Source organism: Gemmatimonadaceae bacterium (assembly GCA_016720905.1).
In the GTDB taxonomy this organism is placed as follows: domain Bacteria; phylum Gemmatimonadota; class Gemmatimonadetes; order Gemmatimonadales; family Gemmatimonadaceae; genus Gemmatimonas.
Map to the genome: position 1 here is coordinate 1 of JADKJT010000014.1, position 115,343 is coordinate 115,343.

A 115,343-nucleotide genomic window follows, 5' to 3' on the forward strand; every position below is an offset into this window, starting at 1 on the left:
ACAAGACGAGCGACACCACCAAACCGCGCTCGTCAACGCCAATCGTGCAGCACCGCCCCATAAGCCCATCCGGACCCTGCAGCTCGGCAAGCGAACGAAGCCGAGTCGCGAGGAGGGGGTGAACGCGCATCCAGGCGACGAGTGGCCCGTCATCGCCGCCTTCGAGAAGGTGCACTCGAATTGACACCTCCGGACCGGCTTTGCGTCGAGCCTTGTCGGTCGGGCCAATGAGCATGTCCTCGACGATGCCGGTGAGCAGGGTGACCTGCGACGGCGTGACCTTCCGCTTGGGCATGACTACAACAGTGGCTGCGGCATGATGGAAGCATGTCGCCAGGGTCTGACAGTGAGCCGACCGGCGCGTCGGTGGGCGTTGGCCTCACTTGGCCGCCGAGCATCCCTCGCTGGTTCGTATTGGTAGCCGAGTCCCGGTGTGGTGGGCCGCTCGGGACGATTCGTCGTCCAAGTGAGGCCAACACCCACCGACGCTACAGAGCTCCAGCGTTGAGTGTTGCTGGATCGAGGGCTGGGCGCGGAACACTCTTGGCAGCCGAATCGTCCCGAGCGATCGTCCGCGACGATACTCAGCCGCCCACACCGAACCAGCGAGGGATGCTCGGCGGCCAAGAGTGTTCCGCGCCCAGCCCGGCGACCGCCGCGAAGGCGAAGCGGGCAACGATGTCGAGATGACGCACGAGATCAACGCGCTTCATCGCCCGGCCTGCTCTCCCTATGCCGAAAGGTTCAGCGGCTCCCGGATCACATCGGCGCCGACAGCATCCGCTTGCGCGAGCGCTCGGTTGCTTTCGATGATCAGCTCGACGGCCTCGCGCAGATTGCTGCGCGCTTCGTCGAGCGTTTCGCCCTGCGTGTTCGCACCGGGTAGTTCCTCGACGTAGGCAACGTAGCCAAGCGGTACACGACGAAAGACTGCGGTCAGTTCCAGATGCATGAACATCCTCATAGACTGTCGATGCCTCAGTATACACTGGAAGTGGGTGGACCGCCTGCGCTCAACTCCCAACATCGCGAGTGCGCGATCCAGTCGCCACTACCAAATCATTGCAAGGGATTCAAAGCGAGGTAAGGCGCCGCCAATGCTCCCAAATCAGCACCATCGCCAGCGTATCCAGCTTGCAGTACTCCAGCAGCAACTGCCGCCACGCCGCCTGCACCGCCGCATCGTGTCGCTCCGTCCCGAACATCAGGACCGCCAGCACCCACGCTACTTCGGCAGCCCGCCCACCACCCGCTTCACCATCGCCCCACGCGGCAAGCTCGTCGTCGCGTCCATGCCGTTGATGATGTACACCTGCTCCACCGCAATGCTGCTGGGATACCGCTGCGTGAACACCAACCCCGTCATCGCCTCAGGCAGCGCCACCAGTTGCACCTTGGCCGGCTGCACGTTCAACAGCGCTGGGTCACTCAGCGCCTTGAACGATCGGATGGACGCGTCCATGAGCGGGCCGTGTTGCCCGGCCGACGCGGTCGTGGACAACCCCACAATCAGATACGTCACACCCTGGTACTGCATGGACGCCGCCAGTCCACTCAACGCGCCCGACTGCGTCGTCGCATCAAACGTGGCCGTCACCGCGGCAATCCCGTTGATCGTCGTCTGCCCCTTCTGACGCACGGTGATTCCCTGCTGTCCGATAAACTGCTGCAGCGCCTCGGTGGGCGTGCCCTTGCCCGGACCCAGCTGCAACTGTGCCGCCCCGTCGGCACTCTGCGCCACCACCGCCTCGGGCATGTTGGCTGTCTTCCAGCCGGTCGGAAAGGTCAACTCAAAGCGCAAATCCGGATGGAGAAATCGCTGGCCGCGGAAGTAGCCCAGTCGCGGATTCTCGCCGAATACCATCCCGTCAAGCAGACGCAAATAGGCATCACGATTCACCTTGGTGTTTGCCAGCTCGGCGGCCGGCACTGTGGCCAGGCGCTGTTCGGCCCGCTGCACGCGATTGCCCGGATCGGGGTGCGTGCTTTGCCACTCGGGAATGCGGGCGCCACTCGCATCGGACAGGCGTCCCAGCGTCGTGAACACCTTGGGCGATTCCCGCACGTCATACCCCACGGCCAGCGAGTACTTGAAGCCCAGCGCATCGGCCTGCATTTCGTCATCCCGGCCGAACTTGAGAAACAGCAATCCGGCACTCGCGCCCAGCACATCACCGTACTTGGCCACCTGCGGCGAGAGGATGCTCGCCCCTACGAGTCCAATCTGCGTGATCTGCTGCTTGCTCATCGCCGCCACGGTATGCTTGGCCGTGACGTGACCAATCTCGTGCCCGATCACTTCCGACAGCTCGGCTTCGCTGTTCAGGTGCGTCATCAAGCCACGCGTCACGAAGATGAATCCGCCCGGATAGGCGAACGCGTTCACCGCCGCATCATCCAGCAGATGGAACTCCCACGGCAAACTGGGTCGCTCCGACTTGGCAGCAATCTGTGCGCCAATGCGCTTCACCAGCGCCTGCGCTTCGCCGCTGGCCAACTCGCCAACCCGTTGCACGTCGCCGGCGGAGGCCTCACGCCCCATCTGGATTTCCTGGTCCTGCGAGATCAGCGAGAGTTCACGACGGCCGCTGACGGGATTGGTGGCACAGGCTCCCGCCACCAGCGCGACCAGCGGCAGGATGGATCGGGACGTCGTGGGGCGCATGAGGTATCCTCCGAATCGCACAGGAGCGCCCCCGCAATCGCGAGGGCGCTCCTGAAAATGTAGCCGAGGGCCGCATTACCACGAAATGCGACAACCACCCGAGCCAGAGTTGATCCAGTTCATCTGCACCAGGAAGTCCTTGGTGCCCAGCTTGATGTTGGCCTTGCCGCCCTGGGCGTTGGTGTACGTGGTACCCCACTGCCAGGCGCACTTGTCGGCGTTTTCGTAACCGCGGTTATCGTACCAGGCGTTGCCAAGCGCGTCGGTTTGCGTCTCTTCGATTTCGTGGATCAGCGTGTTGACTTCGGAGTCGGCCGGCTTGTCACCATTGGGCGACGCCGTTGAACCGAACGCCGAACAGCCCGACGGATATGCATAATTGTACGGCATGGCCGCGTACAGAATCTGCTTCGTGCCGAGACCCGGGACAGTCACGTTCGCGTTCGTGTGATAGGCACAGTATTGCGTGCCGAACCCACCACCGAGATTGACGGTACCCGCCGTAAACACGCTGTACAGCGTGTTCGCATCGTAGGTCAACGCACCGCTGGTGAATCCGCTTTGCAGCATCGCCGTGATGGCTGCGTCGGACACGTTCTGACCGTTGCTGGGTACGTTCGCGTTGTTCGCCCAGAAGCGCGTGTAGTTCACTACGTTCAACAGCTTGATCGAGCCGTTGGTATACGTGGTGTTGATGTTGTAGTACGGCGAACCACCGACGTTGCGCAGGAAGTAACCCACCACCGATCCATCCGCCGTGCCCGCGCCGGTCGTGCCCGGTGTCGGACCACCGGCGTAAATCGCCGAGCTGCCCCAGTACACGGCCACGATGTTGATCCCGCTCTGCAAGACCCGTCCACCGTGATAGCTGATGCCGGTGCCACTGACGCGGGCCTTCTGCGCCGCGCGTGCGGCCGCCGCCCCAATCAGGCCATGTTCGTGACGATGACCCGACTCGTCTTCGGCGTCGTCACCGCCATTCTCACCGCTGTTGCTTCGGTCGAAGTTCGGCGCATTCGGCGCGTCCGACACCACAGGCGCGATCTGTCGGGCAGGCGCGTCACAAGCGGCCAGCCAGGCGAGGGACAACCCCGCCACAAGAGCAATCCGGGAACGCTGCATCGGTGTTCGGTCTCCTTTTCGGGGTGGGGCGAGAACCTCTCCCTAATACGATTCGGGGACGAGTCGTCAATCAGACGGGACCGAACGACGGCGGCGCACCCAGCCCGTGACGCGCCACAGGACGACGAGCAGCACCACTGCCACCAGCAAGGCCACCACGGGCAGCAACACGGCCAAGGCGCTCAATCCCGCTGCCCCGACCAGCTCACCGGTAGCCACCACAGGATTGCCCAGACCGGCGGTAGTTCCCAAGGAAAGGGCCCGCGTCTTCACGGTGGTCAGCTGTACCGCGCCCGACAGCCCACCTCCCAGCATCAGCGCCACGAGCCAACCCAGCAGCCCGTGGTCCGAGCCAATCGACGTGAACATCACCAGCACGCCGGCTGCCGCGGCCAAAGGCGTCGCAATGACATCCAGCGCGTGGTCAACCATCGGGATGTAGTACCCGCCCACTTCCAGCACCGCGGCGGTGCCAAGGGCAACCAGTCCGGTCGTCGTCGCCAGCCACCCGTATTGCGCGTCCAGTGGGATTACTCCGAAATGCGACGCGAGACCGACCGCCAACAGCGGAATGAATGTGCGGAATCCGCAGGCGGCACTCAGGCACACGCCGGCACCAATCGGCAGCGCCCACGCCGACCACCACCCTGGCAGCGACGACACCGCGTCAATCATCATCAGGCCGCTGCGAACGGCCGTTCCAGACTCGGCGACTGCGGCGTGAACATTCCGCGCCGTTCTCCGTGATCACCATGTCGTCTTCCAGTCGAATGCCGAACTCCCCCGGGATGTAGATCCCCGGCTCATCGGAAAACACCATCCCCGGCTTGAGCGGCAGCGTGTTGCCTCTCACCAGATACGGCCACTCGTGACCGTCCATGCCCATGCCGTGCCCCACTCGATGACTGAAGTACTTGTAGTCGGGACCGAAGCCGGCGTCGACAATCACCTTCCGCGCCGCCGCATCCACCGCTTCACAGGCCAACCCCGGACGCGCCGTTTTCACCGCCGCCGTTTGCGCGCGATGCTCAATTTCAAACACGTCCTTCATGCGCTGCGTGGGCTTGCCCAGCACGAACGTGCGGGAAATATCAGAGCTGTAGCCCTCCACCTTGCAGCCGCCGTCAATCAGCAGAATGCTCCCTTCGCGCACCACCTGCGGCGTCGCACTGCCGTGCGGCAAGGCCGAGTACTTGCCCACCTGAACGCCCGCCGATCCGTCGTAGCCCAGCTGCTTGTGCGCCAATGACACCAAGCGCGCGAAATCATCCTGCGTCATCCCTTCCTTGAGCGACTTCCACGCCGCCTCATACCCCTTGAGCGTCACCTGACTCGCAAAACGCATCAGCGCGATCTCGTGCGCGTCCTTGACCGTGCGACAACCGCCCGTGATCGGCGTACCGCTTACCACCTTCACATTCGGAATGTGCGCGGCGCCGTCGGCAAACTGAAACCGCACCGTTTCTTCCGCCCCAATCGTCGCAGTCGACAAGCCCCGCGCCTTGAATCCCTGCGCAATCAGCGCGTACGGACTCTCGTGTTCCTCCCACGCGAACACCTCGGCGTCCTTTCCCAATGGCCCAAGGCGAGCCTGCTCCATCGCCCGCTCTTCCTCGAACTTGGGCGTAATCAGGAACGCGCTCCCCTTCGACGGAATGATGGCCGCCAGCAATCGCTCGCTGACCCCCCATTTGATGCCGGTGAAGTACTCCATGCTCGTGCCGCCAGTCAGCATCAACGCATCAATGTTGTTGGCGCGCATCAGCTCCCTGGCCTTTTCCAGTCGCGCCCGGCGTTCATCCACCGAAATCGGCTTCACCTGACCGCGCATTGACGTCAGCGCGCGAATGGCCGGCGGCATGTCAGCGGCCGGCTGAGGCACCACGGCATCGTCCGACGCACGGAGGTCACCTGCCACGGTTGATGCGCCCTCCAGACGACGAGTGCCAAGCACGAGGCCGGCGGCAGCAGCGGCACCGGCACCAAGGATATTGCGACGAGTGGGCATGAATGGGACCTCTGGAGGGGGCGGACGCGTTGGGCGAAGATAATGTACTGCCCGTTGTTGAGATCGTGCCCTATTGCTATCGTCTCCGCACTCCCCAACCAGAGGTACTCGTGCACGTTCGAGGACTACTCCTCCACATAGCCAGGACCGGTCGATGGTCTCGCACCGCGCTACTAGGCGCCCTGCTGGCCACCCTGTCCGCCCAATCCCTCGCCGCGCAGGCCACCGGCACCGTTTCCGGCCGCGTTACCGACGCCGAGAATGCGCAGCCCATTGTGGCCGCCCAGGTGTCTATCGACGGCACCACGCTTGGCCGCGCCACCGGTGACGATGGCCGCTTCGTCATTGCCGGCGTGCCGGCCGGCACCCACACCGTCGTGGTACGGCGCATCGGCTACGTCCGGCAAACCCGCAGCATCGTCGTGACCAGTGGCGGCACCACCACGGCCGACTTCGTGCTGCTCAAGAGCACCGTGTCACTGGCCGGCGTGGTGGTCACCGCCACCGGCGAGGAACGCAAGAAGGAAGTGGGCAACGCCATCACCACCGTCGGCGCCGATGAGTTCGCGCGCGGTGCCGTGGCCAACACCCAGCAAATCCTGCAGGGTCGTTCCACCGGCGTCACCGTGCTTGGCAATTCCGGCCAGCCGGGCGCCGGCGGCAACATCCGCCTGCGTGGTGTGAACAGCATCACACAGGGCAACCGCCCGCTCATCTACGTGGATGGCGTGCGCATCTTCAACGGCAACACCCCCACCGGCGTGTCGTCGCGCCAGTCGGTGTCGCCGCTTAACGACATCGCCGCGGCCGATATCGAACGCATTGAAATCGTGAAGGGCCCGGCGGCCACCACGCTGTATGGCACCGAAGCGTCCGGCGGCGTCATTCAGGTCTTCACCAAGCGCGGCCGCGAAGGCCCCGCCGTGTGGACGCTCGAAGCGGCCGGTGGCGTCAACAGCATGGGCGAATTCGGCCCGCGCACCGATCCCACGCGACTGTTCCTGCGCGAGTGCCGTGGCGCCAACATGGTCGACATCAACGGCGTCGCCTTTGAAGACGCCACCTGCCCGGCCAGCGGCTCGTGGCTCAAGAATGGCTCGGTGGGTCGCTACTCGCTGGGTGTGCGCGGAGCGGGCGGCGGCGTCAACTACTCCGTGTCGGGCAACATCGAAAACGAGAACGGCGTGCTGCGCAACGGTAACAACCAGACCGGCGGCTTGCGGGCCAACCTCGGTTTCTCGCCGCGCAAAGATCTCGTCATCGCCATCAACACGTCGTATCAGCGTCGCAACACCGAGATGGTGTCCGACGGCAACAGCGCCGACGCGGTCGTGCTCAATATCTCGCGTGGCCCCGGTTCGGGCTTCAAGGGCACGGGGTGCAGCACGACGACCATCATCTGTGTGCTGAATGACACCCTGTTCTCGAAGTCGAACACCATCACCGGCAATCACTTCATCACCGGCGGCACGGTCACCTGGAACCCGCGTGCGGAGCTCTCCAACCGGCTGTCGGTCGGATTCGACTACAACAACACCGACCTGCGCACCATCAACCCGTTTGGATACCTGCGCACGCCCACCGGGCAGTACTTCCAGACACTGTGGAATCGCTCACTCATCTCGGTCGACTACGCCAGCACCTGGAAGCAGTCCATCGGCACCAACTTCTCGTCGGCCACATCCATCGGCGGTCAGCTATTTGACAGCCGGTTGAATTCCACCGACCTGCAAACCGACAACTTCGCCGGTCCCGGTACGCCCACACTGATCTCCGGTTCACTCCGCCAGATCACCGACGTCAACGAACAGCGGGTCATCAACGCCGGCTTCTTTGCCCAGCAAATGCTCGGCTGGCGCGACCTGTTCTTCCTGACCGCTGGACTGCGCGTCGATGGCAACAGCGCGTTCGGCAAGAGCTTCGGGCTGCAGCAGTATCCCAAGCTCAGCGCGTCCTACGTGGTGTCCGACGAAAGCTTCTGGTCGCTCAAGTGGATCGAGACGCTCAAGCTGCGCGCCGCGCTTGGAGAATCCGGCAAGGCACCTGGCGCCTTTGACGCCACGCGCACCTGGAACCCGATTGCCGCCGAAGGCGGCCTGTCGGGCTTCACACCAGGCCAGCTGGGCAACGCCAACCTCGGCCCCGAGCGCACGCGCGAAACCGAAGCCGGTTTCGATGCCAGCCTGTTCGCCGGTCGCGTTGGCCTGGTCTACACCTGGTTCAAGCAGACCACCAGCGAAGCCATCATCAACGTCGCGTATCCGCCGTCGCAGGGCTTCGCGACCAATCAACCCGAGAATGTTGGCACGCTGCAGAACAACGGCATGGAATTGCAGCTCACGGGCTCAGTCCAGCCCGTGAGCTGGGCCGAACTCACCGCGCGTTTGCAATACACGCGCGTGAAGAGCAAAGCCATTGATCTCAACGGCAACCTCATCACCATCGACGCGCTCTCGCGCAGCTACGTGAAGGAGGGGCTGCCGGCGCCTTCGTACATGGGCGTCAAGGTTTGTAATCCAACGGAGTTCGCCGCGCCGGTCGTCGATTCCGCGCAATTCCTCGGCGCCACATTCCCCGATCAAATCATCAACCCGTCGCTCACCCTCACCCTCTTCAAGCGCTGGACGCTGGAAGGCGTCGGCGAATTCCAGAAGGGTGGTCACCTGCTCAACGCCATCGGCTTCCAGAATGCGGGACTCAAGATCTGGCAGCCGTGCTTCGAGGCGCAGCGCGCGCTGACCGCGGCCGCCGCCGGTGACAACTCCAAGCTCGCCACTATCAACGCAGGCGATCGCGCCCGCTGCTCCATCAACGCCGCCGAGCGTGACTACAGCTACTTCGTCGAGAGCTCCGACTTCTTCAAGCTGCGCAGCCTCTCCTTGGCGTACGACGTGCCCGCAGGCCTGGTGCCCGGCACGCGCAACATGACCGTGCAGCTCACCGGCCGAAATCTGTTCGTCAACACCAAGTACACCGGTTCCGATCCGGAAGCCGCCGATCAGCGCACCAGCACCTTTTCCCGACGGGACTACTACGTCTTTCCTCCTTACCGCACGTTTCTCTTCAGCGTGAGGACGAGCTTCTGATGCCGACCTTCATCATGAATCCCATCACGCGCCGCCTGGCGGCCGCGATCACAACCGCTGCGGTGCTCGGCGCCTGCAGTTTCGAAGTCACCAACCCGGGACCGTTGCTGGACGAGGATCTCAACACGCCGTCGGCCATGCCCGCGCTCGTAAATGGCATGGGCGGTGATCTGTCCAACGCGATCGGCAACTACATCACACGAGGCGCGTTGGCCGGACTTGAGTTGTACCACTCCGGCAATTTCGCCGCCGAACGCAAATTCAACGCCGGAACTGTTGGCGCTGAAGATGTGAACGGCGACTGGGCGCGCATGCAGACGGCGCGTTTCGTGGCGGAAAATGGCCTGACGCGCATGAAGACCGTGTTGGGCACGGCGTTCGAGACAAACGCCAATACACCGCGCGCCTATCTCTATGCCGGATTCGCCAACCGATTCCTCGGCGAAAACGTGTGTGAAGCTGTCATCGATGGCGGCGCACGACAGCCCAGCACCATCCACTTCGTGCGGGCGGAAAGCCTGTTCACCCGTGCGCTCACCGTGGCCACGGCGATCAACAACACCGCGTTGGTGAATGCGGCGCTGGCCGGCCGCGCGCAGGTGCGCGCGTGGCAGGGCAAGTGGACGGAAGCCGCCGCCGACGCGGCGCTGGTGCCAACGGCCTTCCGGCACAACGCCGTCTTCTCCACCAACACCGCGCGCGAAAACCTCGATCTCGCCACGCAAACCATCAGCCGTCGCGAAGTTACGGTCTGGAACACGGTGTGGGTGACCGATCGCGATACGCGCACGCCGTACGATACCGTCAAGACCGGATCGGCCATCACCAAGGGTCAGGACGGCGCCACCAACTTCTTCCGCCAGAAGAAGTACCTCACACTGGGCGATGCGGTGCCGCTGGCAAAGGGAACCGAGATGCTGCTCATTCGCGCGGAAGCCGCACTGCGCGCGAACGATGTCACTAACACCATGACGCTCATCAATCAGGAGCGCGCCTCGTTCACGTTGCCCGCGCTCACGGCCACGACGGTCGATCAGGCCTGGGTCATTCTGCAGCGCGAACGCGGCGCCGTGTTGTGGCTGGAAGGACGTCGCCTGTGGGACCTGCGGCGCTGGTTGGCCGAAAGCAAGAGCACGGCGTTGCAGGGTCGCAGCACCTGCATCCCCATCAGCCAGGAAGAGCTGGCCGTCAATCAGAACCTCAAGTAAGTCCGCAGGCAATCACGTCGGGCCCGGTCGCTGATACAGCGGCCGGGCCCGACGTGCGTCAATGACCAACCGCCATGCCGTCCTTGCGCGGATCCGATCCGCCCACGTAGCCCTTGAGCAGTTTCACGATAGCCTGCGCGCCGCCAAACTGCGTGCGACGCTCGTCGGTGATCTCGTGACCCATGGCCTTGAGCGCCGCGCGCACCTCGTCGGTAATCGGCGCTTCCAGCGCCACCTGCAAACCGTTCAGGTGACGGAATCGCGCCACATCAATGGCCTGCTGCACATCCATGCCGAACACCAGCATGTTCAGCAGCATCTGCACATGCCCCTGCGCCTGCATCGCGCCGCCCATCACGCCGTAACTCATCCACGGCAATTCCGTCCCGTCGACACTCGTCTTCGTCACGAACGCGGGAATAAGCGTATGGAACGGACGCTTTCCCGGCGCCACCGTATTGGGGAGTCCCGGCTCCAGCGAAAATCCCGCGCCGCGATCATGTAGCGCGAATCCCGTTCCCGGCACCACAATGCCCGAGCCGAACTCGTCGTACAGGGAATTGATGAACGACACCATGTTGCCGGCACTGTCAGCCACCGTGAGGTAAATGGTTTCACTCGACGTGCGCAGCGGTCCCGGTTCCATGCGCGCCTGCGCCTTGTTCGCGTCGATATGACCACGACGCTCGGCGATGAACGCGTCGTCCAACATGCGCGCCGGCGGCATCGCCAAGTGGTCCGCGTCGCCCACATACCGCGTGAGATCGGCGTAGGCCAGCTTCTTCGCTTCAATGAGATGATGCAGATACGGGGCCGAGTTGTGACCCATTGCCTTGAGATCGTAGGGCTCGAGAATGCGCAGCATCTCCAGCGCCGCGATCCCCTGATTGTTGGGCGGCAGCTCCCACAACCGATAACCCTTGAACGGCACGGACATCGGCGTCACCCAGTTGGGCGCGTTGTTCTTCAGGTCGTCAATCGTGAGAAAGCCACCCAGCGCCTTCACGCGCGCCACCAGCCGCTGTCCCAGCGGTCCGCCGTACAACGTGGATGGTCCCACGCGCGCAATTTCGCGCAGCGTACGCGCGTAGTCCGGATTACGAAACCACTCGCCGGCCACGGGCGCCTTGCCGTTTGGCAAGAACGTGGCTTTCGCGCCCGAGTCGCGAGCCAATAGCGCGGCTTGACCGGCCCAGTCGTCGGCAATTACCGGTGTCAGCGGAAAGCCCCCATCGGCATAACGAATGGCCGGCTGCAGCGTGGCCGCCAGCGTCATCGTGCCGTACTTGGTCAGCAGTGTCTGCCATCCGGCCAGCGCGCCTGGCACGGTGATGGTCTCCACGCCGCGTGGAATGTTGCGCGTGCGTCCGCGCTTGATCAGCTCGTCGCGTGTCATCAGCGACCCCGCGCGTCCACTCGCATTCAGCGCAACCAGTCGCTTCTCCTTGGCAATCCAGATCAGCGCGAACATGTCGCCGCCAATACCGGTCATCATGGGTTCGGTCACGCTCAACACGGCCGCTGCGGTCACTGCCGCATCAATGGCGTTGCCGCCACGCTGTAACACGGCAATGCCGGCCGCCGAAGCCAACGGCTGACTGGTGGCCACCATGCCGTTGGGCGCGTACACTGGCGAGCGGCCGGCCAGCGACAGGGGACGCTGCGCACCAACCACGCACAGCGGAGTGAGCAACACTGCGGCGAAACCAGCCGCGCTTGGGACAGAAAATCGCATACGCAGGTCCGGAGAAGGGGGTTCCCTATTCTCGCCCGCTCAGCGTTCCTGCGCTACTCAGTCCTTCCGGACAATCCTCAACGTGGCTCGGTAGGCACCCGCCGGAATCGGATCCAGTGTCACTGGTGCCGGCGTCACGGCCACTAATTGCACCACGAAGTGATCAATCGTGCCGGTGTCCTTGTTCGTCAGCGTCTCCAGCGGAATGTCGCGAGATCCGGCCGACGACGTGGCCCGCAACGCGATGCGCACGCTACCGCCCCATATGCACTGAATGAGCGCATTGGTGGGGCAGCGCGATTCGCTGGTGACCCCCACGAAGGTGAGCGTCAGGGCTCCTGTATTCACGACCACGGATTCGCCCGGCGCGAGCGTGAAGTCCGTTCCCAGCGGCACGGTGGAGGCCGGCGCAGTGGGAAGGGTCAACACGTCGCGCGCGGGCGAATTGCAGGCGGAGGCCGCCAGCAACACCGCAAACGGGAGGACAATGCCGAGTCGCATGTGTGAATAACAGCGCTCCGGGCGTTGCCGTCACTCACCGTCCAGCCCTTGTTCGCCCTTCCTGGCGACTCCATCATCAATGGGACTGACGGGTGCGACCTCCCACCGTCGGCACTTCACGCGAGGCCCCCGTGCAGCGTCTTCCCGAAACACCGGCCGTCGATCCGCGCTACATCCCCGCCGTCGACCCACATACCGATCCGGCCCCCGCTCGGCGGAAGAACTGCAGCGCTTCGCCGAGTTGCAGCGGCGGCTGCCGTCGCTGTTCACGCGCGTGTTTCTCGATCACCACGCGCCGCAAACCATCGTCGTCATCCCCAGCCTCACACTCGATGGCGCCGAACTGCGCAAGCTGGTTGGCGCCACGCACTACGAAGAGCGCCTGTTGTGCCTGCTCATGTTGCTGCGGTTTCCACGCGCCAACATGGTGTACGTCACCAGCGAGCCGCTCTCGCCGACGATCGTCGACTACTATCTGCATCTCCTGCCCGGCGTCCCGCCCGGGCACGCATTGCCACGACTCACGCTGCTGTCGTGCCACGACCAATCATCCGACACCCTCACCGCCAAAATCCTCGGACGGTCCACACTCGTCGATCGCATCAAGGCCATGATCCCCGACCCCATGTCGGCGCACATGACCTGCTTCAACGTCACGCCGCTTGAACGCACCCTCGCCGTGCGCCTCGGCATTCCCATCTACGGCTGCGATCCGGCGCTCGCCCACCTGGGCACCAAGAGCGGCAGTCGCGAAACGTTTCGCCGAGCGGGTGTGCCGTTGCCGGAAGGACACGAGCACCTGCGCGATGCGCGCGACATCGCGCATGCATTGGCCGATCTCAAGCGCCACGATCCCTCGCTGCGCAAGGCGATGATCAAGTTGAACGACGGCTTCTCTGGCGAAGGCAATGCCGTCTTTTCGTTTGATGGCGTGCCCGTTTCCGCCGTGCGCGCCGACAGTGCCGATGCACTGATACGATGGGTGCAGAACAGATGTCACGCGCGGGTACACTGTGTCGCCGAGGGCGAATCGTGGGAATCGTTCGCGGGCAAGTTCGCCACCATGGGCGGCATCGTTGAAGCATTCGTGCCGGGTGAAGTAGTGCGCTCGCCGTCCGTGCAGTGTCGCATCGATCCACTGGGACATGCGAGTGTCATCGCCACTCACGATCAGCTGCTGGGCGGATCGTCCGGTCAGGTGTACCTCGGCTGCACCTTCCCGGCCAACCACGCGTACACCGCCAGTCTGCACGCGCATGGCCTGAGTGTGGCGCGGGTGCTGGCCAGCGACGGCGTTTTGGCGCGTTTCGCCGTGGATTTCATGTGCGTCCGGCACGCAGATGCGTGGCAAACCACGGCTATCGAGATCAACCTGCGAAAGGGCGGCACCACGCACCCATTTCTCATGCTGGAGTTTCTCACCGACGGCGTGTACGACACTGCGTCAGGCGTCTATCGCACCCACAACGGACTCACCTGCTGCTATCACGCCACCGACAATCTGCAGGAGCCGGCCTTTGTCGGCCTCACGCCCCCGGAGTTGATAGACATTGCGGTGAACAACGACCTCCATTTTGATGCCACCACGCAGGAGGGGGTGATGTTCCACCTCATTGGCGCGCTGCAGGAGTTCGGCAAACTCGGCACAATCTGCGTGGGCCGCACGCATGAGCGTGCTGAGGAGTACTACGACAGGACGGTGGAGGTGCTGGAGCGGGAGACGTCCCGTCGGATCCCTCCGCGCCCGATCGCACCTCGCGCCGATTGACGGCCGTTTGGGAATATCTGGGAATAGCGGGATCTCATGACGCTCTTTATATATTAAACAGGAATATGGATCTCTAGACAGCCTGGAATAATCAGGCGCCATAGTCCCATTTGTCTAATAAGTAGCACAAAGGGCTCTCCCAACCATAGATCCTGATGCCAGGCCGCTTGAGTCGACGAATCTGGGCGCATGATCCCACCATCCACGCACCCGCCAAATACAAGCGCGCGTGTGGGTACGAGGCGTTTATTCCGGATGACATGTCGTCATTGGTGCTGCAGCTCAACGGAACCTTGGCCGGTCTGGTCGCTGAGGCTGAACTCTCCATCCGGGCACTCAATGACGATGGTGGGCACGCCCTCCTTCCGCTCGCCCGCCTGCTGCTACGTACCGAAGCCATCGCCTCCTCAAAGGTCGAGGGCATGCAACTGGGAGTCCGTGAGCTCGCGCGCGCGGAAGCGCGGTCAGAATCAGGCAGCACCGCGAGTCCAACGGCCATCGAGCTCATCGCGAACATCGACGCCATGGTGCTGGCCGTGGACAAGGCTGCCGAGGTCGAGCGGTTTGGCGTACCAGAGATCGTGGCCATTCACATGCAATTGTTCGAACGCACCACTCAACGAGCCATTGCTGGACGTATTCGCGAAACGCAGAACTGGATCGGTGGCAACGACTACAATCCGTGCGGCGCTGACTTTGTGCCACCGCCGCCCGACCATGTGGACCGACTGTTAACCGATCTCTGCGCGGCGATCCACGACGAGACGCTGTCCCCCTTGGTGCAGGCGGCGCTGGTGCATGCGCAGTTCGAAACCATTCACCCGTTTCTTGACGGGAACGGGCGAACCGGGCGCGCACTGGTGCAAGTCATCCTACGTCGCCGGGGTATTGCCCCACGATTCCTGCCGCCCCTCAGCGTCATCTTCGCAGGCGCCAAGGATCGCTACATCACCGGACTGACAAAGTTTCGCGGCGATGCCGTCAACGATTGGATCGAGCACTTCGCCGTCGCCACTCTCCGGGCGACACGTCTCGCACGCGCGTACATGGACGCCGTGCGCATATTGCAAGCGGGCTGGCGCGCACAGTTGCGCGCCTCACGACACAACCCCCGAGCCGATGCCGCGGTGTGGTTGATCATTGATCACTTGCCCGCGCACCCCATGATCACTGCACCTGTTGCCACGGCGATCACGCTGCGCGCTTCCGGGCGCATCTACGAAGGCATTGACCAACTGGTAGACGTTGGCGTTCTCGTGCCGCTGTCGGAGGGCAAGCGCAATCGCTGCTGGGAAGCGGTGGGACTCCTGGACTTGATTGCCGGCCTGGAAGCCGGGGAATTGCCGGCGATACGCGATACCAACACCTCAAACTGAACGCGGACCCGAATGATAGTTCGGGTCCGCGTTCTGCAGATCGTTGATGCGCGTTGTGTTGTCGTGCAGTGGCTAGGGAGGGAATTGAACCCCCGACACGCGGATTTTCAGTCTTCGGCTTGTCGATGCCAGATAGTTCTCGAGTCTTCCTAAGTTGTTGCTAGATTTGGGATTATGACGAGATGACTGGCGAGCGAGATTCCCGCAGGTTGCCGAGAATTCCCGCGGTTTCTCTGCTCGACTACACCGGAACTACACCAGTTCTCGCTCTGCACGACGGGCACCATCGTCAGCGGTCTCGCCCTTCGGATCTGAGCGGCATGTAGCGACGCGAGCGTCAGCACGGAAGGATCATCCGTCCGGCGCATTGGGCTGCGTCCGCTATCCCGTTGAGCAAGCGAAAGCCCAGCGCACCGACTGCGAGGCCACAACGGAGGACGATGGTTCAGGCCGGATACACAACGAGGTAGCTAGGCGCATTTTCTTGACCGAGATCTCGCTCGGCGCATGGCCATTCGCGGCGAAAACATGCAAGATAGACTTCGAAGGGTGACCTTCTAGCTCCGCGGGCTAACTGTCGTTACCGGAGACGTTGTTCATAGCGAGGTAGCCTGTCCACTTGGCCATGTCGGCCACATGCTGGGGTTGTCGAGACCACCAGTACGTGAGCGCCAGAGGGCCAAGTGGACAGTCACAAGAATGCCCGGTTGGGCTTCGCAGGGCGAGTGTGTCTCGTCCAGCGCGTGCTCCAGGACGGGTGGAGTGGGGCCGAGACGGCCGCCGCCTTTCACATCAGCGAGCGGACGGTCTGGAAGTGGGTGGCGCGTTATCAGGCGGGCGAGCTGCCCGCGCTGCGTGATGCGTCGTCGCGACCACGGCACTCGCCGCGCCAGCTCACGCCGAGACTCGAGCGCCGGATCGTGGCGCTTCGCACGCAGCGGCTGACGGGCCCCCGCATCGCGGATCGGCTCGGCTTGCCCGTGTCGACCGTCGGCGATGTGCTCCGTCGACAGGGGCTCGGCTGCCTGCCCCCGCTGACGCCACCGCCGCCGATCATCCGCTACGAGCGCGAGCGGCCCGGCGAACTGCTCCACATCGACAGCAAGAAGCTCGGGCGTATCGAAGCGGGCACCGTAGGCCATCGTATCACCGGCAATCGCGCGGTCCGAGGCCGCCGCCAAGCGACGGGCTGGGAGTACTTGCATGTCGCCATCGATGATGCCTCGCGCGTCGCGTATGCGGCGCTCTTGCCCGATGAGACGGCCGCGAGTGCCGTCGCGTTTCTCGAGCAAGCGCTCCGCTTCTTACACCGCCTGGGGATCGTCGTGGAGGCGGTGATGACCGACAATGCCTTCTGCTACACCCAGCGCACGTATGCCACGACGCTCGCGCAGCATGGGCTCCGACATCTCCGCACACGCCCGTATACGCCGCGCACCAATGGCAAAGCGGAGCGCTTCATCCAGACCGCACTCCGCGAATGGGCCTACGTCAAACCGTACCGCTCGTCGGCGCATCGCGCTGGCGCCCTCCCACCCTTTCTGACAACGTACAACACCATTCGACCCCACACCGCGCATGGCCGCATGCCACCGGTCAGTCGCCTCACCCTATGAACAACCTGTCCGGTAACGACAGCTAACGCGCCAACCTCGCGTTAGCTCGATCTACCGAATTGGCGTTAGCTGTTCATCAGATATTGCGACTATGCCACTGACAAATTTTCAATTCAGCGCCAGCTATACATATCTCGATCAGGCACTCCGCGCGCGGTGGGATTCCTTTCGCGCGCTCGAGCGGGAAATGGACTCGTTCGTACCTCGGCCGGCCGATGACTACCAGCCCAAGCGCGACCTAGAGTTAGCGCGCCTGCGAGTTTTAAACCCCGATCACGATCCCGATCAGCTCGCGGCATTTGTAGACAAGCAGACAGAGTTTGCTTCTTCGCCGACATGGCAATTTCATGAGAGGTTTGACGCGCGACATATGGCAGAGTACGTCACCGTCACTGTCATCGCGCAAGCGCTCTCCGAAGCCTTGATCAATGCGGTGCTGGCTATCGGCCTAGCAAACGCCGGCTCAGCGGATCTATTTCCTCTGATCGAGCGAGCCGAGTTCAAGGACAAATGGCTGGCGGGGCCAAAGTCCTTCGCGCCGGGTTTCGAGTTCCCTAAAGGCTCGGCACTACACGAAACACTCGTCGCGCTGTCCAAGCAGCGGAACTCTCTTGCACATCACAAAGTTCAGCTCTCAGTTGACGCCGAACAGGTTCTCGCAGGATCGAAGTTTGAGCGGCTACAGCTAACGGAGGAACGCAGCTGGTTTCGTAGATACTTCAGCCTTCCGTACGACCTCGCTGAACTGGCACACAGGACCCTCCCGGACGTTCCGCTATTCGGCTTGCTGTCCGACAGGGCGCCGATTGAAAGAGCCCCGCAACATGACACCTAGCGAGCGTTGCTGCAGCCAGCGCATTTTGGAACGCGCGCTCCGCGCGCAAAATGTTTGATGCGCTGCAGCAGAACGCCATCGCGTTAGACGCACATGCTGAGGTCCTATGCTTGACTACGTTCGGTACTACAACTTGGAAGAGTACCTGCAGTCGGACGTCAATCGCCATTTCGCTGCCGACGGGTCGATCGGAGCATTCGATTTCTTTTCGATCATCATCTGGAAGGCGAATCGAGCAAAGACTCAGATTGCGCGGAAGCTTCAGAGGATGGATCGGGAGCAGCGCACCGATCTGGAGGCCATTGTGCGCGAACTTACGTCTGCGCTCTCCAAGGTGACAAGTGCGGAGGCGCGTCTTCGGATGCTGATGGAGGACTGGAAGTTCGCACTCCCGATGGCAAGCGCCATTCTCACCGTCCTATGGCCCGACGACTTCACCGTGTACGATGTCCGCGTTTGCGAGCAACTTAATGATTTCCACGGATTGGGATCGTTGACACGATTCGCATCCGTTTGGACGGCCTACGGGCAATACCGCGAAGCAGTGCAGGCCGCCGTGCCTGGCGATTTGTCCCTGCGTGACAAGGACCGCTTCCTTTGGGCCAAGTCTTCGGCCTGTCAACTCGAGCGCGACATAGTCCATGCATTCGTTCGCGATGGCGCCTAACCTCGCGTTAGACCTACCTACGAAAAGCCACTGATGCCTCTCTACGACAAGCCGGTCCGAATGCTATTCCGCGACATGATCGCTGATCTCGCAGCACGCGAAGATCAGGTGTTCGGCAGAGAGGCGGCTGTCGCTTGGTTCGCGCAGCGCTATCCACTCGTAAAGCAGGGAACCGTCTCAGCTCACCTTATTCGATTCTCGACCAATGCGCCAAGCCGGCTTCACTACAGCGCCCGAGCCGACGAGGATCTTTTGTTCCAGGTTGATGGGAGCAGGTTTCGGCGCTATTCGCCACTCCGCGATCCGGCGCCAATCCACACCCAGGCGGACATCGGCGTCCAAGAGCCCATCGAGGACTCCGGCGAGCTTGACGGTCCCAGCGAGTTCGCTTACGAGAGCGATTGAGCCAGGACTTCGACTCTATCAGGATCCTGAGGAGGGGATTACGGGGCCAGAGTTCCCCTGTCGGCGGTCGCTTTGTCGACATCCTCGCCGTTGATGCCGCCGCAAGATTGGTGGTGATCGAACCTAGGTTGGCAAAGGATACGACAGGGTGGTTGGACAACTTCTTTGCCACATGTCGTGGATCAGGCTTAAGCAGGCTGAACCTGGGACAGGAGGTGCGCGGAATAATCGCCGCAAGAGAAATCTCTGACGACCTAAAGCTCGCGTGTTCTGAACTATCTGGCGTATCCCTGTATGAATACGAACTGTCAGTGAGGCTTCGAAAGGTTAACATCTGAAGGCGCGATGTCTAACGATGCTTGTCTGCAGTCGGGCGACATGGTAGTCCGCTGCGCTCGCATTTTGTTTGACCGCCCGCTGCTGAAGCCGGCGTTGGACCTGATCAGGATCGTTCATGTGTGCCACCAAGGCGAAGTATTGGTCCGAAGCAGCGAGGACGCTCAGCGACTCTTCTAGTGAGGTCCCAGACGTGCCGCCAGCAGCATCTTGAAGGAGAAGGCTAGCCAGCCCCATTGGTTCTCGGAGTCAACTCCCCTATCTCTCCCCAGCAATGGCAACGCACATTGTTTCGTAGTGCCGCGCTCCCAGAGAAGGAGGGTGCTTGCAAAGGACGTCAGGTGTGAACAAATGAGAGGGGGCGGCGGGGGGGCACACCCCTCGTGAGTCAGGGGAATGAATCGCCCCGGGATTCGAGGAGACTGTTTTACTTGAGTACCAACTCGGCGAGTTCCGAGGTGGCCTGCTGTGCATGATAGTGCGCTTCAAATTCAGCGGGGGGCAAGTAGCCGAGCGGCTCCATCAGGCGCCGCGTGTTAAACCAGCTGACCCACTCCAAGGTTGCCCATTCGACGGCGTCGAAACTCTTCCACGGTCCGTCGCGATAGATGACTTCCGTCTTGAAGAGCCCAATGATCGTTTCGGCCAGGGCGTTGTCGTAGGAGTCGCCACGGCTGCCGACCGACGGCGCAATGCCGGCTTCCGCCAGCCGCTCGGTGTACCGAATGCAGAGATACTGCCCGCCGTGGTCGCTGTGATGTACTAGCGGCCCGTCGGTGTCGCGATCCGCCAGCGCTTGTTCGAGTGCATCGAGGGCCAGGTCACTGCGCATCGAGGTACTCGCGCGCCAGCCCACAATACGCCGCGCAAACACGTCAATCACAAACGCGACGTACACGAAGCCGCGCCACGTGGAGACGTACGTGAAGTCCGACACCCACAGCTGATTCGGGCGCGTCGCCGTGAAGTTGCGTTGCACCAGATCGCGCGGCGGTTCGCTGTGCACGTCCGGGATGGTCGTCTGCACGCGTCGCCCGCGCACGACACCGCGCTGCCCATCCGCCTGCATCAGGCGGGCCACCGTGCAGCGCGCGACGCTGTGGCGTTCGCGGCGCAGCTCCTTCCACACCTTCTTCGCGCCGTACACGCGCCGATTGGCGCGCCAGACGCGCGCAATCTCGGGGCGGAGTTCGGCATCGCGCTGCGCACGCGCCGGCACCCGCGACGGGTCCACCGCACGCGCTTTCTGCTCGTAGTACCAGGACGGAGCGGTCTGCAACTGCGTGCAGATCGGCTCGACTCCAAACTCTTCCCGATGCGCGTCGATGAAGGACACGATCACGGCCCGCGGCGGTCGAGCTCCGCCTGGGCAAAATACGCAGACGCCTTGCGGAGGATTTCATTCGCGCGGCGCAGTTCCTTGTTCTCGCGTTCGAGCGCCTTGACGCGCGCGTGTTCCTCGGTGGTCACCCCGGCGCGTCGGCCGGTGTCGACCGCTCGCCGCTTGATCCAGCTGCTGAGCGTCTGCGCCGAGCAGCCAATCTTGGCCGCGACGGACGTGATCGCCGCCCACTGCGAGGTATGCTCCTTCTCGTGCTCATACACCAGCCGCACTGCCCGCTCACGCACTTCTGAGGAAAACCGTGGTCGTTTCGCCATGACTCCAACCTCTCACACTTTGGAGTCTCCTGTCCGGGTCGATTCAGAATATCGAATGGGTACCCGCATACAACAGCGTGAAGAAGCGTCGCCCCACTGGGGTGAAGTTTGCAGAGCTGATGGCCGCGCCAAGGAAAGAGAAGCGAATGAAGTAGTGACGTCACACCCGTCGCCGATCCAGCGCTGGTTAGGTCGTGCTTTTAGATTCGGCTGCGCCTCCGTGGTGTGTCGGGCCCGCCGCGAGTAGAGCCACGCGGCCAAGTCCTCCGACTTGTAGCGCACCACGCCACCCATCTTGATATACGGCGGTCCGTTGCCGTTCAGTCGCCACTTGGCCATGGTCTGCTTTGAGATGCCAAGGGATTCCGCGGCTCGAGTCGTGTCCAACAGCCCCGGCTGAGCAGGAAGGCTCGTGTGCGAGACAGGTACGCGCTCCTCGGTCTGCTTGAGCGCAAGCACAAAGAGTGCGTCAAGGAACGAGTCGAGCGGCACGGTTCTCGCAGGCGTCTCGACGAGAACTCGCACCACCGACCGCGGTGCCGGGGGCTGTGGCTTTGAGTGTTAAAAGCTCATGGCGGATGCGAGTGGATATCGTGGCGTGGGGCGAACTGGCATCGCTTTGATGCAGATCGATTCTGAGCGGCGAAACGAGGCGTGCGGGTCGTGCCGTAAAGGCTGCAGATGCATTTGGCTGCCGCGCCAATGCTAACGGTCTACAAAGAATAGCAGCTCTTGGTTCGGATGACGCAGGCTCGCGTAAGGCCCAACCGTTCGCGACGACGCTCGCTCTTCCTTCCTGCACAGACCGAACGGCAGCAGTCCCCGACAGCGGGACCCTCGCCTGCCGACTTATGGATCCGGCACTCGTCCTGAACAGAACGTCCTCGGAGCCAACCCTGTCGAGGGACGAGGGAGTCGCGCGTGACCAATCCGCATTCGTCGACCCAAGGGTCTGGGAGCCGCGCAGTTGACGGCGCGGCGCTACGTTCGCGACCATGAGGACTTCCCCACGCCCGTTCCGCATTCGCCGCAAAACGCCAATGCCCTCCTGATGCTGATATGACAACACGCACCACCGTACCGAGCGATTCGCTTGCTCTTGTCGCAGGCCGCAACTTATTCGAGCGACACGTGATGCTGGTTATCGCAGCACCACCGCCGCGGTCGCAGAGTTGATAGACAATGCCATCCAAGCGGGGCGCACTCCATTCGCGTGTTTGTGCACGAGTCCTCCGGGCTCAGCGGGAGAGAGCTATCTCTAGCTGTACTTGATGACGCCAGGGATGGCCCCGGAGACACTTCGCCGCGCTTTGCAATTCGGTGGATCGAGCTGCTTTGATGATCGGTCCGCTCGGACGATTCGGAATGGGGACTTCCGAACTCGTCGGTCAGTCAAGCTCGCAGACTAGAGGTTGTCTCGTGGCAGCCACGCGCGACGACGTGGGGCTGCTATCTCGACGTTGACGAACTCGTAGGGAAGTCTGAGGACGGCATCCCTCCGTCCTACATCGCAGAGATCCCGCATTGGGCAGTCGACTATGCCGCGTCGCACGGGACTATCGTGATGTGGTCGAGGTGCGACCGCTTCGGTGTCAAGAAGGCGAGCACTCTGGCTGACAAGCTACGGATGGCTCTGGACGACTTTACCGGAAGGAAACTGTGGCAAGGATGCTGGATCGATGTGAACAACCAATCGGTATGCCCGAGTTGATCCTCTCTTTGTCCACCCTGGAGCGGCGAAGGAGGAGGGGTTCCGTACGGGGCCGCCTCTTCAGTACGCGATTGCGCTGCCGGGCTCAGACCGACAGACAAGCGTTACGGTCCGTTTCGTTGAGTTGCCTATCGACCAGTGGCACGGGCTTCCCGTGCAAGAGAAGAGCGCCGTCAGATTGTCGGTGGAGCGGGGGTCTCGATAATGCGCGCTGGCCGCGAAATCGATTTTGGATGGCATCTCATGGGATCGAAACGTAGGAGAATTATGATGACTGGTGGCGTTGCGAGGTGTCTTTCCAGCCAGACGCGGACGAACCGTTTGGCGTCACACACCAAGCGAAGGATAAGCCCGGAGTTCGCTATGCGCTCGATTCTGACCCCCGACTTTGAGTCGACTGCCAGGACGTTGAACTCGCGAGCGCGCAGGGCGTTTGAACTCGTCAAAAGTGGTCTTGAGGGGCAAGCGGCCAAAAAGGCATCGTCAAAGGATTCATTCCTTCCCTCAATAAGCCTTCCTGCAAGAGCGAGGATTTCATCAGATCACTTCGCGTATCGGGTGCGGCTCGGTCAATTGGGGACGAACGCGCTATTCTCAACTATGCGAAGGGGCAACGTCATCACCGTCTGTCTGAACAACGAACACCCGTTTGTCGAGCGTGTTTACGATGCCGCACTGCCGGGCAACGAGAGACAGAAGCGGGAGGCAATCGAGCGCCTGGTGATCGCGGCGGCGCGAGCGAGACTTTCATGCAGTACGCACGAGACGCGCACGGCCGTTGATCGATACATAGTCGATTGGAGTGATGCGTTGGCGGCGTTTTCTGAGCGGTGACCCCTTCTAGTGACAAAAGTACTATGACTCGCGGTGGCACGAACGACAGGTCCGAGAAGTCGGTTAAGCCGTCATTGCGTCTCGCGGGTGGCAGAGCCATGCGGGACGGTGAACCGAAGGCTCGCTTCCCGTTTGCACCAGCAGTGATGAGTAAGCGGCAGGTTGCAATACAGTTGCTGGCTGTAGTCGCAAAGCTTGCTCACTGTTCGGGAGAACAAGAGGCAATCGAGGAGATTAGATCATGGGCACTGGCGAAGGCTGACAGCTTAGGGCCCGAATCAGCGACTGCGGCGAAATGCTGCATCTCTCTGCTTGCTGATCTTGCGTCGCAGGGATGGGACATACGTGCGAATGACGGCGTATCGACGTCGCTGCGCCGGACGCAAGCGGATCGCCGGAGCAGCGGAAAGCCCAAGTGAGAGCAGGACACCACGTGGGGCGAGACGCGCAGTTAACGACGCCCTCCGTTCGGCGATTCATCACGGAGTTGGAGCGTCCCCGTCCATTCGGGGGCCTGGTACTCCATCTTCTCACTCATGCGAGACGGTCGTGAACTTTGCCGAACTCTTCGGACGCAGTCGCAGTCTCTACCAGAAGGCCAACGAGATGCCGCGATTGCTCGCTGTGTTGAACCGTACGTACAGCCAGTGCACACCGACGCTGTGTGCGAGATCACTGGTCTTCGTCTAATCGACATTTGGCGCTATTTTCGCCACACCTGGACCACGGCATATAAGAGCACGCCGGGGCGGAAGATGTACTTCCTGATTCGGGATAGAGCGGCACCATGCCATCCGGTCATCGGAATTGGAGCGCTCGGAAGCGGCATCGTGCAACTCGCCGCAAGGGACTCGTGGATTGGCTGGACTGGCGCTGCAATCCTGAAGCGCGTGACTGACGCTCCTAGTGCGAAATGGGCGCGTTGGCTCGATAGATCGCTCGAGGAGCTAATCGCTGGAAGAAGAACGGACGATATCCTGCGGCGTGCCAAGCTGACCGCGAGGGTGCTTTCGAAGCCGACGCCGGAGGCGCTTGAAAGGCTCAGTCGTCTGGCGACGACGGCTCGTGAGAAGCACCGCAAGACTCCTCAGCGCGGCCGCCACAAGGGCGCCTCGGGGAAAACGGTCTCGGATTGGGCTGCATTGTCGGAGACATACCTTTTCGAGGCGAAGCGAGCGGAGTCCCTCGTGGTGCTACTCTCCGCCAAGTTGTCGCTTCAAGCAGCGGGATTCGCCAAGCCGACGCTGGAAAACCTCATGCACGCCTTGAAGGACAAGGCGGCGCGCCGAGCTATCGAGGTTGTCATCCGACACGTAAAGGCCAGACATGTCGGAGTAGATATGATGGACATCACCGTCTGCGGTGCTGTCGCGTCTTACGGTGCGATTCTCGGCGGCAAGCTCGTCTCACTCCTGATGGCGAGTCCGACAGTAGTTAGTACGTACAACGAGCGATACGCCAACAGTGCAAGCATTATTGCATCAGCAATGGCAGGGACTGCCATACGACGTAGGCCTCATCTGGTTCTGCTGGGGACGACAAGCCTGTACGATGTCGCGCCGAGCCAGTATAACCGGCTGAAGGTGCCAAGCTCGGCGTTCGGCGGCACGGACTCTGATCTCGAATTCCTGCGCATTGGCGAAACAGAGGGATATGGATCCCACCACTTCTCACAGACGACGAACGAACTGTTTGAGCGCCTTACTGCACGTGGTCAGGATGGGAGGCGAGTCAATAGCATCTTCGGAGAGGGCGTTAGCCCGAAGTTCCGAAGAGTGCGCGGGGCGCTGGATGCGCTCGGATTGACATCCGACAGACTCCTCCAGCATGGCAGTGCGCGCGCGATCTACGCTGTCGCGCTGGCCACGAACTTTCGTGACGTCCTGATCGGTGTCTCAAAGCGAGCCAGATACATACTTCCCGACGACAATGTAGGGACGGAGGCTCTGGTGTCATATTGGAGGCGCCGATGGTTGGCCCAGCGGATTCTCCGCCCTGAAGTAGTCGAATCTATCAGGCAGCATTGTCTTGCCTTCCCAGTCGTGCACGGAGCTCGTGTGCGACTCCCGGAACTCAGTACGGATGGGCCCCTCTTCGATGCCAGCTAGCGTGTTCCTTGCGGAACAGCCGCGGCCGAACACATTTGTTCAGCCTAGAGTCCTCGGAGCGCCATACCGAGGCTTCAGGGTCGGGATTGGTAGGACGCCGACGGGATTGTGAGTGGTAACTGCGATGCTCCAGTGTCTCGAACAATGGCTCGGATCGAGTGACAGAAGAGGCGACCAACGGAACGATTGCAAAGGTTCTCACCCTAGGCGAGTGGCATGATCGCCTAGGCGATCACTTTGCTGCTCTAACGGCCCAGCGAGCAGCGGGCGGCTGGCCAGTCTTCGCACTGGAGCACGGCCTCGCTGAGGATGAGGTCGTGGCTCTGGAAGCCGCGGTCCGTCGCGAACTTGATAGCCGCAGTCCTAGCCTGCGTAGCTTCCTCCCAGGGGTCATCTACGCCGCCGAGTTCGGCTATCGATATAGTGGCCGGGAATACTGGCAGAGCTTCGCAGAAGCCACGCCCAAGTGGGATGATAGGTGGCGCAACTTCATCCGCGAGGCGTTCGAACGATTCGCCCGTACCTTTGGCGGAGCTGAGCCGGACGGAGCGTGGGCCGGGAACTTCACAATCATTTGCTGGCCGATCACGCACGGCGTGCTGCCAAGAGATCTTCAGAATCAGCTCGCGAAGATCTTGTATGACGCACGGTTCAGCCTGCGTCCGCACTTGTTCGAAACCGCCCAAGCGCTCGGAGCACATCTACGAGCGCGAAGCGCTGGGGCCAGTTCGCGCTTCGTGGAGTTCGCGGAAAACGAACTACTGCTCGGTCAGATCGCCGGTGCGCTTTTAGTTGAAGAGCCGGAAACGGAATTACTAAGCACTGCCACTCTCCATCGCATTGTGACCGATATCAATCGGCAGCGCGCCTCCGCTGAGTGGCTAAGTGAGGCACGACGTGCGACCAAGGCCTTCAGTCTTCGCGGGCTTTCGTCGCGAAAGGACGCTAGCAACGCCGGTCGTCGCGGCGCCGCAGTGGCCATTGCGAGAGCGTGGTCGAATGACAGTGAGGTCGGCCAGTCGCGTCTATTGCTGCGACCGCGAAGTGTTGGGGAATGGGATGCGATAGTGGAAATCCCGGATCTTGCACCGCTTGCTCGCCAACTGCCCCATCATCGCCATGCGCTCGAGAACTCCCGGGCACGAATCGTCCGTGCCCGGGACAGGGTAGTTGCCAGGGGGCGACTCGTTGGCGCTGGCCCGCAGCAGGTGGTTCTGCAGCAATGGCCGAGTCCAAACGAACCTTTGCTCGAACTTGAGGGTGGTTCGCCGGAATTACGGATGCTTCTGCAGTCTTCGTTCCGCAGTCCGGCGGGCTCAAGGCACCTCTTTCGTGTGGCGGCAGACGGCATTGCCTATGCCAAGAGCGCAAAGACCGTCCTGCCCGGCGAGACCTACGTTCTGACGATCCCTGAGCCTGTCAGCCATCCAGCTGGCGGCATTCAGAGCGTGCGTCTGACATGTGAAGGGGGATATGCACTTCAGTTCACGGTGCCAATCGTAGTAGACGAAGTTTGGCAGGCGTTGCTCGAAATTCTGAAACTGCGTGCGGTTCAAACGCTTGAGGTGTGGCCCGTCGGCCTTTGGCCCGTTGAGTGGGATGGGATGGGCGAAGCAACGTGGCTTGAGCGTGATGAGGTGATGATAGGAATTCGTAGCGACCAGTCAATTGATCGAATCCGAGTCGCTATTGGGGAAGGCAACGTGGTCAATCTCGACTTCGAGACCGCGGAGATGCCAAGTAGGATCGTAAGCCTAGGCCGGCTTCCTGTAGGTACTTACGACCTGACCTTGCATACCGAGAGCAGCGAGAGTGCGTTGCAGCCGTCCGGCAGCATGCGAGTTCATGTGCGGTCAGAGCGCTTGTCCCTAGTCGCGCGTACGGAGCGCCAAGCGGTGGCCTTGTCCACTTACCCGGCATCGCCTGCTCTCGAGGACCTATGGGAAGGAAAGGTGCAACTGCAACTCAGAGGGCCGATCGGGCGGCGTTCACGGTGCAAAGTCACTTTCCTTTCCGGCAGGCCACAAAGAGAGGTGTTCAGCAAGACACTGCCCGACATGCTCCTGCCAGTAGAGCCAAGTGACTGGGAGGCGGCCTTCAAGGGCTACGTCCGTGCAGACCGGAAGGCGGAGGAACTGATCGACGTTGCATCGAAGATCACGATCAACTTCGATGCTGGCGTCCTCGGCGCGGCGAGCTTGGAAGCAGAACGCGAGTTCAACCCGATTCGGTGGGCAACAAGCAAGCTCGAGGGACGACCTGCTCTAAAGCTGATAGACGATGCGGGTGCCAGCGACGTGCGAGTTGATTTTCGCCCAGTCGGACACCCCGTGCAGCGAACGCAGATCAGCTATGACGTAGCGGTAGCGGGCGTCTCACTCAGGCAGCCAGGAGGCTTACTGGTCGCGTCAGACGGGACGAGACGGGCTGCTGCGGTGTTCGTTCCTGGCGGTGTCGTTCAAAGTTTCGAAGCACTTCAGGTCCATCCAGTCTTGGGCAATCCTCCATACGACGAGACGGACTTGTTGTTGCAAGCAAGCGAATGGCAGGATTCGCGAGAGAAAGGAAGTCTGATGGCCGCCTCCCACAGACAGTCCGTGCTAAAGCTGCTGTTGGCGGAAATCGCCGGCGCAATCGGAGGAGCCACGTGGCGGCGCGGCGAGCGGGCATGGAAAGACAACGAGACAGCACAGGGAATGGCGCAGCTGATGAAAGCGCTAACCGACCACCCGGACGAGCGAATCATTGGCGACATGATCGTGCAGGCCGCCGAGTCGTGGGTGGCGGCTAGTCCGATTGATCGCATCACCGAACTCGCGGATACGCTTAGAAGTATGCGCACTGTTATAGGGTGGGCAGCATACCTCCTGCGGAGCCAGTTGCCCGCCTCGCAGTGGGCGCCCATCCGCTGTACCCGCGTCAGATAACTGATTTCGCCCTTCGGGTGGCAAGCAGCCCTGTCGCCGTGCGCGCGAAGTACAGCGACGACGAAATTCGACGTAATCTGGGCGAGTTGCGCGGCAAAGCGATTGCGCTGCGTTCGGCCCGCCTTGCGACAATCGCGGTGCACGTGGCGTCTCGTCAAGATGCCGAAGGTGGCGCGATCTACGCGGGGTGGAACTGGTGACTGAAATCCTCTTCGAGGTTCTGAGTCAAAAGGAGGCTGTGCTCCGTGTGCTTGCGGCCCTCGGTGTATCAGATCCGTGTACCTGCATCGATGAAGTCGCAGTCCTATCCGCGCTCTTGCGGCGTGCGGCGTCGTTGAGTTGCCCGTGTCCGCCTGCCACGCTAACGCGACGGGTCCGGATGGGTCTCCGCGGGCTGGTAGCCGAGGAGGAAGACGTCGAAGACCTGATAGGTGGATTAGTTGACGCATTGACGGGATACGGCGACCTGATCGAAGCTCCCGGCAGGGACGACGCGCGACTGCACCTCTATCTGGCTCCGCCAAGCTTCGTCCGAACGTCTAAGCAGCGCTGCCTGCTTCTAGGCATAGCCCCAGATGGTGCCGATTTTGTTCCTGCCGGGATCGCGGCGCGCATCGCACGTCAGGGGCACGCCTGCATTCTCGAGGAGAGGGCTGGAGAAGACCTGCCAGCTATGCTGAGGGGCTCGGCCTTCTAGAGATCAAGGACGACATTTGGTTTAAGCGACCGGTCGGGGAGACAGCTGTCCAACTCATACAGCGTCATGATGGGAAGCTGTCACAGGGCACTGTCATTGGCCAAATCGATGATCTAGAAGTTATCGATCCAGCGAAGCCGGTGCATTTCTATCGCGGCCGGTGGGTGAAACCCGGAAAACTGTCAGGGAAGTTCGTCGGGCGCAGACCGCAAGCATACGGCGCGCCGCTGTGGTGCTACGTGGAACTCAGCGATGGAAGACCTGTGCACCTGCTGGATCTGCACACGAGCGAATGGCGTGGATGCGACCAAGCATGGCTGTTGCAGATGGCACTTGACGCAAACGCCGGTCATCCTCAGCAGTTTGGTGCTGAGCTGGCCGACTCCGGTGCCGTGGTCCTGCGGTTCTTCGGGCCAGTGCCCTCATGGTGGCAGCGGCGATGGGATGTAGTGGCGACTCGAGTCGACGCGAAGGCTTGTCTCTTCGCTTACGAAATGTCGTATGACCAGTATGAAGCAGAATTGGGCAGACTTGTGTTGGAACTCTGGCTTTTTGAAAGAACCTAAAGGTGCAAGGAGCGCGCGAGTGTCCTCAACAGTAGCCGAGACGATTGCGAAACTTCACGAAGCGTTGCGCTCTTACATCGAGGCGACCTACCACATTAGCCATCCGCGACTCGTGCAGTTGCGACGCGATCTGCTTGACCTTAAGGCGACGATCTCGCAGGAGCCGTTTTTTGAGAGTACGCCGCGATATGTGAAAGCCGCGCGATATCGCGACATCGCGGGATTGGACCGCGAGATTGTGGAGTTGTTAGAGTCGGTATCCGCAGACGGCGCGAAGCCGAAGCTCGTCTATGACCCGCCCTATTCGCATCAGGCGCAGGCCCTAAAGAGTGCTCTTGCGCTTGGACGAAGCATGGTTGTGATGACAGGCACCGGCTCTGGGAAGACCGAGTCGTTCTTGTTGCCAATCCTGGGCAAGTTGGCGCGGGAAGCGGCCCGCCCTGGGAGCGCATTTGGGGGCACGCCGACAGTGAGAGCGCTAGTGCTCTATCCCATGAATGCGCTCGTGAACGATCAGTTGGCGCGCATTCGAACGCTATTTGGCGATGCGCGTATTGCTGGGTTCTTCAAGGCGAATGCAGGTCGCCCGGCGAGGTTCGCGCGCTATACCAGTCGCACGCTTTATCCGGGCGTACGAACTGACAAGAAGGACCAGACACGGCTGAAGCCGATCGGAGACTACTACGTAAGCAAATTGAGCGATCCAACCGCGAAGGATCTGGTGGCCGCGCTGAAGGAGAAGGGAAAGTGGCCGGCGAAGCCGGATCTGGAGCGATGGTATGGCAGGCACGGCACGCGGTGGCGGAATGCGACGGGCGCATTTCAAAGAGCGGTGATGCTCGCCGACGATCCAGAGCTGTTCACGCGCCACGAGGTGCATGCAGCGCCCCCAGACGTACTGGTCACCAACTACAGCATGCTCGGAGTACATGCTGATGCGCCCGTTGGAGCGCCCGGTGTTTGATGCAACCAACACATGGCTTTCGAAGAACCCGACGGAGACCTTCCTGTTGGTACTCGACGAAGCGCACCTGTATCGCGGTGCTGCGGGTACCGAGGTCGCGCTGCTTATTCGGCGGCTGCGTGAGCGCCTTGGGATACCTGCCGACCGATTGCAGGTGATCTGCACCTCCGCAAGCTTTTCCAATCCAGGCGCCGCTGCGATCTTCGGCGCTGGACTGGTAGGGAAGACGGCCACTGACTTCGATGTCATTCAGGGAACGCTTGCCAACCGTCAGTCGGCTGCGGCCGGTGGCGTGAGCGACGCGACGCAACTCACGGCGATTGACATAGCGGCTCTCTATGGAGCGACGACAGACACGTCGCGGCGTATGATCCTCCAACCGTTCTTGGAATGGCGAGGTGTCGTAGCTACCGCGTCGCTCGAGCAGGATCTCCATACGGCGCTCGATCAATACGCGCCACTCGGGGCGCTCGTGAACGCAACGATGACTGAGGCATGGGGTCTAGAGCGACTCTCTATGTACCTCTTCCCCAGCGTCGGCCCGGATACGGCAGCAAAGGCCGCGACAGCGCTGATGGCGCTTGGCAGCATGGCAAGAGCAACGCCGAAGGAACCGGGTCTGCTCCCATGCCGGGTACATGCCTTCTTCCGAGGGTTGCCAGGTCTTTGGGTGTGCGTGGATCCGGAGTGCACCGACTTGGACGAGAAGTTGCGCTCCGGTCCGACAGGCAAGATGTATGCTCAGCCACAAGAGAGATGTGGTTGCGGAGCGCGAGTGTTCGAGTTGTACACATGCCGCCAGTGCGGTGCGGCGTACGCGCGGGCGTACACGAATGACGTCGAGCAGCCGAGCTATCTCTGGGCCGAGCCAGGCCAAGGATTTCAGGCAGAGGACGGCCGACGTTTGGAACTCCAGCCACTGGACCTGCTTCTCCAACCCCACCGCGAGGACGTTGAGAAGGCGGATCTCGATCTGGTGACCGGACGCCTGAACCCCGCGCACTTGGGTCCGCGAATGCGTACGGTGTGTCTTCGCAAAGAGCGGACGAAACTGGCCAAAGTCGCCGATGGAGAAAAGACCAACGATTCTGAGCCGCATGTATCCGGCGAGTTCCGCCCCTGTGGCGTCTGCGGTGATGACGCCGATTACGGGCGCTCGTCCGTTCAGGATCATCAGACGAAGGGTGATCAACCGTTCCAGGCCCTCGTTGCCCGGCAGATCCAGGTGCAGCCTCCTGGTCAGCAGGCCGCAACGCCGCGGGCTCCGCACAGGGTCGCAAGGTGCTGATCTTCAGCGATTCGCGGCAGACCGCAGCGCGTCTCGCACCGCGAATCCAGGAATACTCGAACAAGGACGTGCTGCGTCCATTGCTCGTCGCTGGATACCAGGCTCTCGGGGCGTTCACCGGATTGCGCAAGCAACTGTCGCTTGAGGATGCCTACCTGGCGGTTTTACTGGCTGCAGGCCAGTTGGGCGTGCGCTTGAGGCCCACGCTCTTGCAGATGGAGTTGTTCCACCAATCGAAGGTGGACAAGGTGCTTGCGGAGGGGAACTCTGACTACTGATCTGCAGGCGCTCGAACTACTCACGGAGATGCGCACTCTGTCGCCCCAGGTCGCGCTCTTGCGGGGAATCCGTGATGTCATCTGCGACAAGTATATCGGTCTTCACCCCCTAGCCCTCGCCTCGGTGCGCGAGCGTGGTGCGCATACAGCCTCTCTGCAGGCTCTCCCTACCATTATCGGTGTTGCCGAAACTGACGACGACAAACTGCGGGTTGCGCGGGCGTGGATCAGCCTCTGGCTGCGGAAGGGCCTCTGGCTTAGCCGGATGCCAACTGACTGGATTGGAAGCAAGAAGCTTCAGCTTGCCTCGGGCAAGTTCGACGCCTTTGCTCGATGGCTACCCACACCTGCTAGTCGAACCGCGTTCGAGAAACTGTGGTTGCCCCCACTTCTGAGCCTGTTCGCGCAGCCAATGGGAGGCCCCGCCAAACAGATGGTGAAGGGTTCGGAACTGTGCCTGGAACTGGTTGGGGACTGGCAATACTGTCGCCTATGCCGGGCGGTTCAGCGCACTGCGCCGACCTCACTTTGCAGGTGCCTGAGTTGTGGTTCTGACGAGATAGGTACGATCGATCCAAATGGCGATGCGGTATTCGCCGCACGCAAAGGGTTCTATCGGCAAACGACAGTTGAAGCCATTGCCATTCCCCCGATTGCGCCGCTGGCCCTAATCGCTGCGGAACACACCGCCCAACTAGGGGCAGCCCAAGAGGGCGACATCTACTCGAAGGCCGAGGAGCACGAGTTGCTGTTCCAGGACGTTGATCTCGGTCCCGATGATAAGGGGCAGGAGAGACCGGCGATTGACGTCTTATCCTGCACGACAACGATGGAGGTGGGCATCGATATTGGAGCGCTGTCAGGCGTCGCGTTGCGCAACATGCCTCCTGCGCGCGCCAACTACCAACAGCGTGCGGGCCGCGCAGGCCGCCGCGGTAACGCTATTGCTACGGTCATCGCACTGGCGGGCGCCGATAGCCATGATGCGCACTTCTATTCGGCGCCTGAGAAAATGGTGCGGGGCGCCGTTCTTGATCCGGTGCTCGTGCTTAGCAACGACGACATTGCGCGACGGCATATCACGGCATACCTGCTGCAGCGCTACTTGGGTGAACGCTTGCCCGCGATACGGCCTGAGGATCAGCCTCACCTATTTGAGGTGCTCGGTACCGTGCAGGGCTTCCTTGATGAGAAGGCCGTCCTGAATCGCAAAGACTTTGGCAACTGGCTGGAAACGAACGAACGGCAACTGCAGGCAGACGTAGACGGCTGGCTACCAGCAGAGCTTGATGGCGTTGTCAGAGCCGAAATCATCATCTCTTTGGTGACGAACACGCTGGAGTCGATCGATTACGCACTCACCACCGACCGCTCGCAAGAAGAGGGAACCGTCGATGACTGAAGCTGACAGCGCTGATGATACGAACGTCGTTCCCGACCTCCCCGCGGAAACTGGGGAGGAGCACGGCGTCGATGAGAATCAAGAATATCTGCTCAACCGACTGTTGTATCGCGGAGTGCTGCCACGCTATGCGTTCCCGACTGATGTCGCGAGCTTTTACGTGTTCGACGTAGCGAAATCAACTGATTTCCGCTACGCCTATCAGTTTGCGCCGTCGCAAGCATTGTCCGTCGCTTTGTCACAGTATGCACCGGCAAAGGAAGTATGGATTGCGAATAAGTTGTTTCGCTCAGGTGCCATCTTCTCGCCGGGGCGACGCGAGCGCTTCGAAGCGTGGAACGAGAAGCGCTTTTACTACGAGTGTAGCAACTGCCGATTCGCTTGCACTAAAGAGCGCGAAGACGGCAGGAAGGGGGAGAGCATCGATTGCCCCGCTTGTGGAAAACCGGGCACGCTGGGCAAGGCAAGGTATTGGTTCCGGCCCCCGGGGTTCGCGCACCCCGTGGACGTCGCGGAGGACGAGTCTGCCGACGAGTTGCAGGAACTCAGCTACGCCACCCGCGCGAAGTTGGATGCGCCGTCTCCGAAGCCCGGTGAGGGGACATGGCAGCGAGTGGGGCCGCGAGTGCGGGGGCACTACTTGCGCAAGCACTTACTTGTGACGAACGCTGGCCCACGGCAAGACGGTTATACCTACTGTGCCCGGTGCGGACGAATCGAGCCAACTAGTCCGCCGACAACCAAGCTCTCCAAGCCACACCCGAAACCGTACCCCGATTCAAAGCAGCCACTATGTCCTGGCAATGCTGCAGCCATTGGGGTGTGTCTTGGCACCGATTTTATCACGGACATCTTGCTTGTGAACATGCGAGTGGATGCTCCTGTGCGCCTCACACCAGGCGTTCTGGCCACGGAGATCGCGATGAGGACTGTCTGTGAGGCAATCGCTAAAGCGACCTGCATTGAGTTGGAACTGGAAGACGGGGAGGTGCAGTCGGACTTCCGATCAGCGCTCTCTGAGGGTGGACAGAGCGGTGTCGAAGTGGAGGTCTATCTATACGACACGCTCCCTGGCGGCGCGGGATTCGCACGCCGTGCCGGTGACCAGTTAGCTAAGGTGCTTGAGAGGGCCAGCGAAGTGCTTGGGGCGTGTACGTGTGATGCCTCCTGTTACAACTGCTTGCGGAGCTTCAAGAACAAGATGGAGCATGATCGCCTTGATCGGCACGTTGGCCGCGACCTTCTTGAGTATCTGCTGAATGGCACCTTGCCAACTCTCGGTGCAAGGAGAGAGAGCACGGTGGTGCGAGTTCTGGCGGAGGATGTGGCGCCAAGCCGGGTCGGCGATAACAGCCGTGGTCGATTCTGACGTGGAGGTGCCCGGCTTGGGTGCCGTGCGAGTTCCGTTGTGGGTGCAGGGGTCGTCTGGGCAACAAGTTGCCGTCTGTCTTACGCATTCCTTGACGCCGTTCACGCCCGCGGATGCAAGACTCGTAGAAATGGGGGAACTCACGCCGACGCCAGTGCTGGCAGTCAGCGAGCTAACTGTGAGGCGCAACCTGCCTAGTGCGACGCAAGAAGTACTGAGCGCCAGTGGGGTGGTGTAGCGTGGGGATCTCAGCAGACTTGAGGACCTCTGGCGCGTTGCGATGCCCACCGAGTGGCCGGCCGCGCCGATGCCGATGAGCTTCTCAACGATGACTGCAATCGAAGCGTGCCCGCTGCGGTGGGCTCTAAGCAAGGCGCGCTATGCGGGGACGTGGAGTGCGAGCGGATATCCTGACCGAGTTTATCTAGGCACGCTGGTGGGTCAGGGCGTGCACGGAGTACTCGAGCGCGTCGTTGCGCTGATTGCCCAAATGGGTGGCGCTGTTGGAGATCCGTCAGTAACGGTGCAAGCTCTGCGGCGGTTGGGAGGTATCAGTGCGTTGCTCGAGAAGCAACTTGAACGGATCGCGGAGCGGGCATCCCTCAACCCGCGCGTCGCGGCGTCAGGAAGGAACGTCCGCGAGGAACTTCAGCAGCGACGCCCCGCCATGCGAATGGACGTGCAACTCTTGCTGAGCAGACTGCGTGGAAACACCGGTCGTACTGGGCATAAGGACTCAGAGCCATATGCAGTCGGAACTCAGTCTGCCACGACCACCCGATCCGTTGCGTCGGGAGCAAATGTCGAGGTTCCGCTCAGAGGACGTGGTGACCATTGGAAAGGAGTCGCAGATCTGATAGTCGTCGATGAAGGTGGCGTCGAGATCTTGGACTACAAGACAGGCGCGCGTAAGCCGGCGCACGCACTGCAGGTGCAGCTATACTCACGGCTCTTTGAAGAAGATGAGGGTGCGAATCCCAGAAGATATGCCGTGCGGGCGTTGCGACTTATCTACCGTGACGGCGAGGTAGCGGTCCCGGTGCCGAGCGGGGAAGAGCGGACGGCACTTGCCGCGGAATTGGATAGACGTGCCATGGGGGCGCAGGAGCAGGTGACCTCCGCGCCGCCATCTGCGAGGCCGAGTGCAGAAAGTTGCGTCTTCTGTAATGTGAAGCAACTCTGCAGTGCGTACTGGACGTCAGCCGTTATTGGGGAGGTCGCCGCGTTCGGGGCAGGCGCGCTGGTGGATGTGGAACTGAGAGTGCATGAGCGGCGCGCAGAGGCGTTGTGGAGCGCGACAGTGCTGCAGGCAGCTGATCGCGTACCCGGTGCCAAGGTGTTCGTGCGTTGTGGGCAAGAGCACAGTCATCTATCCAATCAACTGGCCCACGCATCGCGTGTACGGATTCTCGGAGCTTCGTGGCTCGAGCCAGGCGATGATGCTGAACCCGCGATGTTGGGACTGACGCGTGTCAGCGAGGTCTTCATCGTCGAGTAATAGGGATAGAGTTACCAGGATGTAGTGGACAGGGCTAACATCTTTGACCATTGCGGAGGGAGAGCAGATGTCCACGAAGCCGAAGGTCAGCGTCTGCGCGGCGGCCAGCTTCTGCTGGGCCGTGCTGCCGACCCGATCTGCGCTCAGCCAGGCGTCGGCGGATCATCTTCATCCCGAAGGCGAATGTCGGCGCACGAGAACAACCGATCACGGCACGCCTTGCGACATTTCTCCGCGATTGGATGGACGCCACGGCCGACGAGTCGCCATGGTTGTTCCCCTCACCAACCGCGAAGAGTGGACACGCGATGGATGTTCGCATGCCCTTCCGGCGGGTAGTAAGTGCGGCCGGATTGGACCCGGATCTCATCGTCCGCCACACGATACGGCAATACGGCGATCACGCATCTCGTACAGGCTGGAATTGACCTGCCTACCGTCAAACGCATTAGTGGTCACAAAACGCTAGCCATGGTCGAACGATACGCGCATCAGAACGGAGCTCACGTCGCCCAAGCGATGGACAAGCTCGAGGCACGTTTCAAACAAGCGGCTTCCTAAGTATGACTGACGATGTATGCGTCAGGATTGTACGGATCGATCACGTTCCTCTCGTGAAGCAATGAAACCGACAAGCATCGACGCTGAGACGTGGGGCAGTGAATTCGCGTGTCAGAAATGCGCGCACCAGTGGGATATGAGCAAGGGGCCGCCGGTGCGCTGCGCGTTCCCTGCCGGCGTACCGGATGACATGCTATTCGGCCGGCACATGCATACGACGCCATACCCCGGCGACCACGGCATACAATTCACGCTCCACCCGAGGTACCTGCCCCCTGACGAGCAGATGCCCCGGTAGTGGCCCGCAACGCCAAGCGATTACACAGGAATTACACAGAGCAAAACGGCCTGCTTCGCGTGACGCGAGGCAGGCCGTTGTCTTTTCAGTTCTTCCGCAGTGGCTAGGGAGGGAATTGAACCCCCGACACGCGGATTTTCAGTCCGCTGCTCTACCAACTGAGCTACCTAGCCGTTCCGGCCCTTCGGGCGACGCCCCCAGGACCGGACTCCCAAGATAACCACCCCCGCTCCCCCGCCAACCCCTTGCCGGGCGCCTGCCCTCACGGCCGGCGGGTCAGCAGCAGCTCAATCGTCACCATCCAGCTCTTCCCGCCATCGCTGGACGTGCTCCCCACCTCTTTCCATTTGCCGTCACTGGTTCGCGTAATGACGAACTGGTTCACGGTCCCGGCCGCGTCGGTGTAACCCCAGGTGAACCCCTCGCCCTGTGCGGTCACCGCAAACATCTGCATCATCCCGCTGCCGCCGGCTGAGGCGAACGAGAACTTCTTCGTGGGCACATCGTAGCCCATCAAGCCGGCCGCGTCCCATACCTGCCGCGCCGCGCCATTCATCGTCATGCTGCCCCGCCCCTGAATCAACAACGCCGAGCCAAAGGCGGCCGACGTCACCGTCTCCCGTTGCGAAAGCGACATCGTGCCGCCGTTGGGCGTATGCACGGTGGCAGGTCCCTCCCACTCACCCACCAGCCACGCAAATGGCGCCATGGCGGCGCGCGCTTCCGCCTGCATGGCCGCGCGCGGGTCACCGCCGGCCGGTCGTGCCGCTTGGGCGCCGGCGGTTTGGGTAACACAGAGCAACGCGGTTAACAGCAGCCAACGCATGCGCATCATGAGAAGTCCCTCGGGACAATCGGAAACCAGCCAACTCACCGTGTTCGTGAATCCGCAATTTCACCTAGCGAGCTGTCCGCCGTCTTGAACGAATGCGTCACGCACCTCGTCCACTCAGTCCATCAACCGCTCGTGCTCAATGGTAGCCAGCCGCGCCTGCAACGCCGTGGGAGCAAATCGCGTCAATCGTGCCACCTCGCGCGTGAAATGCGCCTGATCGGCATATCCGCTCGACAGTGCCACAGCCGACCATCCGCCCACATCCGTGTCCTTGGACAACACCCGCCTGAGCGCCCCGCGCCCGCGACGCAGCACGGCAAACGCCTTGGGTGATATGCCCACACTCGCCGCAAAGCGCCGCTGCAACACACGCGCGCTCACCCCCACATCGCGCGCAATGTCGGTCATCGACCGTTGCCCGTTGGTGGCCACAATCGCCGCCACCGCGCTCCGCACCACACCATCAATGGCGTGCGATGCCACCGCGCGCGACACAATCCATGCGTCCAGCCGGGCGCGGACCGCCGCTTCGTCATCCAACAGCGCCACGTCACTCGCCATTGCCAATACGTCATCGCCCAACAGCGTGGCCGCCGGCGCACTCTGCTCACGCAATTGCGCCGGAGCAACGCCCAGCCAGAGCGCGCCCGCTTCGGGCCGGAATCGCACACCCCAGTAGCGGGCCCCCGCAAACAGCGGCACATCAAACGCGCTCTGCCGAACCCCCAGCACATGCGCGCCCACCGCGCGACCGCCCACGCACACCAGCGTCAGCGTGATGCACCCGTCCGGCCACACACGGTGCACAAATCCCTCATGTGGCAACGCGTGCACCTGAAAACTCCAATAGGTGAGCGCGATATCACGCGCCGCATCACCCGGGGCAAACTCGGTGTACACCAGCGGCCGGTCACTCACGGCCTGCTCACCCTACGACGCCGGCGTCCAGCTGGCCGTGATGATGCTTTTCAGCCCACCGCGCACATTGAAATCACCCACCACCGTCATCGACTTCGGCGTGCACGCGGCCACCAGATCATCAAGAATGCGATTCACCGCACGCTCGTAAAAGATGCCGTCGTTCCGGAAGCTCCACAGATAGTGCTTGAGACTCTTCAGCTCCAGGCACGTCGCCGCCGGCGTGTAGGTAATGCGAATGGTGGCAAAGTCCGGCGCGCCACCTTCCAGCAGCTTGAGATCCGCCGCGTCCGTCTCGATGCCACCCAATGGGCACAGTGACGTGAACTCCGTGGTCTCCATGTAAATCTCGTAACTCCGATCCGCATAGGGATTCGGAAACGATTCAAGCAGTTCGGGTCTTGGCATACTGCAAACTGCTACTGCGGGTGGGGTACATCAACTGCGGGTGGGGTACATCGACTGCGGGTGGGTACATCAACCGCGGTTCAAGTTCCTCAGCCGCTGCGACCACTCGTCCAGCAGCAGCTTCTCGGCCACCGTGAGACTGGCCATCCCGTCCGACGCGATCTTGTCCAGCACCGCATCAAGCGCCGTCGACGGCTTCTCGGCCACGGCCACTGGCGCCACGCGCGGCGTGGGAACCGGGCGCGCACGCGACACCGCGGCCTTGCTCTGCGCGACAATGTCATCCGCGTCGCGCTCGCGCGGACGCGCCGAACTCTTGGGCACCGGACGCGGGCTTTCATCACCGTAGTCGGGCGCCGGCTCGATGCGACGACGGAATCGGTCGAGACTCTGTGTGTTGGGCGCGAACAGATAGATCGCACCCGCCATCATGCCGCCGATATGCGCCGCATACGCAGTACCGCCCAGGCTGCCCTGATCGATGATTGCCATGAACACGTTCATGGCCGCCATCAGCACCACCAACCAGCGCACCTTCATCGGCAACACACCAAACAGATACACCTCGTCATCCGGCCACCGTGAGGCATACGCCACGGCCACGCCGAGTATCGCCGCCGAGGCGCCAATGAGGGTGCCACCTTCCTTCTGGAACATGTAGTGCGCGGCCCAACCGCCCAGTCCGCACCACAGGTAGAACCAGGTGAACGTGCTCGACCCCCACGCCCGCTCCACCCGCGGCCCGAACAGCCACAGCGTCCACATGTTGAGTGCCAGGTGCATCAAGCCCCCGTGCACGAACATGTACGTCCCCACCGTCCACAACGAACGCGCCGCGATATCGCCCGGCGTATAGCCCAGGGCGTTGGCCATGTTCACGTCGCCAACCAGTGTGGTCTGCACGAAGAACACACCCACGCACAGCCCAATCAGCCAATAGACGGCCGATGGTCTCCGCGAACTTTCGAATTCGTCGTACGTGGCTGTGGCCATGGCGGGAAATGGTGCCAAACGGGAACGGCGCGCGCCCCAAAGGCGGGACGTGCTAGGCGAGCGCCAGGAGGACGATGCGCTCGCACAACTCGGGAAACAAGACGCCGGCAGCCGCCGCGGCCTGTGGGATCAGACTGGTCGGCGTCATCCCCGGCAACGTGTTCGCTTCCAGACACCACGGTTGCCCCTGGGGGTCCAATCGGAAGTCGATCCGCGCGTACCCTCGCAGCTTGAGCGCCGCAAACGACCTCAAAGCCTGATCGGCCAGCTTTGACTGGATGTCCGGCGCTAGTTCGGCCACGAACTCTTCCGCCATCCCCGGCGTGTATTTGCACTCGTAGTCGTACAGCTCCTTCACCGGCTTGATCTCGATGGTCGGGAAAACTTGGGTCCCCAGAATCCCCACGGTCAGCTCGCGACCCGGCACAAACCGCTCGATCATCACCTCGTCGTCATACCGAAACGCCTGAGTGATGGCCGGCTGCAGCTCACCGGGCTCCCGCACGATCGACAGCCCCACCGTACTCCCCTGCTTGGACGGCTTCACCACCACCGGCCAGTCCAGATGCCGGCCCACTTCGTCGGGGTCCACCGTTCCCATGCCTGGCGCCGGCGCCATCAGCCAGTTGGCCGTGGCCACTCCCGCCGCGCGCAACAACACCTTCGTCAGGTGCTTGTCCATCGCCAGCGCGCTCGCCAGATGTCCGCTGCCCGTGTACCGCACGCCGGCCATATCCAGCAGCGCCTGCACCGTGCCGTCTTCGCCCTGACCACCGTGCAGCGCGATGAACACGCAATCGGCCCCGGTCACTTCGGGCATCGTTGCCAAGGTCGGTGACAGCGACTTGGACCCCAGCCCGGCCAAGGCCTCCAGCGACGGCGGCGCGCTGCCCACGCCGCTGGCCAACAGCCGACTCTCCGTCGCGCGCGACAGCACGCCCTCGGCCGGGTCGAGACAGGTCACCTCATGCCCGCGCTCCCGCAAGCCGACGGCAATCCGCAGCCCCGACGAGAGCGAGACGTCGCGCTCGGCCGATACCCCGCCCAACAAAACGGTGATGTTCATCGGCGAATTCTACACAGATTGCGCGCGGACAACCGTTCCCGTGGACGAAGCGAACCGCGAATTGCAAACCAGAACCAAGTACGCAAGAATGATTGACATTTGTATGGACATTCTTTAGAATGAACTCTGAACCTCAGTTCGACGGCTTTGACTGGGACGACGGGAATCGTGAGAAATGCCGTAAGCATGGCATCTCACCAGAGGCAATTGAGGAGCTGTTTGGCCGAGTGTTGGCAATCGCTCCCGATCCGTTCCAGAACGAGCCGCGATTTCGTGCCATTGGTCCGGCCAACGATGGTCGCATGATTTTCCTGGTGTTCACCCTGCGCTCGCGGGACAATGAGCGCCTGATCCGACCCATCAGTGCGCGATTCATGCACAGGAGAGAGATTCGTGCCTACAAAGAAGCGAATCCCCACATTCTCGAGTGATGCCGACGCCGAGGCGTTTGTCGATCGCGCTGACCTTTCGGAGTATGATCTGTCCGACTTTCAGCCCGTCAAGTTTGAGTTCCAACGAAAGTCCGCGAAGATCAACATGCGATTGCCCGAGTCGCTGCTCCAAGCCGTGAAGGCGCGCGCGGCAACGCGCGGTATTCCTTATCAGCGCTACATTCGCGAGGCGCTGGAGCGAGCGGTCAGCCCAAAGCGATAACCCGGCCAACAGCCGGCCACCACTAAATACAATGACCCTCATCCGTATTGCCGCCATCGTCGTTGCATTGATCGGCGTGTCCGTGTCGACGGCGTCCGCGCAACCCAAGGCGCCCTTGCCCCCCGAAAGCACCACCGGTCAGCGCATGCTCGAACTCGCGCGCGGCGGCGAACCGCAACGCGCCGCCTCCATCGGACACGGATATCTCGCCATGCACCCGGGCCCGCCGCGAACCGGCGCCCACTGCGCAATTCTCGTGGCCTATGCCTACGCCGACGTGCTGCTCAATCGCACCGACGAAGCGCGCGCGGCCATCGGTGTCTACGATCGCGGCTGCAAGCAACGCACCTTCCGCGACGAATTCCGCCTCGAAGCGAAACGCGTGCACCGCGTGCTGGCCGGCGAAGCGCTCACCACCGTGTATCCGACAGCAGTCCCCGCCAAACCCAAGGGACCGTAACGTCGACGCAGACTATGACGCTGACAGCTACCGGTGCATGAGATATTCCAGCACGTCGAAGCGCGTCACAATCCCCTGCACCACGCCGTCCTTCTTCATCAGCACCGCGCGGTTGCTCTTCGACAACAGCTTGGCCACGCTTTCCACCGGTTGATCACTCTCCACCACCGGGAACGGCTGATCCATCACGTCGCTCACCGTCAGGTCCAGCACTTTGGGATCGGCCAGCGACTTGGATGTCAGTTGTGATTCCGCCACGCTGCCAATGCACACCGTGCCATCCATCACCGGCGCCTGTGACACGTTGTGCAGCACCATCAGGCGAATCGCCTGACGCACCGTCGCGCCCGGTGCCACACTCACGATGGCCGGCGCGCTGCCGTCCTTGTGGCCCAGTACGGCTTCGATGCTCGTGGGCACGGCATCCAGCATCTGATTCTCGCGCATCCATTCGTCGTTGAACACCTTGCTCAGATAGCGCTCGCCGGTGTCGCACAAAAACGTCACCACGTACGCATCGGGATCGTTCAGGCGTCGCGCCACCGTCAGCGCGGCATGCGCAATCAGCCCCGCCGATCCGCCCACGAAAATCCCTTCTTCACGCGTGAGTCGACGCGCCATCGCGAATGCGTCCTTGTCATTCACCGTGATGAACTCGTCAATCACGCCCATGTCCAGCGTGGCCGGCACGCAATCCTGCCCCACGCCCTCCACCTTGTACGGCGCACCGGTAGGATGGCCCTCACCGTTCGTGCGCCACAGCTCGGCCAACACCGATCCCTGCGGATCGGCGGCGATGATCTTGATGTTCGGATTCTTCGACTTGAGATAGCGACCGACGCCGGAAATCGTGCCGCCCGTGCCTGCCGATGCCACAAAGTGCGTGATGCGGCCTTCCGATTGCTCCCACAACTCCGGACCCGTCGTCGCCATATGCGCCTCCGGATTGGCCGGGTTTTCAAACTGTCCGGCCAACACCGCGCCTGGCGTCTCCCGCACGATGCGTTTGGCCATCTGCACGTAGTTCTGCGGATGATCGGGCGGCACCGCGGTGGGCGTGATGATCACTTCAGCGCCAAAGGCCTTGAGCAGTCGCACTTTTTCCTGCGACATCTTGTCCGGCATCGTGAAGATGCACTTGTACCCTTTGAGCGCCGCGGCAATCGCCAGGCCGACACCCGTGTTGCCGCTCGTGGCTTCGACAATGATGCCACCCGGCTTGAGCGTCCCGGCTCGTTCGTGCGCCTCGATCATGGGCATCCCGATGCGGTCCTTCACACTGTCGCCGGGATTGAAAAAATCGGCCTTGCCGTACAACGGCGTGCGAATCCCCTTGGCCACGCGGGAGAGGCGGATCAGCGGTGTCCAGCCGATGGTCTCCAGGACGGATTCATAGGGACGGCGGTGGCGCAGGTGTTGTTCCTGCACGGTCGCGTCGGCAGTCAGGGTCGTGGCCATGGGCGGGAGTCGAACGAGAAAGGGGGAGAGCCAGTGTCAACCGGGGGGCCTGGGCCCTTCGGGGTGTCGGAAGTGTACCGGATACAGCAGGGCCACCGGGACTGCGGTACCGCGCCGACGCGCTGGACGGAAACGCAACTCGCGCGCTCCCGCCAGTGCCGCCGAATCGAAAGCCGAAATCCCCGACGACTGGTCGATTCGTGTGCTGTCGGTCACCACACGACCCTCCGCATCCACAAACAGGCGGAGGGTCACGTTCCCTTCCATCCGACCCAGATACTGCGCGACGGGATACTGAAAGGGCAGCGATGTGTTCATCATCTGCGGGGGATCATCGGGTGGGTCGGCTTGCCACCACCCGGTACTGGTCGAGCGACCCGAGCGGCTGCGTTCGGAACAGGCAGGCGTGACAAGGGTCGTGACAAGGGTCAGCACCATCAGTCCGATAGAACAACGATGCCTCGCGCACCATCGGCGCCGCGAGACCGGTAGTCCGAACACCACATGGCACATGCTGGAATGTACAACTTCATCGCGGCGTCAGCGGTATCATTCGCGAAGCGTCGTGACGCCCTTCATACCGTTCGCCGGTGGTTTCGCATGGCCCGTGAGGCTCGCGCTGTTCCGCACACTATTCTGACGCCCTCGCACCTGATGCGTCTGGCGTTGCTGGTCGTCATCCTCGCCGCCTGCCGCAAGGATTCGCCAACCGGCCCCAGCGCAACACCGGCCGCGCTTCGCCTGCAGGGTGGCAGCGGCCAGACGGCCACCGTGGGCACCGTACTCGCCACACCCCTCTCCGTCGTGGTCACTGATGCCTCGGGCAAGGCCGTCTCCGGAGCCCGGGTTGACTGGGACGTTGGCGTTGGCGCCGGCACCACCGCACCCTCATCGGCCACCAGCAACAGTAGCGGGGTCGCGCAAACCACATGGACGCTGGGCACCGTCGCCGGTACGCTGCGCGTATCCGCCCAAGTGGGTGGCCTGACGCCGGTGGTGTTCACCGCCACGGCTCTTCCGGGCGCCGCCGCGATCGTGGTCACCACGCCCGACCGCGCCTACCTCGGTGTGGGAGACACCATTCGCATTCGCGCCGCCGCCCGTGACCAGTTCGGCAACGATGTGAGCGCACAATCCATCAACTTCAGCGCGCCCGACCCCACCGTGGCCACCGTGAATGGCACCGGACTGGTCACGGCTATCGGACAGGGGATTGGACGCATCGTGGCCGAAGCAGGGGGCAAAGCCGACACCGTCGCGGTCACCGTCGGACCACCCGGTTCATCAGTGTGTGGACCGGTTGCCGCTCGGACATTGGCACTCGGCGAGGTGTTCTCGCCCGACCCGGACGCCGCCGGTACCCGCGCCTGCCTTTCGGCGCCTGTCGGCGTGAACGCCGAATACGCGCTGACCCTCATCTCTACGAGTGCCTCGTTTAGTACAGTGACGTCCATAGACGTCTTTTCCACCGGCAACAGCGGGCCTACCACGGCCGCCATCTCGGCCGACGCCGCAGGACTGCGGACAACGCCAGACCTGCCCACGGTTGACACCGATCTGCAAATGACGCGTCGGGCCGAGTCCGATGAGCCCCGATTGGCGGAACTCGAACGGCGCACCGTTGAGCGTCGGGAACTCTCGCCGTTGGTGGATGCGGCACGGTCGTGGCATGCGGAGCACCAGGGAGCGGCGGCGTTCACCAGTCTCGCCGACCTCAACGTCGGCGACGCCATCACGCTCAACGCCAACGCCAACAAGGCGTGCAGCGAACCCGTCAATCGCGTCTCGCGCGTTACGGCCGTGGGTGAAAAGTCCATTGTGGTGGCCGACAATGAAAACCCCACAGGTGGCTACACCGACGCCGAATACGCGTCCATTGCCGCCACGTTCGACACGCTGATCTTCCCGATGGACACCACCGCCTTCGGTGCGCCGACAAACGTAAGTGGTCGTGGCAAGGTCATCCTGTTCTACACACGCTCCGTGAACTCGCTGACCCCGCCATCCACCAACAGCTACACCATCGGCGGATTCTTCTTCGCGCGCGACCTGTATCCCAAGACCGCGCGCAACGGCCTTGCCGCGTGCGCGGCATCGAACGAAACGGAAATGTTCTACCTGCTCGTGCCCGACCCCGACGGTACGGTCAACAACAACAAGCGTTCCAAGTCCGAGGTCACCACGCTCAACCTCGGCACCATTGCCCACGAATTCCAGCATCTCATCAATTCCGGTCGCCGTCTGTACGTGAACACCACAGCGGTCCCCAACGAAGAGACATGGCTGGACGAGGGACTCGCGCATACGGCCGAGGAATTGCTGTACTATCGCATTTCGGGTTTCACCTCGCGCCAGAATCTGACGCTCGCGCAGGTCTCGCAGCAATCGACGCTGTTCAGCAGCTACGCGTCGCAGAATTTCTCGCGCTTCTACACGTATCTCATCAATCCCGAACTCAATTCGCCGTACGCGCCCAACGATTCGCTGGCCACGCGCGGGGCCACCTGGAATTTCCTGCGCTTCGCCGCGGGCCGACAGCCATCTGGTGAAGCCGCGTTCTATCGCGCGCTGGTGAATTCCACCACCTCGGGACGCACGAATCTGTCGAATGTACTGGGCGGCACCGCACAGTTTGCCGACTACCTGCGCGACTGGACCGTGTCGCTCATCGCCGACGATTTCAGCACGGCGACAACCGCCGCCCTAGACGTCCGCTACGTGTTCCCGGCCTGGAATTTCCGCAGCATCTTCCCGGGACTTCGGTTTGGTGGCGGCTCTCCGCTGGGCGTCTATCCCATCAATGCGCGATCGCTCCAAAGCGGCGCTCCGCAACGCATCACCCTGGCCGGCGGCACCAGCAGCTATGTCCGTTTCGGCCTGCCGTCAGGCCGCAGCACGCTGGTAAGCCTGTCGTCAAACGGCGTATCGCTGCCCAGCACCATGCGCTACGCGATCGTAAGGCTTAGATAGTACTGAGACTTCAACTCCTTCGCTTGAGCCGGATCTCAAACAGCTTCGGCCAGTACTTGCCGGTCACGAAGTAGCGATCCTTGGCGGCGTCGTAGGCGATGCCGTTCAGTACATCTTCCTTGCCTGCTCGATCCATTGCGGGCAAAATCCCGGACAAGTCGATCCAACCGACCACCTGGCCAGTCTTGGGATCGATGCGCGCGATCTGGTCGCTCTGCCACACGTTGGCCCACAGTTCGCCCTTGATCCATTCCAGCTCATTGAGCTGCGTGACGTCCGTGCCGTGATCGGTGACGGTAAGACTCTTCTGCACGGCAAACGTCTTCGGATCGCGCCACCGAATGGTGGGTGTACCATCGCTCATGATCAGCGAGGTCCCGTCGGTGGTGAGGGCCCATCCTTCGCCCTCGTACGCGAACTCGCCCTTGGGGGCAAACGTCTTCCAGTCGAACATGAACGCCTTGCCGTCTTTCCAGGTCAGTTCATAGAGCACATCACCAATAATCACGATGCCTTCGCCGAAGTACGGCTTGGGCAGGTCGCGCTTGCGCAGCACACGACCGGACACGAGATCAACCTCGCGAATGCTCGACGTGCCGATTTCACCGGTGCTCTCGAACAATCGGCCGTCATGAATGAACAACCCCTCGGTGAACGCGCCCGGATCGTGTGGATAGGTCGCGACCACCTCAAAGGCGTACGTCGGTGTGCGCGCGGGCGTCGTGGAATCCGAAACCACCGCACTGTCGGCAGCTGGCACCTCCTTGCCACATGCGCCGAAGGCACCCGCCGTGGCGATGAACCCGACCGTGGCCAGTAACACCGCCACGGCAGCGGTACGGGAACGACGCATTGCGGACAGGATGGCCATGAAACGCTCGGGCGTGAACTGAGAGATGCGGGCGGCGAGACTGGAAGCTACTGCGAGCGGGTCGCTGAGGGTAACGGGTGCGCGTGCGTCTCGACCCACCCGCGAAGTGCACGGAGCAGCGCCACCAGATCGCCCAACTGATGATTGGCATTGAGTCCGCTGGGGCTGGGCAGCACCCACAGCGCGGTCTCGCCAAGCCCATCGGTCTGCAGACCCAACAGGGCCTTGGGTCGCGCAAACGCCACGCGATAGGCGCCGATCCCCAGAAACGCAATGACGCGCGGATGGTATTGCGTCGCCATCGCCCGCAAGCGTTCACCACCCGCCACGTACTCAGCCGCTGTCAACTCCGCGGCGGTAGCTGTGGTACGCGACACCATGTTCGTGATGCCGATGCCAAGAGGGAGCAGTTCGCGCTCTTCCCACGGGGCGAATTGTCGTGGTGTAAAGCCCGCGCCGTGCAGCGCCGGCCAGAAGCGATTGCCCGGTCGTCCGAAATGATGTCCCAATGCCGCGGTATACAGGCCGGGATTGATGCCGCAGAACAGCACACGCAAATCCGGCGCAATAAGATCTGGCACGGTGCGATCAACAGCGGCGGCCAGTTCGGCTTTCGTTGGCTTCTTCGGTGCACCCATCGTGGAGATCGCTGACGACACACTCACGGCTTGGCCGTCTTCCCCGCGGCCAGCTCCCCTTTCAGCGCGGCAATCGCCGTCAACGCCTGCATCGGTGTCATGTTGTCCGGCTCAAGCGCCGTTACGGCATCAGCGAGACGCGTCATGGCCGGATCAGCGGGCGGTGCGGCGTCGCCAAAGAATCCCAGCTGCGCGGTGGGCATACCAGGTCGCACCATGTGCGGTCCACGGCGCGTGGCACTGCGTGGCGCCGCATGCGTTTCAGTGGTCAGGCGCGCCGCCATTTGCTCGCCTTCGCCTTCCAGCAACGCCAGCACTTCCTTGGCACGGGCAATCACCGCCGCCGGCAAGCCCGCCAATCGACCCACCTCGATGCCATAACTGCGGTCGGCTCCCCCGGGGATCAGCTTGTGCAGGAACAACACCTGATCGCCCACCTCGCGCACCGCCACTGTGAAGTTGCGCACCGCCGGCAGTTCGTTGGCCAGTTGGGTCAATTCATGATAGTGCGTGGCGAACACGGTCTTGCAGCCAATCGCATCGTGCAGATGTTCGCTCACACTCCACGCGATGGATACGCCATCATACGTACTGGTCCCACGACCGATTTCATCCAGCAACACCAACGACCGCGCCGTCGCGGTGTGCAGGATGGCGCTCGTTTCGCTCATCTCCACCATGAAGGTGCTTTGGCCGCGCACCAGGTTGTCGCTGGCGCCCACGCGCGTGAACAGGCGGTCCACCACCGGCAGTCGCGCGTGACGCGCCGGCACATACGCGCCCACCTGCGCCAGCAGTTGAATCAGGCCGATCTGCCGCAAAATCGTGCTCTTGCCGGCCATATTGGGTCCGGTCAGCACGATCAGTCGCGCGCCCTCGGTCAGCACGAGATCATTGGGAATGAACTTCTCGCGCGCCATCATGCGCTCAACCACGGGATGCCGACCCGCCGTGATTTCCAGATCGAAGTCATCATGCAAGTCGGGACGCGTGTACTGCTCGCGTTCGGCCACGTCCGCAAAGGCGCCCAGCACATCGATCGTCGCCACGCGTCGCGCCACGGCTTGCCAGCGGGCAATCGCCTGCCCCGCTTCACGACGCAACGCTTCAAACAGTTCGCGTTCGCGCGTCTCGATGCGATCAGCCGCCGTGAGCACCTTCTCCTCGTACGACTTGAGCGCTGGCGTCACATATCGTTCGGCACCGGTCAACGTCTGGCGACGCTGATAGTCGTCGGGCACCAGATGCTTGTTGGCGTTCGAGATTTCCAGGTAGTACCCGAACACGCGGTTGAATCCCACCTTGAGTGACGAAATGCCGGTGCGGGCGCGCTCGTCTGCCTGAATCGTGGCAATCGCGTCCTTTCCGCCATCACGCAGCGCGCGCAACTCGTCCAGCTCGCCGTCGATACCCGGCGCAATGGTGTCTTCATCGCCAATCGTCAGCGGCGGGCGCTCCACCAGCATGTGCGTCAATCGTTCCGCGCAGTCTGCTCCGTCGTCCCACTCGGCCAACAACTGCGCCAACACACCGCCCGTGGTGGTGCTATCGCGTATGCTATCGCGTATGCTATCGCGTACATGATCCCGCACGCCACGCGCTGCCTGCGCCACGCGTGGTAGGCGCGCCAACGAATCACCCAGCGCGCGCAATTCACGTGGTGTCGCCCGACCCGCCGCCGCCTTGCTGGCCAGACGGTCGATGTCGCGCACACCGTCCAACGCCTCGCGCAGTGAAGCGCGCCCCACCGCGTCACGCACCAGCACCGTCACGGCGTCCAGGCGCTGTTCGATGGCCGCACGGTCCATGAGCGGTGCCAGCAACCACTGTCGCAGTAACCGTTGACCCATCGGCGTGACCGTGCGGTCGAGCACCGACAGCAGCGTACCGGCCACCTCGCCGCCGCGCAGTGATTCCACCAACTCGAGATTGCGACGCGTCATTTCATCCAGCGGCATCACGCCACCGGGCCGCTCCACGATCGGTCGCGCCAGATGCGGCAATCCACTGGGCTGCAATTCACGCAGATACCGCAACAGCGCGCCGGCCGCGCCGATGGCCGCACCATCGCTCGCGCCCAGCCCGAAGCCATCCAGTCCGCGCACGTCGAACTGTCGCGTGAGTTCATCGGCCGCCATCTGCGCGTCGAACTCCCAGGGTTCGCGCTCCGTCACCAGTGCCCGATCAGCCACCAGTAACGCACGGGCCATGGTTTCATCAGAGCCACCACGCACCACCAGCAACTCACGCGGCGCAAGCCGAGCCAATACGGCCGGTGCATCCGACGCGGACACGATGGCCAGTCGCAATTCGCCGGTGGACAAGTCGGCGGCGGCAATGCCGATGTGCGCGCGATCGCCATCCCGCGCCGTGTCGCGCCCGGTGGCAATGGCGCACACGTAGTTCGCCCGCGCGCCATCCAGCAAGTCGTCGGCAAAGACGGCGCCCGGCGTGATCGTTTCAATCACTTCGCGCTTCACCAGCCCTTTCGCGAGCTTCGGATCTTCCACTTGCTCGCAAACCGCCACGCGATGTCCCTGTCCAACCAGCCGACGGAGATACTCCGCTGCCGCCTTGACGGGAATTCCGGCCAGCGGCACTTCGGCCGCCCCGCCGTTGTTGCGCGCGGTCAGCGTGAGCCCCAGTACGCGCGACGCCGTTTCCGCGTCGTCGTAGAACATCTCGTAGAAATCGCCCATGCGGAAAAACAGGATCGCGTCCTGATGACGCGCCTTGATCTCCCGGTACTGCTGCATCAGCGGCGTCGCCGCACCACTCATCGACCGAGCTCCGCCACGAAACCGCGCTGCCCCTGTTTCTTGAGACGCGTCAGCATCGCGGCCGCCTCCGCGCGCGTCTCATAGCGTCCCACGCGCACGCGAAATGGTTTCCGCTCGCCATCCACCCGCGCCTTCACGCCGCGCGTCGCGAGGCGCTTCACCAATGCCGTGGCTTGCGCGCGCGTGTCGTAGGCCGCCAACTGCACACTGAAAACGGTGGCTGCGGAGACGGCCGCTGCCGGCGCTGGCGTCGTAACGGCCGGTGTCGGCACTGCAACGCCGTTGGCTGTCCCGCCCGCCGCGGTCGCTGCCGCTGCTGCACATCGCAGCTGCAAATCGTTCGCCTGCAACCGCAGCTCCCCTTCGGGAATTGTTACACCGCGCAACGCGGTCACTGACTCGCACGCATGCAGAATATCCCGTTCTTCGAAATAGCTGCGCACCACTTGGATCATCGCCTTCGGTCGCTGCGGCGACTCGGAGAAATCCCGCAGGATCCGTTCGTAGTGGGCGCGTGCCACCGCCGGTCGCCCGCGCAGGATTTCCAGCTCCCCCAGTCTCAGCAATGCTTCCGGAACGCGCGGCGACAATGGCGCATCCACCACCAGGCGCTTCCAGTCGCGTTCGCCGTCGGCCACCCGTTCGCTCAGCACGGCGCGCCAGTAGAGGGCTTCCGCCATGTCATCCGAGGAGGGGTCGGTGTGCGCCACCAATGAGTCAAGCAGCGTGCGCGCCTTCGCACCGTCACCAGCATCCATCAGGCCTCGCGCGCGACCTACTGCCGACGTGACACCAGCCGACGTCTGTGCCCGCACCACTCCGGCGCTCACCAGCAGCCATACGAGACACACCAGCGACGGACGCAGCGCGCGGCGTATCACGCCGCACTCCGGCGACGGGTGCGCAGCGCGCACAACGACAACACCAGCGACATCATCGTCTGTTCGGCATTCGACACCGTGGTCTCCTTGAGGGCGATGTCCGCTTCCAGCAACAACGCCAGCGCGCGCGCACACGCTGCGGCACTCCACTGGTCGGTCACCTTGGTCCACGCGGAAGCCGCCTCGCCCCACGGGCGTCCCGGATAGCCACCGGCTTCTTTCAGGAACGCGAAATATTCCGTCGGCAAACGATTGGTGGGTGTACCCGCGTCGCGACGGGCCCGGCCAAAGGCCAGGGCAAACGCCTGCGTGCTGAGCATCATCACCACTTGCACCGCCGTCACTTTCGGTTGCCCGAGCACGTGCGACACCAGCGTGATCGCCGCCGCGGCATCCTGTCGGGCCACGGCATCCAGCAAATCGGTGACGGTTTCACCACGACGCACGCCGACCACGGCGGTGACCGCGTCGGCATCGATGACGGGAGGTGCCTCCGTCGAAATCCCGGTGTCACGGTGATCGCGCTCGTGCGCCCCCAACGCATAGCTCGCGCACTTGTCGAGTTCTGCGGCCAGCAGCTGCAGATCGTTGCCCACTGCCTGCTGCAGCAGTTCGCCGGCATCCTCGCTGATGCCAACCGACAGCGTGGTCGACGCATGATGCGAAATCCATTTGCGCACGCGCTCCGGTGTCAACGGTGCGAACTCCAGCGCGGTTGACGCACCGAGCAGCGCCGCGTCGGGCTTGGTTCCGGCCAGGCTGGTGAGCACCAGCAACGTGTCGCTGGCCGGGCGGGCGAGATACCGATCGAGTTGCCCGCGCGCCGCCTTCTTGAGCGCCGTCACGTCGCGCAACACCACGGCGCGTCGCTCGGCCAGCATCGGCGGCGTGGCCAGCAGACTGCTCACCGATTCCGCGTCCAGATCGCCACCACGGCGAATCTCGCAGTTGAAATCGCGGGTGGACGGATCGATGGCGGCGTCCAGCAGATCCCGCACCGCGACGTCCTTCAGGTAGTCATCGTCGCCGTACAGGTAATACACGGGTGCGAATGTCCGCGACTGAATGGCGGCTAAGACCGTGCGCTGCGGGGAGGCTTCACGGGACGTGGTCGAACGCTCGGCGCGGGGCGGCATGACCTAAGATACGTTGTCCGGCACCATCACCGGAACGCATGAACCGCAGGACTACGGCCGACCGTCCAGCATCATCGAGTAATCGACATTCACGAACGGTGACGGCATTTCGTCGATCAGCACCGCCGCCGGCCAGATCGGACTCCCGGTCGCCATGGCCTGAAGTAACGCCGGGGACACATACCGGATTTCCGGGCGAACCGGTTCGGTGGCTATCACTGGCTCCATGGCGATCAACGGGGCCTCCTCCGGCAGGGCACCGCGCCACACCAGTACGCCGATCACGGCACTGGCGGCAATCGCCACCATCATGCGGGGCGAGCGCCATCCGGACTGGTATCCCGGGAACGGCATCAGCTCGATATCGCGGCGGCGATCGGCCGCTCGGCGATCCGATCCCGCCCGTGCATCCGGCGCACTCTCCTGTGCGACGCGCTCCTGACGGCATTCCGCCAGCCGCGCCTGCAACCGCTCCTGAAACCCCGTCGACGGCTCAATAGAGGGCATGCTCCGAGCCACCATCAGGGATCGACGGACCATCGTGTCATGAGCCGCACATCGGTCGCAAGCGAGGATGTGGCGCTGGGCAGCGGCCATCTGGTCGCCTGACAGCGTATCGTCGAGATACGACAGGTGATGTTTGCGGAAATTGCGACAGTCCATCGGAGCCACCAACTGCGTCATCGGTTCTGGTTCGGGACGTACGTGCCTGACAGGGAAGTCCCGCGAGGCTCGCACGGCAGGATACCCGCTGGGGGGAACGCGGTTCCTGCGATCGCTTACAGTACCGATACGCGCAACCCCCCGCCGAGGCAATCCCGGCGAGGGGTTTTCCGACTTCTGGGATGCTCGCCGTATCTGGCGAGACCCGGGGCCGCCTAGCGGACCAGTGGCGCGATGATATCCGCGAAGGCTGTCCGCGCGCGGTTGAGGCGCGACTTCACCGTACCCAGATTCACGCCGGTAATCTCGGCGATCTCCTCGTACGACTTGCCTTCCAACTCCCGCAGCACGAACACTTCGCGATGATGCGACGGTAGTTGGGAGACCGACTGCTCGACCATTTCCCGCAGGTGTCGCTTGCGGAACAGGTCGTCGGGGCGGGTATGCACGTCCTCGAACTGCAGCGGCCGCTCGTCGTCCTCGAACTTCGCCTTGATGGTCTGGAAGAGTACGAGCGGATTGCGCGACCGATTGCGCAGCTCGTTCTTCGCCAGATTCGAGGCGATCGTGTAGATCCAGGTCGAGAACTTCTTCGAGCGATCGAATCGACCGATGTGTCGATAGACGCGGATGAAGACTTCCTGTACCAGGTCCTCCGCGCGGTCGCGGTCGCCGATGGTGCGGTACACGAAGTTCAGCAGCCGCCCCTGATACCGGTCGACCAGCTCTTCAAACGCACGTTCCTCACCACCGAGGAACGCGGACACCACCTCGCCGTCGTCCAGTGAGCGCAGGTGCTCGCGCACTGACACGGACTGGGTGAGCGGGGTTGTGAGCGTACGAGCAAGTTCGGCCATCAGTCGAGCCCTCCTCCTGCAGTGACGTGAACCAAGGTCCACGGCGTCAGCGAAAGTGTCACCGGTCGTTCCGGCAGCTCATCTCGCCACGCTCCCACCTATCAGGCACGCCTCGTGCCGCGGGGAACCCCACGGAACTCTTTGGAACCAAATTCTCCAAATACTTACGGAGAAAGGGCTTACGAGTTCCGTGCCGCTCGTCACCATCTACGACGCTCAACCGGTTTTGGATTGTGTTCCCGGAAAGTGGACACTCTTCGAGGACACTACCCTAGCCGCAAGCGAGCTCAGCCGAGTCGAAATCCAGCCGCGTAGAGCAAAGCCAGCGCCGTTTTGGCATCCTGGATTTCGCCCTGTTCAATCATGGACAGTGCCCGTGACAGCTTGGTTGGCACCAACTCCATGAATTCGTCGGCTTCCCGGTGTGATTCTCCGGCCGTAAGCCCCGTGGCGAGAAAAAGGTGGATCTTCTCGTCGGTGAAGCCCGGCGTCGTGTACATGGTGAACAAGTGTTCGACACGTTCAGCACGGTATCCGGTTTCCTCGGACAGTTCGCGATGCGCGCATTGCAATGGGGATTCCCCGGCGTCCAATCGGCCTGCCGGGATTTCATAAAGATAACCGTCCGCGGCGTAGCGGTACTGGCGTATCAACAAGACCTGCGGGTCATCGGCGTCCGCATCCAGCAAGGGCACCACGGCACTTGCGCCCGGGTGCCGGACCATCTCCAGAGAGCCGATAGAGCCATCGGGAAAACGGACCTCGTCGATATCCAGGGAAATCACGCGTCCCTGATAGGCGCGGGTGCTGGATACCTGACCTGGCCCGGTCACCGCCCCGCCTTCTTGGTCACCCGCTTCTTCACTTTGGTGGCGCGCCGCTCGGCCACGTGAGGATGCCCCAGCGAGCTCTTCTTGGCCGTCTTCTTCCGAGGCTTCCGCGGCTTGGGCACATCGTCGCCGGCCAACCACTTCCTGACGGTCGATTTCAGGTAGCGCGGTACCAGCAGAATCGTACCGCGGCACTTGGCAGCGCCACAGCGACAGGCGTAGTAGCGAATGTCTTCCGGCTCGAAGTCGTCCTGCCATTCGAAGCGATAGTCGTAGACGAGCTCCGTCTCCGGCTTGATCGGCTTGATGGCCTTGATCCAGACGCGGTCGTTCTCGATCACCGACTCGCAGTTCGGATCACACGCGTGATTCAGAAAGCGCGCGTCGCTCCCGCCATAGCGCGCGTCCAGCACGATGTCGTCATCGAGCACGAACAGAAAGGTGTGATGACGTCCGTTGTTGTCGTCGTACCGACGATCGGCCTCTTCGTGGGAAATGCGCTGGCCGATGTATTCGTCCACGCGCTGACCGGTGCGAATGGGACGGAGGGCAAACGCGCCGCGTCCTTGAATGCGGGAACGACGCACTTCGTACAGGGGCTGGGATTTCTTGACGCTACGGCTGGTCTTCTTCGCGGGCACTGGATGCGGATAAGGGGGCAGACAGATCAGGAATGGCTGGCCGACGGCTCGACCGGAACGTCCGTCGCTACGTCCGGCTCGGACGGATCGTACACGGTCACGGGTCCAACGCCAAGCGCGGCCAGCGACTCGCGGATGGCGCCCGCATCGCCCACCACCACCGCCTGCAGTCGTGTCGGATCGAGATGCGTGTTTGCCACTCGCAGCACATCGTCCGCCGTCACCGCGCGCACCCGATCGCGATAGGTGTCGAAGTAGTCGCCGGGTAGTCCGAAAATTTCCACGTTGGCCAACCCGCCGGCCACGGCGGCCGTCGACTCGAAGCGAATCGGGAAAACGCCAATCAGGTAACTCGTCGCCAACGACAGCTCCGCCTCGGTGACCGGCGCTTCACGAATACGCGTGAACTCCGTCATGATTTCACGCAGGGCATCGGCCGTCACGGCGGTTTCCACGGCGGTCGAGATCTCGAACGGACTCGCTGCGCGTCGCCAGTCGAACGCCGAATGCGCGCCGTAGGTGTACGCGTGCTCCTCGCGCAGGTTGAGATTGAGCCGGGACGAGAACAACCCCCCGAGAATCGCGTTCATCACCACCAACGGGAAGTAGTCCTCGTGCGAGCGCGGCACGGCCACATGACCCACGCGCAACTCCGACTGCGGCGCGTCGGCCTTGTGGACAATATGGACGCGCGCATTGTCAAAGCGTTGGCTATCGACGGGTTCCGACGCCGGCGCGGCCGCACCGCTCCAGTCACCAAAGCACCGCGACGTCTGGCGCACCGCTTCGTCAACCGTGATGTCTCCGGCGATGATCAACGCCGTGGCACTCGGCCGGTAGAACGCCGCGTGATACGCGGTGATACGGTCGCGGGTCACGCGCGCAATGCTGGCCTCATCGCCACCCGCCAGTCGCGCAAAGCGCGAGGCCGGGGCGTACAACAATCGCGAGAAGAACACGTCGGCCAACCCGCGGGGTTCCGCGCGCAACTGCGCCAGATCGGAGAGTCGTTCGGCGCGCAACCGTTCAAGTTCGTGCTCTGGGAACGCCGGTTCGCGCAGCACCTCGGCCAACACCGAGAATCCGTCATCCACCCGTGACGCGAGTGCCGTCAGTTGCACAATCGCCGAATCCCAATCGGCCCCCGTGTCGAGCGTGCTGCCCAGCATCTCCAGCCGCTGCGCCAACTCCAGCGACGACATGGTGCGCGTGCCTTCGTTGAGCGCGCGCGTGGCCAGTTGGGCAACGCCCTCGCAATTTCTCGGATCGCGCGTGGCACCAGCCTCGATGACGGCCAGAATCGTCACCACCGGATAGGCGTGAATGGGCGCCACCAGAATGCGCAGCCCGTTCGGGAGCACGCGCGATTCGAAGTGCGGAAAGCGATACGGGCGCGGCGTGCCGGGGCCGGGACGGGACGGGGCGGGCGGCAGTGCAGGGGACTTCATGAGTTCGGCGTTCACGCGATCACCGCAGCGTCAGCAACCGCCAAATCCGCATCAACATCGTCAACCGGAGCCGGCAGGTACAACAGCACGGCCCGATTGTCGGGCCCCAGTCGCTCGCGTGTCAGCCTGGACACATCAGCGGCGGTGACCGCCTGATAGCGAGCCACTTGATCGTTGGCGAGACTCGGGTCGCCAAAATAGGTCGCGAACCGCGACAACTGATCGGCGCGCTCGGCCGCAGACTGCAATCCGGTCACGAAACTCGTCTCGATCAGCGCGCGCGCGCGCGCGACTTCTGTTTCGGTGACCCCGTGCTCGTGAATGCGATCGAGTTCCGCCAACACGGCCGCCTCGAGTTGCTCGGCCGACACGTCACCATGGGCGGTGGCATCGACAATCAGCAGGTCGCTGCCCTTGGCCAGATCATACGTGAACGCGCTGGCCTGCGACGCCACCCGTTGTGTGCGCACCAATGACTGCTCCAACCGACTGCCGGTGCGAAGTCCCAGAATTGCCGACGCCAGGCTGGCCGCGTAGTAGCCGTCACTGCCGAAGACGGGCGTGCGGCAGGCCACGAACAGTCGGGGCAGCGCCACCGCGTCGGTCACCACCTCGCGAAGCGTCGTTCCAAAGGTGGCCGACACTGTCATGTCCCGCAGCGGGGGGCGCGGCGCGCCTTGCGGGATGGGGCCGAAATACGCATCAACCAAACGGATCGCCTCGGCCCGATCGAGATCGCCGGCAATGGTCAACACCGCGTTGTCCGGGGTGTAATACGTGCGGAAGAAGTCGGCCACATCCTCCAGGGACGCGTCCGACAGGTGTTCCATCGAACCGATCAGCGAGTGATGGAAGGGGTGCTGCTCGGGAAAACAGAGCGCCGGCAGTTTTTCCCACCAGGTGCCGTACGGCTGGTTATCCACCGACCAGCGCCGTTCGTTTTTCACCACATCGCGTTGGGTATCCAGCTTCTGCTGTGTCAATCCGGGGAGGAAGCGCCCCATCCGATCGGCTTCCAGCCAGAGGGCCAGGGCCAGTTGGTTGGAAGGCAGCGTTTCGTAATAGTTGGTCCGATCCAGCCAGGTCGACCCGTTCAGCGTGCCGCCGGCACGCTGCACCAGTTCGAAGTGTTCGTTGGCTGCCACCTGTTCCGATCCCTGAAACAGCATATGTTCGAACAGGTGGGCAAAGCCGGTCCGCTCCAGCCGTTCATTGGCCGAGCCGACGTGGTACCACAGGTTGACCGCAACGATGGGTGCCGTGTGATCTTTCGAGAGCACCACGTGCAGGCCATTCGGGAGGCGGTAGCTCTCGACGGGAATGCGCATCAGACAATATTGGTAGCCAACGCAGCAAAGCGGTAACCCTAGGGCTTCGCGTTCTTTCCTTTGACTTTCTCCGGAATGCTTCGAACGAGTTCTCACAGCATGGCGTTTCGCTTTGTCCGCGGGATGGCGATGGCGTTCGCCCTGCAAGCGTGCGGTGGTGGTGATGGTCCGCCAGTGCCCACCACGTTCAGCCCAACGGGAGGCAGCACGCTGCAAGTCAACGGCGTGGTCGCCACGCTCGCGGTGCCCGAACCCAAGGTGCAGATCCTTGACGCCAAGGGCGTTGGCATCAAGGGACTGCGCGTGCGCTGGCGCGTGGGCACCAACAGCGGCGTGGTCATCACCGACTCCTCGCTTACCGACGCGTCGGGTGTCGCGTTGTCCAGTGGATGGAGTTTCGGCACCGTCACGGGTACGCAAACACTCACCGCCTCGGCCGACGGCGTGCCGTTAGTCACATTTACCGCGCAAGTGGGACCCGGACCGGCGGCCAGTCTTATCCGCGTCGGGCCAAGCACCCAGGACGCGACCGTCAACACGAACGTGGCGCAGCCGCCGTCAACGCGAGCCGAAGACGCATTCGGCAATGTGGTGCCCGGCGTGCCCATTCTGTTCATCGTGGCCTCCGGCGGTGGCACCATCACCGGAGAACAGCAAACCACCAATCAAAGTGGCGTTGCCACGGCAGGTTCGTGGAAGCTGGGCACCGGCATCGGCCAGCAGATTGCCCGCGCGACATCAGCCACTGCCTCGCCGGCCGGTTTTGTCGCCACGGCGCTGGCCGGCCCGCCTGCGGATCTGGTGAAGGCCGCAGGAGACAATCAGGAAGGCGTGAGTGGTGTGGCTATTGGCACACCGCCAGGTGTGCGCGTGGTCGATGCATTCAACAATCCGGTCGGGAATATCCCCGTGACGTTCACCCCGAACGCCAACTCCGGAACCGTCTCCAACGCCACGGTGCTTACCGATCCGGCCAGTGGCACGGCCTTCGTCGGCAGTTGGGTGCTGGGCAGCGCGCCAACGCAATCATTGGTGGCCACCAGTTCGTCCATCCCCGCCAAGTCTGTCACGTTCACCGCCACCGCGGTCGAGACGGCATTCGACATCGATGTGCGATTCGTCGGTGACGGTGGCACGCCGCAAGTGCGACAGGCATTCATCGCGGCCGCGTCCAAATGGCGGCGGGTGATTGTCGGTCATGTGCACAACGTGGCGATTTCACGCCCGGCGGGCACCTGTGTGTCGTGGGCGCCAGCCATCAGCGAAACCGTCAACGACGTGGTGATCTTCGCGCGCATTGGCGCCATTGATGGCGCCGGTCAGATTCTCGCGCGGGCCGGACCGTGTATCTACAGCACGGTCGATAACCTGCCGATCACGGGCATCATGGAGTTCGACGAGGCCGACCTCACGAACGTATTGGCCAACGGCACCTTTGGCGATGTCGTGTTGCATGAGATGGGGCACGTGCTTGGTGTCGGCACGTTCTGGACGGTGGGTCGTTCATTGTTGACTGATGCGGGGACCGCCGCGCCGTATTTCACCGGCGCCTCCGCGCGGGCCGCGTTTGCCGCCATCAATACAGTGACGTTCTCCGGCAATCCAGTGCCGGTGGAAGGCAACCAGTATCCGGTTGGCACCCGTGACGCCCACTGGCGCGAAAACGTGTTCGGCCGCGAACTCATGCAGGGCTTCGCGAAAGTCGGCGGGATGCCGTTGAGCCGGGTCACCGCCGCGTCGATGCAGGATCTCGGATACCTCGTCAACATGAACGCGGCCGATCCTTATTCCATTTCATCGCCGATTCTGCAGGGATTTCCGCCGTCGGGATTCGAGACGCCGGCGCTGTTCAACGACGAACTGCGTTCGGAGTTGCTTGGCGTTGACAAGGACGGTCGCGTGGTCAAGGTGATTCCGCGACGTACACCGTAACTGCATCGGCCGTGAACGTGAACGCGCCGCGCTTCGTGCTGAAGCGCGGCGCGTTTGTCTTCGACGTTTCACCCCTCCGCCACCGGCTCCTCACTGTGCCCGGTGACATACAACCACAGCAGCTTCGCCACATCGGCCGGCAGGGCAAACGATTCGCGCAACACATACTCCAGCGCGATCGAGCGATTGGCCGAAATGGGGCTGGTGCGCGTCGGTGACGGCAAGGGCGTGAGTCCGTGCAGGCGCGCCAGCACCTCCAGGCGCAACATATGAAACGGATCACTCACCAGCAGCACCCGCGGGCGCGCCGCCATCGGTGCCCGCACCGAGTCCGCGGTTGACCGCAGCAGTACTGCCGCCCCGTGCATCGACGCCAATGTGGTGCGGCCGGCGCCTTCCAGCAGAATGGCCCGCGTCGGCACCCCGCGGCGCACGGCAAAGCGCCGACCGGCCGCTGCCTCGCTGATCACATCACCGTCGCGTCGGCCACCGGTGAAGATCATGCGCGGCGCGCGCTGCGCATTCCACAGCGCCAGCGCATGATCGAGTCGCGCCCGCAACACAGGTGACGGACGTCCGCTGTACTGTGCCGCGCCGAGCACCACAATGGCGTCGGCATGTTCGGTGCTGCTGCGCGTCGACCAGGCGAGGATGGCGGCCAATACGGCCAGCCACCCCGTCAATGCCACCACGAACAGACGACCCAGGATCCGGCCAAATCGGCGCGGAGAACGGCGGGACATACCGGAAACGTAATGCGGCGGCGTTCGATCTCGCGAATGGTGCGCCAGGGCAGGCGTTACAGCGGCCGCTGTTGCCCGGACTCCGGCGCATCCACGGTAAAACCATCGGCGCGCAACGCGGTGGCGAACGCGTCCTGCGCCGGCGGCTCACCATGCACCAGATGCACACGTGGTGCCCCGCGTCCATTCGACACACCGCCGCTTCGCACCTCACGCAACCAGTGCTGCAATTGCGTGCGATCCCCGTGCGCGCTGTACCCGTTCAGGATCTCCACCTGCGCCTTGAGTTCCACGTCCTCACCCAGTACGCGAATGGTGGGTCGCCGTTCCACGATGCGACGGCCGGTCGTGTGTTCGGCCTGAAAGCCGACAATGAGAATGGTGTTGCGCGGATCGCTGGCGCCGTAGCGCAAGTGATGCAGAATGCGCCCCGATTCCACCATCCCCGACGCGGCGATGATGATCATCGGTCCGCTCTGACTATTGAGCGCTTTCGATTCCTCGACCTTGCGGGTGTACCGCACCAGCGGGAAATCGAACAGGTCGGTGTTGTGCCGCACCAGCGATTCGCTCTGATCGAATGTTTCCGGATGCATGCCGAACACCGCGGTCGCGTCAATCGCCAGTGGCGAATCGATCACAATGGGAATCGATGGGATCTTGCCTTCGCGCAGCAGACCGTGCAGGTCGTACACCAGTTCCTGCGTGCGACCCACGGCAAACGCGGGAATCAGCAACCGACCGCCGCGCGCCGCCGTTTCGCGCACCACGCGCGCCAGATGTTCGCGGGCGTCCAGTACCGACTCATGATCGCGGTCGCCGTAGGTGGATTCACACAAGATCACATCAGCCCCACCGGTGGGCGGCTCGGGATCGCGAATGATGGCCAGCCCCTCGCGCCCGATGTCGCCCGAGAACACCAGACGCCGAAACTCGCCGTTCTCCTTCGCTTCAATCACCACCGACGCCGAGCCCAGAATATGTCCGGCGTCCACGAACTGCGCGCGCACCCCGTCGGTGACCTCGAACCACTTGTGGTAGGGCATCCCCACCATCTGGTCCTGCGTGCGCGTCGCGTCGGCAATGGTGTACAACGGCTCGGCATGCGGACGCCCGCGTCGTTCGAGGAAGTCGGCATCCTTTTCCTGGATGTGCGCGGAGTCGGCCAGCATGATCGCGCACAGATCCCGCGTGGCCGCGGTGGCAAAGATGTCGCCCTTGTAGCCGTGGCCCACCAGAAAGGGCAGGCGGCCCGCGTGATCGATGTGCGCGTGCGACAGCACGATCGCGTCGATCTCGTCGACCGGCAGCGGCAACCGCACGTTCTTCTCGCGGCTCTCCGCCCGGCGCCCCTGAAAGAGGCCGCAGTCGAGGAGGATGGTGCGCGTGCCCACGCGCAGGATGTGACAGGATCCCGTGACTTCGCGCGCGGCACCACTGAATTCAATCTGCACTTCCGCTCCGGAGGTGCCGGAGCGCCGTCAGCTGCCGACCAGCAGCTTCTTCTGCGACTCCAGCTGGGATTCGAGGCGCCCGCACATCAGATCGCACAACTTCATGACACTCTTGTCGGATAACGCATAGTACACGAACAGTCCGTCCTTGCGCCGCTTGACGAAGCCCATCGCATGCAGCACCTGCAGGTGCTTGGAGACATTCGCCTGTCCCAGGCCGGTCTCTTCAACCAGTTCGCTCACCGCCATCTCGCGCGACTGCAACGCATTGAGAATCTGGAGACGCGCCGGTTCGGCCAACGCCTTGAATCGTTCGGCAATCAGTCGAAAGAGTTCGGGCGTCATGTTCATCCGTCCCATCAAGTGTCTCCCAGACGCAGCCAGCGTCGCACGTGCGGTGGTTGGAATGTCACCAATCGGTCCAGCAGCCGGCCCGCATCGGTCTCCATGACCAGCCATTCCTGTGGCGTGCCCCGCAGGAACCCTTCGGCTTCCACGTGCTCCAGCATTGTTACCAGCGACTGCCAATACTGTGCCACATCCAGCAAGCCAACCGGTTTGGTATGCACACCCAGTTGCGCCCAGGTCCATGTCTCAAAGAACTCTTCCAACGTGCCAAGCCCGCCGGGCAAGGCGACGAACGCATCGGCCATTTCGGCCAGCAGTGCCTTGCGCTCATGCATTGAATCCACCACGTGCAGTGCCGTGAGTCCCTGATGGGCGGCTTCGCGTTGCACCAGCGCGTGTGGCATCACCCCGATCACTTCCCCGCCCGCCGCCAGCGCCGCGTCGGCCAGCGCACCCATCAGTCCGGTGCCGCCGCCACCGTATACCAACGCACAGCCGCGCCGTGCGATTTCGGTGCCCATCCGGCGCGCCGAATCCAGATACTCCGGCCGCGCGCCGTCATGGGAGGCACAGTAGACACAGATGCGCTGCAAGGTCGCCGTCATGATCGGAAGCTAATGTCCCTCGCCACTCGACGCCCTATTCGGTGGCCGGTGTGTCGCGCACGAACACCACCGTCACGCGCTGCGCGTCCTGGGTCATCATGGCCGGCGCCCAGCCCATGCGGCTCCGCTCGTTGAGCAGATCGGTCAGCGCGTCCTCGTCCTCACGCACGTGGCGCGTTACGCGCACGATTACCGCCTGATATTCCTTCATCTCGCGAAGGTAGCGTGAGCCACCGGCCGCACGCTACCTTCGCTGGCGAACTCACCCTCTGCACCGCCCGCCCATGTCTGCCGAATCCGCTTCCAGGTTTCCAACGCTTTCCGTTGTCGACCATCCACTGGTCCGGCACAAGTTGACGCTGCTGCGCGACCGGGCCACCTCCACCAAGCAATTCAAGGAGCTGGTGGACGAAATCGCGATGCTGATGGCCTACGAGGCCACCCGCGATCTTGCCCTTGAGCCGATCAGTGTCAACACGCCTCTCGAGTCGGCCACCGGCTGGGCCGTGCGTGGCAAGAAGCTGACATTGGTTCCGATCTTGCGAGCCGGGCTCGGCATGGTCGAAGGCATTCTCCGCCTCATCCCATCCGCCCGCGTGGGACATATCGGGTTGTATCGCGATCACGATACCCTTGAACCCGTCGACTACTACTTCAAGGTGCCGGGCGATGCGAGCGAGCGGGATTTTCTCCTGCTCGACCCGATGCTGGCCACTGGTGGCAGCGCCGCGGCGGCGGTCACATCGCTCAAGCGCGCCGGGGCCACACGCATTCGCTTTCTCTGTCTCGTCGCCGCTCCCGAAGGCGTCGCCCGACTGGCGCGGGAACATCCCGATGTGCCTGTGCTGGCTGCCGGACTCGATCGACAACTCAATGAGCACGGCTACATCCTGCCGGGACTCGGTGACGCCGGCGATCGGCTGTTTGGGACCCGTTAGCCGCGGCCCCACCACCATGGGCCCCTAAGCGAACCACTCCCTCGGCTGGCGTCGCTGCTGGTCGGCGGCATCGATCACCCATGCCTGCGATCCCGCGTCGGTGACCTCATCCGCGACTTTCCCAAACCACAGTGCCGCCTGGGCATCATCGCCAATCCGTCGCCACAGCTCCCCCACCAGATAGGTGAGCACGGCACGCTCCTCGGCCGGCACGCCGCCGAACATCGTCAACGCCTCGGCAAACCGCCACGCGGCCTTTCGACGAAAATAGCGCTCGGCTTCGGAATCCAGTTCGTCCACCGCGCACCAAGCGGCACGCAGATACAGATCCGCCAGGTATCGCGGTTCGCTGCCCTGCCATTCGGCCACTTTGGCCGCATGCTCGTATTTGAGCGATCCCGCCGGCAGTTCACGTTCCAGTGAAGGCGCCAACGATGTCCACACGAATTCCCGCAGCCCTTCGCTTGGTTCGGCTGATTCCCCGAAGTCGCGCTCGACACCCGAAAACCCGCAGTGCGAACACAGATGCACAAAGAACGGCAACGGCTGCATACCCGCGGCGCGCTCGTGGAAATCCGTGCGCTTGCCGCCAAAGCCATTGGTGGCAACGACCGTCTGCGAACGGAAGTCGTTGGCGCAGACCGGACAGGTCAACTCGATCAGATGGAGTGTCGTCATGGGCGGCTACGTGCGGATCAGCGGGTTCCGGCCCGTGGAACGGGCCGTTTCGTTGAGTGTCGGCAGCTTCCCGGCAGGAGTTGAACCACTTTCCGGCGCGGGCTATCTTGCCGCGTCGCTTTCTGCGCGTTTCGTTGTGTGATGCGTATTTCGTTCGGCGAGTGTGATCGACCTGTGATCGCGCCGGCTTCCTGTGGCCCGGGTTGTTGATGTTGATCAACCTCCTCCCTGATTTTCTTGCCGTGCTCAACGCCCCCGATCGCGAGGCGGCGTATCACGCATACTTTGATCGACACCGCGCCCTGCTCACGGCGTATTGGGAGAACTACGTCCTCGAGCCGTCGGGGCCGCATTTCGAAGAGGTGGTGCGCGCCACCGTTTCGGCACCCCGCGAGGACCTGCACGCCCTGTTGGCGCACACCGATGTCGTTGCCTTGGCGCAGCAGGCCGAGCGGCGGGTGCAACAGCTCCTTGAGCCCGATGTCGCTTTCGACGTCGTGTTGATGGTGGGTGTGGGCGCCGCCAACGCCGGCGAACTGGTGGTGGATGGTCGCGGAATCGCGTTCGTGTGCCTCGAGCATTTCACCGGCGTGACCAATCCCGATACGCAGGGACTGGGGCTGGACCCCGAGCTGATTCCGCTATGGCTGGCCCACGAGATCACCCACGTCGTGCGCTATACCTCGCCGTCGTCGCGCAGCGAAATGCGCCATCTCATTGCCGAAGCTGGCGGCTACTACTCGTATTGGGAAACGGGTCGTCACGCGACGCTGCGCGAGCTGCTGGTCAATGAAGGGCTTGCCGTCCAGGTGTCACGGGCCGTGTCGCCAGGCCATGCGGCGTGGGAGTATTTCGGATTTGCGCGGCGTCAGTATTCCCGCATTCGCGAACTGGAGCCGGTGCTCCTTCGCGCCGCCAGCAGCAACTTCGAACACAACGCGCTGGGCTTTCGCCTGCGCTTTCTCATGGGTGGTGTCAGCGACGAAGCGCGCACCGTCGAACGGGTCGTGCTACCCGAACGTGCCGGGTATTTCCTCGGCGCCCGCATGGTCGAACCGGCGGTCAATGCCCGCGGTCTGGCGTGGTCAGTGCGCGCCAGCGCCCACGAACTGGCCATTGCGGCGCAGCCACTGGCAATGGACTTGCCGCGCATGACGGTAGTGAGTTGACTCGGTACTGAGTACCGAGTACCGAGTACCGAGTACTGAGTACTTGGTACTTGGTACTTAGTACTTAGTACTATTTCCCAATACAGAACTCAGCGAATACTCTGTCCAGTACATCCTCGGTGCCAATCGCGCCCACCAGTGCCGACAGCGCGTCGCGTGCCGTCTGTAGATGCACGGCGGCGATTGGGGTAGGGAGCGCGCCGGTACTCCAGCCTTCGATGAACAGCGCCACCTCCTCGCAGGCTTCCCGGAGTCCGCGCTGGTGCCGTTCGCGCGTCACCACCACCTCGTCGTCGGCCGCCCCGTTCTCGGCAGCAAGCGCCACGGCGGCATCAATCCGCTCCAACAGCGCGACCAGCCCTTCGCCCGTTTCTGCGCTTGCGTAGTGCCACGCCGGGTGGCGTGCAATGTGGTCGTCGCTCGCACCGGTCAGGTCGGATTTGGTGTGCACCGGCAGGACCGGGACGGTGGTGAGTGGGCGCACCGCCTCGATGGCCAGTTCGATCTCGTGTGCTGACGCGCCGCAAGCGAGCACCACCTGCGCGCTGGCGAGATAGCGCTCGCTCACTTCGATGCCCAGTCGTTCAAGCGTGTCATTGGTCGCGCGCAGCCCGGCCGTATCCACGAAACGCAGCGGTACAGGTACACGATCGAGCAGCCCGTCGATGGCATCGCGGGTCGTGCCGGCAATGGGGGTCACCAGCGCCCGCGCGTCGCCCAGGAGGGCGTTGAACAACGACGACTTGCCGGCATTCGGTGGCCCGGCAATCACCACCAGCGCGCCGTCGCGCAACAGCGTCGCGCGGGGCCCCGTGGCCAACAGCGCCTCCAGTGCCTGCAGCAGGGCCGTCGACGCCGCCGCAATGCGGGCTGGAGCAATGGGCCCATCGTCTTCTTCGGGGAAATCGATGTCATAGGCCAGGAGTGCTTCCAGCTGAATGACATCGTCGCGCAGCGCGAGTAAGCGCCGCGACAGTCCGCCGTCCAATTGCGCCAGCGCCTGCTGCTGCATCGCCACCGTGCGCGCGTCGATCAGATCGGCAACGGCTTCGGCCTGCAGCACATCCAGTTTGCCATTGACCACCGCGCGGCGCGTAAACTCCCCCGGCAGCGCGAGGCGTGCGCCGGCGGCCACACAGGCCGCCAGAACCATCGTGGACACCACGCGACCACCGTGCGTCGAGAACTCGACCACGTCTTCACCGGTGAACGAGGACGGCGCCGCGAACGCCGTCACCAACGCGTCATCGAGTCGCGCATGGGTAACGGGATGCCGCAACGTGACGCGGGTCGCAACTCGCGGCATCAGGCGGGATGCGCCAAGGGCGCCGGCGATGAAAATCGCCTGCGCCCCGGTCAGGCGAATGATGGCCAGCGCGGCGCGTCCGTCCGCGGTAGCGCGCGCCACGATGGTGTCGGCGCCGCCGGCCAGCAGCGCGGCGCTTCGCGTCACGCCGGTATCACCCCTTCACGACCGGCACCGCGCGTCCGCGTTCCTGCGCGATCAGCCACTGTTGCGGCAACGATGCCAGATTCTGCACCAGATAATACAGGTTGAGGCCCGACGCCATGCTGAAGAAGATGAACAGCATCATCGCCGGCATCATGTACATCATCATCTTCTGTTGTTCATTGGCCTTGACACCCTTCATGCCGATGAACGACAGGATCATTGCGGTGGCCGCCACCAGTACCGGGAGTACGAAGTACGGATCCTTCACCGAAATGTCGGGCAACCACAGGAACGACACGCCGCGGAATTCGATGGTGTTCTGAAACACGAAGAAGAGCGCGAAGAACACCGGCAGCGGAATCAGCATCGGCAGACAGCCGGAGAGCGAGCTGAAGGGACTCATCCCGTGCTCCTTGTACACCCGCATCATTTCGACCTGTAGCTTCTGCGGATCACCCTTGTGCTTGGCCTGGATGGCCTGCAACTCGGGCTGCAGTCGCTGCATGGCCATTGAACTCCGCATGGCCTTCTGGTTGAGCGGCCAGAGAATGAGGCGGACGGCCACACCGAACAACACCAGAATCCACCCGTAGCCGAGTCCCAGCGTCGCCTTCATCCAGAGCAGCAGGCGAATGACGATCGTTGCAAACGGTTGCACCACGCCCTGCAGCCAGCCGCCGTACGGATTCGACGTTTCGAACTCGCGGCCCATCGCCACCAGGCGCTTGAACTCCTGCGGCCCCGCGTACACCTCAAAGGCCGTGGTGCCGTTGGTGAGGGGCAACACGGCGGTCGCTTGGGCGCGTGTTGCCTGCTTCGCGGTACGGACACCACCCGTGACATCCAGTTCGGCAAACGTCTGGCCCGCAGGCATCAGCAGACCAACCAGAAAATATTTGCTCTTGGCGACCGCCCAGGTGAGCGGACCGGAGGCGATCTGCCGTTCACCCGGATCGACCGAGCGAAAGGCGATGCCTTTGGCGTTTCGCTTGTCGGGCTTGTAGGCGTACGACAGGTGCGTGTGATCTTCGGTGGTGTCCGACTCCGACGAATGAAACGATGGCGGCAGATCGACCAGGAGGAACGCGCTGGTCGGCGCATCGGCAATCTCCGCCGCTACGTTTACCCGATAGCTGTCCGGCAGGAACGTGTAGGTGATCGCCACCGCGCGCGCGGCCACCGTCGCATCGTAGCGCACCACGGTCTGGCCGTTGGCGTCCGTGCGGGTGGTGCGAAACGTCTGGCGATCGAGTCGCACCGTATCCCCCGGCACCACCAGACGGAAGGAAAGCAACGGATCACCGGCGTTCGCCAGCTCGGCCGGATCGCCTTTCGTGCGGCCACGATTCGTGAGCGTGGGAAACTGCGTCATCTGCGCGCCAATCAGTGCCGCGCCGCGGTTTGTCGTGCGATACACGGCACGCGTTGTCGTCGTCGCGGTCGTATCGACCGGCAACGCGACCAGCGTATCCGGGACAGACGCCGTCGCGGTCGAGGGTGGGGCGATGGTGGTCGTCGCGATGGCCGCGTTCCCGACCGCCGTTGAGATCCGCGCTGCGGAGGCACTGTCGACTTGCGTCAGTGAATCGGTGGCGACCGGTGCGCTGCCCGGCACCGGTTTGGCCGTCGGAAAGAGAAACTGGCTGACGACGAGTACCATCGCCATCAGGACTACAGCGAGTGCAATGCGGCGAGGTTCCATGATCAGGTCGAGGTCAGCCTCAAGGGACCGGGTCGAATCCGCCGGGCCGGAACGGATGGCAGCGCGCAATGCGTCGCAGCGCCAACCAGCCTCCGCGGAGTGCCCCGTGGCGTTCGAGCGCCTCGATGGCGTACGCAGAGCACGTCGGATAATAGCGGCACGCGCCGCCGAAGATGGGAGACAGCACCAACTGGTAACCGCGCACCGCGAGAATCAAGACAACCCGAGGCACGCGTCCAACAGTCAACGCAGACATGCTCTTTACGGTGTCACCGGCGCCGACGTGTCAGCCCGTGGCGGCAACGTCAGTCGCATCAGACGTTCCGCCGCTTGTCGCATTTCGGCGCGCAGCGCGTCGAAATCACGTTCGTAGGCCGGCGGAATGACCTTGACGACCACGTCCATCACGGGCAGCAGCGGCAACCACTCCAGTCGAACCAACTCGCGCAGCCGGCGCTTCAGCCGATTGCGCGAAACCGCCGTGTGCTTATAGCGCGGAACGACGACGCCCACCCGCGCGGACGCACGAAGGGAAGCGATCGCGCGCACGTCCATCGTGGCGGTGCGCACGCGCTTCCCTTGCTGTCGTACGACGGCGAGCTCGCTTCCGCGCGTCAGTCGTTGCGCGCGCGGAAAGGCCCTTGAGCCGCTGGGCGAATCAGGCGCCAGCGTACTTCGACGGCAACCGCACGGAAATCTGCTTGCGCCCCTTCCGGCGACGGCGGCTGAGAACTTCACGTCCCCACTTCGTCTCCATGCGGGCACGAAACCCGTGCTTGCGGATACGACGGGTATTGCGGGGACGATATGTGGGCTTGCCCATGGTAATTCTCTGGTGTGCGAGGCGCGGTGTGCGTTGTGAGGTGGAGCCTCGTAACATACGCAACGGCATGGCTTTCGGTCAAGGACACGGCAAAGGAATCCCGACCGTGACCGGACTTGTCTGCACTCACGTATGTCGAGTGCAGGTCACGCAATTGACTTGTCCACATGCGAAGGGATAGCTTCGCCCCCCGCCGTCCTTCTGCCCTTCGCCCCCGCTGATGTCGCTTTCGCCAGCCGAACTCTGGGACCGCCTGCGCCAGCGCGCTCGCCAGGTGCTACCGGAGCAGACGTATCGTACCTGGCTGGAGCCCACCGAGGCCCTGGCCGTTGAAGGCGATACGCTCATGGTGGGCGCACCCGACCAGTTCTCCGCCGACTGGAACGAATCCAAGCACGCCGATCTGCTCACCGGATTCGCTCCGGTCGCCCTCGGCCACCCCCTCAAGGTTCGCTTCAAGGTCCACGAAGAACGCGTCGGCCGGGTGCAAATGGACATGTTCGTCCAGGCACCTGCGGCCCCTGTTTCAGCGCCAGCAAGGCACCAGCAGTCGCGCATTTCTACGCCACTGAACCCTCGTTATACCTTTGACCAGTTTGTCATCGGTAAGTCCAACGACGTGGCCGCCGCAGCCGCGCAGGCCGCCGCGCAGGCCCCTGGGAAAGTCTACAATCCGCTGTTCATCTACGGCGATACGGGGCTGGGCAAGACGCATCTGATGCAGGGCATCGCCCACGAATTGCTGCGGCGTACCCCCACCCTGCGCCTCGCCTACGTAGGCACCGAGCAGTTCACCAATGAGTTCGTGGGTGCCATCCAGGCTGGCCAGATGGGTGATTTCCGCCGCCGTTTCCGCGAAATCGACCTCCTGCTCGTGGACGATGTTCAGTTCCTGAAGGGCAAGGAGGGCACGCAGGAAGAGTTCTTCCACACGTTCAACGCGATCTATGAGGCGGGTCGACAGGTGGTACTCACCTCCGATCGACCGCCCAAGGAAATCCCCGGACTCGAGGCGCGACTGGTGTCGCGGTTCGAGTGGGGCATGGTCGCCAACATCGATTCGCCCGACCTCGAACATCGGATCGCGATCCTGCGGAAGAAGGCCAGTCTCGATCACCTCGAACTGACCATCCCCGATGAAGTCATCGAGTTCATTGCGCAGCACGTGAAGTCGTCCGTCCGCGAGCTCGAAGGCTCCATCATCAAGCTGCTCGCGTATGCGTCGCTCAAGCATCGGGACATCTCGGTCGACCTCGCGCGCGAGGCGTTACGCGACAAGCTCCGCGCGTCCTCGTCTTCCGATTTCCCCGATGTGCCCCCCACCACCATCACGGTCGCCACCATTCAGCAGGTCGTGGCCCGTGAATGGGGCGTCACGCCGGACGGCTTGCGGTCGAAGACCCGTACGAAACAGCTCACCACCCCACGCCAGGTGGCGATGTACCTGTGCCGGGAGCTTCTGGCACTGCAGCTGGTGGAGATCGGCAACGCCTTCGGGGGGCGCGATCACTCCACGGTCATCCACTCCCTCGACCGGGTCGCCGAAGATATGGCGGGCGAGCCCGGTTTTGCCGATCGCGTCCTCAAGGTGCGAACCATGTTGGAAACCCTGAGGACAACCGGCCATTTGGGGACCTGAGTCCCCAGCCGATCCACAGAGATCCACACCGGCGGCCTTGTCCACGTGGACGAGTGCGGACATTCGATACCTCTCGACATCGAATGCACATGATCAGGCGTGGCGAAAGTCGTTCGAGTCACGTAGTTTGCGGCGTCTGTCGACACGCCCACATTCCCTGCTACTGCTACTGGTTTCTTCTTTAAAAGAACAACAACAGCAGTCTTCAGCAGTCCTTCCACAATCCGGGCATGCGCTTCACCATCTCGCGCGAGAAACTCCAAGAAGGTCTTCAGGCGGTTACCGCCGCTGTACCGGCCAAGACCACACTGCCGGTACTGGCGAATCTGCTTGTCGAAACAACCGAGCGTGGCATTCGCTTGTCCGCCACCGATCTCGATATCGCCGTCAGCACGGAAATCAGTGCCGACGTCGAGGCGCCTGGCGCGATCACCATCCCAGCCAAGAAACTGGGCGAGATCGCTCGTGAGCTCCCCCCGTCCCCGGTGAAAATCTCGGCGAGCGGTGAGCAGCGTGTGACGCTTGAATGCGGTCGTTCGAAATTCAAATTGCTCGGTCTGCCGCGTGACGAGTTTCCCACGTTCCCCAGCGTGCGCTTCAACGAATCATGGCGCGTGAAGTCGGGTGAATTGCAGAAGCTGATTTCGCACACGGCATTCGCGGTCAGCAACGAGGAGTCACGCCCGATTCTCAACGGCGTGCTCTGGGAATTGCGAGACGATCGCATGCGCATGGTGGCGACCAACGGACATCGTCTGGCCAAGATGGAAGTCCCGGTCGAAGGCAGCACGGCGCCGGCCGGTGACCTGATCATCCCACCCAAGGCGCTCGATCAGATTCGACGGTTGTTTCCCGCCGAGGAAGAACTCGAGATCGCGCGTGGTGACAATCACCTGGGCTTTCGCTCGCCGTTCACCTCGGTCTTCACGCGTCTCGTCGAAGGGCCATATCCCAACTACGAGCAGGTGATTCCGAAGGACAACGATCGCTATTGCCTGGCCGACAAAGGCGCATTGACCAGCGCCCTGAAGCGCATGAGCGTCATCGCGTCCGACCAGACGCATCGCATCAAGATGTCATTCAACACCGGCATGTTGAAGTTCAGCGTCACCACACCCGATCTCGGTGAGGCGCAGGACGAATTGCCGGTGCAGTACACGGGCGACCAGCTCGATATCGGGTTCAACGCCACGTATCTGCTGGAGATATTGCGCTACATGCCCACCGAGCAGGTGCGCCTCACGTTCAAGGCACCAGAGCGCGCCGCCACGATCGAGCCGGAAGGGTGGGATGATCCGGCAAAATATCTGTGCCTGGTGATGCCGCTGCGCCTCATGGACTGAGGCGCGACGCGCTCAGCTTCCGATCACGGTGCCGGTCAAGTGCACGCGCTGCAGCACACGCTGGGCGCGCACCGACGTGGAGGATGTGCGATCGGTGACCATGAGCGTCAAGGAGCTGGCGCTTTCCAGTCGTGTCACGGCACCGCTGACAACAGACACGTGCGCGTCCAGCGTTCCGGTACCGGTTCCGGTGACTTCCACGGCACGCCAAGGCGACGAGGTCTTGCCCTCGATGCGTGTGGTACTGGTTCGACGAATCACCAAGTGCACGCCGCCGCTATCTCTCACCGAGTCGGTCACCACGTAGTCGGCGACCGTCCGTACGATCATCGGGAGGCTGGCGCGACACACCAGCTGCACCGTGCTGTCGCGCCACGTGTCACCCACGGCCAGACTTGACGGAACGCGCAGCAGCAGATCGCGCACCAGAGCGAGGGCCCCGCTCTCCGGCCGATCGCACTCGTTGACCAGCGGCGGTTGCATCGCCACCCGCAACGCCAAGGAGTCGAGGACGGCGTCGAAACGCAGGCTGTCGATGGCAATGGGTGTTGAGGACAGCGCCGACGTGACCGCGTAGTCATACACCCGGCCGGTGGCACTCAGGGTGCCGCTTGGGCGGCGTCGCAGTCGCACGACGATCTGCGCATCGCTGGACACATTCTGTGTGTCGCGACGACCCGCGCTGTCGCGTTCCAACTCGGTGGTGCTCCGGACGCGATACCGCGTGTCGGTGACCAGGGCCGGCATGGCGTAGCGAACCGCCGCTGTTGGCTCCGGGACTGGTGCCGGTCTGGGCACAGGCAGCGGTGCCGGCGCCGTCGTTGGCGCGGGCCGAGGTGTCGCCGCGGGCGCGCACCCACCGGCACCCACCAGCAGCACCGCACCGAGCCATGCGGCCAGCCGTCGGTGTCGGAGCGCGGAAGAAAGCAGCACTGGCGATGCGAAAAAAGTGGGGGGAAGTCGACGACCTGTAAGCCGGGTTCTGTCGGTCCACTCACACGCGAACGCGTTTGTGAACCGGACGGTCATTCCTCTCGGCGTTCAGTCACCCGAACGCTCCAGCAGCCTACCCGCGGCTCGATGTCGTGAGACACCGTGGTCGAGACGGACCGTCTCTCGCCGCTTATTTGGCCTTGCTCCGGCTGGGGTTTACCGCGCCGTCACCGTTACCGATGACGCGGTGGGCTCTTACCCCACCATTTCACCCTTACCCCGACATGGTTGTCACCAACCACACCGTGGCGGTTTGCTTTCTGTTGCACTGTCCGTCGCATGAAGCTCACGCCGCATGCGCCCAGGCGTTACCTGGCAACCTGCCCTGTGGAGCCCGGACTTTCCTCGGTGCATCAAGTCGAAACCCGACGCATCGCGACCGTCCGGTCGACGACTTCCCGTGCTGCAATATACCGACATCAACCGGCAGAGGATCCTGTCGGGCCCAATCCGCCCCGCGAACACCGGCTCCGCGAACGCCGGCTCCGCGAATTCCCCGCGTGGTGATGACATCGCGGTGACGGGGGATCCTATCCTCGCCACATGCCGACCTCGCGACGCATCACCAGCGAGGTTCATCACGGAGACACGCGAGGACTCCCCATGACACCCGAGATGGTTCGCTATCGCGTTCCAGCCCGCACATCCCGTACGCCTGACGCACGCCATGAGCCTACTCGCGGCGGCGCAGTGGCCACATTCTTGACGCCCAACGAGCGATCGCGCGTCGACGCGGCCGGGCATGGATGCTACGTCGCCCTGCATCGCGAGTCCCTTGAAGATCTCATGGTGGATCTGCGCACGCGCGCGGTGTCGGCGGTCCTGGTCTCCGTGGCGCGCTACCAAACCCAGCACGCGACGCAGGTCGCGCGTCTGGTTCGCGAATTCCCGAGGGTGCCAGCCGTCGCACTGCTCACGACCACCGAGCCGCGCACCACCCAGTCCGTGCTGGCGCTCGGCCAGCATGGGGTGCGCTCCCTTGTGGACGCGCGTGACCCCAAGGGGTGGCGCGAGCTGCGGGAGTTTGTAGCCAGCGAGCAGGGCGACCTGATCGAACAGCGCGCCCTGGCACGCATCCGCGAAGAGTTGATGGGCGCGCCTGCTGATTGTCTGCGCTTCTTCGAAGCCCTCTTTCTCTCGCCCTCGCACATCTCAACCGTGCAGCAGATCGCCCGCGCGAACGGGGTGGTCCCCAGCACGCTCATGAGTCGATTCTTCCGCGAGAAGCTCCCCGCGCCGAAACGCTATCTGGCCATGGCGCGCCTGGTGCGCGCCGCGCGCCTCTTCGAAAATCCCGGCCTGAGCATCACGCACGTCGCCAATCACCTGGAGTACTCGTCCGCGCAGAGTTTCTCTCGGCACGTGTCGTTGCTCATGGGGTGCACGCCGATGCAGTTCCGCCGCCAGTTCGATGGCGCCCGCATGCTGGACGCGATGTGTGATCAGCTGGTGCGGCCGTACCGCGAGATCTTGTTGCGATTCGAGCCGTACGGCATCACGCCGCAATGGAGCGTGTTGCGCGAGGCCCACTGACCACCGGAGCACCCGACGGTGTCGCGCGCGCAGCGGGCGCGTAGGTGTCGCCAGGCGTTTCGTCGGTGCGCGGGGCATGAGTGCCCGGCCCGGCGGGCGCTCCGACCACCGCGAACTCCGACGTATGACGGAGTGCAACCGCCCGCATGCGTGCGGCCGCCTGCGAGAGTTGGCCGGCACTCCGCGACAACTCCTCGATGCTGGTGCGCTGGGCCACCGACGCATCGGCGGCACTGCGCGCGCTGCCCGAGGCGCGCTGCGCCGATCCGTCCAGGGAATCGAAGGCCGTGACGGCGCCAGCGGCCAGCGAGTTCTGGGTCTGCGCCAGTGCCGCCACCGCATCGCTCTGCTCGGCGATGCGCGCGATGCCCTCCACCATCGTGGACAGCGCACTGGTGGCCTCGCGGGCAATGGTGCCGGCATCCGTGACTTCGCGGGCCGTGTTGTCCATCGATTGAACGGCTTCCCCGATATCGTCACGCACGCGTTGGACCGTGCTGGCAATGACCTTCGCGGCCTGCGCGCTCTCACCCGCCAGTTTCCGGATCTCATCCGCCACCACGGCGAAACCAAGCCCCTGGTCGCCGGCGCGCGACGCTTCGATGGCCGCATTCAAGGCCAACAGGTTCGTCTGTCGGGCGATGCGCGAGACGGTCGCCACGAACTCACCCACGCGCTCCGATGCGGGCGCCAGACGCTGCACGCGCTCGGCCGACGCACCAACATCAACACTGACGCGCACCAGCGTTTGCGCGGCGCGCTCAATGGCCTCGCGACTCCTTGAGGCGATCGCATCCACGTGGTTGGCATCGTTGGCGGTTCGCTCGGCGGTCCCGCGCGTCGACTCGGCGGTGGCCAACGCCTGCTGGCCGGCCCGCAAACCGGTGGCCGCCAATTCGCGCTGCTGCAACAACCCCTCACTGAGCTGTTGGGCGCCGCTCGCGACATCGCCGGCGCGACGCTGCAGCACGCTGGCCGCCCCATGCACCTGAATGGCCACCGCGGCCAACTCTTCCGCTTCACGCTGCACCGTTTCGATGAGCAGCGTCAGTTCATCGAGCATGCGATTGAAGCTGTGCTCGAGAAAGCCGAGTTCGTCGGCATGGCGCGCGTCCGCACGCACGTGTAACTCGCCGCGCTCCACCTGTGCCATGCATTCGCGCGTGCGACGGATTCGCCGAATGAGTCGCGAGGGCATCTGGATCACCTGTTGCGCCACCACCAGCAACAGCACCGCCGCCAACAACACCTGGGCCCACGGAGCGGCGTCGGCGGGCCGCAACATCGCGTAGCCATAGCTGGCGGCCAGAAACCCGACCACCGATGCGCCGGTCGTGACGTAGCCCAACGAGGGACCACGGTCGAATGAATACGGCACGATGGCGAGAATGTACGTGAGCACCAGCACCGGCGACCCGAACAGATACACCACACTGCTGATGAGCAGCGTATCGAAGACAGCGAAGACGTAGCGCAACCACCAGCGATACCATCGCGCCTGGACGCCGATCGTCGACAAGACCCAGTTGAGACCAATCGCGGCGCAGAAGGTGGCAACCACGATTGAAATCGGCACCTGCGCGAGCCCCAACCGAAGCCCCGCGATCAGCACGCCGGCGATGAAGATCGTGCTCCAGAAGCGTCGCCGACCCGCTACGCGAAACGTGGCGAGGTCTTTGGCGCGTTCTTCCTCGAAGAGGGCCAGAACGCTTGGGGCGAGGGCGGCGGGTGTCGGCATCTCTAACTGGACGCCTGATCCCCTTACGGCGTATCGGAATGCCCTGCGGGTGCGCTCGCCGCGCGGAGACTCAGGCCGACGGCATTTCGGCAAGGAGCGCTGAGGCAGTCACCAGGGCGCGCACCTCAAGCCCGGTGGCCTCAATGGCCTCGCGGCCGCCTTCTTCGCGGTCGACCAAGGCCAGCACCCCAACCACGGTGCCACCAGCCGCCTTGACCGCCTCAACAGCCTTGAGGGCCGAACCTCCGGTGGTGATCACATCTTCAACCACCACGACCCGGTCTCCCCGGACAAAGGGACCTTCAATCAGCTTCCCGGTCCCGTGCTGCTTCGCCTCCTTACGAACGGTAAAGGCCCGAACCATCTGGCCTTCGCCCCGTTCGGCGGCCAGCGCACTGGCGTGCGCGATCGCGTAGGAGATCGGGTCGGCTCCCAGCGTCAATCCGCCAACAGCATCCACTGGCCAACCCGTGGCGTTCAAGGCCGCCAGAGCCAATCGTCCAATCACCAATTGCCCCTCGGGACTCATGGTGGTGAGTCGGCAGTCCACATAGAGGGAGGAGCGGCGGCCTGATGCCAGCACGAAATCGCCCCGCTTGGCCGATCGAGTGGCCAGCAGGGCGATCAAGATGGAAAGCGCGGTCGGGCTGGGGGGCACGTCAGCCGCGACCGAACAGTCCGCGCATCTTGCCCATCAGGCCACTCTTCGCTTCCTCGGTGGGTGGCGTGGCATTGCCGCCCTTGTCGCAGTCCTGCGCCGCAACCGAGAAGGCCTCGGAATAGGCGCGAACTGAGGGATACCGATCGCCAGGCGCCTTGGACAACGCCTTCATCACTACCGTCTCGATGGAGGCCGGAAAGGTGAGCGTGGGCTTGGCTTTGTTGAGCGCCACCGGTGGCTGCGTGAGCAGCTGGGAGAACAGCTCGCGCGGTGACTTGCCGGTGTACGGCAGCACGCCGGAGAGCAGGTAGTAGGCGATCGTGGCCAGCGAATACTGGTCGGCCGCTGGGCCAACCAGTTCGCCCGACAAGGCCTCCGGCGCGACGTACATCAGGGTGCCAACGAAGAAGCCCGCGCGCGTGAGTCGCTGATCGGGCGCGGCTTCTGTGTCGGCCGCGATTCCGAAATCCAGCAGCTTCACCACGAATGTCGCGGGATCGTACATGACGTTCTCGGGTTTGAGATCCCGATGCACGATGTTCACGTCATGGGCAGCCTGCACGGCACTGCAGATCTGCGACATGATCTCCGCAACCTCTCGGCAGGGCAGCGGCCCCGACTTGTCCGCGTGCTTGTCGAGGATCTCACCGGAGGCCCACTCAATCGCCAGATAGTAGCGCCCGTCTTCCTGTCCGTAGTCTAGGGTACGGATGATATTGGGGTGTTCTACCCGTGCACCGAACTGCGCCTCGCGCAAAAAACGCGCGACAGCGGTTTTATCCTGCTGCAGCTTTTCGCGCAGCACCTTGAGGGCGACGGTACCGTGTTTGGGATGATCGGCACGAAAGACCGTCGAAGTACCACCTTCGCCGACCTTTCCGCGTATCGTATATCCGGCCAGCGTCGTTCCAACTAGCGTCTCGATAGCCACGAGGCGAACCTAACGCAGGAAAGCAGCCACGTGCAAGACAGCATTTCATCCCATATGACTTTTCTTTCGTCGCTCAGGTCCCGCCGTGCGCGGCGAATCATTGGCGGTGGCACTGTCCGTACCGCCCTAGTCGGTTTGGCGCTGCTACTCGCGGCGTGCGTGAAGAACAGCACTGTCGGGGATCCCGCAGCAGGAGGGCCACCCCGACCAGGCGGGCTCCCCGGCGCCCCCGGCGCCGGACTGACGGGTGCCGGTGAGATGCAGCGCCTGTATCGCGCCATGGGCCTCATTTCCGGCGCGGGAACGCTTTCGTTTGTCGCGTCGGCGTCATTTCTGACGGCGCCCTCGTCGGACACCACTTTGGTGCTTCTGGCGCTGTCGCTGCCGTCACGGTCGCTCGCGTTCACGCGGGAGGGCGATCGGTACGCCGCCGAATACTCGGTCAAGGTCGAGGTACGTCGCGGACCGACGGTCGTCTCGCAGGTTGATGCCAGGGAATCGGTCAAGGTACCGACGTATCGAGAAACGTCGCGGACCGACGAAAGCATCATCTGGCAGCAGTATCTGCGATTGGCCCCCGGTCGCTATTCGCTGGCGATTGCCCTGAAGGACGAATCCGGCCTGCGGAACGCGTCCGAAGAAGTCTCGCTTGAGGTGCCGCGTCTGACCGCCGGCGCGATCGCGACCCCAATCGCCGTCTACGAAGCGATTCCCCGCACATCGGTCGATTCGCTGCCGAGACTGCTGGCTCGGCCGCGCAGCACCGTCACCTTCGGTGTCGACTCGTTGCTCCCCGTGTACCTCGAGGCCGTTGGCCCGCAGGCTCCGCCATCGGTAACCGTGCGCGTCATCGGCGACGGGGATCAGGAACTCTGGGTCAGCACGGTAGAGCTGGCGCAACGCCTCGAAGTGCGTAGCGCAACCATTGCCGTGCCGGTCACGCGACTGGGCGTTGGCATTTCGAGCCTTGTGGTCACGGCGGCCGGGCGCAGCGACACGGCGCGCACCCGACTGCTGGTCAGTCTGGGCGACGATCTACCGATCGCCACGTTTGACGAGATGCTCAACTACCTCCGCTATTTCGCCCCCGCCGACCGACTCAAGCCATTGCGCGAGGCCACACCGGTAACGCGCTCGGAAGTGTGGGCCAAGTTCCTCAAGGACACCGATCCCGTGCCCGGAACGTCGGAGCACGAAGGGCTGCGTGATTACTTCGCCCGGATTCGCACAGCCAATCAGCGCTTTCGCGATGATGGTCCCATTGGGTGGCAAACCGATCGCGGCACGGCGTTCGTGGCGCTCGGAGATCCCGACAACGTGTACGACACGGGACTGCAGGATCCGGGTGCCCGCGTGCGACAGCAAGTGTGGGAATATCGCGCGCTGCGGTTGCAGCTGGTGTTTCTCGATCAGACGGGATTCGGGCGGTGGCGTCTGGGAACGTCGCAGCGCGCCGAGCTTGAGAACGCGATCCGCCGCAAACTCTCGCTGCAGCCGTGAGCGACGTCGCCAAACCCACCGCGCCACGTCTCTTCCTGGTCGATGGCTATGCCCTGATCTATCGGGCGTTCTTTGCCCTCATGACGCGTCCGCTGTCCACCAGTCGTGGAGAGAACACGTCCGCGGCGTGGGGCATCGCCAATTTCTTGAAGCGCTTGCTGAACACCCACAAACCCGAGTTGCTGGGGTGGGTGCATGACTCCGGGGCAACGTTTCGCGACGATCTGTACCCCGACTACAAGGCCACACGCGAGAAGCTCACCGACGAACTGCAGGCGGATTTCGATCGCGGGCTTGAGCGCATCACCCAGTTGCTGGCCGCGTATCACATCCCGGTCATGGCGGTACCGGGGTTTGAGGCCGACGATGTGATCGGCACCCTGGCGATCAAGGGCGTCGAGGCCGGCTACAACGTGGTGATCGTCTCCGGTGACAAGGATTTCCAGCAACTCGTGCGACCCGGCGTGTGGCTGCTCAATCCGGGTCGTGGTGGACCGGCGAGTGTCGAAGAGTCGTGGGTGGGCGTCGAGAACGGCAGTGACCGTCTCGGCGTGCCGCCGGAACGCGTGGTCGACTATCTCGCGATGGTGGGCGATACGTCCGACAACGTGCCGGGAGTGAAGGGCATCGGCGAAAAGACGGCGCAGGAACTGATCGCGCAATTCGGGCCGCTCGAAGAGATTCTGGCGCACGCCGCCGAGGTCACCAAGAAGCGGCCGCGTGAAGCGCTGTTGGAACTGGCCGATACGGCGCGGCTGTCGAAGCAGTTGGTGACTATTCGTTGCGACGTGCCAATCGCGTTGGACCCGAAGGCCCTGCAGGTGGATGTGCCGGACCTGCAGGCGTTGCGACACCTGTATCTCGAGCTCGAGTTCACGTCGATGCTCAAGGATCTCGGGGTCGCGGATGTCACCGCGTCACCCGCCACGGGGAGTGCGTCGGCAACGGCAACGGCGACGACGATTCCGCCACGCGCGTCAGGCGCACCGACTGGCCCGGATCGACCGGACGCGCCGGACGTGCGCGCCAGCGACAGTGGTGTGTCCGTGCTAGCCGATGCGACGTATGTCACGGTGGACTCGATGGCGGCGCTGGACGCGCTGCTGACGCGTGTGCGGGACGTGCCGTTCATCGCGCTCGACACCGAAACCATCACGGACGTGGATTCGCCGGTTGTCGTCGATGCCTTGCGCGCGCATCTGGTGGGCCTGTCCATCGCCGTGGCACCGGGCGAGGCGTACTACCTGCCGTTCGCGCACCGCGGAGATGACGGCAGCGGAAATCTGCTGCTGCTCTCGGGGGAATCCGGCATTGCCGGTCGACGCATCAACGCGGGGACACCGGAAGCGGTGAATCTCCCACCCCTCGACCGCACCGAGATGGCACCATTGCGCGCGATGCTGGAAGACGCGTCGGTTCGAAAGATCGCGCAGAACGCCAAGTATGACGTGCTGGTATTGCGCGGCTGCGGCGTGCGATTGGCCGGGCTGGAGTTTGACACCATGCTGGCCAGCTACGTGCTCGATCCCGGCCGGCGATCCCACGGTCTCGAGGTGCTGGCCCTCGAGTTTCTGGGTCACACGATGACGTCGTACGAGCAGCTGTGCGGCAAGGGGCGCTCGCAGCTGCCGTTCAATGTCGTGCCGGTGGATGCCGCGCGTGACTATTCGTGTGAAGACGTGGATGTGGCCATGCGTTTGCGCGCGCGGTTCGAGCCAATGCTCGCCGACCATGGGATGCGCGAGCTGTTGGCCGACATGGAAGTGCCGCTGGTTGAGGTCCTGGCTGAGATGGAATGGGAGGGTATCGCCATTGATCTCGCGTGGTTTGCCTCGCTCAAGACGCGATTCAAGGCCGAGCGGGAAAAGGTGGAGCAGGCCATTTACGGGGAAGCGGGGGAGGAGTTCAACATCAACTCCAATCCGCAGCTGCGAAAAATCCTCTTCGAGAAGCTTGGCTTGCCGGTCAAGAAGAAGACGGCGACCGGGCCGTCCACCGACGCGAGTGTGTTGCTGGAACTGGCCGAAGACGGCCACACGTTACCCACGTTGTTGATGGAGTATCGGGAACTCTTCAAACTCGAAGGGACCTACATCGATGCGCTGCCGCGGATGATCAATCCGCGTGATCAGCGCCTGCATACCTCGTATAACCAGACGGTCGCGGCGACGGGTCGGTTGTCGTCCAGCGATCCGAACCTGCAGAACATTCCGGTGCGACGCGAATTGGGACGCGAGATCCGACGGGGCTTTGTGGCGCGCGATGGATGGCAGTTGCTGTCGGCCGACTACTCGCAGATCGAGTTGCGGTTGCTGGCACATCTATCCGGCGATCCCGCCTTCGTGTCGGCATTCCGGGCGGGCGGCGATATTCACCGGCAGACGGCGGCGATCATTTTCGGCGTTGATCTGGCCGAGGTGACGGGTGAGATGCGCGCGCGCGCGAAGACCATCAACTTCGCGACCATTTACGGACAGGGCGCGCATGCACTGTCGCAGCAGCTCAAGATCGCGCATGCCGAGGCGAAGGCGTTCATTGAGACCTACTTCGAGCGTTTCGCCGGCGTGAAGGCGTTTCTGGAGCAGTGCGTGACGGATGCCAAGCAGCGCGGCTATGCGGAAACGCTGTTCACACGCCGCCGCTACATTCCGGAGCTGGCCGAGCGCAACCGCAACATGCGAGCGTTCGGCGAGCGGGTCGCGGCCAACGCACCGATTCAGGGATCGGCCGCCGATCTCATCAAGATGGCGATGATCCGCATCCATCGGGCATTGGAGCGTCAACAGCTGGCCTCTCGCATGCTGCTTCAAGTGCACGATGAACTGGTGTTCGAAGTGGCCCCTGGGGAGGAGCCGACGCTCCGCGCCCTGGTCAAGCAGGAGATGGAGGGAGCGACGTCACTGAACGTGCCCCTACTGGTGGACATGGGGGTGGGTCGGGACTGGGTGGCCGCAAAAAGCTGAGAAGATCGGCCCCGATCCTCACGGCGTGCGCTCTTGCACTTTGCACGGAATCCCGAGTGGTGCAAGAGTCCTACGGCTCGTGAAAGCAGTCCAGTGATGAGCTAATGCATTGCTATATAACAGGTTAACGGTCAATTAGAGTTACGGCATCGGCGTTGCTATGAAGACCGGCAGTGGGCGAGACTCCATCCTCGCCGGCCGGCGCTGCCGACCTCAAAATTCCGAGCTTTCGACCGAGAGAACCGCATGTCCAACTCCCGCACGGCGAGAGGCTTCACCCTCATCGAATTGTTGATCGTGGTGGTGATCATTGGCATCCTCGCGGCCATCGCGATCCCGAAGTTCCAGAACACCAAGGGAAAGGCGTTCGCCACCTCGCTCAAGAGTGATCTGCGGAACTTGTCGTCGGTGCAGGAGGACTACTTCTACTACAACGAGACGTACGCCACGGGCATGGGGTCTTTGACGTTTGTGCCGTCCAAGGGTGTGATCATGACGATCACCGAGGCAAACGGACGCGGCTGGTCGGCCACCGCGACCCACCCCTCCGCGGCGCCACTCACGTGCGCGGTTTTCTATGGTCAGGCGTCGCCGGTTGGTGCGGCGACGGCCGAAGGACAGGTGGCCTGCCAGTAGCGCGCCCCCGACTGGCACCCACCTCTGAACGCCGGCCCGGATTCGGGCCGGCGTTCGCTATTGTGGCCGTCGCGGGACAGGCGCGGGCCGTTAGAATGCCTGCCATGTCCGATCTTCCGTCGATCGCCCAGGACCCTGATCACCAGCGCCGTACGGCACGCCTGCTGGCGGCCAACCGTGCAGTGGGTGCTCGCGAGTTCACCAAACGGCGCGATGGCATGATCCACGCCATGGACGGCGGTGTCTGGTTGCATCGGCACGTCTGGCTAGGGCGTCCGATGGTGCATTTGGTGAGCACCGATCAGGCGCGATTGCTCGCGTATGGGGCCGCCCTGGGCATTCCGGCCAATCGCCTGCAATACAAGCCACTGCGCGATCCGCGCACCGCGCTGCGACGCGACGCGTGGCATTGGGATCTTGGCGGACCGGTGTATCCGCCGGCGGACGAACGGCTACGACTTCCTACTTGATACTCTCCAGCGCCCCCGCCTCCACGCGCAGCCAATCGGCATCGGCCAGGAGTGACGCCTGCAACGAGGGATCCTTTCGGAAGAGACGAAAGGCGCGCGCGCGTGCCCGGACACGACGCATCCGGTCCCCATACCGCAAGTCACTGCTGGCCGACGGAATCAACGACGCGAAGAAGGCCAGGGCCCACCACGGTCCGAAGGCCAGTCCCACCAACGTCGTGAGCACGACGTAGGACGCCAACACCAGGACGAGGCCCACGATGAACGTGCGCATCGGCGGTTCATCCAGCGCGGTGACGTTGCGCAGGGCCAGGTAGCGCGCGAGCCGAATGGGCACGATGTGCGTGACACGACCCCACAAGCTGATCGGGACCATCACGGTGGCAATGGCCATCTCGCGCACCACGAAGCGCGCACCGAGTGAGGTCGAGAGATCGATGGACACGTCGTGGACATCGATACGGGCGTTGGCCAACCGTTCGCGCCACGCGCGCAACCGTTGCTCAAAGAGATCGATGCGTGCCGACGTGGACGCATCATTCCGCGCGCGCAGCGTCTGCTGGGCGCGTTCGATACGACGCACGAGCGCCAGCGTGCGAGCCAATGGGGGCGCGCCTTCGTCCACGCTCGTCTCAGGCTCCATCAGCGCCACCAGTGTTTCACTCAGCAGCTGGATGCGCTCGGCGTCCGCGCGACTCTCGAAATTGAGCGTCATGGCGCGGAGACGCTGCTCGATCAGCTCCGTCAGTGTCGCCACGGTCGAAGGGCCGCTGCCAAGGCCGTCCACGTCGATCGGCTCGCCCACCTGCAGCAGGATGCGCGTGCGCGGTTCCGCCTTTCGCTCAAACAGCAACCCGATGGGCACGATGCGAATGCCCTGCACGCCGCGTTCGTCGCGCGCCATCAGCGCCATGCGCGCGAGGCCCGTGCGGACAGGCGCCATGTACGGCTCGTCATGCGTCTTGCCTTCCGGGAAGACCACAATGCACGATTGCTCGGCGAGTGCGTCGGCCACGGCGGCAAATGATGCGGCGTTGCGCGCGGCGTCGGGCACCGTCGGCGCCGGCGCGCCATCGGGTGTTGAAGACTTCTCGTCGGCCGAGCGACGGAGGGGGACCACGCCGACGGCGCGCAGAAATCCCGCCGACAGCGGATTGGCAAACAGTGTCGCCTTGGCGGTGAATCGTACACGCCGTGGCGACGTCCACCCCACCACCATCGCGTCGGTGAGGGAATTGGGGTGATTCGCGGCCAGAAACACCGGTCCCTCGCGCGGAATGCGCTCGAGATTGGCGATGCTCAGCGAGCGATAGTACCAATGCAGGGCGATGCCGATGACCGGCTTGAGCGCTTCATAGAGCACGCGAAATGCGGTTGCCGGAGGGTGAGCGGACTCGTGTCAGTTGGCAATGGTGCGTGCCGTGGCATCTGCCGCCCGCGCCGCCCGTTCACCCTCGGGCACGTTGACAAAGGCCAGCAACGCGCCGCCCACGACAAAGAACGCGATGACCCAGAGGATGGCCACGCGGCTGCTGCCGCTCTGTCCGACCGCGACGGCAAACACCAGCGGGCCGAGAATGCCACCGAACTTCTCGAACACGGAGTAGAAGCCGAAGAATTCACCACTCTTGTGCTTCGGAATCATGTTGGCAAACAGCGAGCGGCTGAGCGCTTGCGTGCCGCCCTGCACCAATCCAACCAGGCAGGCCAGAATGTAGAACTCGCGAGTGGAATCGATGCCGTAGGCGAAAATGCAGATGCCCGTGTAGACCACGAGGCCGAGAAAGATCGAACGCTTCGTGCCCAGTTTGCCGGCCAGGGCACCGAAGCCAAAGGCAAACGGAATGCCGATGAACTGCACCAGCAGGATGGCGGTGATCAGGTCCTGCTGTCCGATCCCGATTTCCGATCCGAAGGCCGTGGCCATCTTCACGATGGTCTGGATGCCATCGTTGTAGATCGTGAACGCCAGCATCGCGAGCGCGGCCTGCTTGTAGCTGCGCAGCTCGCGCAGCGTCTCACCCAGGCGCGTGAACGCTACGACGAATGGATTGGCGGTCGCGACTTCATCCGCCTCGATGGTGCGCGGCGGTTCAGGCACCCGTCGCAACACGGGAATGGAGAACAGCAGCCACCACACGCCCACGGAGAGAAACGCGAGACGGGAAGGCAGGGTGGCTTGGGCCGGCGTCAGTCCGTCGCCTGATGGCAATCCAAAGGCGGCGGGGTTGGTGATCCACGCCAGGTTGATGGCCAGCAACAGGCCACCGCCGATGTATCCCAATGCGTATCCCGCGGTCGAGACGCGATCCATCTCATCCTCGGCGGCGATATGCGGGAGGAGCGATTCGTAGAAGGTCATGCTGCCGCTGGCGCCGGCCATCGACAGCACGAACAGGATCGACGCGAACAGCAGCTGACCGTGCTGAATGAGGAACATCAGCGCCGTGGCCGTCACGCCCAACAGCATGAAACCCACCAGAAAGCGCTTCTTCGCCGCCTTGTAGTCGGCGATGGCACCAAGGATGGGCGCGAGGACGGCAATGAATACCGCGGCGACGGTGTTGGCGACACCCAGCGCCTGGGTGCCCTGTGCCGGTGTCATGCCCGCAGCGGCGACTTTCAAAAAAAAGATTGGAAAGACGGCTGTGGAGATGACCGTCTGCATCGAGGAGACGGCCCAATCGTACATCGCCCAGGCCCGCAACTCGCGGCGGTGCAGACCAAGGGCATTCAGGATGCCGCGGGAAGCCGATTGGCCAGTGGCCATGGAGAGTCTCGTAATGAAAGGGGAACTTCGACAGATTAGTGTCTGTGTCAGTCACCCTTCTGTCCAGTCGGTTACGCGACGTAGTGCAATCTGCCGTCTGGCGGACCAGCGCGTTCATGCTGATCTCCAGTGCCGGTGTGTTGGCCTGCGATCGCGCGCCGGCGCCGGGAAATCGCGAGTCCACTGTCGGGGTACCAACGGACAGCACGGGCGCGCTTCCCTCCGCCGGACCCGTAGCAAGCGGCTGGAACGTCGATGCCGGACCGTTCCTCGTGCTGCCGACCGTGGATGGCGGACTCGCGGCGGGCTCAGTGCTTCGCCCGGAAAGCACCGAACTGACCGTCGGCGATACGGTCGGGATCGGGGTGGAGCTGGGTGATGGACAGGTCGAACTGTTCGCCCGCGGAGGCCGTGTCGGTACAGCGCGGCTCACTGTCGAGAGCGCATCGCGGTCGGAGCCTGGATGCACGGCCTGGCCGGTGGCGCGGCTCGCGGTTGCGGATGGCTCCAGTGCGCCCTGGACCGCGGCGTTCGCGAAAGGACGGGTCGTTGCCATCGCACTCGACTCCATCGAGGGGCTCTCGTCTCGCGATTCAACGCGGTTGGCGGTCGATCTGGCGCGGCTGGCGTCGGCGCTGCCGGATGACACCGTGGCCACGTTTCGTGGACTGCCGTTTGTCGTGCTGCGCGCCTGGCGCACCAAGGGACTCGAGACCGACTTCATTGTGGCCACTCTGGCCCGGCGGGTGAATCAGGAAGACGCACCCCGCGAAGAACGACTGGTTGTGGTCGTCGATCAGACCGGAGCGGATTCGCGAAAATGGGCTGTCGCGTGGCACGAACGCGCTTCCGGCAGCGAAGACGAATTGGTGGTGGCAGAACCGCTACTGGCTTTTCGCGCCGGTCGGTCCGGCGACGTGCACCTGTTGTTTGGCCGTGACGACGGCGTTGCGCTTGGCGCCGCTGTGCTGACCCGAGGGACTGCCGGATGGCGCCTGCAGTGGGAGAGCGCGGTCGCCGGCTGTAACTGACGCGCGGCGCTGACTGGCGCGGCCCTGTTGCGGGCGACACGTTTGCGGGGATTCGTGCTCCGGTCCCCATGCCCCGCCTCCGATGCGCATCGCTTACCGTCAACTCCTCAAGGCCGCGTCAGCCGCGGCTTTCCTCGCGCCGTGGTCCCTTCCGGCGCAGACCACGGAACCCATCAAGTTTGCGCGCTACGCACATGTCGCGAACGATGGCAGGATTGCCTTCACGTATCAGGACGATATCTGGCTGGCCGAGCCCGACGGTGCCAATCCGCGACGGCTGACCGCCAACGTGGCGCGCGATTTCATGCCGCGCTTCTCGCCCGATGGCCAATGGATTGCGTTCACCAGCAATCGCATGGGCAACAACGACGTGTACATCGTGGCCGCGAGCGGGGGTGAACCGAAACAGCTCACCTGGCATTCCGGCGATGATCAGGCGCTGTACTGGACGCCCGACGGACGCGAGATCGTGTTCACGAGCAATCGCGGCACGCATCCCTTCGGCTCGCCGCTCTATCGCATAACGCTGGACGGTTCCGCACCGCGCCCCATGGCGATGGACTTTGGACGCTCGGGCATGATCAAGCAGGACGCCACACAAGTGGCCTTCAACCGCACACTGCCCAGCTATTGGCGCAAAGGATATCGCGGCAACAGCAACGCGGACATTGCGGTACAGGATCTCAAGTCGGGACAGATCACCGAACTCACCGATACCGATCTCAAGCAGTACAAGACGGCGACGCACGACGTGCATCCGATGTGGGGTGCGGATGGATTGATCTACTTCGCGTCGGAACGAGACGGCATCTTCAACATCTGGCGCGTTCCGCCAACGGGCGGGTCACCGCAGCAGGTGACGACGCACAAGGAAGACGGAGTGCAGTTTCCGGCGATCTCACCGGACGGTCGGCATCTCATTTATGAGAATGATTTCGACCTATGGACGCTGGAGGTGCCGGGTGGCAAGCCGAAGAAGTTGGCCATCCGGATGGCGTTCGATGCGAAGGAGAACGAGGTGGAGGTGCTGACCACGACCAACCGCGCCGATGGCTTCGCGCCTTCGCCGACGGGTGACTATCTCGCGGTGGACTTTCACGGTGAGATCATGATCGTGCCCGCCGAAAGCGGCGTGGGCGAAAAGACGTCGGTGACCAGTTCGCCCTGGCGTGAGCGGTCGCAAGTGTGGAGTCCCGATGGTCGTCGCATTGCGTACATCTCCGACGAGTCCGGTGACGAGGAAGTGTGGATGTACGACATGGCATCGGGACAGCGCCGCAAGCTGACCACGCAGCCATCCGTGAAGGCCGACATTACCTGGGCGCCCAACTCGCAGAAGCTCGCCTACACCGGTGCGAACCGCTTGTGGGAAGTGGATGCGACGGGTGGTGCGGTGCGCGAACTGGCGTACAACGAGGCCGGTGGTTTCACCCTTGGCGCCTATACGTCCGACGGCAACTGGCTGAGCTACACCAAGCGCGATGACGACCAGAACGCCGACGTGTTTGTCTTCGACGTGCGCGCGAAGAAGGATGTGAACGTGACGAAGAACCCATTCACCGACGGGAACGGGATCATCACACCCGACGGTCGTCATGTCGTGTTCACGTCATCACGCGACAACGGTATCTCGCAGCTGTTCGTCGCATCGCTGGCAAAACTCACGGACGATCCGAATGATCCGCTGGTGCGCGAACGGCAGCGGCGGGCGGCGGGGAATGGCGGCGGCGCCGCACGCACCGAGCGCGCCGACTCGACGGCGAGTGCGACCCCGGCGCCGCTCTCGGTGCGCATCGATGCCGAAGGCATCGAGAAGCGCGCCATGCAGCTGACGCGCGGAACGATCGGCGTGGGTGCGTTCTTCCTCGCCCGCGATGGTCGGTCGATCACGTTCACTGTTGGCGGCGGCGGCGGATTCGGCGGCGGACAGGGCGCGGCGGCGCCGGTGGATCCTGAAAACCCCAACGTGGGACTGTTCAGCATTGGAATCGACGGACAGAATCGCCGTCGCATTGCCGGTGGCATGTATCCGGGCATGATCCCCACGGCCGATCGACGCGCCATCTTCTTTCGGCGGGCAGCGCGCGCCGGCGGTGACAGCGACGGGGGAGCCGTCGCGGCCGGCACCGAGATTTCGAAGCTGGTCATCGCCACGCCGCAACGCGCCGATCCGGTGGCGTTCAGCTTCCCGGTACGCGTGGATCGACGGGCCGAGTGGAATCAGCTGTTCGAGGAGTCGTGGCGTGTGATGAAGTACCGCTTTTACGACGAGAAGATGCACGGCCGCGATTGGGACGCGATCAAGTCGCGCTACAAGCCACTGCTGCGCGCGGTTGGCACCAACGAAGACGTGTACGACCTCGCCAACGAAATGATCGGCGAACTCAATGCATCGCACACCGGCGTGAACGGACCGCCCAGTCGCGCCATGCCGCGCGTGTACACCACGCGCTTCCTGGGTTTCGAACTTGAACCCAGTGATGCCGGCCGATACCGCATTGGACACATCTACCGTGAGGGGCCGGCCGACAAGGAGTGGCTGGGGCTCGCGGAGGGTGACTACGTGATGGCGATTGACGGGGCAGAGGTGAAGTCCGGCGACAACTACTGGAAGATCTTGAGCACCACCGTCAACGAGTACATCCCGGTGAAGGTGGCAAAGTCCGCCACCGGCGAGAATGCGCGCACGGTGCGCATTGCCAGTGTCACCTCGCTCACTGACATCAAGTACGAGGAGTGGGTGGCCTCCAATCGGGAGACGGTGGAGAAGGACACCAAGGGCGATATCGCGTATGTGCACATCCGCGCCATGGACCAGCCGTCATTGGCGCGATTCCGCAACGAGATTGACCAGTTCTCGAACAAGAAGGGCATCATTGTCGACATCCGATACAACGGTGGCGGCAACATCGATCAGGAGATCATCGATATCCTCGAGCGGCAGCCATACCAGTTCTGGAATCAGCGCACCGGTTCACGCACCTGGGGCCGTCGCCCGCGTCAGGCCATCGCCGGGCCGAAGGTCATGATGGTGAACGCGCGTTCCGGGTCGGACAGCGAAGTCACACCCATGGCGTTTCGCCAGCTGGGCCTCGGTCGCATCGTCGGCAATCCCACCGCGGCTGCGGTGATCGCCACTGGCAGCTACAACCTGATCAACGGTGGCACCATTCGCACGCCTGGCTCACTGGTCATCACGTACGATCCCACCCGCCCGAACAACTACGGTGTGAATCTCGAAAACCTCGGTGTGCCACCCGATGTGTGGGTGAAAAATTCGCCGATGGATGAGCTCAAGAAGTTTGATCGCGAGCTCAAGACGGCGATTGAAGAAGCGGTGAAGATGCTGAAGGCCGGGGCGCCGAAGAAGATTACCAGCGAGAATTGAGCCGAAGGAGTCACCAGAGGGCACCGCTGGGAGTTTGAGACAGGCGTTTGGAGACGGGAGAATGAAGACGGGAGACGGGAGACGTCCGGCCGGATACTCTGCATGTCGGCTGGACGTCTCCCGTCTCCCGTCTTCATTCTCCCGTCTCCATAGAATTCAGCGTGCACGGCGTCTACTTTCCGCCTCATGACTGAACCGCTTGCTCCCGCTCTCGTCGCGCGCGTCGCGACCGAACTGTCCATCAATCCGCAACAGGTTCGCAGCACGTTGGCCCTGTTTGCCGAAGGCGCCACGCTGCCGTTTGTCGCCCGCTATCGCAAGGAAGTTACCGGCGGGCTGGACGAGGTCCAACTGCGTGACGTGCGCGATCGCGCTGAATACCTCCATGAGATGGAAGAGCGTCGCGCGGCGATTCTCAAGAGCATCGATGAGCAGGGCAAGCTGGACGCCGCGCTCAAGGCGTCCATTCTGGCCGCCGACACCAAGCAGGCACTCGAAGACCTGTACCTGCCGTTCAAGCCCAAACGCCGCACTAGGGCGATGATCGCGCGCGAGCGTGGGCTTGGACCGCTGGCCGAGGTATTGTGGGACGGCGCGATGGATGACGCGGCGGTGCTCGTTCGTGCCGCGGAGTATGTGCTACCGGAAGCGGACGGAAAACCGTCCGAGATACCGAGTGTCGATGCAGCGTTGCAAGGCGCGCGGGACATTCTCGCCGAGCAGGTGGCCGAAGATGCGGTGGTGCGTGGGTGGGTGCGCGAAGTGACCCGCGCGAAGGGCGCGGTGAAGAGCAGTGTGATTCCCGAGAAGCGCAGCGACGATTCGAAGTTCAAGGACTACTTCGAGTATACCGAGGCGCTGGGAACCATTCCGAGCCACCGTATGTTGGCGATCCGTCGCGGTGAAGCCGAGGGCGAGCTGTTCTGGCGTGTTGAAGCGCCGGTGGAAGAGATCCAGGCGCGCATGGCTCGTGATGTCACCGGCACGCGTCGGGCCGTACAGCAACTCACGCTCGTGGCCACCGATGCCTACAAACGATTGCTGTCGCCAGCCATTGAAGTGGAACTACGTGTCGAACTCAAGACGCGCGCCGACGAGGAGGCGATCACGATTTTCGGTCGCAACCTCGAACAATTGTTGCTCTCGCCGCCAGCAGGAGAAAAGCGGGTGGTTGGCCTCGATCCCGGGTTCCGCACCGGTGTGAAAGTGGCGGTGGTGAGTGCCACCGGTGCCCTGGTCCATACCGACACTCTGTATCTGCATCAGGAAGACCGTTTCGCTGGCGCAATCCGTGCGTTGGCCGAGCGGTTCACACCGGAGCTCATTGCGATTGGCAACGGGACAGCCAGTCGAGAAACGGAAACGCTCACCAAGGCCGCGCTGCGCGAGCTCGATGTGCCGGTGAGTGGTGCGCGTCCCCAGGTGGTGGTGGTCAATGAGGCGGGCGCGTCGGTGTATTCGGCGAGTGATTTGGCGCGCAGCGAATTCCCCGAGCTGGACGTGTCGTTGCGTGGCGCGGTGTCCATTGCGCGCCGTTTGCAAGACCCGCTGGCCGAGTTGGTGAAGATCGATCCCAAGTCGATTGGCGTGGGCCAGTATCAACACGACGTGAATCAGGGGCGTCTCAAGCAACGACTCGATGATATCGTCGAAAGCTGCGTGAATCGCGTCGGCGTTGAAGTGAACACGGCGTCGGCCGCCTTGCTGGCGTACGTGGCCGGAATTGGTCCGGGTCTCGCGCAGAGCATCGTGACGTTGCGCGATAGCAAGGGCGGGATCACGTCGCGCGCTGACCTCAAGGCCGTGCCACGACTGGGCGCCAAGGCGTTTGAACAGGCGGCGGGTTTTCTGCGTGTGCGTGGTGGCACCCATCCGCTGGATGCCAGCGCTGTGCATCCTGAGCGGTATGCGTTGGTTCAGCGCATGGCGTCTGATCTTGGCGTTGACGTACGCGCCCTGGTTGGCAACGAGGCCTTGGCCGAATCCATCGAGCTCGCCAGGTACGTGAGCGATGATGCCGGTATGCCAACGCTGCGCGACATTGTGGCCGAGCTCAAGAAGCCGGGCCGCGATCCGCGCGCGGGTTTCGAGCCACCGGCCTTTCGCGACGATCTCACCAAGCCGTCCGACCTACTGTCGGGCATGGTGCTGGAGGGGGTCGTCACGAACATCGTCGCCTTTGGATGCTTCGTGGACGTCGGCGTGCACCAGGATGGATTGGTGCACGTGAGTCAGATTGCCGATCGCTACGTGAAAGATCCCAATGACGTGGTGAAGGTTGGTCAGCGGGTGAAGGTCACGGTGCAAAGCATCGATCTGGCGCGCGGTCGCATTGCCTTGAGCATGCGCAAAGATGGCGGTGTGGCCGGCGCACCAGCTGCCTCGGGTGGCGAATCGGGTGGTACGCGCGCCGATGTCCGCGCCCGTGAGCCGCGAGAACGGGCGGGGCAGGGCGGGTCACGAGGAACAAACACATTACCGGGTGGGCCGGGCTTTGTGCCGACAAAGGGGGCGGTGGCGCCGAACGGGATGCGGTTCAAGTAGCGGGAGCGCTTTCCCGCTCGGGAGGTACCTACCATGACGCGATGAAGCTACAGTCGGTTGAAAGGCGTTGGCCGACAACGCTGGTTCCTGCCCCACCTCTCCCAGCACTATGCCGGGTCCGTACGTGATTTGACCGCGTTGGCGGCCGCAGCGCCAGCTGATCGCGGGCTGCGTGGCGGAACACTGAAGCGAAGCACTAGAACGCCCGACGCGCGCCACGCAGAACGTTGCACGGCGCCTCGCGCGCCGAGCCGAGACAGCAGCGCTGGCCCGTCCTCGGGCAACACGAGCCAGACTTCTCGTTCCGAGACAGCAAGGATTCGCTCGGCCTCCTCTTCAATCCACGCATTAGGACTCGATACGACAGTCCCATCGATACGCGTCGCACTTTGATCTGCTTCCGGCCATCGTCCGTACAGCACACGGGTGCCCCGCAACTGGCACTCTGTTCCAACCGTCTGCCCGACGAGTTGTTCACGACGCGGATGCCACGCTGTGTAGTAGCGACACGCGGCGAGGAAATGCGCCGATACATACGCCACTGGCACCGAATGGGGCTGCTTGCCGATGTACTCCATTGCCGAGGGGAGCTCGACTCTGTGAGCCGGCGCCTGAATACTTTCGACAGCGCCGCGCACGGCACCACCGAGCGTGACTATCGAGATCACCAGCATCGCGGAAAGCCGCAGCGACAGGGGGGCGCACTGGATGAGCCTCGACAGGCCGGCGCCGAAGCTCATCACAATCATCGGTGCTGCGAAGAGCAGCAGGCGGGGTTGCATCGGCCAGCGATGTAACATCGACGCAAGCACTGCAAGCAGGAACGGCGCCACAAGGAGTGTGAGCACAAGCGAACGTTGTTGCACAAGCGTCCATGCGCCGATGCCCGACACCACGAGTGCGGCGGACAGCGATCGCCGCGGCAGCCAAGTCTCGGCGGCCGAGCCAAACAACAGATTCAACCAGAGCTCGCGCAGCGTTCGCGCCAGACCCAGCAAGGTCTCAGGAAGCCCGAACTCGATGAAGTTCCCTTGCCAGTACGATTGCATTCCTTGAAGCGTTGATGGCGAGCTGTAGATCGTCAGAAATTGAAAGAGAAATGCGATAGCGGCAGGGAACCCGGCCAATAGCAGATGCCCTGCTGCTGAACGCGCGCGGTATCTCCATAGCGCGACCATCCCGGTGGCACCAGCGCCCGCCACTATGAGCGGCGCCGCCGTCGAAATCAGGGCCACAACGAACGCCACGATGGCCCACACAGCAAGCGTCCGGCGCTCGCCGCGCTGCTCAGCAACATCGAGGGTCACTTGCATCATCGCGGCAGTGGCCAACAAGTCGAAGCTGTACGATTTGAGCTCGACTGAATAGTCGAGCAGCAACGGTGAAAAAGCCGCGAACGCCGTCGCAAAGAGCGCTCCGAGCGGATCGAGAACTCGACGGCACACGCGGTGCAACAAGACGAGGGCGAGCACGCCTGCGACACACGGTAGCCAGCGCAGCGCCACTTCGCTGCGTCCGCCGAGCTGCACAATACTCCATTCGGCGGCGACGAACGCGAGCGGCGAGAGCTGTACCGAATCCAACGGCTTTAGCAATTCCGCAGAGGATCGCGTGAGAAAATTGAGAGCGAGAAACGCTTCATCTTCCCAAAGCGGCCGTGAACCGACCAGACGCGCTAGACGCAAAAGGCTCCCGACTATGACAAAACAAAGTGTCAATAACGCGAGTCCCTTCGCGAGGCCCGGCGCCATAGAGTTGAATGGCCGCGCAGGGAGATCAGCCTCCGTTCGCCCTTGTTTGCCCTCGTCAGTCATGGAGTCGCTCTGAGTTGAGTGAAGTATCATCGATCAATCTGGCCCGGAAAAAACTGCGGACACCGGCCCTGGAGGACGGCTTAAGTTGTCGAAGGCAGTTTGTCGCAAGCTGATCACGATGCTGACCGCAGATGTCGGATAGCACCAAGCGAGAGCCTTGCATTCAGTGCTCTTGCGACAGAAAGCGGGCAAGACGCCGACCGGCAGGCCGCACTGACCACGACGTTGAAGCTGAGCCGCGACAAAGCGTTCGTCGAGAAACTGGTGGACATCGTCGGGTTGTACCTCAATTCGCCGGATCGCGTGCTGGTGTTGTGTGTCGATGAGAAGTCGCAGATTCAAGCGCTGGATCGGACGCAACCGGGCCTGCCGCTCAAGAAAGGGCGGTGCGGGACGATCACGCACGACTACAAACGCAACGGGACGACGACGCTGTTTGCCGCGCTCCGCCTGCTGGATGGCCACGTGATCGGCGACTGCATGCCGCGCCATCGGCATCAGGAGTTCATCCGCTTTCTCAAGAAGACCTACGACGAAACGCCCGCCGACCTGGTCCTGCACCTCATCGTCGACAACTACGGCACCCACAAGCATCCGGCTGTCAAACGCTGGCTGAAACGGCATCCGCGCCTGCACCTGCACTTCACGCCGACGTCAAGCTCGTGACTCAATCTCGTGGAGCGCTGGTTTCGCGATCTCACCGACAAGCGCATCCGACGTGATACCTTCGACAGCGTGCCCGATCTCATCGCGACCATCGAGGACTACATCAGGAAATCGAATCAGAACCCACACGTCTTCGTCTAGACCGTTTGGGTGGAGAAATCCTGGCGAAGATCGCCAAATGTTAAAGAAGCGTTAGACGCACTACACTAGCGCGTCCAGTCGCCGGGAACATCACGTCGTGCGACGTCGATCATATCGCGAGTGCTTCACCTGGGACGCATGCGCACCAGGCTCGGCGACAACGAAGCGATACTTTCCACCCTTCGCCATGGTCATCGCGTGAGCCAACTCCAGATCCAACAACTCAAGCACGCGGGCCACGCCGACGATGTCAGCCGACGCAAGGCCCCAGGAGATCGGCAGGTCGACAAGAACGGCAGACGCGCCCAACGCGAGCGCTTTAAGTATGTCGGTGCCTCGCGTGAACTCATTGGCGATCATCACAGGAGTTCCCGGCGAAACGGCCGTTACGATCTCTCGAAGGCGCAGGATCGGCGCAACCGGCAATGCAGCGGCCACAATGATCCCGCGCACACCAGCATCCATAACCCGTTGCGCATGCATGGCGTCCACAACGCCCGATGCCACCACCGGCAACGCCGAGGCCACGCACAAGTTGGTCAAGGCGGATTGCGTCCACGGCGTATCAAGTGAGACCACAATCGCTCCAGCGCCGAGCACACCGGCCCGCGCCAGACTCGTCTCAGTGCTGGTGGCCGACGAGCAGACCATCCATGGTGCCGCCTCCTTTACCGACTGCGCATGCGCTGGCGGTACGCTCATGGCGTCGCTGACGATTGCGATCGTCGACGCGGCATGCGCGCCGAGCAGGACTTCCAGTTGGCGTGAACTGTCGTCATAGGCCGCGTGGCGCCCCGCCAGAATCGGTGATTGCAGTGTGCGCCCGAAGAGCACCGTTGTGGGGTCGATGTGCGCCACGTCTGCGAACATGCGCGGAACGATCCGAATCTGCTCCAACGCGTCGCGAAGGCGCGCCGTCAGCGCAGCGGGTACAGATCCTGGTTCCAGCCCCGGATCGAGTGCATCAAGGACATTGAGCCAGTCGTCAGTGACCTCCCGCGAATATCGCGTCGACCATCCACAGCCGGTGAGCGAAATGAGCGGGGCGCCTGCAAGCAAAGTCGCCATCGCTTGGATGACTTCGCGGCGCGATCTCAGCGGTTCAGTCATTGGCCGCCGACCCGAACGATGGATGAATTCACCGCCCTTATTGAGCCGGTTCCGGTGAGCGCCATTGCCGCCACGAGTTCGGATGTGAGAATCTCCAATACGCGAGCAACTCCCGCTTCACCCGCGGCGCCCAATCCCCACAGGACGGGCCTGCCAATCAGTACTGCCGTCGCGCCAAGCGCGCATGCCTTTAGAACATCGGCGCCACGACGTACGCCGCTGTCGAGAAAGACCGGTACACGTCCGGCTGCTTGTCGCACCACGTCAGGCAACGCCTCAATGGTCGAGATGCAGCCATCCAGCGCACGACCACCGTGGTTCGACACGATCACGCCGGCGGCCCCAAGCCCGATGGCCATGTCGGCATCTTCGGGCGAGAGAATCCCCTTCACCAGCACCGGCAGGCCGGAAGTCTTGACCAGCGCTCCGATGAACTGCGATCGGGACGTCGTGAAGCGAGGATGCAGGACTGCGCCAAGATCCCCGAACGCGCGTGCGGTATGCCGCCCCGTAACTGTTCGTTTGAGTTGACCAGCGAAGTGGCGCGCGCGGTCTTTGGCTGGCAGATGTGCGAGGTCCCAACGCACTGAACGTTCGCCATTGGGTTGATATGGCTCGTCAATCGTCAGGATCAAGGCCTCCGCACCTGCTGCCTCGGCTTCATCCACGCGACGAGCGCCGGCCTCGGGGTACATCTGCGCCCACAAGTGCCCCTGTGCTTCCGCGGCGATCATGCTCAGCGGCAGACCGAACTGGCTCACACTCATCGTGATGCCATGCGCGGCGGCGGCACGATAGGTGGCGCGCTCCGCGAGTCGATTGATATCGACCTGAGCAGACGTCGGTCCGACGATAATCGGAACGGGCATGACGCGATCCAGGACCCGCACCGACGTGTCGAGGGCTTTCGACGGGACCCCGTTCGCGCTCGTGACTAGGGAGATCCAGTCGAATGCGGCGTGGTTGCGACGAAGCGTCGATTCGCTGTTCGCCGCACCCTTCACGAAGGCATAGACCCCCTGGCGAGACCTGAGCTCGCATCAACGCCTCAAATATCGTCTAGCAACATGCTCTGTCTTGCCTCCAGGTCGAAAATCGCGCGATGGTCAATTGCGACTCTATCGCACCCAGCACCACGTCCGCGACCGGCGCACGCAGGGAGAGGAAACCGGCGGCCACGGCGGCGAGCAGCATCACCGCATGCTCGAGGTGCTGGCCGAGATGACCTCGGGTCGATCGCGAACACATGCCGTCATCCTCCCGCCCGCCCGGAACTGCGCCAGAAGTTCCTGCACGGGGAGCGGTATGGATCGTAGTACGTCAGGTACCGTATCGTGCGCGTTTCATCGGCGCCATGAAGGAAGAAGTCGGACGACAGCAGATATTGCTGCTCCAGCGAGTCCACGAACCGCTCCAATTGGGCGCGATCCGGAAGCAACTGATACAAGCTGACCGGAATCCGCGAGTAGATGGAGTAATGGCGGGGGAACCGGATGTTCCCTGCGGCCAGAACATCCTGGGCGAAGGCGTGGAGTCCAGCGGCGTCCAGGTCGAGGTAGCTGAGACGCGACCGGACGGCCGAGATGATACCCTGCGGCCAGCCGCCCCGGATTCGCCACCATCCAAGCAGTCCACCAAGAATGGCCACAATCCCTGCCAGGAACCGCCGCCGGCTGAGGCGATTCCATACGCGCTTTTCGTGCCCGGTGGCCACGGTCACCGAAGCACTCCAGCGGCCGACCAGAGGGCCATCGCCGAGATCGTCAGCGAGGGTTGCATTGGCGCGGATGTCGGGAACGCACCGCTGCCGAGCACCACCAGATTGGGCACGCCATGGTAGACGGAGTGCTTGTCGAGAACACTGGAGGCCGGATCGTTACCCATGACGGTGGTCCCGATGATATGCGCCTCGTTGGACGTCGGCGCATCGACGGCGATCGATTCCACCGGAAGGCCGGCCAGAAACTCGTCCATCATGGCAGGCACCCGGTCGATTGCGCGCTGGGTGTAGGGCGACGGCGCATCATGCCTCACGATTGGCAGATCCGGCCGCGACGGGTCGAAGGCGACTAGGTTGTCGTCGTCCCCAAGGGATTCGAAACTCACCGTCAGGTTCATCAGCTGCCGCCAGCGGCCGCGCTCGAGCCGAACCACGACCGGATTGAGGGTCTCGACCATCGCCGCGGCGCGTTCTGTCCGATGGACGCCATCATAGAACGCGTAGCCCTGGCCCGTGATTAACGTCGACCCGCCGACGTTGTCGAGTCCATTGAGTTTCACCTGCACGTCGACGGCAGCCTGTTCATGCAGCCTCCGTCCGAGCAGGGCATGTCGAAAGCCGGAGCGCAGGAGAATGTGGGCGTTGAAGATGGCGTTGGCGCCCAGCACGACCAGATCGGCAGCGGCCTCTTGGGTCATGCCGGCGTGTTCGAACGTCACGCCAGATACGATCCCCGCTGCGGTCTGCACGGCCTGCGCTGTCGCCTCGGTCCTCAACGTGACACGGGGATCCTGGTAGAGATAGCCGAGCTCATTTTCGATCGTGAACTTGGCGCCGATCGGGCAGAGTCGGCAGACGCCATTGGCGCAACACGCCGGGCGTCGGCTGGTGGCGAGTCTGGCGCGTGCGGTCGGTTGCTGGAAGAACGCATCCGGATTCCGCTGTTTGAGCAGCAAATCGGGGCGACTGAAGTCATGCGGTGGCTGCGGATAGGGGCGGGATCGAGGAAAGAGCTGCCGATTGTCGTCGGGGCCCGACACCGCCATGATCTCCTCGGCAGCTTGATAGAACGGTTCGAGGTCCGCGTAGCTCAATGGCCAATCGGTCCCCACGCCATACTGCGACCGCATTCGGAAATCGTTTGGCATCAACCGCCCGACGCCGGCCGTCCAGCAATTGGAGCCGCCACCGAAGCCGACGCTGAAGACCCACTCCTTGGCGGGGCTCTCGTTGACGAAGGTCGCCGTCGCATCGACACTCGAGGTGCGGCCCGTGCGAAGCTGCCAAGCGTGCGTGTCGAAACGGCCGCGTTCCAGGACGAGAACGCGAGCAGTCCGGGAGGCGCGCTCCAGGTACGACCGCAAGAAGAAGGTGGAGGCGAACCCGGTGCCGATGAAAATCGCGTCGTAGTGCATCATCCGATCGTCGGCTTGTCCCGCTGAAGGGTGGCATCGGTGAAAGGGAGTCTGGTCGCGAGCGGAGCACCGCTTGAGGCTGAGAGCCTCACGATCTCAGGGCCACCGGGCGCAAGAAGCAACCACCACTGCAAAAACACAATAGGCGGCGACCCCGGGCTCCGGCCCTGCAGCAATACCGCCAATCGGGTGATCCGGACTCTTCCTGACCATGTGGCTCGTCTACACGGCGTTCGCGACGACGAAGGTGGTCCGCGAGACTTACCTCGCGGTGTCGCTAAGCGAGCGCCTCTCCGTGCGAGTGATCCCTTTCTAGGACTGCAACCTGATCTGTTCGCCACGCGGCGCTCCTCGACGGGTGGCGGCAATATGCGCGAGGACGTGCCCACCTCGCCCAAGCTAATGTTCACCGTTTGGTCCCACTCTCCCCGTCCTAGTGACACTCAAAAAGACCGCATCGGCGTATGCCCCCTCCCTCGCCAAGGGGGTGCAACGTTCGGGGTGTTGGCCAACCTGGGTCTTGAGGGGGCATATTGTTGACCTGGCGAGGCTTGCGACGCGCGGTCCCCGGCCTGCGCTGATCCCCCGTCCTTTCACTCACGCTTACTGCAGAGGTTGCCGTGCCGAGCCTGATCCTACCAAGCCGACCGCGCTGCTCTGTCGCACTCCAACGTGTCGCCGCCGGCTCAGCGATTGCCTTGGCGTTGTTCGCTTGCTCTGCGGAGCGCGGGGTCGATCAGACTCCGCCACCGCCAGGCCAGGTGAGCGCGACGGTGACCGTCGATACGACGACCCAGTTTCAGACCATGACCGGGTGGGAAGCCGTGGCGCAGGGAGGCCAGGCCAGTCCCGGCTTTCCGGGATGGCAAGCGTCGCTGATGGATCTGGCCGCGAACGATCTTGGCCTCAACCGCATCCGTCTGGAGGTCCGCAGCGGCGCCGAGAATCCGGTGGACTACTACCTCCAGATGCGCAGCGGAGTCATCAGTGACACCGAGTGGCGAGCCCGTCGGTACGCGCCGGTCAACGACAATGCCGACGCCGCGTCGGTGAATGCCAATGGCTACCACTGGGGCGAGCTCGACGAGGCCATTGATCGCGTGGTCCTGCCGATGCGGCAGCGGCTGGTGGCCCGGGGGGAGCAACTCTACGTCAACCTCACGTACGTTGCGTTCGACGGACCGACCATCCACACGGAGAACGCCGCGGAGTACGCCGAGTTTATGCTCGCCGCGTTTCAGCACATGCAATCCGCGTATGGATTCGTGCCGAACAGCATCGAGGTGATTCTCGAACCGGACAACATCGCCCCGTGGACCGGAACCCACATCGGCAGCGTCATCGCGGCCACCGGGCAACGGCTCGCTGCGGCCGGATACACACCCGAGTTCATTGCGCCCTCGGTCACGAATATGGCCAATACAGTGCCGTATTTCGATGCAATCTGGTCCGTAGCGGGCGCTAGGACCTACCTCAAGGAAATCGCCTACCATCGCTATTCGGGGGTCTCGGACGCGAACCTAGCTGCGATCCGGTCTCGGGCCGCCCAGTTCGGGCTGCGGACGGCACAGCTCGAACACATCGGCAGTGGTGTGGAGGATCTCTACAAGGACCTGACGATTGCGAACGCGTCGGCCTGGCAACAATTCGCACTGGGTTTCCCCGGCGTCGGAGACAACGGTGCCCAGTACTACACCATCGATGGAAACCAACCGGTCGCTGGCAGTCAGACGAAGGAGTTCAAGCAGTATTTCCAGTACGTCCGCTTCGGGGCACGACGGGTGGCCGCCGCCAGCAGCAGCAGTGGCGTGCGCCCCGTGGCCTTCACGAATCCGGGCGGGGGGGCAGTGGTCGTGGTCCATCTCGTGGGACGCGAAACCCTGCTCATCAAAGGGCTGCGGCCCGGCCGCTACCTCATCACCGCGACGCCGGCGTCGGTGGCCGCCACCGGCGAAGCCCAAGCCGACGCGAATGGCGAACTCCGTCTGACGGCGACCGGAGGGTGCCTGCTTACGGTGTCGCGGGCGCCATGACCGGAGCCTGGAGCGGGTGAAGCACGACTACATTGCCAAATTGGGCATGGAGACGGTAGTGGGCCACCACGTAGCTCCCGACGGTCTCGCCCCACCGCGCCTCTCGCAGCGCGAGTTCGTCCGGCACCCCGCGATAGTGCACGCTCGACAGGATGGCGATCAGGCGCTTGGTGAGACTCGGCCGCAGGAATCCGGCGTACTCGGCAGCCGGTGACGTCCCATCGCCCTGGAGGCGGCCCCACTGCCCTCGACTGATGACCACGATCGCGGTCGGGTGGGCTTCGAGGTAACCACGCTCGGCCAATCCACGGTCGACCGAATACATGAAATCGTCGTTGATGAAATGCCGCTTCGAGACGCCCAACAAGGGTGGCAGGCCATAGGTCGAACCGTAGAAGTAGACCGGCACGTCCGCAGAGGCCGGTAGCGCCAAGTGTCGTGCCAACGCGACGAGCGCCGAGTCAGGATGCTGCTGGTCGTTGAGCAGGGCCGGCCACCGTGAGGCGATGGGCGGCTGCGGGCCGGTCGGGCTGCCAGTCAGGACACCGCGCGCTCCATCCACGAGCCCCTGAAGGAGGTGGCTCCCCGCGGGGAGATTGGCCACCAATGTTGTCAGCGCGGCGGTCGCCACCAACAGACCGGCTACACGCCGCTCCCCCACGCCGAAGCGGAAGAGTCCGCTCGGCGGGAGCAGGATCGTCGCGAGGACCAATCCCAGGAATGGTGGCGTGAGGTGAAAAGTGTCGGCGCGATTGAGGCCGGCTTTCAGCAGGATCAACGCGTACACCAGCCCCAGGACGAGGAGCCGATCTCCGTGCTCGAGCGTTCGAGCACGGAGGCGGGGCAATGCGACCGCAACGCGAACGAGCGACATGGTGAAGAGGCCGAACAGCGCGACGGCGCTCACCGTCCAGTAAAAGGTGAAGCCCGCTTCCCCGAGGGAGAATCGGGTCACCAGCTCCCGGCTCTGGGAGAGATAGGCCGCGGCTCCATCCTTGCCGAGGAGCCCGAAGGTGACCAGAGACCATGTGGCAAGCGCAGTGGTGCCGACGGCCGCCCCGCGACGGAGCGGCAGGAGCGAGCGTTCATGTAGCGACTCCAACAGTGCCAACGCGGCGATCGCCAGCAGCGCGGCGATGGCGTAGTCATGGGAGTACGCTAGGAGCAGGCCGCCCGCCGCCCCGGCGAGGACACTTCGCTTCGGACCACCAGATCGGCGTGCGACGAAGACCAGCAGGAGCAGCGGCAGCAGTCGCCGCAACCCGAACCAGTTGATCCCGAGCAGCGTGTCCAGGAAGAATGGCGCGATCAGCAGGAAGCACCACCAATGCCGCCGGTGCTCCCTGCCGACCAACCGGATGATGCACGCCATAAGGGCCGCGAATCCGAGTGCCTGCAGAAACGCATAGCCGAGGTAGTAGGCGCCCATGGAGAAGCCTGCGACCTGATGCCACCAATGAGCCGGGAAAATCAGCAACGGGCCGTAGAGAAATTCGAAATCGCGATACGGGATCTGACCCTCGTGCATGCGCGCGAGCACGGCGAGCATCAGCGAGTCTTCGCCGAACGGCCCGGTGCGTGCCAGCGCGGCGGGGAAATACGCTAGCAGGAGGAGGAGCCCGATCAGCCATGGTTCCCACCCGAGGCGAGGCGTCGACGACGAGGGTCGGTCACCTTCGGAGGCGCCTGTCCATTCCCCCGCGTCGAGAGTTCGCGCCGAGAGCGCACCGCCGATCAACACGATCGCGCTCCACACAAGCAGCGCGCGGTAGGCAACGGGATTGGAATAGCCTTGATGAGCTGCCGCGCTCGCGATTCCGCCGGCCGACGCAACCAGTGTCGGCAGCCAAGCGAGCACCGGCAGCAGCGCCAGGAAGGCGAATCCCGCAAGCGCCATGCGACCGATCTTCATCGGCGATTCCTTCGGAGGGAGTGGGTCCTCGGCGTGAAACTAGCGAGACAGAGGCACCGTCGACTCGGTAGGTTCAACCGGATCGTGTCGGGGCGCCACATCCGCCCCCCTCGGCGCCATCATCGTCCTGAGGGTGCGTGAACGATACCACGGTCAGTCGATGATTGGGGTGGTCTGTACGGGTTGGCAATCGCGCTGCAGGAGGCCCGGCGTGGGGTGCGGCGCGTCGTGCTCGTTGCCCTGGTCGGGTACTCCGGTTTCGTCGGTCAGAATCTCGTTCGCCAGGCGGTGTTCACCGAACGCTTCCGATCGACAACTATCGAGTCGATGGCCGGACGACGCTATGACCTTCTCGTCTGCTTCGGCGCACCAGGGGTGAAATGGAAGGCCAATCAGGACCCGGACGCGGATCGCGCCAGTCTCGAGCGGCTCAGAAGATCCGAAACACGCTGGCTTGTCGGTCACCGCCATCGCCACTGCTGCACCAGGATGGATTGGTGCACGTGAGTCAGATTGCCGAGCGTTACGTGAAAGATCCCAGTGATGTGGTGAAGATTGGGTAGCGCGTGAAGGTGACGGTGCAGAGCATCGATCTGGCGCGTGGTCGGGGGCGGTGGCGCCGAACGGGATGCGGTTCAAGTAGCGGGAGCGCCGTTCGTCCCAGTGGCCTGTCGGAACACCACGGTGTGAAGCACCGTACAGGGATCGTCACCCGCCGTGCGCGGTGTTGACCTGTTGTCGTCCTGGCGGCTCCCCACTCCTCTCCCTTCGCGGACCTCATGACCACCCGCCGTGATTTCATGAAACAGGGCGGTGCCGCTATCGGCGCCTCCCTGTTTGCCGGCAGTGCGCTGGCCGGTATTCCTCATCTGCTGTCGGCCGCTCCCGCTCCCAACGCGCGCGCTATCGACCGCTTCTACAATGCCGTCGAGGTCAAGGAGTTGATGGCCGCCGCGCTGGCCGCCGCCAGGACGGCGGGTGCCAGCTATGCCGACGTGCGGTGCAGTCGGCAACGACAGAACTTCGTCTTCACCCGTGAGCAGCAGATCCAGCAGGTGGTCGATACGGACACCATCGGGATTGGCGTGCGCGCACTGGTGAATGGCACCTGGGGATTTGCCGCCACGCGCATCCTGACCAATGACGGTGCCGCGGCGGCGGCGCGCGAGGCCGTGGCCATTGCGAAGGCATCGCAAGTGGCGCGCGATCGCGCGGTGGAATGGCTGCCGTCGCCCACAATCACCGATGGCTACTGGAAGAGCGCCTTCACCATCGATCCGTTCGACATTTCGGTGGAGGAAAAGGCTGACCTGCTCCTCAGGGCCAACGCCGCGGCCATGAAGACCAAGGGTGTGAAGTTCGTCGGCAGCGGCTTCTTCTTTGTGAAGGACGAACGCAACTACGCCAATACCGACGGAACCATCACCAAGCAGGATGTCGTGCGATCGTGGCCCACCATCCAAATCACCGCGGTGTCCGCCGACTTCACCGACTTCCAGACGCGCACCAACGTCGTGCCACCCACGGCGCGCGGCTGGGAGTTTGTACTGAAGAGTGACCTGATCGGCAACGCGCCCATGTGGGGTGAAGACGCGGTGGCCAAACTCACTGCGAAGCCCGTGGATGTTGGACGGTATGATCTCGTGCTCGATCCGGCCAACCTGTGGCTCACCATTCACGAAAGCATCGCGCATCCCACCGAACTGGATCGCGCCATGGGGTACGAAGCCAACTATGCCGGTACCAGCTTTGCGGCCCCGCCGGAAAAGATGCTCGGACAGCTCAAGTATGGCCCGGCGCTCCTCAACATTCAGGGCGATCGATCGCAGGAAGGCGGACTGTCCACCATTGGGTGGGACGATGACGGTGTGAAGCCCGATGAGTTCCTCATCATCAAGAACGGCATGCTCAATGACTACCAGACCACGCGCGAACAGGCGCCATGGTTGCGCTGGTGGTACGAAAAGAACGGCCGACCTGTTCGCTCGCACGGCTGCGCGTACGCGCAGGGGTGGGACAACGTGCAGTTCCAGCGCATGCCCAACGTTTCGCTGTTGCCGGGCGAGAAGGATCTCAAGATTGACGACCTGGTGAGCGCGACCGATCGCGGTATTCTCATCTCCGGCGACGGCAGTTTCTCCATTGATCAGCAGCGGTTCAACGCGCAATTCGGCGGTCAGACGTACCACGAAATCAAGGGTGGCAAGATTGTCGGCGTGTTGAAAGACGTGGCCTATCAAATTCGCACACCGGATTTCTGGAACTCACTGGACATGATCGGTGGCAAGTCCAGTTACACGTTGGGTGGCAGTTTCTTCGACGGCAAAGGCCAGCCGGCGCAGGTGAACGCGGTAAGTCACGGGTCTCCGCCCGCGCGCTTCAAGAACGTCAATATCATCAACACGGGGAGAAAAGGCTGATGTCAAACGACGCCATTCTGACCCGCGAACAAGCACAGGCGATTGTCGAGAAAGCCATCAAGTGGTCCAAGGCCGATGCGGTCGACGTGCAGGTCAACACGTACACGCAGGGCAATATCCGTTTTGCGGACAATCAGGTGACGACTGCCGGCTCCACCACTGATGCACAACTGGGCATCCAGAGCGCGTTCGGGGCCAAGCACGCCGTGGTCACCACCAACGACCTCTCCGACGAGGCCATCAAGCGTGCTGTCGAGCAGAGCGAACGACTGGCCAAGCTGGCTCCCGACGATCCGGAAGTGATGCCGCAGTTGTCGGCGCAGCAGTACACGCCGGTGAACGCCTACTTCGACAGCACGGCCAATCTCACGGCGTCGGACCGCGCGAAGGCCGCGCTCATCGCCCTCGACATGGCGCGCAAGGCCGGTGATGTGAAAGCTGCGGGCTATCTGGTGTCCACAGCAGGGGCGCTGGCCATTGGCAACGGCAAAGGCATGTTTGCCTATCGTCGTGCCACGGGCGCGAACTACACGCTCACGGTGCGCACCACCGACGGCACCGGTTCGGGGTGGGCGGCGGCCGATCATCCCGACTGGATGCAACTGGACACGCGGCGCGTGGCCGAGCGCGCGGTGGCCAAGGCGCGTGCGTCACGCACTCCGGTGGCGTTGGAACCGGGACGCTACACGGTCATTCTGGAACCGCAGGCAGTTGGGGATCTGGTACAGCTGATTTCCAACTACGCCGACGCGCGCAGCGCCGACGAAGGACGCAGTCCGTTCGTCAAGCAAGGCGGTGGCAACAAGGTGGGCGAAAAGATCGTCGATGAACGCGTGACCATCTTTTCCGATCCCACCGACCCACAGCTCCTCGGACAGGAGTGGGATTTCGAAGGCATGCCACTCGGCCGGCAGGTCTGGATTGACAAGGGCAAACTCAATCAGCTCATCTACTCGCGCTTCTGGGCCAAGAAGCAGGGCAAGATTGCCACCGGTGGTCCGACCACGTTCAAGATGGCGGGCGGCACGCAATCGCTTGACGATCTGATCAAGGGCACCACCCGCGGCATTCTCGTCACGCGTCTGTGGTATCTGCGTGAAGTGGACCCCCGCACCATTCTCTACACCGGTCTCACCCGCGATGGCACGTACCTGGTGGAGAACGGCAAGATCACCAAGGCGCTGCGCAACTTCCGGTTCAACGAGTCGCCGCTATTCGTGCTGAACAACATCGAGGCGCTCGGACAAGCCGAGCGCCTCGCGGGCACCGAACAAGGTGGTGATGTGGTGATGCCCTCGATCAAGGCGAGGGACTTCAATTTCACGAGCCTGTCGGAGGCAGTCTAAAACTGAGTACTGAGTACTGAGTACTTAGTACTTGGTACTCTGTTTCTCCACTTCCCCCATCACCCGCAGCAGGTTTCCGCCCCAGATCTTCGCGATCTGCTGTTCGGTGTAACCTCGCCGCACCAGTTCCACCGTCACGTTCAGTGCTTCCGATGCGTTGCGGAATCCGTCCACGCCACCGCCACCGTCGAAGTCCGAGCTGATGCCGGCATGGTCGATGCCGATGCGCTTGACCACGTAGTCGATGTGATCGACGAAATCCTTCACCGAGGCCGGTGGGTCGGACGGATAGCGGCGCGCGGTGATGTCCTCCTGCTTGGCGAGGTATTCATTGCGCTTCGCTTCCGGAAGTGCCTGGATGGCCGCCTGCTGGCCGCCGCGACCGCCTCCCTCGGCGATGCCGTATTCCTTGCGCAACTCTTCCATGGCCGCCGCTCGGGCCTGTTCGCGCGGACGGTCGCGTTTCGGATCGCACTTCACATAGCTGTTGAACGCCACCAGCTGGATCACACCGCCGTTCTTCTTCAACGCATCCAGTTGCTCGTCATCCATGTTGCGGCTGTGATTGCAGATGGCCCGGACGCCAGAGTGCGAGCCGATGATGGGCGCCTTGGACAACGCGATCGTCTGCAGCATCGACTCCTTGGAGGGATGCGACACGTCGATCATCATGCCCAGCCGATTCATCTCCACGATCACCTGTCGCCCCAGCGGACTCAGGCCATGATGCAGCCACACGCCATCGCGTTCACCCGTGTTGGAGTCGGACAGTTGGCTGTGGCCATTGTGGGCCAGCGACATATAGCGACCGCCACGGTCGTAGAACTTCTTGACGTTCGTGATATCGGCGCCAATCGGAAAACCGTTCTCGACACCAATGAAGATCGCGCGCTTGCCACTGGCGTGAATGCGGCGCGCATCCGCCGCGGTCAGCGCCAGTTCCGCGCGGTTGGGCGCCAACTGTTCGGTCAACCGGTGAATGGCATCGAACTTCTCCAGCGCCGACGCATTGGCGCGGGCAAATCCCGCCGAATCCAGCTGCGGCGATTGGCCGACGTACACGATCAGGAAGGCGCCCGACATGCCGCCTTCCTCCATCTTCACCAGGTCGACCTGCGTCCGAGGAAGTTTCTGGGTGTAATTCGGACCGGTCGCGTTAAAGTTGTTGGGACTGATGTCGACATGCGTATCCACCGAAAACACCTTGGCGTGAATGGCGCGCGCCTTGGCGATGATGGCCTCGTCGACCGGTGGTTGGGCACAAAGGGGCGCGGCGGAGACACTCGCCAGGGCGAGCACGACGCCAGCCGACAGGAGAGATCGCAACTGAGGGCGCATGGAAACCGGGCTGAAGGAAGGGGCCAACGATGACACTTTCGCGTAGAGAATGGCTGCGTCTGACCGCCACCGCCACAGGCGGCGCGCTGGTGGCCGGTGTTTCTGCGTGCGGCGAACAAAACCTCGCGCCGTTTGAGGACCCGGAGGAGGGGCATCTGGTGTCCCGCCCCGGCGCACCGGTATTCACCCCGCAGCTTGGCGTGAACGCGTTGGGGATTGGCGGCACGCGCGACGGCCTGCGCTTTGTTCCCACTACGTTCCGCCCCGGCGAAGCGCTGCCGTTGCTGGTCACGTTGCACGGAGCAGGCGGAAACGCCTACAGCGGCATCCAGCCATTCCTGGCGTTCGCGGAATCGGCGCGTGTCGTGCTCGTCTCCCCGGATTCGCGCAACGTCAGCTGGGATCGCCGCTACGGGGGCTTTGGCGTGGATTCGCGATTCCTCGACAACGCGCTGTCGGATACCTATCTGCGCTGCGCGATCGATCCGACAAAGATTGCCATCGCCGGATTCTCCGACGGTGCCTCGTACGCTCTGTCGTTGGGGCTCACCAACGGCGACCTCTTTCGTCAGATCGTCGCCTTCTCCCCAGGCTTCATGGTTCCCAATGTGAGCCGTGGAAAGCCCACCGTGTTTGACTCGCACGGGACGCGGGACACGGTGCTGCCGATCGCCACCACCAGCCGCGTGTTCGTTCCGAAGTTGCAAGCGGCCGGCTATCAGGTCACGTATCGGGAGTTCGACGGCACGCATCAGATTCCGGTGGTGGTCGCTGAGGAGGCGTTTGGGTGGCTGCGGGCCGGATGGGGGGAATAAGACGGGAGACTGGAGACGGGAGACGGGAGACATCCGATGCCTGGACGTCTCCCGTCTGCATTCTCCCGTCTCCCGTCTTTCCTTCACCCTCCCATCAACTCGCGACGCCCTAGCGCCTTCGACGCCCTAGCGCCTTCGGCGCCGCGGCGCGTCCTCCCGCCCCGGCGAGCACAATCAGCGTGAGCACGTACGGCACGGCCAGAAAGAGCTGGTACGGCACCTGCTCCCACCCCATCGCCTGAAACAGTGTTTGCAAGGCGTTCGCGGCACCGAACAGCAGGGCGGCTGCGGCCACACCCAATGGACGCCAGCGACCGAGTACCACGATCGCGATGGCGATGAACCCGCGGCCGGCCGACATGCCTTCAGCAAAGGTGCCGGCCTGTGCAAGAACCAGCGTTGCACCCGCCATTCCCGCCATCGCGCCGGCAAATAGCACCGCGCTGGTCTGCACCAGACGCGGACGAATGCCCGCGACAATGGCCGCTTCCGGCGACTCGCCCATGGCCCGCGTGGCCAGTCCGCCGTGCGTGCGCGCCATCCACCACGCAATCAACGGCGCCAGCACATACAGGAGGTAGGTCACGGCTGGTTGCGCAAACAAGGCCCGTCCAACAAACGGCAACGATGACAAGCCAGGAACGGCCAATACACCGACAGTGGGAGTGGACAGCGCCACACCACCCACCCCGTACACCGTGCGGTACAGCGTACCCGTCAGTCCGAGTGCCAACATGGTGATTGCCGTGCCCGTGATGATCTGGTCGGCGCGCAACCACACCGTGAACAAGGCGAACAGGACAGCGATGAGTAGTCCCGCCGCAACACCGGCCACAAAGCCGGCAGCAGGACCGGCGATTCCGGCGCCGACGGTGGCGCCCAGCGCACCGGCAATGATCGCCCCTTCGAGTCCGATGTTGATGACCCCCGCGCGTTCACTGACGCATTCACCAAGCGCGGCAAACGCCAACGGCGTGGCGTAGCGCACCGTCGCTTCGAGAAACCCGCTGATGGCGTTCGATCCGTCGGCAATCATCAGACGCTGGCTTCCGCGCGCTGCGCAGCACGTGATTGCAGTTGGTCGGCGGCTACCACCAACAGAATCAGGGCCGCCTCAACCACCGACACCACCACACTGGGCACGGCCGCGTTACGCTGCATGGCACCCGCGCCCGCTTCGAGCGCGCCGAACAGGAACGCGGTGCCCAACACGGTGAGCGGATTGAGACGGGCCAACAGCGCGACCGCAATTGCCGTGTACCCGTAGCCCGGTGAGAAATTCTCATACAACGCATAGGTCACGCCCGTGAGTTCGACGCTGCCCGCCAAACCGGCCAATGCGCCGCTCAGCAGGAATGCGCCCACCATCGTGCGTGAAACCGAGATCTGTCCCGCACTCGCCGCGGCGAACGGATTCATGCCCACCGCGCGCAGTCGAAAGCCACTCGCACTCTCCCGCAGCCACCACCAGAGGCCAATCGCGAGGAGCACCACCACCACCACGCCAGCGTGCACCCGCGTGCCGGGTATCAGCATCGGCAACTGCTGCGACACCGGCAACGACGCCGATTGCGGGTAGATATGTGTCGGCTCCTGCAACGGACCGCGCACCAACCAGCCGGTGACATGGATGGCGATGAAGTTGAGCATGATGGTGCTGATCACTTCCAGCACTCCAAAGCGACGGCGCAGCTCGGCCGCAATGAACGCCCAGCCGGCGCCCGCCAACGCCCCGGCACCCAGCATGAGCGGCACCGCCAGCACACGAGGGACATCAGGCAACAACGCGCCGGTGGCCGTTGCCACACACGCGCCAATGAGCAGTTGCCCCTCGGCGCCAATGTTGAGCAGCCCGGCGCGAAAGGCGACCGCCACCGCCAGCCCGGCAAGGGCGAGTGGAATGGCGCGCACCAAGGTTGATGATACGGCGTACGTGGAACCGAACGCACCGTTCGCCAGCGCCGAAAGCGCCGGAAGGGGCGCGTGGCCAGTGCTCACCAACAGCGCGACCAACACGGCCAGCGCCACCAGTGCCAGCACCATGGACCGTGCCAGCGTGTTCATCCGCCCCCCAACAGGGCACGACCCACGGCGTCGCGATCGCGCGACGTTGCGGTCAGTTGTCCATCGAACAGCACGAACACGCGGTCAGCCATCTCCAGCACTTCGTCGAGATCGCTGGAATACAGTACGACAGCGGCACCACGATCGCGGGCATCACGCAGTGCCTCCTGCACCGCCGCGGTGGCCTGAAAGTCCAGCCCACGCGTGGGATTCTCGACAATGAGCGCCTGCGGCGAACCAGCGAGCTCGCGACCAAGGATGAGCTTCTGCTGATTGCCCCCTGACAGCGTGCACGCGAATGACTCGGGCCCGGAGGTCCGGATATCGCGTTCGATCAGCAACGCCGCGGTCGACTCACGCACGGCGCGCCACGGTACCAATCCCTGACGCGCGCCGGCACCGCGCAGGGCAATGTTCTCAGTGAGCGGTGCGTCCAGCAACAGCGCATCACGATGCCGGTCTTCGGGCACAAAGCCCAGGCGATCGGGACGTGTCACGTGCCCCTGCAATGGCGCAAAGCGACCGGCGAGCAGCCGCAGCAGCTCATGTTGACCGGCGCCTTCCACCGCCGCAATACCGACGATCTCGCCCTCGCGCACATCGAGGGAGATGTCGTGCAGCCGCCGAGTACCGCGGTCGTCTTCGTATCCCACGTGACGCGCCGACAGTACGACCGGATTGGCCTCTGCGCCCTCTGCGCCCTCTGCGCCCTCTGCGGTGATGCGGTTGTCGGTGCCAGACGCGCCCGCGGATCCCGCCACGCGTTGCGTCGTCCCCACCATGGCACCTCGCAACGCGTTTTGTGTTGTCTCCTGGGCGGATGCAGTGAGCACCACCTGTCCGCGGCGCAAGACCGTGACATCGTCCGCCACATCCAAGGCATCGCGCAACTTGTGCGTGATGAGCACGACCGCATGTCCGGCGTCGGCAAATGTGCGCATCCACCGCAGCAACTCGGCGGCTTCCTGCGGCGCGAGCACCGCCGTTGGTTCATCGAGGATCAGCACGTCGACGTCGCGCGCCAGGGCCTTCACGATTTCACAGCGCTGCTGTGCGCCTACTCCCAGCGACGACACCAGCGCGCGCGGGTCGAGTGCCAATCCCGCGCGCAGGGCCACTTCGCGAACCCGGGCCTCCGCACGAAGCGGATCGAACCGACCGTGGCCACCCAGCGCCACATTTTCGGCCACGGTCATGGCCGGCACCAGCGAGAAATGCTGATGAACCATGCCGATACCCAG

95 protein-coding genes, 1 tRNA gene, 1 other RNA gene, 3 pseudogenes and 1 other annotated feature (1 of these 101 running past the window's edge) are annotated in these 115,343 nt (G+C 63.2%); of the genes and pseudogenes, 41 read left to right on the forward strand and 59 right to left on the reverse strand.

What is annotated here, in order from left to right; translation table 11 throughout:
* The 7 genes from IPP90_12465 to IPP90_12495 form a co-directional block, all read right to left on the reverse strand.
* Positions 1-295: hypothetical protein (locus IPP90_12465; protein ID MBL0171523.1), on the reverse strand; the 295-nt coding region annotated here is incomplete at its 3' end.
* A 435-nt stretch (positions 296-730) separates the two neighbouring features.
* Positions 731-952 (reverse strand): type II toxin-antitoxin system HicB family antitoxin, encoded by a 222-nt coding sequence (locus tag IPP90_12470; GenBank protein ID MBL0171524.1) that lies wholly within the window; start codon positions 950-952, stop codon positions 731-733.
* A 121-nt stretch (positions 953-1,073) separates the two neighbouring features.
* Positions 1,074-1,220 (reverse strand): hypothetical protein, encoded by a 147-nt coding sequence (locus IPP90_12475; protein ID MBL0171525.1) that lies wholly within the window; start codon positions 1,218-1,220, stop codon positions 1,074-1,076.
* 5 nt (positions 1,221-1,225) lie between these two features.
* Entirely contained in the window at positions 1,226-2,665 is a 1,440-nt protein-coding gene (locus tag IPP90_12480) for a M48 family metalloprotease (protein MBL0171526.1), read from the reverse strand.
* A gap of 75 nt (positions 2,666-2,740) precedes the next feature.
* A complete protein-coding gene (locus tag IPP90_12485) occupies positions 2,741-3,787 on the reverse strand; it encodes a hypothetical protein (GenBank protein MBL0171527.1) in 1,047 nt (348 codons plus the stop codon).
* 66 nt (positions 3,788-3,853) lie between these two features.
* Positions 3,854-4,462, reverse strand: coding sequence for a DUF4126 domain-containing protein (locus IPP90_12490; GenBank protein MBL0171528.1), 609 nt, complete (start codon positions 4,460-4,462; stop codon positions 3,854-3,856).
* Positions 4,455-5,795 (reverse strand): aminopeptidase P family protein, encoded by a 1,341-nt coding sequence (locus IPP90_12495; GenBank protein MBL0171529.1) that lies wholly within the window; start codon positions 5,793-5,795, stop codon positions 4,455-4,457. The genes IPP90_12490 and IPP90_12495 overlap by 8 nt, the downstream gene beginning before the upstream one ends.
* 110 nt (positions 5,796-5,905) lie before the next feature.
* Between IPP90_12495 and IPP90_12500 the strand changes: the two genes are divergently transcribed.
* Both IPP90_12500 and IPP90_12505 read left to right on the forward strand, forming a co-directional pair.
* Positions 5,906-8,881, forward strand: a complete 2,976-nt coding sequence (locus IPP90_12500; protein MBL0171530.1) for a TonB-dependent receptor — start codon at positions 5,906-5,908, stop codon at positions 8,879-8,881.
* Positions 8,881-10,089 (forward strand): RagB/SusD family nutrient uptake outer membrane protein, encoded by a 1,209-nt coding sequence (locus IPP90_12505; GenBank protein ID MBL0171531.1) that lies wholly within the window; start codon positions 8,881-8,883, stop codon positions 10,087-10,089. The genes IPP90_12500 and IPP90_12505 overlap by 1 nt, the downstream gene beginning before the upstream one ends.
* 58 nt (positions 10,090-10,147) lie before the next feature.
* Here the strand turns inward: IPP90_12505 and ggt are convergent, their stop codons facing one another.
* Together ggt and IPP90_12515 are read right to left on the reverse strand one after the other, a co-directional pair.
* The gene (ggt, locus tag IPP90_12510; protein ID MBL0171532.1) at positions 10,148-11,824 is read right to left on the reverse strand and encodes a gamma-glutamyltransferase; all 1,677 of its coding nucleotides are present in this window, start codon (positions 11,822-11,824) and stop codon (positions 10,148-10,150) included.
* 57 nt (positions 11,825-11,881) lie between these two features.
* Entirely contained in the window at positions 11,882-12,325 is a 444-nt protein-coding gene (locus IPP90_12515) for a hypothetical protein (GenBank protein MBL0171533.1), read from the reverse strand.
* Between the two features lie 79 nt (positions 12,326-12,404).
* On the opposite strand from IPP90_12515, the gene IPP90_12520 reads away from it, so the two are divergent.
* The 6 genes and pseudogenes from IPP90_12520 (at position 12,405) to IPP90_12545 (ending at position 19,330) form a co-directional block, all read left to right on the forward strand.
* Positions 12,405-14,093 carry a carboxylate-amine ligase gene (locus IPP90_12520; GenBank protein ID MBL0171534.1) on the forward strand — a complete coding sequence of 563 codons (1,689 nt, stop codon included), beginning with the start codon at positions 12,405-12,407 and terminating at the stop codon, positions 14,091-14,093.
* Positions 14,094-14,248: 155 nt separating this feature from the next.
* Positions 14,249-15,469, forward strand: a complete 1,221-nt coding sequence (locus tag IPP90_12525) for a Fic family protein (protein ID MBL0171535.1) — start codon at positions 14,249-14,251, stop codon at positions 15,467-15,469.
* 683 nt (positions 15,470-16,152) lie between these two features.
* Positions 16,153-17,085: an IS481 family transposase gene (locus IPP90_12530; protein MBL0171536.1), complete on the forward strand. Its 933-nt coding sequence runs from the start codon at positions 16,153-16,155 to the stop codon at positions 17,083-17,085.
* Between the two features lie 91 nt (positions 17,086-17,176).
* The gene (locus IPP90_12535; protein ID MBL0171537.1) at positions 17,177-17,920 is read left to right on the forward strand and encodes a hypothetical protein; all 744 of its coding nucleotides are present in this window, start codon (positions 17,177-17,179) and stop codon (positions 17,918-17,920) included.
* 106 nt (positions 17,921-18,026) lie between these two features.
* Positions 18,027-18,587 (forward strand): hypothetical protein, encoded by a 561-nt coding sequence (locus IPP90_12540; protein ID MBL0171538.1) that lies wholly within the window; start codon positions 18,027-18,029, stop codon positions 18,585-18,587.
* A gap of 33 nt (positions 18,588-18,620) precedes the next feature.
* Positions 18,621-19,330 (forward strand): annotated as a pseudogene (locus IPP90_12545) (DUF91 domain-containing protein).
* A 425-nt stretch (positions 19,331-19,755) separates the two neighbouring features.
* Here IPP90_12545 and IPP90_12550 read toward each other — a convergent pair.
* Positions 19,756-20,987 (reverse strand): IS3 family transposase gene (locus IPP90_12550; GenBank protein MBL0171539.1). Its coding sequence is split into 2 segments (ribosomal slippage): positions 19,756-20,705 and positions 20,705-20,987, totalling 1,233 coding nucleotides; the frame shifts between segments, so codons are not numbered across the junction.
* Positions 20,593-20,709 (reverse strand) — a sequence feature (AL1L pseudoknot). It overlaps the preceding gene by 117 nt.
* 216 nt (positions 20,988-21,203) lie before the next feature.
* Positions 21,204-21,446 (reverse strand): annotated as a pseudogene (locus tag IPP90_12555) (helix-turn-helix domain-containing protein).
* 1,852 nt (positions 21,447-23,298) lie between these two features.
* On the opposite strand from IPP90_12555, the gene IPP90_12560 reads away from it, so the two are divergent.
* From IPP90_12560 to IPP90_12610, 11 genes are all read left to right on the forward strand, one after another.
* Positions 23,299-23,532: a hypothetical protein gene (locus tag IPP90_12560; protein ID MBL0171540.1), complete on the forward strand. Its 234-nt coding sequence runs from the start codon at positions 23,299-23,301 to the stop codon at positions 23,530-23,532.
* Between the two features lie 647 nt (positions 23,533-24,179).
* Positions 24,180-25,640: a DUF4338 domain-containing protein gene (locus IPP90_12565; GenBank protein MBL0171541.1), complete on the forward strand. Its 1,461-nt coding sequence runs from the start codon at positions 24,180-24,182 to the stop codon at positions 25,638-25,640.
* 158 nt (positions 25,641-25,798) lie between these two features.
* Complete coding sequence (locus tag IPP90_12570) at positions 25,799-28,567, forward strand: hypothetical protein (protein MBL0171542.1); 2,769 nt, start codon at positions 25,799-25,801, stop codon at positions 28,565-28,567.
* Positions 28,568-29,404: 837 nt separating this feature from the next.
* Positions 29,405-29,830 (forward strand): hypothetical protein, encoded by a 426-nt coding sequence (locus tag IPP90_12575; GenBank protein MBL0171543.1) that lies wholly within the window; start codon positions 29,405-29,407, stop codon positions 29,828-29,830.
* A gap of 19 nt (positions 29,831-29,849) precedes the next feature.
* Positions 29,850-30,794 (forward strand): DEAD/DEAH box helicase, encoded by a 945-nt coding sequence (locus IPP90_12580; protein MBL0171544.1) that lies wholly within the window; start codon positions 29,850-29,852, stop codon positions 30,792-30,794.
* A complete protein-coding gene (locus IPP90_12585) occupies positions 30,760-32,082 on the forward strand; it encodes a hypothetical protein (protein ID MBL0171545.1) in 1,323 nt (440 codons plus the stop codon). The genes IPP90_12580 and IPP90_12585 overlap by 35 nt, the downstream gene beginning before the upstream one ends.
* On the forward strand, positions 32,076-32,360 hold the full coding sequence (locus IPP90_12590; protein MBL0171546.1) for a hypothetical protein: 285 nt from the start codon (positions 32,076-32,078) through the stop codon (positions 32,358-32,360). The genes IPP90_12585 and IPP90_12590 overlap by 7 nt, the downstream gene beginning before the upstream one ends.
* A 28-nt stretch (positions 32,361-32,388) precedes the next feature.
* Positions 32,389-33,762 (forward strand): hypothetical protein, encoded by a 1,374-nt coding sequence (locus IPP90_12595; protein MBL0171547.1) that lies wholly within the window; start codon positions 32,389-32,391, stop codon positions 33,760-33,762.
* On the forward strand, positions 33,755-35,131 hold the full coding sequence (locus tag IPP90_12600; protein MBL0171548.1) for a DUF1998 domain-containing protein: 1,377 nt from the start codon (positions 33,755-33,757) through the stop codon (positions 35,129-35,131). The genes IPP90_12595 and IPP90_12600 overlap by 8 nt, the downstream gene beginning before the upstream one ends.
* 280 nt (positions 35,132-35,411) lie before the next feature.
* Positions 35,412-36,629 (forward strand): PD-(D/E)XK nuclease family protein, encoded by a 1,218-nt coding sequence (locus IPP90_12605; protein ID MBL0171549.1) that lies wholly within the window; start codon positions 35,412-35,414, stop codon positions 36,627-36,629.
* Positions 36,630-36,971: 342 nt separating this feature from the next.
* Positions 36,972-37,190, forward strand: a complete 219-nt coding sequence (locus tag IPP90_12610; GenBank protein MBL0171550.1) for a tyrosine-type recombinase/integrase — start codon at positions 36,972-36,974, stop codon at positions 37,188-37,190.
* A gap of 398 nt (positions 37,191-37,588) precedes the next feature.
* Here the strand turns inward: IPP90_12610 and IPP90_12615 are convergent.
* The 6 genes from IPP90_12615 to IPP90_12640 all read right to left on the reverse strand — a co-directional run bounded on the left by IPP90_12615 (position 37,589) and on the right by IPP90_12640 (position 41,708).
* Positions 37,589-37,661, reverse strand: a tRNA-Phe gene (locus IPP90_12615).
* An 89-nt stretch (positions 37,662-37,750) separates the two neighbouring features.
* Positions 37,751-38,320, reverse strand: a complete 570-nt coding sequence (locus IPP90_12620; protein MBL0171551.1) for a hypothetical protein — start codon at positions 38,318-38,320, stop codon at positions 37,751-37,753.
* 117 nt (positions 38,321-38,437) lie between these two features.
* On the reverse strand, positions 38,438-39,241 hold the full coding sequence (locus IPP90_12625) for a helix-turn-helix transcriptional regulator (GenBank protein MBL0171552.1): 804 nt from the start codon (positions 39,239-39,241) through the stop codon (positions 38,438-38,440).
* A gap of 12 nt (positions 39,242-39,253) precedes the next feature.
* Positions 39,254-39,649, reverse strand: coding sequence for a preQ(1) synthase (queF, locus tag IPP90_12630; protein ID MBL0171553.1), 396 nt, complete (start codon positions 39,647-39,649; stop codon positions 39,254-39,256).
* Between the two features lie 69 nt (positions 39,650-39,718).
* Positions 39,719-40,642: a rhomboid family intramembrane serine protease gene (locus IPP90_12635; GenBank protein MBL0171554.1), complete on the reverse strand. Its 924-nt coding sequence runs from the start codon at positions 40,640-40,642 to the stop codon at positions 39,719-39,721.
* A gap of 52 nt (positions 40,643-40,694) precedes the next feature.
* The gene (locus IPP90_12640; protein MBL0171555.1) at positions 40,695-41,708 is read right to left on the reverse strand and encodes a D-alanine--D-alanine ligase; all 1,014 of its coding nucleotides are present in this window, start codon (positions 41,706-41,708) and stop codon (positions 40,695-40,697) included.
* Positions 41,709-41,827: 119 nt separating this feature from the next.
* Between IPP90_12640 and IPP90_12645 the strand changes: the two genes are divergently transcribed.
* From IPP90_12645 to IPP90_12655, 3 genes are read left to right on the forward strand one after another with little or no spacing between them, the layout of a single operon-like run.
* Complete coding sequence (locus IPP90_12645) at positions 41,828-42,139, forward strand: BrnT family toxin (protein MBL0171556.1); 312 nt, start codon at positions 41,828-41,830, stop codon at positions 42,137-42,139.
* Positions 42,102-42,362, forward strand: a complete 261-nt coding sequence (locus IPP90_12650) for a BrnA antitoxin family protein (protein ID MBL0171557.1) — start codon at positions 42,102-42,104, stop codon at positions 42,360-42,362. Before IPP90_12645 ends, IPP90_12650 begins: the two co-directional genes overlap by 38 nt.
* A gap of 31 nt (positions 42,363-42,393) precedes the next feature.
* The gene (locus tag IPP90_12655) at positions 42,394-42,822 is read left to right on the forward strand and encodes a hypothetical protein (GenBank protein ID MBL0171558.1); all 429 of its coding nucleotides are present in this window, start codon (positions 42,394-42,396) and stop codon (positions 42,820-42,822) included.
* A gap of 27 nt (positions 42,823-42,849) precedes the next feature.
* Here the strand turns inward: IPP90_12655 and IPP90_12660 are convergent, their stop codons facing one another.
* On the reverse strand, positions 42,850-44,280 hold the full coding sequence (locus tag IPP90_12660; GenBank protein ID MBL0171559.1) for a pyridoxal-phosphate dependent enzyme: 1,431 nt from the start codon (positions 44,278-44,280) through the stop codon (positions 42,850-42,852).
* Between the two features lie 36 nt (positions 44,281-44,316).
* Positions 44,317-44,598, reverse strand: coding sequence for an energy transducer TonB (locus IPP90_12665; GenBank protein ID MBL0171560.1), 282 nt, complete (start codon positions 44,596-44,598; stop codon positions 44,317-44,319).
* Between the two features lie 186 nt (positions 44,599-44,784).
* On the opposite strand from IPP90_12665, the gene IPP90_12670 reads away from it, so the two are divergent.
* Positions 44,785-47,250, forward strand: coding sequence for a hypothetical protein (locus tag IPP90_12670; GenBank protein MBL0171561.1), 2,466 nt, complete (start codon positions 44,785-44,787; stop codon positions 47,248-47,250).
* Positions 47,251-47,260: 10 nt separating this feature from the next.
* Here the strand turns inward: IPP90_12670 and IPP90_12675 are convergent, their stop codons facing one another.
* The 11 genes from IPP90_12675 to IPP90_12725 all read right to left on the reverse strand — a co-directional run bounded on the left by IPP90_12675 (position 47,261) and on the right by IPP90_12725 (position 59,323).
* Positions 47,261-48,121 carry a glutaminyl-peptide cyclotransferase gene (locus IPP90_12675; protein ID MBL0171562.1) on the reverse strand — a complete coding sequence of 287 codons (861 nt, stop codon included), beginning with the start codon at positions 48,119-48,121 and terminating at the stop codon, positions 47,261-47,263.
* 47 nt (positions 48,122-48,168) lie between these two features.
* Positions 48,169-48,759 (reverse strand): G/U mismatch-specific DNA glycosylase, encoded by a 591-nt coding sequence (gene mug / locus IPP90_12680; protein ID MBL0171563.1) that lies wholly within the window; start codon positions 48,757-48,759, stop codon positions 48,169-48,171.
* A 23-nt stretch (positions 48,760-48,782) separates the two neighbouring features.
* Positions 48,783-51,539, reverse strand: a complete 2,757-nt coding sequence (gene mutS / locus IPP90_12685) for a DNA mismatch repair protein MutS (protein ID MBL0171564.1) — start codon at positions 51,537-51,539, stop codon at positions 48,783-48,785.
* Positions 51,536-52,420 carry an SPOR domain-containing protein gene (locus IPP90_12690; protein MBL0171565.1) on the reverse strand — a complete coding sequence of 295 codons (885 nt, stop codon included), beginning with the start codon at positions 52,418-52,420 and terminating at the stop codon, positions 51,536-51,538. Before IPP90_12690 ends, mutS begins: the two co-directional genes overlap by 4 nt.
* Positions 52,417-53,556, reverse strand: coding sequence for a DNA polymerase III subunit delta (gene holA, locus IPP90_12695; protein MBL0171566.1), 1,140 nt, complete (start codon positions 53,554-53,556; stop codon positions 52,417-52,419). Before holA ends, IPP90_12690 begins: the two co-directional genes overlap by 4 nt.
* A 51-nt stretch (positions 53,557-53,607) precedes the next feature.
* Positions 53,608-54,240, reverse strand: coding sequence for a hypothetical protein (locus tag IPP90_12700; GenBank protein MBL0171567.1), 633 nt, complete (start codon positions 54,238-54,240; stop codon positions 53,608-53,610).
* Positions 54,241-54,434: 194 nt separating this feature from the next.
* Positions 54,435-55,076 (reverse strand): sigma-70 family RNA polymerase sigma factor, encoded by a 642-nt coding sequence (locus IPP90_12705; GenBank protein ID MBL0171568.1) that lies wholly within the window; start codon positions 55,074-55,076, stop codon positions 54,435-54,437.
* A 287-nt stretch (positions 55,077-55,363) separates the two neighbouring features.
* Complete coding sequence (locus tag IPP90_12710) at positions 55,364-55,801, reverse strand: NUDIX hydrolase (GenBank protein MBL0171569.1); 438 nt, start codon at positions 55,799-55,801, stop codon at positions 55,364-55,366.
* Positions 55,802-55,905: 104 nt separating this feature from the next.
* Complete coding sequence (locus tag IPP90_12715) at positions 55,906-56,493, reverse strand: SET domain-containing protein-lysine N-methyltransferase (protein MBL0171570.1); 588 nt, start codon at positions 56,491-56,493, stop codon at positions 55,906-55,908.
* 80 nt (positions 56,494-56,573) lie between these two features.
* Positions 56,574-58,010: an insulinase family protein gene (locus tag IPP90_12720; GenBank protein ID MBL0171571.1), complete on the reverse strand. Its 1,437-nt coding sequence runs from the start codon at positions 58,008-58,010 to the stop codon at positions 56,574-56,576.
* Positions 58,007-59,323, reverse strand: a complete 1,317-nt coding sequence (locus IPP90_12725; GenBank protein MBL0171572.1) for an insulinase family protein — start codon at positions 59,321-59,323, stop codon at positions 58,007-58,009. Before IPP90_12725 ends, IPP90_12720 begins: the two co-directional genes overlap by 4 nt.
* A 99-nt stretch (positions 59,324-59,422) precedes the next feature.
* Between IPP90_12725 and IPP90_12730 the strand changes: the two genes are divergently transcribed.
* Positions 59,423-61,255, forward strand: a complete 1,833-nt coding sequence (locus IPP90_12730; GenBank protein ID MBL0171573.1) for an Ig-like domain-containing protein — start codon at positions 59,423-59,425, stop codon at positions 61,253-61,255.
* 68 nt (positions 61,256-61,323) lie between these two features.
* Here the strand turns inward: IPP90_12730 and IPP90_12735 are convergent, their stop codons facing one another.
* From IPP90_12735 to IPP90_12755, 5 genes are read right to left on the reverse strand one after another with little or no spacing between them, the layout of a single operon-like run.
* Positions 61,324-61,998 (reverse strand): YdcF family protein, encoded by a 675-nt coding sequence (locus IPP90_12735; protein MBL0171574.1) that lies wholly within the window; start codon positions 61,996-61,998, stop codon positions 61,324-61,326.
* Positions 61,999-62,054: 56 nt separating this feature from the next.
* Positions 62,055-63,452, reverse strand: coding sequence for an MBL fold metallo-hydrolase (locus tag IPP90_12740; protein MBL0171575.1), 1,398 nt, complete (start codon positions 63,450-63,452; stop codon positions 62,055-62,057).
* A gap of 27 nt (positions 63,453-63,479) precedes the next feature.
* Complete coding sequence (locus IPP90_12745) at positions 63,480-63,803, reverse strand: winged helix-turn-helix transcriptional regulator (GenBank protein ID MBL0171576.1); 324 nt, start codon at positions 63,801-63,803, stop codon at positions 63,480-63,482.
* 8 nt (positions 63,804-63,811) lie between these two features.
* On the reverse strand, positions 63,812-64,405 hold the full coding sequence (locus IPP90_12750) for a TIGR00730 family Rossman fold protein (GenBank protein ID MBL0171577.1): 594 nt from the start codon (positions 64,403-64,405) through the stop codon (positions 63,812-63,814).
* A 34-nt stretch (positions 64,406-64,439) separates the two neighbouring features.
* A complete protein-coding gene (locus IPP90_12755) occupies positions 64,440-64,616 on the reverse strand; it encodes a hypothetical protein (protein MBL0171578.1) in 177 nt (58 codons plus the stop codon).
* Between the two features lie 73 nt (positions 64,617-64,689).
* On the opposite strand from IPP90_12755, the gene upp reads away from it, so the two are divergent.
* Positions 64,690-65,343: a uracil phosphoribosyltransferase gene (upp, locus tag IPP90_12760; protein MBL0171579.1), complete on the forward strand. Its 654-nt coding sequence runs from the start codon at positions 64,690-64,692 to the stop codon at positions 65,341-65,343.
* Between the two features lie 24 nt (positions 65,344-65,367).
* Here upp and IPP90_12765 read toward each other — a convergent pair whose 3' ends face one another.
* A complete protein-coding gene (locus tag IPP90_12765) occupies positions 65,368-66,021 on the reverse strand; it encodes a DUF2225 domain-containing protein (GenBank protein MBL0171580.1) in 654 nt (217 codons plus the stop codon).
* A 209-nt stretch (positions 66,022-66,230) separates the two neighbouring features.
* Here IPP90_12765 and IPP90_12770 point away from each other — a divergent pair, with 209 nt between their 5' ends.
* Positions 66,231-67,190: a hypothetical protein gene (locus IPP90_12770; GenBank protein ID MBL0171581.1), complete on the forward strand. Its 960-nt coding sequence runs from the start codon at positions 66,231-66,233 to the stop codon at positions 67,188-67,190.
* 70 nt (positions 67,191-67,260) lie between these two features.
* Here the strand turns inward: IPP90_12770 and mnmE are convergent, their stop codons facing one another.
* The 5 genes from mnmE to rpmH are packed head-to-tail and all read right to left on the reverse strand — an operon-like array spanning position 67,261 to position 71,168.
* A complete protein-coding gene (gene mnmE, locus IPP90_12775) occupies positions 67,261-68,643 on the reverse strand; it encodes a tRNA uridine-5-carboxymethylaminomethyl(34) synthesis GTPase MnmE (GenBank protein MBL0171582.1) in 1,383 nt (460 codons plus the stop codon).
* Between the two features lie 7 nt (positions 68,644-68,650).
* A complete protein-coding gene (yidC, locus tag IPP90_12780) occupies positions 68,651-70,345 on the reverse strand; it encodes a membrane protein insertase YidC (GenBank protein MBL0171583.1) in 1,695 nt (564 codons plus the stop codon).
* 19 nt (positions 70,346-70,364) lie between these two features.
* Positions 70,365-70,601, reverse strand: a complete 237-nt coding sequence (yidD, locus tag IPP90_12785; protein ID MBL0171584.1) for a membrane protein insertion efficiency factor YidD — start codon at positions 70,599-70,601, stop codon at positions 70,365-70,367.
* A 5-nt stretch (positions 70,602-70,606) separates the two neighbouring features.
* Complete coding sequence (rnpA, locus tag IPP90_12790; GenBank protein MBL0171585.1) at positions 70,607-71,083, reverse strand: ribonuclease P protein component; 477 nt, start codon at positions 71,081-71,083, stop codon at positions 70,607-70,609.
* Positions 71,004-71,168, reverse strand: a complete 165-nt coding sequence (gene rpmH, locus IPP90_12795) for a 50S ribosomal protein L34 (protein ID MBL0171586.1) — start codon at positions 71,166-71,168, stop codon at positions 71,004-71,006. Before rpmH ends, rnpA begins: the two co-directional genes overlap by 80 nt.
* Before the next feature lie 220 nt (positions 71,169-71,388).
* On the opposite strand from rpmH, the gene dnaA reads away from it, so the two are divergent.
* Both dnaA and dnaN read left to right on the forward strand, forming a co-directional pair.
* The gene (dnaA, locus tag IPP90_12800) at positions 71,389-72,807 is read left to right on the forward strand and encodes a chromosomal replication initiator protein DnaA (GenBank protein MBL0171587.1); all 1,419 of its coding nucleotides are present in this window, start codon (positions 71,389-71,391) and stop codon (positions 72,805-72,807) included.
* Between the two features lie 230 nt (positions 72,808-73,037).
* A complete protein-coding gene (gene dnaN, locus IPP90_12805) occupies positions 73,038-74,150 on the forward strand; it encodes a DNA polymerase III subunit beta (GenBank protein MBL0171588.1) in 1,113 nt (370 codons plus the stop codon).
* A 12-nt stretch (positions 74,151-74,162) separates the two neighbouring features.
* Here dnaN and IPP90_12810 read toward each other — a convergent pair whose 3' ends face one another.
* Together IPP90_12810 and rnpB are read right to left on the reverse strand one after the other, a co-directional pair.
* Entirely contained in the window at positions 74,163-75,083 is a 921-nt protein-coding gene (locus IPP90_12810) for a hypothetical protein (GenBank protein MBL0171589.1), read from the reverse strand.
* Between the two features lie 22 nt (positions 75,084-75,105).
* Positions 75,106-75,538, reverse strand: an RNA gene (rnpB, locus tag IPP90_12815) — RNase P RNA component class A.
* 295 nt (positions 75,539-75,833) lie between these two features.
* On the opposite strand from rnpB, the gene IPP90_12820 reads away from it, so the two are divergent.
* Positions 75,834-76,676 carry a helix-turn-helix transcriptional regulator gene (locus tag IPP90_12820; GenBank protein ID MBL0171590.1) on the forward strand — a complete coding sequence of 281 codons (843 nt, stop codon included), beginning with the start codon at positions 75,834-75,836 and terminating at the stop codon, positions 76,674-76,676.
* Here IPP90_12820 and IPP90_12825 read toward each other — a convergent pair.
* The 3 genes from IPP90_12825 to IPP90_12835 form a co-directional block, all read right to left on the reverse strand.
* Positions 76,639-78,414 carry a HAMP domain-containing protein gene (locus tag IPP90_12825; protein MBL0171591.1) on the reverse strand — a complete coding sequence of 592 codons (1,776 nt, stop codon included), beginning with the start codon at positions 78,412-78,414 and terminating at the stop codon, positions 76,639-76,641. The two genes, IPP90_12820 and IPP90_12825, sit on opposite strands and share 38 nt — an antisense overlap.
* A gap of 70 nt (positions 78,415-78,484) precedes the next feature.
* Positions 78,485-79,072 (reverse strand): orotate phosphoribosyltransferase, encoded by a 588-nt coding sequence (gene pyrE / locus IPP90_12830; protein MBL0171592.1) that lies wholly within the window; start codon positions 79,070-79,072, stop codon positions 78,485-78,487.
* A 1-nt stretch (position 79,073) separates the two neighbouring features.
* On the reverse strand, positions 79,074-80,006 hold the full coding sequence (locus tag IPP90_12835) for a serine/threonine protein kinase (protein MBL0171593.1): 933 nt from the start codon (positions 80,004-80,006) through the stop codon (positions 79,074-79,076).
* Positions 80,007-80,165: 159 nt separating this feature from the next.
* Here IPP90_12835 and IPP90_12840 point away from each other — a divergent pair, with 159 nt between their 5' ends.
* From IPP90_12840 to IPP90_12855, 4 genes are all read left to right on the forward strand, one after another.
* Positions 80,166-81,506, forward strand: a complete 1,341-nt coding sequence (locus IPP90_12840) for a GWxTD domain-containing protein (protein MBL0171594.1) — start codon at positions 80,166-80,168, stop codon at positions 81,504-81,506.
* Positions 81,503-84,469, forward strand: coding sequence for a DNA polymerase I (polA, locus tag IPP90_12845; protein ID MBL0171595.1), 2,967 nt, complete (start codon positions 81,503-81,505; stop codon positions 84,467-84,469). Before IPP90_12840 ends, polA begins: the two co-directional genes overlap by 4 nt.
* 246 nt (positions 84,470-84,715) lie before the next feature.
* Positions 84,716-85,105 (forward strand): prepilin-type N-terminal cleavage/methylation domain-containing protein, encoded by a 390-nt coding sequence (locus IPP90_12850; GenBank protein ID MBL0171596.1) that lies wholly within the window; start codon positions 84,716-84,718, stop codon positions 85,103-85,105.
* Positions 85,106-85,209: 104 nt separating this feature from the next.
* A complete protein-coding gene (locus tag IPP90_12855; GenBank protein MBL0171597.1) occupies positions 85,210-85,575 on the forward strand; it encodes a hypothetical protein in 366 nt (121 codons plus the stop codon).
* Here IPP90_12855 and IPP90_12860 read toward each other — a convergent pair.
* Both IPP90_12860 and IPP90_12865 read right to left on the reverse strand, forming a co-directional pair.
* Positions 85,568-86,938: a 1-acyl-sn-glycerol-3-phosphate acyltransferase gene (locus tag IPP90_12860; GenBank protein MBL0171598.1), complete on the reverse strand. Its 1,371-nt coding sequence runs from the start codon at positions 86,936-86,938 to the stop codon at positions 85,568-85,570. The two genes, IPP90_12855 and IPP90_12860, sit on opposite strands and share 8 nt — an antisense overlap.
* A gap of 36 nt (positions 86,939-86,974) precedes the next feature.
* A complete protein-coding gene (locus tag IPP90_12865; GenBank protein MBL0171599.1) occupies positions 86,975-88,345 on the reverse strand; it encodes an MFS transporter in 1,371 nt (456 codons plus the stop codon).
* Positions 88,346-88,461: 116 nt separating this feature from the next.
* On the opposite strand from IPP90_12865, the gene IPP90_12870 reads away from it, so the two are divergent.
* From IPP90_12870 to IPP90_12880, 3 genes are all read left to right on the forward strand, one after another.
* Positions 88,462-89,376 carry a hypothetical protein gene (locus tag IPP90_12870; GenBank protein ID MBL0171600.1) on the forward strand — a complete coding sequence of 305 codons (915 nt, stop codon included), beginning with the start codon at positions 88,462-88,464 and terminating at the stop codon, positions 89,374-89,376.
* Positions 89,377-89,458: 82 nt separating this feature from the next.
* Entirely contained in the window at positions 89,459-92,764 is a 3,306-nt protein-coding gene (locus tag IPP90_12875) for a PD40 domain-containing protein (protein ID MBL0171601.1), read from the forward strand.
* A 186-nt stretch (positions 92,765-92,950) separates the two neighbouring features.
* On the forward strand, positions 92,951-95,308 hold the full coding sequence (locus IPP90_12880) for an RNA-binding transcriptional accessory protein (GenBank protein MBL0171602.1): 2,358 nt from the start codon (positions 92,951-92,953) through the stop codon (positions 95,306-95,308).
* 107 nt (positions 95,309-95,415) lie between these two features.
* On the opposite strand, the gene IPP90_12885 is transcribed toward IPP90_12880, so the two are convergent.
* Positions 95,416-97,122: a glycosyltransferase family 39 protein gene (locus IPP90_12885; protein ID MBL0171603.1), complete on the reverse strand. Its 1,707-nt coding sequence runs from the start codon at positions 97,120-97,122 to the stop codon at positions 95,416-95,418.
* 258 nt (positions 97,123-97,380) lie between these two features.
* Between IPP90_12885 and IPP90_12890 the strand changes: the two are divergent.
* A pseudogene (locus IPP90_12890) lies at positions 97,381-97,914 on the forward strand (IS630 family transposase).
* Between the two features lie 105 nt (positions 97,915-98,019).
* On the opposite strand, the gene IPP90_12895 reads toward IPP90_12890, so the two are convergent.
* The 4 genes from IPP90_12895 to IPP90_12910 form a co-directional block, all read right to left on the reverse strand.
* Positions 98,020-98,997 (reverse strand): alpha-hydroxy-acid oxidizing protein, encoded by a 978-nt coding sequence (locus IPP90_12895; GenBank protein MBL0171604.1) that lies wholly within the window; start codon positions 98,995-98,997, stop codon positions 98,020-98,022.
* 38 nt (positions 98,998-99,035) lie between these two features.
* A complete protein-coding gene (locus tag IPP90_12900) occupies positions 99,036-100,043 on the reverse strand; it encodes an alpha-hydroxy-acid oxidizing protein (protein MBL0171605.1) in 1,008 nt (335 codons plus the stop codon).
* Between the two features lie 248 nt (positions 100,044-100,291).
* A complete protein-coding gene (locus IPP90_12905) occupies positions 100,292-100,759 on the reverse strand; it encodes a hypothetical protein (GenBank protein MBL0171606.1) in 468 nt (155 codons plus the stop codon).
* The gene (locus IPP90_12910; GenBank protein MBL0171607.1) at positions 100,756-102,174 is read right to left on the reverse strand and encodes a GMC family oxidoreductase; all 1,419 of its coding nucleotides are present in this window, start codon (positions 102,172-102,174) and stop codon (positions 100,756-100,758) included. Before IPP90_12910 ends, IPP90_12905 begins: the two co-directional genes overlap by 4 nt.
* A gap of 761 nt (positions 102,175-102,935) precedes the next feature.
* Between IPP90_12910 and IPP90_12915 the strand changes: the two genes are divergently transcribed.
* Entirely contained in the window at positions 102,936-104,207 is a 1,272-nt protein-coding gene (locus IPP90_12915) for a hypothetical protein (protein MBL0171608.1), read from the forward strand.
* Here the strand turns inward: IPP90_12915 and IPP90_12920 are convergent.
* Complete coding sequence (locus tag IPP90_12920; GenBank protein ID MBL0171609.1) at positions 104,185-106,119, reverse strand: hypothetical protein; 1,935 nt, start codon at positions 106,117-106,119, stop codon at positions 104,185-104,187. The genes IPP90_12915 and IPP90_12920 overlap by 23 nt on opposite strands.
* Positions 106,120-106,272: 153 nt before the next feature.
* Positions 106,273-106,596: a hypothetical protein gene (locus IPP90_12925; GenBank protein MBL0171610.1), complete on the reverse strand. Its 324-nt coding sequence runs from the start codon at positions 106,594-106,596 to the stop codon at positions 106,273-106,275.
* Between the two features lie 302 nt (positions 106,597-106,898).
* Between IPP90_12925 and IPP90_12930 the strand changes: the two genes are divergently transcribed.
* Both IPP90_12930 and IPP90_12935 read left to right on the forward strand, forming a co-directional pair.
* On the forward strand, positions 106,899-108,539 hold the full coding sequence (locus IPP90_12930) for a TldD/PmbA family protein (GenBank protein MBL0171611.1): 1,641 nt from the start codon (positions 106,899-106,901) through the stop codon (positions 108,537-108,539).
* Positions 108,539-109,885 (forward strand): TldD/PmbA family protein, encoded by a 1,347-nt coding sequence (locus IPP90_12935; protein ID MBL0171612.1) that lies wholly within the window; start codon positions 108,539-108,541, stop codon positions 109,883-109,885. Before IPP90_12930 ends, IPP90_12935 begins: the two co-directional genes overlap by 1 nt.
* 24 nt (positions 109,886-109,909) lie before the next feature.
* On the opposite strand, the gene IPP90_12940 is transcribed toward IPP90_12935, so the two are convergent.
* Complete coding sequence (locus IPP90_12940; protein MBL0171613.1) at positions 109,910-111,223, reverse strand: dipeptidase; 1,314 nt, start codon at positions 111,221-111,223, stop codon at positions 109,910-109,912.
* A 29-nt stretch (positions 111,224-111,252) separates the two neighbouring features.
* Between IPP90_12940 and IPP90_12945 the strand changes: the two genes are divergently transcribed.
* Complete coding sequence (locus IPP90_12945) at positions 111,253-112,038, forward strand: phospholipase (GenBank protein MBL0171614.1); 786 nt, start codon at positions 111,253-111,255, stop codon at positions 112,036-112,038.
* A 109-nt stretch (positions 112,039-112,147) separates the two neighbouring features.
* Here the strand turns inward: IPP90_12945 and IPP90_12950 are convergent, their stop codons facing one another.
* The 3 genes in view from IPP90_12950 to IPP90_12960 are tightly spaced (each overlapping or abutting the next) and all read right to left on the reverse strand, a layout consistent with a single transcriptional unit that may run on beyond the window.
* Positions 112,148-113,074, reverse strand: a complete 927-nt coding sequence (locus IPP90_12950; protein ID MBL0171615.1) for an ABC transporter permease — start codon at positions 113,072-113,074, stop codon at positions 112,148-112,150.
* The gene (locus tag IPP90_12955; GenBank protein MBL0171616.1) at positions 113,074-114,102 is read right to left on the reverse strand and encodes an ABC transporter permease; all 1,029 of its coding nucleotides are present in this window, start codon (positions 114,100-114,102) and stop codon (positions 113,074-113,076) included. Before IPP90_12955 ends, IPP90_12950 begins: the two co-directional genes overlap by 1 nt.
* Positions 114,099-115,343, reverse strand: the 3' portion of a protein-coding gene (locus IPP90_12960) for an ABC transporter ATP-binding protein (GenBank protein ID MBL0171617.1). It continues 267 nt past the right edge of the window; the window shows 1,245 of its 1,512 coding nt (coding positions 268-1,512); its start codon lies beyond the right edge, outside the window; the stop codon is at positions 114,099-114,101. Before IPP90_12960 ends, IPP90_12955 begins: the two co-directional genes overlap by 4 nt.

Excerpts from the sequence above, each read along its gene's own strand:
- IPP90_12605 (MBL0171549.1), top strand. The coding sequence starts at position 35,412 with ATGCCCACCGAGTGGCCGGCCGCGCCGATGCCGATGAGCTTCTCAACG.
- IPP90_12955 (MBL0171616.1), bottom strand. The coding sequence starts at position 114,102 with ATGAACACGCTGGCACGGTCCATGGTGCTGGCACTGGTGGCGCTGGCC.
- IPP90_12730 (MBL0171573.1), top strand. The coding sequence starts at position 59,423 with ATGGCGTTTCGCTTTGTCCGCGGGATGGCGATGGCGTTCGCCCTGCAA.
- IPP90_12725 (MBL0171572.1), bottom strand. The coding sequence starts at position 59,323 with ATGCGCATTCCCGTCGAGAGCTACCGCCTCCCGAATGGCCTGCACGTG.
- IPP90_12600 (MBL0171548.1), top strand. The coding sequence starts at position 33,755 with ATGACTGAAGCTGACAGCGCTGATGATACGAACGTCGTTCCCGACCTC.
- queF (MBL0171553.1), bottom strand. The coding sequence starts at position 39,649 with ATGCCAAGACCCGAACTGCTTGAATCGTTTCCGAATCCCTATGCGGAT.
- IPP90_12480 (MBL0171526.1), bottom strand. The coding sequence starts at position 2,665 with ATGCGCCCCACGACGTCCCGATCCATCCTGCCGCTGGTCGCGCTGGTG.
- IPP90_12535 (MBL0171537.1), top strand. The coding sequence starts at position 17,177 with ATGCCACTGACAAATTTTCAATTCAGCGCCAGCTATACATATCTCGAT.
- IPP90_12765 (MBL0171580.1), bottom strand. The coding sequence starts at position 66,021 with ATGACGACACTCCATCTGATCGAGTTGACCTGTCCGGTCTGCGCCAAC.
- IPP90_12525 (MBL0171535.1), top strand. The coding sequence starts at position 14,249 with ATGCCAGGCCGCTTGAGTCGACGAATCTGGGCGCATGATCCCACCATC.
- IPP90_12880 (MBL0171602.1), top strand. The coding sequence starts at position 92,951 with ATGACTGAACCGCTTGCTCCCGCTCTCGTCGCGCGCGTCGCGACCGAA.
- IPP90_12945 (MBL0171614.1), top strand. The coding sequence starts at position 111,253 with ATGACACTTTCGCGTAGAGAATGGCTGCGTCTGACCGCCACCGCCACA.
- IPP90_12750 (MBL0171577.1), bottom strand. The coding sequence starts at position 64,405 with ATGACGGCGACCTTGCAGCGCATCTGTGTCTACTGTGCCTCCCATGAC.
- IPP90_12910 (MBL0171607.1), bottom strand. The coding sequence starts at position 102,174 with ATGCACTACGACGCGATTTTCATCGGCACCGGGTTCGCCTCCACCTTC.
- IPP90_12505 (MBL0171531.1), top strand. The coding sequence starts at position 8,881 with ATGCCGACCTTCATCATGAATCCCATCACGCGCCGCCTGGCGGCCGCG.
- IPP90_12895 (MBL0171604.1), bottom strand. The coding sequence starts at position 98,997 with ATGGCGACTTTGCTTGCAGGCGCCCCGCTCATTTCGCTCACCGGCTGT.
- IPP90_12745 (MBL0171576.1), bottom strand. The coding sequence starts at position 63,803 with ATGAACATGACGCCCGAACTCTTTCGACTGATTGCCGAACGATTCAAG.
- IPP90_12885 (MBL0171603.1), bottom strand. The coding sequence starts at position 97,122 with ATGACTGACGAGGGCAAACAAGGGCGAACGGAGGCTGATCTCCCTGCG.
- IPP90_12470 (MBL0171524.1), bottom strand. The coding sequence starts at position 952 with ATGCATCTGGAACTGACCGCAGTCTTTCGTCGTGTACCGCTTGGCTAC.
- dnaA (MBL0171587.1), top strand. The coding sequence starts at position 71,389 with ATGTCGCTTTCGCCAGCCGAACTCTGGGACCGCCTGCGCCAGCGCGCT.
- IPP90_12870 (MBL0171600.1), top strand. The coding sequence starts at position 88,462 with ATGCTGATCTCCAGTGCCGGTGTGTTGGCCTGCGATCGCGCGCCGGCG.
- IPP90_12620 (MBL0171551.1), bottom strand. The coding sequence starts at position 38,320 with ATGCGCATGCGTTGGCTGCTGTTAACCGCGTTGCTCTGTGTTACCCAA.
- IPP90_12675 (MBL0171562.1), bottom strand. The coding sequence starts at position 48,121 with ATGGCCATCCTGTCCGCAATGCGTCGTTCCCGTACCGCTGCCGTGGCG.
- IPP90_12855 (MBL0171597.1), top strand. The coding sequence starts at position 85,210 with ATGTCCGATCTTCCGTCGATCGCCCAGGACCCTGATCACCAGCGCCGT.
- IPP90_12710 (MBL0171569.1), bottom strand. The coding sequence starts at position 55,801 with ATGGTCCGGCACCCGGGCGCAAGTGCCGTGGTGCCCTTGCTGGATGCG.
- mug (MBL0171563.1), bottom strand. The coding sequence starts at position 48,759 with ATGGGTGCACCGAAGAAGCCAACGAAAGCCGAACTGGCCGCCGCTGTT.
- IPP90_12920 (MBL0171609.1), bottom strand. The coding sequence starts at position 106,119 with ATGAAGATCGGTCGCATGGCGCTTGCGGGATTCGCCTTCCTGGCGCTG.
- IPP90_12660 (MBL0171559.1), bottom strand. The coding sequence starts at position 44,280 with ATGGCCACGACCCTGACTGCCGACGCGACCGTGCAGGAACAACACCTG.
- IPP90_12635 (MBL0171554.1), bottom strand. The coding sequence starts at position 40,642 with ATGGCCACAGCCACGTACGACGAATTCGAAAGTTCGCGGAGACCATCG.
- IPP90_12705 (MBL0171568.1), bottom strand. The coding sequence starts at position 55,076 with ATGGCCGAACTTGCTCGTACGCTCACAACCCCGCTCACCCAGTCCGTG.
- IPP90_12485 (MBL0171527.1), bottom strand. The coding sequence starts at position 3,787 with ATGCAGCGTTCCCGGATTGCTCTTGTGGCGGGGTTGTCCCTCGCCTGG.
- IPP90_12950 (MBL0171615.1), bottom strand. The coding sequence starts at position 113,074 with ATGATTGCCGACGGATCGAACGCCATCAGCGGGTTTCTCGAAGCGACG.
- IPP90_12875 (MBL0171601.1), top strand. The coding sequence starts at position 89,459 with ATGCGCATCGCTTACCGTCAACTCCTCAAGGCCGCGTCAGCCGCGGCT.
- yidC (MBL0171583.1), bottom strand. The coding sequence starts at position 70,345 with ATGGAACCTCGCCGCATTGCACTCGCTGTAGTCCTGATGGCGATGGTA.
- IPP90_12700 (MBL0171567.1), bottom strand. The coding sequence starts at position 54,240 with ATGACGCAGTTGGTGGCTCCGATGGACTGTCGCAATTTCCGCAAACAT.
- dnaN (MBL0171588.1), top strand. The coding sequence starts at position 73,038 with ATGCGCTTCACCATCTCGCGCGAGAAACTCCAAGAAGGTCTTCAGGCG.
- IPP90_12585 (MBL0171545.1), top strand. The coding sequence starts at position 30,760 with ATGCTGATGCGCCCGTTGGAGCGCCCGGTGTTTGATGCAACCAACACA.
- IPP90_12595 (MBL0171547.1), top strand. The coding sequence starts at position 32,389 with ATGCGCACTCTGTCGCCCCAGGTCGCGCTCTTGCGGGGAATCCGTGAT.
- upp (MBL0171579.1), top strand. The coding sequence starts at position 64,690 with ATGTCTGCCGAATCCGCTTCCAGGTTTCCAACGCTTTCCGTTGTCGAC.
- IPP90_12865 (MBL0171599.1), bottom strand. The coding sequence starts at position 88,345 with ATGGCCACTGGCCAATCGGCTTCCCGCGGCATCCTGAATGCCCTTGGT.
- IPP90_12670 (MBL0171561.1), top strand. The coding sequence starts at position 44,785 with ATGGCACATGCTGGAATGTACAACTTCATCGCGGCGTCAGCGGTATCA.
- IPP90_12755 (MBL0171578.1), bottom strand. The coding sequence starts at position 64,616 with ATGAAGGAATATCAGGCGGTAATCGTGCGCGTAACGCGCCACGTGCGT.
- yidD (MBL0171584.1), bottom strand. The coding sequence starts at position 70,601 with ATGTCTGCGTTGACTGTTGGACGCGTGCCTCGGGTTGTCTTGATTCTC.
- rpmH (MBL0171586.1), bottom strand. The coding sequence starts at position 71,168 with ATGGGCAAGCCCACATATCGTCCCCGCAATACCCGTCGTATCCGCAAG.
- ggt (MBL0171532.1), bottom strand. The coding sequence starts at position 11,824 with ATGCGATTTTCTGTCCCAAGCGCGGCTGGTTTCGCCGCAGTGTTGCTC.
- IPP90_12645 (MBL0171556.1), top strand. The coding sequence starts at position 41,828 with ATGAACTCTGAACCTCAGTTCGACGGCTTTGACTGGGACGACGGGAAT.
- IPP90_12770 (MBL0171581.1), top strand. The coding sequence starts at position 66,231 with ATGTTGATCAACCTCCTCCCTGATTTTCTTGCCGTGCTCAACGCCCCC.
- IPP90_12540 (MBL0171538.1), top strand. The coding sequence starts at position 18,027 with ATGCTTGACTACGTTCGGTACTACAACTTGGAAGAGTACCTGCAGTCG.
- IPP90_12850 (MBL0171596.1), top strand. The coding sequence starts at position 84,716 with ATGTCCAACTCCCGCACGGCGAGAGGCTTCACCCTCATCGAATTGTTG.
- IPP90_12655 (MBL0171558.1), top strand. The coding sequence starts at position 42,394 with ATGACCCTCATCCGTATTGCCGCCATCGTCGTTGCATTGATCGGCGTG.
- IPP90_12560 (MBL0171540.1), top strand. The coding sequence starts at position 23,299 with ATGCGAAGGGGCAACGTCATCACCGTCTGTCTGAACAACGAACACCCG.
- holA (MBL0171566.1), bottom strand. The coding sequence starts at position 53,556 with ATGCCGCCCCGCGCCGAGCGTTCGACCACGTCCCGTGAAGCCTCCCCG.
- IPP90_12940 (MBL0171613.1), bottom strand. The coding sequence starts at position 111,223 with ATGCGCCCTCAGTTGCGATCTCTCCTGTCGGCTGGCGTCGTGCTCGCC.
- IPP90_12935 (MBL0171612.1), top strand. The coding sequence starts at position 108,539 with ATGTCAAACGACGCCATTCTGACCCGCGAACAAGCACAGGCGATTGTC.
- IPP90_12515 (MBL0171533.1), bottom strand. The coding sequence starts at position 12,325 with ATGCGACTCGGCATTGTCCTCCCGTTTGCGGTGTTGCTGGCGGCCTCC.
- IPP90_12495 (MBL0171529.1), bottom strand. The coding sequence starts at position 5,795 with ATGCCCACTCGTCGCAATATCCTTGGTGCCGGTGCCGCTGCTGCCGCC.
- IPP90_12930 (MBL0171611.1), top strand. The coding sequence starts at position 106,899 with ATGACCACCCGCCGTGATTTCATGAAACAGGGCGGTGCCGCTATCGGC.
- IPP90_12490 (MBL0171528.1), bottom strand. The coding sequence starts at position 4,462 with ATGATTGACGCGGTGTCGTCGCTGCCAGGGTGGTGGTCGGCGTGGGCG.
- IPP90_12640 (MBL0171555.1), bottom strand. The coding sequence starts at position 41,708 with ATGAACATCACCGTTTTGTTGGGCGGGGTATCGGCCGAGCGCGACGTC.
- IPP90_12825 (MBL0171591.1), bottom strand. The coding sequence starts at position 78,414 with ATGCCGACACCCGCCGCCCTCGCCCCAAGCGTTCTGGCCCTCTTCGAG.
- IPP90_12665 (MBL0171560.1), bottom strand. The coding sequence starts at position 44,598 with ATGAACACATCGCTGCCCTTTCAGTATCCCGTCGCGCAGTATCTGGGT.
- mutS (MBL0171564.1), bottom strand. The coding sequence starts at position 51,539 with ATGAGTGGTGCGGCGACGCCGCTGATGCAGCAGTACCGGGAGATCAAG.
- IPP90_12520 (MBL0171534.1), top strand. The coding sequence starts at position 12,405 with ATGGGACTGACGGGTGCGACCTCCCACCGTCGGCACTTCACGCGAGGC.
- IPP90_12735 (MBL0171574.1), bottom strand. The coding sequence starts at position 61,998 with ATGTCCCGCCGTTCTCCGCGCCGATTTGGCCGGATCCTGGGTCGTCTG.